The following is a 112,694-nucleotide window of genomic DNA, read 5'->3' on the forward strand; positions in this document are numbered from 1 at the left end:
TTGCGGCGGCGGGCCAGGGCGGGCACAGGGAATTGTTTTTCAACCCTGGGCGTTAACCAGACACCATGAAGTTGCTTGCCATCGACTGTGCCGCCAGCCTCTGCGCCGCCTGCGTCTATGACGCGGCGACCGGCAGTGAGCTTGGCCGCCAGGTGCTCGATCTCGGCAAGGGCCATGCCGAGCACCTGATGGCGGTTATCGATGCGGCGTTGCAGGCCGCAGGGACCGGCTATCCCGACCTTGGCGCCATTGCCGTCTCCGTCGGCCCCGGTTCCTTCACCGGCCTGCGCGTCGGCGTGTCGGCGTCGCGCGGCCTGGCGCTGGCGCTGAAAATCCCGGCAATCGGCGTAACGACGCTGGAAGCACTGGCGGCGGAGGCTGCAGCGATGTTTCCGGGCCGGCCGGTCCTGGCCGCGCTCGATGCCGGACGCGACGAGATCCATGCTGCGCTGTATGATAAAGCGTCAGTTTTGACTTACGGTCCGGCAGTGACGACGCTTTCTCAGGCCGCCACCATGGCTGCGGACATGTCTGCGGCGCTCGCTGGTACGGCTGCCCCGCAAATTGCGGCATCGGCCGGCCTCGCCTTCGACATCGGCTCGAACGCGGCCACCGCCGATATCGCCGTCTATGCGAGGCTGGCCGCCATCAAGGGTGCAGGCGAAAAGCCGAAACCGCTTTACCTGCGCGGTGCCGACGCCAAGCCACAGGCGGGGTTCATTCTACCGAGGCAGGTCAGTTAATGCGCATTCCCTTCTTTCAGCCGCGCCGCAGGGACTATGCGCTCGAACCGCTGACGGTTGCCGACAGTCCCGCTGTCTCGGCGCTGCACCAGGAGGATTTTGTCCGGCCCTGGACCGACGGCGAATTTGCCTCGCTGCTCGAGCAGGACACGGTGTTCGGCTATGCCGCGCGCGAGACCGGACAGGGCTCCAAACCGCCGGTCGGCTTCGTGCTGGCGCGGCTGTCGGCGGGCGAAGGCGAGATCTTGACCGTTGCCGTCGCCCGCTCCCACCGCCGCCAGGGGCTTGGCTGGCAGTTGATGGATGCGGTCCTGCGCGAATTGCACGCGCAGCGCGCCGAGGCGCTTTTCCTCGAGGTCGACGAGACCAACGTCGCCGCCATTGCGCTCTACCGGCGGCTCGGCTTCCGTGAAGTCGGCAAGCGCGCCAACTACTACCGGTCGCCGGAGCACGGCCCGACCGGCGCGCTTGTCATGCGCCGCGATCTTCGCTAGCCAGAGTGCGGGCAGGGTCGGCGAATGATCAAGAAGTTCAGGATTTTCGTGGCGCTGGCCCTCGTCGTCGCCGTCTCGCTGATCTTCGTGCCGTTGCAGATCCTGTCGATGAAGACCGGGCTCTGGCCGGAGACGTTCATCCTGAAGATCTGGCACAGGGTGATCGCCAGGGCTCTGGGATTGCGCATCCACGTCAAGGGAACGCTCTCCAGCCAGCGTCCGCTGCTGGTTGCGTCAAACCACATCTCCTGGACCGACATTGTGGTGCTCGGCTCCATGGTAGATGTGAAGTTCATTGCCCGCGCCGATATGGAAGGCTGGCCGCTGATCGGCATGCTGTCGAAACTGCAGCGCACGGTCTTCATCGAGCGCGAGCGCAAGCGCACGTCAGGCGACCAGGCGAGTGAGATCGCCAGCCGCATGGCCAAGGGCGATGCCATGGTGCTGTTCGCCGAGGGCTCGACCGGCGACGGCAATCTGGTGCTGCCCTTCAAGAGCACGCTGTTCGGCGCTGCCTCGATGGCGATCGTGGAAGGCGCGGCCGAACAGGTGTTCATCCAGCCGGTGGCGATCGCCTATACGCGGCTGCACGGCGTGCCGCTCGGCCGCCGCCACCGTCCGATCGCCGCCTGGATCGGCGACGAGGATCTGATGCCGCATCTCAAGGTGCTGCTGGCCGAGGGTGCGCTCGACGTCGAAGTGCATTTCGGCGAGCCGATTGCCTTTGCCAAAGGCTCCAACCGCAAGGAGACGGCGAGATTGATGGAAGCCAGGGTGCACGAGATGGTGCAGGCGGCCCTCGCCGACCCGCGCCCGAGCCGGTAGGCTGAAAGCGCTAGGCCAGAATCGTCTGTTTTTTGTCACGGAAAGGCGTTAGAAGCCGCCCAATGGACTTGAACACGATAGAGCGCGACGACATCGGCCCTGCGGCTGACAGCGCACCTGCACCCGCTGGCACGGCGAAAAAAGTCTTCGTCAAGACTTATGGCTGCCAGATGAACGTCTACGATTCGCAGCGCATGACCGATGCGCTGGCCGCCGACGGCTATGTTGCGACCGATACCATCATCGAGGCCGATCTGGTCCTGCTCAACACCTGCCATATCCGCGAAAAGGCGGCGGAAAAGGTCTACTCCGAACTTGGCCGCATCCGCGATATGAAGGCCGAGCGCGCCGCGGCCGGCCGCGAACTGCTGATCGGCGTCGCCGGCTGCGTGGCGCAGGCCGAAGGCGCCGAAATCATCCGTCGCTCGCCCGCCGTCGATCTGGTCATCGGCCCGCAGACCTACCACCGGCTGCCCGACGTGCTGGCCAGGGTGCGCGGCGGTGAAAAGATCGTCGAGACCGAATACGCTGTCGAGGACAAGTTCGAGCATCTGCCGCAGCCGAAGCGCGCCGAGGTGATCAAACGCGGCGTCACCGCCTTCCTCACCGTGCAGGAGGGCTGCGACAAATTCTGCACCTTCTGCGTCGTGCCCTATACGCGCGGCTCCGAAGTGTCGCGCCCGGTGGCGCAGATCGTCGCCGAGGCCGAGCGCCTGGCCGAGGCCGGCGTGCGTGAGGTGACGCTGCTCGGCCAGAATGTCAACGCCTGGCACGGCCTGGGCGAGGACGGCGCCGAATGGGGCCTTGGCCGCCTGCTGTTCCGGCTGGCCGAAATCCCCGGGCTGGCGCGGCTGCGCTACACCACCAGCCATCCGCGCGACATGGACGACGAACTGATCGCTGCCCACCGCGACTTGCCCGCGCTGATGCCCTATCTGCACCTGCCGGTGCAATCGGGCTCGGACCGTATCCTCAAGACGATGAACCGCAGGCATACGGCAAGCGACTATCTGGCGCTGATCGAGCGTATCCGAGCGGCGCGCGGCGACATTGCGCTGTCCGGCGACTTCATTGTCGGCTTTCCCGGCGAGAGCGAAGCGGATTTCGAGGCGACGATGGAACTCGTGCGCCATGTCAACTATGCCTCGGCCTTCTCGTTCAAATATTCGCCGCGTCCGGGCACGCCGGGCGCCGAAATGGCCGATCACGTGCCGGAAGCCGTCAAGGACGAACGCCTGCAGCGCCTGCAGGCCCTGCTCCTGAAGCAGCAGCAGGACTTCGGCATGAGCCTGGTCGGCAGGACCATCGACACGCTGATCGAGAAGCCGGGCCGCCAGGCCGGTCAGAAGGTCGGCCGCTCGCCATGGCTGCAGCCGGTTATTGTTGATGAAAAGGCCGGCGAAATCGGTGACATTATCCAGGTGCGAATCACAAGGACGGGCTACAATAGCCTGTTCGCCGAATTGGCCTGACGGCCTCGGCAGATGAGGAGAGACGGTTGAGCGCTGCTGAACTGAAGAATCTGCCCCCGAGCCAGGCATCCGGGGCCTCTGACATGGCGCACATCGTTCTGACCTTCGACAACAACAAGCTTGCCAGCGCCCTGTACGGCCAGTTCGACGAGAATCTGGCGAGACTCGAGCAGAAGCTCGGCGTCGATATCCGCTCGCGCGGCAACCAGCTGACCATAAAAGGCTCGGCCTCGGCGGCCGAGCAGGCGCGCCGCGCCTTGGACAATCTCTACGGCATTCTCCAGAAAGGCGTCGATATCGGCCAGTCCGACGTCGACGGCGCCGTTCGCATGGCGATCGCCGCCGACGACCAGCTGACGCTGCCGACACTGGAACGCAAGGGCAAGATGTCCGCCGCCCAGATATCGACGCGCAAGAAGACCATCTATGCCCGCTCGCTCAACCAGGACGCCTATATGCGGGCGCTGGAGCGGTCCGAGCTTGTCTTCGGCATCGGCCCGGCCGGCACCGGCAAGACCTATCTGGCGGTGGCGCATGCGGCAATGCTGCTCGAGCGCGGCATGGTCGAACGCATCATCCTGTCGCGGCCAGCCGTCGAGGCCGGCGAGCGGCTGGGGTTCCTGCCCGGCGACATGAAGGAAAAGGTCGATCCCTATCTCAGACCGCTCTATGACGCGCTCTATGACATGATGCCGGCCGACAAGGTCGAGCGCGCCATTGCCGCCGAAGTGATCGAGATCGCGCCTTTAGCCTTCATGCGCGGCCGCACGCTGGCACATGCCGCGGTCATCCTCGACGAGGCGCAGAACACCACGCCGATGCAGATGAAGATGTTCCTCACCCGTCTCGGTGAGAACTCGCGCATGATCGTAACCGGCGATCCGACGCAGATCGACCTTCCCTCGAACACCAAATCGGGCCTGGTCGAAGCGCTGCGTGTCCTCGATGGCGTGGCGGGCGCGGTGACGGTTCGCTTCGGCGACGGCGACGTGGTTCGCCATCCGCTCGTGGCGGAAATCGTCAGGGCCTATGACCGCGATGCCAAGTTGGCGCGCGGCCTTGGCGCCGAGAACTGATGTGACGATGCGGGCTCATGCCTGAAGACATAAAACCTGGCGGCGGGGATCTTTCGGTTCCCGTCGATATCGATATTTCGATCGAGTCGGGCGACTGGCCCGATGAGGCGGCACTGAGGCGTCTGGTCGATCGCGCCGTGTCATCCGCCTTGGCCGAAACCGTCACCGACGGCCGTTCCGAGCTCAGCATCGTCTTTTCCGACGACGCCCATATCCGCACCCTGAACGCCGGCTGGCGCGGCAAGGACAAACCCACCAACGTCTTGTCTTTCCCGGCTTTTCCGTTTCCGAAAGGCGGTCCGCTGCCGCCGATGCTGGGCGACATCGTGCTGGCCGCCGAGACGGTCGCGAAGGAGGCGGGTCTGGAAGACAAGCCGCTGGAGAACCATATCACCCATCTCGTCATCCACGGCCTGCTGCACCTTCTGGGCTACGATCACGAGACCGACGCCGAGGCCGAGGAGATGGAAGCGATCGAGCGCTCAGCGCTTGCGAGGCTTGCCATTCCCGATCCCTACGCGTAACTAAAAAGATCAATTGACCGGACGACGATGAACGACAAACCAGAGACTGCCGCCCGCCCCGACGCCGGCAGTGCGACCAAGCCTTCCGAAACGACGGAAGAGGGCTCGAGTCCGAGTACCACGACCGGCAGCATCGCCAGCGAGCCATCGCCTGCCGGTCCTTCCCTGTTCGATCGCGTGCTTGGCCTGTTCAGGCAGCGCAACGGTACCAGCCTGCGCGAGGAAATTGCCGGCGCGCTTGCCGAGACGACCAGTGATGCCGGTGCCTTCTCGCCCGGCGAACGGGCGATGCTCAACAACATCCTGCGCCTGCGCGAGGTGCGCGTCGAGGACGTCATGGTGCCGCGCGCCGACATCGAGGCGGTCGAGATAACGACGACGCTAGGCGATCTTCTCGGCCTGTTCGAACAGTCCGGCCATTCGCGCATGCCTGTCTATTCCGAGACGCTCGACGATCCGCGTGGCATGGTCCATATCCGCGACGTGCTTGCCCACATCACCAAGGTCGCCCGCGTCAAGAAGGGCCGGACCAGCAGGAAAGCGCCGGCCACGACGCTGCTTGATCTCGCCCAGGTCGATCTCGCGCGCACCATCGGCGATCTCAACCTGATCCGCCCGGTGCTGTTCGTGCCGCCGTCCATGCTTGCCTCCGACCTCATGGGCCGGATGCAGACGACGCGCACCCAGATGGCGCTGGTCATCGACGAATATGGCGGCACCGACGGCCTCGCCTCGCTGGAAGACATCGTCGAGATGGTGGTCGGCGACATCGAGGACGAGCATGACGACGACGAGCCGATGATCACCCAGACCGGCGAAGGCGTGTTCATCGTCGACGGCAAGGCCGAGATCGACGAGGTCGCCAAGATGATCGGCGAGGATTTCGCCGCCGGCGAGCATGGCGAATATGTCGACACCATAGGCGGCATGATCTTCAACACGCTTGGCCGCGTGCCGGCCCGTGGCGAAGTGGTGCAGGCCATACCAGGCTTCGAGTTCCACGTGCTCGACGCCGATCCGCGCCGGGTCAAGCGCGTGCGCATCGTGCAGAGCCAGAAGGGCGAGCGCCGGCGCCGCGCCGCCCGCGCCGAACAGGCCTAAGCGCCGATCGATGTCGGTCGACGACCCGTTCAAGCACTCGACCATAGGTTCCGGCGTATTCTACAAGAACCCGCGGGCCGCGTTGAAATGGCTTGAGGCGGCCTTCGGCTTCGAGCCGAGCATGGTCGTCAGCGACGCCGACGGCAGGCTGGTCCATGCCGAGATGCGCTTCGGCGACGGCTACATAATTGTCGATTCCGAATGGGCCGACCATATCGCCAGCCCGGCCTCCGTCGGTGGCCGGAACACGCAATCGATCTATATCCGCCTCGCTGCCGGCCTGGACGCGCATTGCGAGCAGGCGAGGGCGGCCGGCGCCGACATCACCCAGGAGCCTGCCGACCAGTTTTATGGCGAACGGCTTTACCGGGCGCGCGATCCCGAAGGCCATGTCTGGACCTTCACCCAGCCCATTCGTGTCGTTCCCCGCCAAGAGGCTGAACGGCTCGGCGATCTGAAGATCGCGGGCTGGCACCGATAGCACTGAGATTGGCCGCTCCGGGTTTCTCGGCGCAAGCCCCGTTCCGATAAATCTGATAGATCTGCTGTCGTGATTCGCGCGACTGGAAGTGTGTATGCAGCGCCTGGCCGGCCGGATAATACTGCTTTGGGGTTGGCGCCGTGCGCTGGTGGCGTTTCTGGCCGGAGCATTGGCGGTTCTGGCCCAGGCGCCCTATGATTTCTTCGCCGTCTGCTTCGTCTCCTTCCCGCTCCTGGTCTGGCTCATCGACGGCGCGACCGGCGAGGCCTCCGACGGGTGGCTGAGGCGGCTCAGGCCCGCCTTCGCCATCGGCTGGTGGTTCGGTTTCGGCTATTTTCTTGCCGGCCTGTGGTGGATCGGCCAGGCACTGCTGGTCGAGGCCGACAGTTTCGCCTGGGCTCTGCCCTTCGCGGTGGTCGGAATCCCCTTTGCGCTCGCCTTCTTCTACGGCTTCGCCACGGTCGTCGCACGGCTCCTGTGGAGCAACGACATCGGCCGCATTGCCGCACTCGCCTTCGGTTTCGGCCTGGCGGAATGGTTGCGCGATTTCCTGTTCACCGGCTTTCCCTGGAATGCCGTCGGCTACGCGGCAATGCCGGTGCCGCTCTTGATGCAGAGCGTGTCGGTGACGGGCATGATCGGTATGAATGCGCTGGCCGTCTTCGTCTTTTCGCTGCCCGCGCTCGTTGCGGGGCGCCGGCACCTTCGCCTGGGTTTTGGGCTGCTTGTCCTGCTTGTCGCGGCCCATGTCGGCTTCGGCTATGTCAGGCTTGCCATGCCGGTCGAGCCGGCAACCCGCTCGATCGATGTCCGCATCGTTCAGCCGGATGTCGATCTCAGCGAAAAGTGGGACGCCTCGGTGCGCGACCGCATCTTCGCCACCTTGCTCGGCCTGTCGGCGAAGGCGCCGGAACCCGGCCATGCCAAGCCGCAACTGATCCTATGGCCGGAGACCTCGGTGCCGTTCCTGTTCACCGAGCGCCCGGACGCGCTGACCGCGCTGGGCGACATGCTTGGCGAAGGTCAGATGCTGATCGCCGGCGTCGTTCGCGAGGAGGGCGGCTCGGCGGCCGGTGCCGACAGCCGCTATTACAATTCCGTGGTGGCGATCAACGACAAGGGTGAGATCACGGACGCCGTCGACAAGGTCCATCTGGTGCCCTTCGGCGAGTATCTGCCTTTCGCCGGCCTGCTCGGCCGCTTCGGCATCGAACAACTCGTCGCCGGGCCGATGAATTTCGCCGCCGGCAACGAGCGGCATCCGATCACGCTGCCGGACGGTGTGCGGGCGCTTCCGTTCATTTGCTATGAAGTTATCTTTCCCGATCTGGTTGCAGTTGACGCTACGTCATCCGAGCTTATTGTGAATGTCACGAACGACGCTTGGTTCGGGGATACACCGGGTCCGTACCAGCACTTCAGGCAGGCTCAGATCCGGGCCGTGGAGAATGGTTTGCCTTTGTTGCGCGCGGCTAACAATGGCATTTCCGCCGTTGTCGACCCGCGCGGACGCATCGTCGACGCGCTCGCCGTCGACGCGCGTGGAGCTATCGACGTGCGAGTGCCGATATCTGGGCGAGCCCTCATTTCCGACGCCCAGCGGCGAATTAACGGATTGCTGATCATGTTCCTGTTCGCCCTGGGAGGGTTCACATTGAATGTAAGGCAACGGCTACGGGTGAATTGACAGCCGACACATTAGAAACTCATACTGTAAGTGCCTAAAATTTTCTCGAAGTCGGTTGGTGGTTCTGTTGGGGCAGTTGGCTCCGGCTTCGTTTGGGCAGGAAAAAATAGAAAAAGCCGGAAAAATTCGGCGAGGAGAAAATGACAGAAGAAAACAAGAAAAAGCCGAACCCGATCGACATCCATGTCGGAAGTCGCATCAGGCTCCGGCGCAATATGCTTGGAATGAGCCAGGAGAAGCTGGGTGAGAATCTCGGCATCACGTTTCAACAGATCCAAAAGTATGAAAAGGGCACGAACAGAGTGGGCGCCAGCCGCTTGCAGGCGATAGCCTCCATCCTCAGCGTGCCCGTTGCCTTCTTTTTCGAGGATGCCCCGGGTCAGGAGGCCGTGGGCAATCGTGGATTTGCCGAAGACGCGTCGATGGCTTTCGCCGTCGAATTCTGCGGCAGTCCGGAGGGGCTTCAACTCAACCGCGCCTTCGTCAAGATTGGCGACGTCAAGGTGCGCCGCAGGATCATAGATCTGGTGAAATCCCTTTCCACCGATGACGCCGACTGATCCAGAGGCTTGTGCCACCGGCTGCGCTGCCGTCGTTGGGCCAAGCCAACTGTGCTGACATTTCATGCCAGAACCGCGGCAGCGCTTGACGAGCGGCGCCCGGCACCGCTAACACGTGGCGCGCCAAAATCGGCAGCCTGCCGATTTTTTTCAAGAGGGGACACCCGTGACGCGGCAGAATTACTTCTTCACCTCGGAATCCGTTGCCGAGGGCCATCCCGACAAAGTTTGCGACCGTATCTCCGACGAAATCGTCGATCTGGTCTATCGCGAGGCCAAGAAGACCGGCATGGACCCCTGGAAGGTCCGTGTCGCCTGCGAGACTCTGGCGACAACGAATCGCGTCATCATCGCCGGTGAGGTCAGGGTTCCCGAGACGCTGCTGAAAAAGGACAAGGCCGGCAATATCCTGATGGACGCCGCCGGTCATCCGGTCGTCAATCCGGCAAAGTTCAAGTCGGTGGCCCGCAAGGCGATCCGCGAGATCGGCTATGAGCAGGCCGGTTTCCACTGGAAGACGGCAAGGATCGAGGTTCTTTTGCACGGCCAGTCGCCCGACATCGGCCAGGGCGTCGACAACGCCGCCGACCGGCAGGGCGAGGAAGGTGCCGGCGACCAGGGCATCATGTTCGGCTATGCCTGCCGCGAGACGCCGGACCTGATGCCGGCGCCGATCTACTACAGCCACAAGATTCTCGAACTGCTGGCCGCTGCGCGCCATGAAGGCAGCGGCGATGCCGGCAAGCTCGGGCCGGACGCCAAGAGCCAGGTCACCGTCCGCTATGTCGACGGCAAGGCAGCCGAGGCGACGCAGATCGTGCTGTCGACCCAGCACCTAGATTCGAGCTGGGATTCGAAGAAGGTCCGCAAGGTCGTCGAACCCTATATCCGCGAGGCGCTGGGCGATCTCAGGATCGCCGACGACTGCAACTGGTATATCAATCCGACCGGCAAGTTCGTCATTGGCGGGCCGGACGGCGACGCCGGCCTGACCGGCCGCAAGATCATCGTAGACACCTATGGCGGTGCCGCACCGCATGGCGGCGGCGCCTTCTCCGGCAAGGACACGACCAAGGTCGACCGCTCCGCCGCCTATGCGGCGCGCTACCTTGCCAAGAACGTGGTGGCGGCCAGGCTTGCCGACCGCTGCACCATCCAGCTGTCCTACGCCATCGGCGTCGCCCAGCCGCTGTCGGTCTATGTCGACCTGCACGGCACCGGAAAAGTCGAAGAGGGCAAGCTGGAGGGCGCGTTGCGCACCGTGATGGACCTGTCGCCGTCCGGCATCCGCCGCCACCTCGATCTTAACAAGCCGATCTATGCCAAGACCTCGTCCTATGGCCATTTCGGCCGCAAGGCGGGCCGCGACGGTTCCTTCTCCTGGGAGCGGACCGATCTCGCCAAGGCGCTCAAGGACGCGGTCGCCGCCTGACGGCGGCGCGACAGCTGTCCATGGATCCGACAGACAGGCCAAGCCGCGCGACCGAAGGGTTTTTCGGCCGCCGGCGCGGCAAGACCATTCGCCCGCAGCAGGCAGCGGCGCTGGAAAGCGGTCTTGGGACCTATGGTCTCGACCTCTCTGCCGAATCGCCGGCGGAATTGCGCAAGTTGTTCGAAGCGGATGTCTCAGTGGTTCGGCTGGAAATCGGCTTCGGCGGCGGCGAGCATTTGCTGCATCGCGCCACCGAAGCCCCGGCGACCGGCTTCATTGGCGTCGAGCCGTTCGTCAACGGCATGGCCAAGCTGATGAAGGCGGTGAACGAAAAGCCGCTCGCCAATCTGCGCGTCCATGACGATGACGCCACGCGCCTGCTCGACTGGCTGCCGCAAGCCTCGCTCGATGGCATCGATCTTCTCTATCCCGACCCCTGGCCGAAGAAAAAGCACTGGAAGCGGCGTTTCGTCGGTCCGTCCAATCTCGACCGTTTTGCCAGGGTGCTGAAATCAGGCGGAAAATTCCGCTTTGCTTCCGACATCGACAGCTATGTCAACTGGACGCTGCTCAACTGCCGGGCGCATGGCGCGTTCACATGGCAGGCTGGGGAGGCGGCCGACTGGCATCGGCCCTATGAGGGTTGGCCGGGAACGCGCTATGAGGCCAAGGCCATCCGCGAGGGCCGGCGGCCGGCCTACCTTACCTTCATCAGAAAATAGCTACGCGCAGGCGCCTTTTGCGTCAGGGGTCGTGCTCAGGCGCCAGGCGCCTGCTGCTCTCTCAGAAGCGGCCGATTCTGTCGAAGGCAGCCGGATTGATACCGAGATTGCGCAGGTCCCGATCGCGGGGCTTGCGGCCGGCCTGCACGGCATGCGAGGCAGCCGCCGCACTGCCGAATGCGGTAAAGAAGCCGCCGATGGCGGAAAACATCAGGCGATTGCTCATGGTCATTTCCTTTCGCGCGCCACCGCGCGCCGGTCATATTTGTGCAACGCAACATAGATAGGCACGCGACGCCGGCAAACACAGGTGGATTAACGCATAGGCACCATGCACCTGGTGCAACGCTGGCGCCGCTGCCGTGGCTTTTGCCCGCCCGGTACGGCGGACTTGAAACGCCGGCCGGGATCGTCTATATCAGCCTCAAATTCTTGGTCGGTATGACGAAGAGTGGGTCCACCCGGTCCCGCTCTTTTTTATTACCTGCCGGTCAACCACCAATCGAACGACAGGGATCGAATGACTGCAACGGCAAGCGAAGGCGACGACCGCATCATCCGCGAAAGCGGTATCGATGCGCGCATCGCGCTGATCGTGCAGCCGGTGCTGCGCGGGATCGGCTTTCGCCTCGTGCGGGTGCATCTGTCGGGCCAGAACGGGCTCACGCTGCAGATCATGGCCGAACGCGAGGACGGCACCATGACCGTCGAGGATTGCGAAGAGGTCAGCCGGGCCGTGTCGCCGGCGCTCGATGTCGATGATCCGATCGAAAAGGCGTATCATCTCGAAGTGTCGTCGCCGGGCATCGACCGGCCGCTGGTGCGCAAGTCGGACTTCGCGACATGGACCGGCCATCTGATCAAGATGGAGACCTCGGTCCTCGTCGCCGAACGCAAGCGCTTCAAGGGCAAGATCGCCGAAAGCGACGCCGATGGCGTGCTGATCGCGCGCGACAAGGCGGCCTATGGCGAGGAGCCGACGGTGCGCGTGCCTTATGATGCGATCGCCGACGCCCGGTTGGTGCTGACCGACGATCTCATCCGCGAGGCCCTGTCGAAGGACAACAGGGCGCGCAAGGAAGCAAAGAAGCGCCGCGGCGAACCAGAAGATGCGCCAGAGGGTGCTGAACTGGACGCCGAAGACGGAACCGAACAGGAAAGTTGATTGAGCTGCCGGACGAGAGGTTCGGCAACAAGCTCGGGAGAAAGACAATGGTTGTAAGCGCCAACAGACTCGAACTGCTGCAGATCGCCGACGCGGTCGCGCGTGAAAAGTCGATCGACAAGTCGATCGTCCTCGCCGCCATGGCCGATGCCATCCAGAAGGCGGCGCGCTCGCGCTATGGCCAGGAGACCAACATCCGCGCCGACATCAACGCCAACACCGGCGAGATGAAGCTGCAGCGTCTGATGGAAGTGGTCGAGAAGGTCGACGATTACGCCACGCAGATCGCCATCTCCTCGGCGCGCGAGCGCAACCCCGACGCCCAGCTTGGCGATTTCATCGCCGAACAGCTGCCGCCGATGGATTTCGGCCGCATCGCCGCCCAGTCTGCCAAACAGGTCATCGTGCAGAAGGTGCGCGAAGCCGAGCGCGACCGCCAGTATGACGAATACAAGGACCGCATCGGCGAGATCGTCAACGGCACCGTCAAGCGCGTCGAATACGGCAACGTCATCGTCGATCTCGGCCGTGGCGAGGCGATCATCCGCCGCGACGAGCTGATCCCGCGCGAGAACTACAAATATGGCGACCGCGTCCGCGCCTATGTCTACGACGTGCGCCGCGAGCAGCGCGGCCCGCAGATCTTCCTGTCGCGTACCCATCCGCAGTTCATGGCCAAGCTTTTCACCATGGAAGTGCCGGAAATCTACGACGGCATCATCGAGATCAAGTCGGTCGCCCGCGATCCGGGCTCGCGCGCCAAGATCGCCGTCATCTCGCGTGACTCGTCCATCGATCCGGTCGGTGCCTGCGTCGGCATGCGCGGCAGCCGCGTCCAGGCGGTAGTCGGCGAACTGCAGGGCGAGAAGATCGACATCATTCCGTGGTCGCCGTCGGCCGCTTCCTTCATCGTCAATGCGCTGCAGCCGGCCGAAGTCGCCAAGGTGGTGCTCGACGAGGATGCCGAGCGCATCGAGGTCGTGGTTCCGGACGACCAGCTGTCGCTGGCCATCGGCCGCCGCGGCCAGAACGTCCGTCTTGCCTCGCAGCTCACCGGCTGGGACATCGACATCCTGACCGAGCAGGAAGAGAGCGAGCGCCGCCAGAAGGAATTCGTCGAGCGTTCGGCGCTGTTCATGGAAGCCCTCGACGTCGACGAGATGGTCGGCCAGGTGCTTGCTTCCGAAGGTTTTACCAGCGTCGAGGAAGTGGCTTACGTCGATTCCGGCGAGATCGCCTCCATCGACGGCTTCGACGAGGACACCGCCTCGGAAATCCAGACCCGCGCCCGCGAGTATCTGGAGAAGATCGAGGCCGAGCACGACGACAAGCGCAAGGCGCTGGGCGTCGCGGACGAACTGCGCGAAATCCCCGGCATCACCACCGCCATGATGGTGACGCTCGGCGAGGATGGCGTGAAGACGATCGAGGATTTCGCCGGCTATGCCGCCGACGATCTGACCGGCTGGAAGGAACGCAAGGACGGCGAGACAAAGGTCTATCCCGGCGTGCTCGCCAACTACGGCGTTTCGCGCGCCGATGCCGAGCAGATGGTTCTGGCTGCCCGCCTCAAGGCGGGCTGGATCACCGAGGACGAGATTGTCGCGCAGGAAGTGCCGGCCGACGAAACCGTCGGTGCGTGAGGTGAAACCGCATCGCACAGAACCCGCCCTTGGACGAGATGAACGATCGCACCTGCATCGTCACCCGCAGGCAGGCCGAAACGGATGAACTGATCCGGTTCGTCGTCGGCCCGGATTCGGCCGTCGTTCCGGACATCAAGAGAAATCTGCCCGGCCGCGGTTGCTGGGTCAGCGCCGAGCGCCTACATGTCGACAAGGCAGCAGCGAAGAACCTGTTTGCCCGCGCCTTCAAGGCGCAGGTGACCGTTCCCGCCGACCTCGGCGGCATGGTCGACGGGCTGCTTTCCAGATCCGCTCTGGGCATGCTGGGCCTTGCCCGCAAGGCAGGCGCAATCGCGCTCGGTGCCACCAAGGTGGAGAGCGCTGTGCGCTCAGGGCTGGCGCTTTTCGTGCTCCACGCGACTGAAGCGTCCGACGATGGCGTGCGCAAGATCAGCCAGGCGCGGCGGGCAACCGTCCATCTCGGCGGCCCCGCCATCCTTGCCTACAAACTTTTCTCCGAGGCCGAGTTGAGCTTGGCATTGGGGGGTACAAATGTGATACATGCTGCCGTTCTCGCGCAAGACGCGGGCAGGGCGGTCCAGAGGCGCATGGTTGCGCTCGACCGGTATCGGGGCGGTTCCCCGGACGATCTGGCAATGCTTGCGGCCGTTGCTGACGAAGATGATGCCGCAGAGGATATGGAATGAGCGATACGAAATCGGGCGACGACAAGACGTTGAGCGTTACGCCGAAGAAGACCTTGACGCTGAAGCGGCCCGGTACCGAGCAGGGCGTCGTGCGCCAGAATTTCTCGCATGGCCGCACCAAGCAGGTCCAGGTCGAAATCAAGAAGCGCAAGTTTTCCATGCCCGGCGACAAGCCGGAGCCGGTGGCTGCGCCTGCGTCCGTGTTCACGCCGAAGCCGGCCGTTGCGGCTGCACCCGTCGTGCAGGAAGCGCCCAAGGCGCCGCCTCCGCCGCCGGTCGAGCGCAGCGGCATGGTGCTGAACGAATTGTCGCGTGGCGAGATGGAAGCCCGCCGCAGGGCTCTCGAAGGCTCCAAGGTCCGTGAGGTCGAAGACCGCCAGCGCGCCCAGGAAGAGGCCAAGCGCCGTGCCGAGGACGAAGAGCGCCGCAAGCGCGAACGCGAGGAATCCGCACGCCGCCAGGCCGAGGAAGAAGCACGGCTGCAGACCGAGGCCGAATCCCGGCGCCGCGCCGAGGAAGAGGCACGCCGCCGCGCGCCGGTGGCCGCCGAACTGGCGACAGTCGACGACGACGAGGACGTCAAGCCGAAGCGCACTGGCGCTGGCGCCCCCGTGCGCCGTCCGGTCACGCCAGAAGTGGCGCGCCCGGCCAAGCCCACCAAGGGCGAGGAAGACCGTCGTCGCGGCAAGCTGACCCTCAACACAGCGCTTTCCGACGAGGATGCGCGCGCCCGCTCGCTGTCGTCGATGCGTCGCCGCCAGGAAAAATTCAAGCGCGCGATGCACAATGAGCCGCGCGAGAAGGTTATGCGCGAAGTGATCTTGCCCGAAACCATCACCATCCAGGAACTGGCGCAGCGCATGTCCGAGCGCGCGGTCGATGTGGTTAAGTTCTTCATGAAGCAGGGCCAGATCATGAAGCCGGGCGACGTCATCGACGCCGACACGGCTGAACTGGTCGCCACCGAATTTGGCCATACGGTTCGCCGCGTCGCCGAGTCCGACATCGAGGAAGGCCTGTTCAACATCGCCGACAATGCCGAGGACCTCGTGACGCGTCCGCCTGTGGTGACCATCATGGGCCATGTCGACCACGGCAAGACCTCGCTGCTCGACGCCATCCGCAACGCCAACGTCGTCTCCGGCGAAGCTGGCGGCATCACCCAGCATATCGGTGCCTACCAGGTCGAGAAGAACGGTCAGAAGATCACCTTCATCGACACGCCCGGCCACGCCGCCTTCACGGCGATGCGTGCCCGTGGCGCCCAGGCGACCGACATCGCCGTGCTGGTGGTGGCGGCCGACGACAGCGTCATGCCGCAGACGATCGAATCGATCAGCCATGCCAAGGCGGCCGGTGTCCCGATCATCGTGGCCATCAACAAGATCGACAAGCATGATGCCGACCCTCAGAAGGTGCGTTCGGAATTGCTGCGCCACGAAGTCTTCGTCGAATCGATGGGCGGCGAGGTGCTGGACGTCGAAGTGTCGGCGACCAAGGGCACCAATCTCGACAAGCTGCTCGAAGCGATCCTGCTGCAGGCCGAAATCCTCGACCTGAAGGCCAATCCGGACCGCACCGCCGAAGGCGTCGTCATCGAAGCCCAGCTCGACAAGGGCCGCGGTCCCGTCGCCACCGTGCTGGTGCAGACCGGCACGCTGATGCCGGGCGACATCCTGGTTGCCGGCAACGAATGGGGCCGGGTGCGCGCGCTGGTCAACGACCGTGGCGAGCATGTCAAGGAAGCGCCGCCGGCGATGCCGGTCGAGGTGCTTGGCCTCCAGGGCACGCCGCAGGCTGGTGACCGCTTCGCCGTGGTCAACAACGAGGCCCGCGCCCGCGAGATCACCGAGTATCGTCAGCGCCTCGCGCGCGAGAAGGCGGTGGCCAAGCATGCCGGCCAGCGTGGCTCGCTCGAACAGATGATGTCGCAGTTGCAGACGAGCGGGCTGAAGGAATTCCCGCTGGTCATCAAGGGCGACGTGCAGGGTTCGATCGAAGCGATCAACGCCGCACTGGACAAGCTCGGCACCGACGAGGTGCGGGCACGCATCGTCCATGCCGGCGCCGGCGCCATTACCGAAAGCGACGTGTCGTTGGCGGAAACCTCGGGCGCCGCGATCATCGGCTTCAACGTCCGCGCCAATGTGCAGGCGCGCGCCGCAGCCGCGGCGGCAGGCATCGAGATCCGCTACTACTCGATCATCTACAATCTCGTGGATGACGTGAAGGCGGCGCTCTCCGGCCTGCTCTCGCCGGAACGTCGCGAAACCTTCATCGGCAATGCCGAGATCCTTGAGATCTTCGACATCACCAAGGTCGGCAAGATCGCCGGCTGCCGTGTCACCGAAGGCAAGGTCGAGCGTGGTGCGGGCGTGCGCCTGATCCGCGACAACGTCGTCATCCACGAAGGTACGCTGAAGACTCTGAAGCGCTTCAAGGACGAGGTTTCGGAAGTGCCGGGCGGCCAGGAGTGCGGCATGGCCTTCCAGAACTACGAGGACATGCGCGTCGGCGACGTCATCGAGTGCTTCCGCGTCGAGATGGTGACCCGGACGCTTTGAGTTCGTATACTGTCGATACGACCGGGCGGTGGTCGAAAGGCCGCCGTCCAAGCCGTATTGAGAAAGCCCTATTGAGACATGCGGTGCGGTCCCATCCCGCGCCTCACGATTTCAGGATCGAGAAAAATGCCCCGTTCAACCACATCAGGCCCATCCCAGCGCATGCTGCGCGTCGGCGAACAGGTGCGCCATGCCCTGTCCGAAACCCTGCAGCGCGGCGAGATCATCGATCCGCTGATCGAAAATGCCGTGGTCTCGGTGTCGGAAGTGCGCATGTCGCCCGACCTGAAGATCGCCACCGCTTTCGTGTCGCCGCTCGGTGTCAAGAACACCGATGCGGTGGTTGAGGCGCTCAACAAGCATGCGAAATTCGTTCGCGGCCGTGTCTCGGGCGCGCTGCGGCAGATGAAGTACATGCCGGAGTTCCGTTTCCGGCTCGATACGTCCTTCGATAACTTCGCCAGGATCAACGACCTCTTGAAATCGCCCGAAGTGGCGCGCGATCTCGACAACGACAAGGACGAGGACGAGGACGAGAAATAATGGGGCGTCGCGGCAAGAAGAAGGGCCGGCCGGTCTCCGGCTGGCTGGTGCTGGACAAGCCGGTCGGCATGGGATCGACCGAAGCCGTCTCCAAGATCAAGTGGCTGTTCCAGGCCGAAAAGGCCGGCCATGCCGGCACGCTCGATCCGCTTGCCTCCGGCATGCTGCCGATCGCGCTCGGCGAAGCCACCAAGACCGTGCCTTACGTTCAGGACGGCGCCAAGATCTATCGCTTCACCGTTGCCTGGGGTGACGAACGCTCGACTGACGACCTCGAAGGCCCGGTGACCAACAGCTCGGACAAGCGTCCGGCCGAGACCGAGGTGAGGGCGCTGCTGCCGAAATACACCGGTGTCATCATGCAGACGCCGCCGCAGTTCTCGGCCATCAAGATCGCCGGCGAGCGCGCCTACGATCTCGCCCGCGACGGCGAGACGGTCGATATACCGGCGCGGGAGATCGAGATCGGACGTTTGGAGGTCATCGAGCACAATGGTGAGCAGACCATTTTCGAAGTCGAATGCGGCAAGGGCACCTATGTACGCTCGCTGGCCCGCGACATGGGCCGCGACCTCGGCTGTTTCGGCCATATCGCCGAATTGCGCCGGGTCGAGGTCGAGCCGTTCACGCAGGAGGATTTCGTCACCATCGCCGAACTGGAGGCCGCCCGTTTCGGTGGTGAGGGCGATAAGGATCCGGACACGGCCGATGATGCATCCGACGCTGCCGACCTGCCGGTCGACTTCACGGCCATCGATGCGCTGCTGCTCGACACGTCAGCCGCGCTCGATTGCCTGCCGCAGGTCGCGATCAGCGACGATGCGGCGGTGAAAATCCGGCTCGGCAATCCGGTCATCATTCGCGGCCGCGACGCGCCTGTGGAGGCCGAGGAAGCCTGCGCCACGGCGCGCGGCAGGCTGGTTGCCATCGGCGCCATCGAACAGGGCATGTTCAAGCCCAAGCGGGTCTTTGCCGGGTGACGGCGCTCAGCTAGTTTCGGTTGGACATTGCGCTTGAGGGGGCACATGGCAAAGGCTGACACAGCAAAAAAGCGGGCGCCGCTGAAAACCCGGCGGCCGCCCGTCGGCGCTTCGCCGGGTACGCTGATCGCCGATCCGTCGGCGCGGCGCAGCGAACTCAGGCTGACCCTGATGTCACCCGAGAAATTCGAGACCATCGAAAATGCCAGCATTGATGACCTCAACACCCATTGCGACAGCTGGCCGGTCATCTGGCTGGATTGCACCGGCCTTGCCAACATCCCGCTGATCGAGGAGATCGGCCGCATTTTCAGCCTGCATCCGCTGGCGCTGGAGGACGTCGTCAACACCGGCCAGCGGCCGAAGGTGGATTTCTTCGAGGATCACGCCTTCGTCGTCGTGCGCATGATCGACGACGTCACGGCGCATCGCTACGAGCAGATCGCCGTCTTCTTCGGCAAGAATTTCGTCATCACCTTCCAGGAGCGCGAGGGCGACCCGTTCAATCCGGTGCGCAAGCGCATCGAAAGCTCGATGCCCAACCGGCTGCGCTCGCGTGGCGCCGACTATCTCGCCTATGCGCTGATCGACGCCATCGTCGACAGCTATTTCCCGCCGATCGAGGCGGCCGGCGAACAGGTCGACAGCATCGAGGACCAGATGCTGAACATGCCGCACAAGCACCAGATGCGGCAGCTGCACGAATTGCGCCGCGATGCCAATGTGCTGAAGGGCGTGCTGTGGCCGATGCGCGATGCGCTGGCGACGATGATCCGCAACGACGTGCCCTATGTGAAGGCCGAGACCAAGATCTTCCTCAACGACACGCTCGACCATTCGCTGCGGCTCATCGAACTGATCGAGACCCAGCGCGACATGCTGACCGGCCTGATCGAGATGCATCTGTCGCTCAGCCAGGCGCGCACCAACGACGTCATCTCCTATCTCACCATTGTCTCGGTGATCTTCATGCCGCTCACCTTCCTGGTCGGCGTCTGGGGGATGAACTTCGACCCTGACAGCTCGCCTTGGAACATGCCGGAGCTGAAGTCCCAATACGGCTATCCAGCTTCGCTGCTGTTCATGGCACTTGTTGCTGTCGGGCTTGTCGCCTTCTTCAAATGGAAGAAGTGGCTCTAAAGCCATTTCTGCCCGCGGAATTCTTGATTTTCGCAACAAAAGCCTGCGACAAGCCGGCTTGTGAATTAGGCTGGTGTTTTTGTCGGAATTGCCCTATATGCGCCGCAGCTTCGCGCCCTGACGCGTTGCTTGCACCGGCCCCTGCTGGACGACATCCCGGCTGAGGGCGTCCCGTTTCCTCAAACAGATAAGGAAAAACACGATGTCGATCACTGCTGAGCGCAAAAAGGAATTGATGGGTGAATTCGCTACCGCCAAGGGCGATACCGGGTCTCCGGAAGTCCAGGTGGCCATCCTTTCCGAGCGCATCAAGAACCTGACCGACCACTTCAAGGACCACAAGAAGGATAACCATTCCCGCCGTGGTCTGCTCGCTCTCGTCTCCCAGCGCCGCAGCCTGCTTGATTATCTCAAGCGCAAGGACGACGCGCGCTATCAGACGCTGATCGAGAAGCTCGGTCTGCGCCGCTGACGAATTGACCGGCGGGCTTTCTTCGGAGAGCCCGCCGGTCGCGCATTGGAGCATCGGGTCAAATCCAGTATTCCAATGCAGGAATGGAGCGCCGTGCGTCCCCCTTTGGACGCGCAAAAGGACGCTCCGAAAAATTTGAATTTGCGCGTGATGCTTCCCGAGATTTTCGGAGTTATGCGCAAGGCCGGTCGGATCGATTGGCCAGACCCGGTTTCGAAAGTGCAGAGGGCCATTCGGAACCGCCCATGGACGGTCATGGGGCAGGATTGCAGGATGCTCGTGCGGCCACCGTGCCGATTGACCGAGCTTCCCGTTGTCTTGCCCGTGGCTGCCCAAGAAAGGAAGCCAGGCAAGGGCTTACGCGCACCGTGAAACGGCGCGGCCCTTTCCGCATATAAAGGACAAGATATGTTCAATCACCACAAAGTGGAAATCGAATGGGGCGGCCGTCAGCTCGTCCTGGAGACCGGCAAGATCGCGCGTCAGGCTGACGGCGCGGTGCTGGCCACCTACGGCGAAACCAAGGTTCTCGCCACCGTCGTCTCGATGAAGGAGCCGAAGCCCGGCCTCGATTTCTTCCCGCTGACCGTCAACTACCAGGAAAAGACTTATGCCGCCGGCAAGATCCCGGGCGGCTATTTCAAGCGCGAAGGCCGTCCGAGCGAGAAGGAAACGCTGGTTTCCCGTCTGATCGACCGCCCGATCCGCCCGCTCTTCGCCGATGGCTACAAGAACGACACGCAGATCGTCGTCACCGTCGTCCAGCACGATCTCGAGAACGATCCGGACATCCTGTCAATCGTCGCCACCTCGGCCGCGCTGACGCTTTCCGGCGTCCCCTTCATGGGCCCGATCGGCGGCGCCCGCGTCGGCTACATCAATGGCGAATACGTGCTCAACCCGCATGTCGATGAGATGCAGGAATCCAAGCTTGACCTCATCGTCGCCGGCACCACCGATGCCGTGCTGATGGTCGAGTCCGAAGCCAAGGAACTCGGCGAAGACTTGATGCTCGGCGCCGTCATGTTCGGTCACAAGGGCTTCCAGCCGGTGATCGACGCGATCATCAAGCTGGCCGAAGTCGCCGCAAAGGACCCGCGCGACTTCACCGCGCCGGACTATTCGGCGCTTGAAGCCGAGATGCTGAAGATCGTCGGCGACGAACTCCGCGACGCCTACAAGATCACCGACAAGCAGAAGCGCTACGCCGCCGTCGACGCCGTCAAGGCGAAGGTCAAGGCCTCGTTCACCCCGGCCGAAGGCGAAGACGCCAAGTACACCTCCGAGCAGATCGGCAGCGTTTTCAAGGAGCTCCAGGCCAAGGTCGTGCGCTGGAACATCCTCGACACCGGCTCGCGCATCGATGGCCGCGACCTGAAGACGGTCCGCAAGATCGTCTCGGAAGTCGGCGTTCTGCCGCGCACCCATGGTTCGGCGCTGTTCACCCGCGGCGAGACCCAAGCATTGGTCGTCGCCACGCTGGGCACCGGCGAGGACGAGCAGTATGTCGATTCGCTGACCGGCATGTACAAGGAGAAGTTCCTCCTTCACTACAACTTCCCTCCCTATTCGGTTGGTGAAACCGGGCGCATGGGTTCGCCGGGCCGCCGCGAAATCGGCCACGGCAAGCTCGCCTGGCGCGCTATCCGCCCGATGCTGCCGACCGCTGACCAGTTCCCCTACACGCTGCGCGTCGTTTCGGAGATCACCGAGTCCAACGGTTCGTCGTCGATGGCCACCGTCTGCGGCACCTCGCTGGCGCTGATGGATGCCGGCGTTCCGCTGGCGAAGCCCGTCGCCGGCATTGCCATGGGCCTGATCAAGGAAGGCGGGCGCTTCGCGGTGCTCTCCGACATCCTTGGCGACGAGGATCACCTCGGCGACATGGACTTCAAGGTCGCCGGCACCGCCAACGGCATCACCTCGCTGCAGATGGACATCAAGATCGACGGCATCACCGAGGAGATCATGCAGATCGCGCTCGGCCAGGCCAAGGACGGTCGTTTGCACATCCTCGGCGAGATGGCTCATGCGCTGTCCGGCGCGCGCGCCGAGCTCGGTGAGTTCGCGCCGCGCATCGAGGTCATGCACATCCCGACCGACAAGATCCGCGACGTCATCGGCTCCGGCGGCAAGGTCATCCGCGAGATCGTCGAAAAGACCGGCGCCAAGATCAACATCGAGGATGACGGCACGGTCAAGATCGCTTCGTCCAACGCCAAGGAGATCGAGGCGGCGAAGAAGTGGATCCACACCATCGTCGCCGAGCCGGAAGTCGGCGAGATCTACGAAGGTACGGTCGTCAAGACCGCCGACTTCGGCGCTTTCGTCAACTTCTTCGGTCCGCGTGACGGCCTTGTCCACATCTCGCAGCTTGCCAACGATCGTGTCGCCAAGACCTCCGACGTCGTCAAGGAAGGCGACAAGGTCTGGGTCAAGCTGATGGGCTTCGACGAGCGCGGCAAGGTTCGCCTGTCGATGAAGGTCGTCGACCAGGCCACCGGCAAGGAAATCGTCCGCGACAAGAAGTCCGAAGGCGAAGAAAACGCCGCCTGAACGGCCTGGCGATCGAATTGAAGCGGGCGCGGCTTAAGTCGCGCCCGTTTTCTTTTTACAAGGCACCAGAATGGCCGCAGAACCGCTGAAGACGCTATTCCATCCCTATGAGGTCGACGCCGTCGCCCTGCCGCGAAAGGGCGGTCGTGTCCTTTTTCTCGGTGCGGAGCCCGGTTTCCGCTTGCCTTCGGGATTCGATGCAGAGCTTCACCTCGTGCAGGGCTTCCGGCCGCATTTCCGCGCCTTGCAGGCATCGGGCTTCAATGTCACGCCGCAAGCCGAAGGTGACGGCTTCGACGCCGCACTGGTGCTTGCCGGGCGTCATCGCGGGCAAAGCGAATTGCGCATTGCCGAGGCGATCGAACGTGTCGCGGCGGGCGGATTGATCGTCGTCGCCGGCGGCAAGGAGGACGGCATCGCCAGCCTGCGCAAGCGCATCGACGAGTTTGCGCCGCTTGATGGCCATCTGCCGAAACATCACGGCATCGCCTTCTGGTTCGCCCGACCGGCCGATAGCAGCGCCGCGTCGGCGCTGCGCGCCGCCAATCCAGACCTTGTGGTGGAAAATCGCTTTCGCACCGCGCCCGGCATGTTCTCCTTCGACAAGGTCGACGCCGGTTCCAGATTGCTGGTGGAAAACCTTCCCAACGACTTGCGTGGCATCATAGCCGATTTCTGCGCCGGCTGGGGCTATGTGGCGGCGGAGGTGGCAGCACGCTCGCCAGGCCTATCGGGGCTCGATCTCTACGAGGCGGACTTCGCCTCGCTGGAAGCAGCGAAGGGCAACATCGGCAACACGGCAGCCGAGACGCGCTTCTTCTGGACCGACCTGCTCAGCGAGCCGGTCGAACGCCGCTATGACGCGATTGTCATGAACCCGCCCTTTCACCGCAGCCGGGCGGCCGAGCCGGAGATCGGTGCCGGCATGATCCAAGCAGCGGCCAAGGCGCTGAAGCTGGGCGGCAGGCTGTTCATGGTGGCGAACCGGCAGCTTCCCTACGAGCCGGTTCTGGCGAAGGCGTTTTCAAGCCATGCGGAGATTGCCCGCGACGGCATGTTCAAGGTTTTCTCGGCGCGCCGGTGACGGGCAGGTTTTGGCTTAATGCACGCTGACGATGCGCGCTTCGCTCTTGACGTGGATGAGCTGCGCCTCGGGCCCGATCTTGAGCGGCGCCGGCCGGCCGAACAGATAGCCTTGCACCACCTCGCAGCCGGCCGCCCTGAGCAGCGTCGCCTGGCTCTCGGTTTCGACACCTTCCGCGATGATGCCGACGCCGAGCGCCCGCGAGAGCCCGACAATGGTCGAGACGACGGCGCCCGAATTGGAATCCGTGTCGATGCGGCTGACGAAGGAACGGTCGATCTTAAGCTTGCCGAACGAGAAATCGATCAGGTAGCTCAGATTGGAGTAGCCGGTGCCGAAATCGTCGACGGCGACCGAGATGCCCATGTCGGCGAGTTCCCGCAGGATGATGGCGGCGCGTTCTCGGTCCTGCATCATCGCCGTCTCGGTGACTTCCAGCTCCAGCCGTGACGGCTTGATGCCGGTGCTTGCCATCGTCTCGCGCACGATGCCGACGAAATCCTTGGTCATGAACTGGACCGGCGAGATGTTGACGGCGACGAAGCAGTCCTCGGGCAGATGGCGGGCGTCGTTGCACGCCTTGCGCAACACCCACTCGCCGATCGGGTTGATCATGCCGGTTTCTTCCGCGATCGGGATGAACTCCATCGGCGGGATCATGCCGCGTTCCGGGTGCTTCCAGCGGATCAGCGCCTCGTAGCCGATGATGCGGCCGCTCGGCAGGTCGAGCTGCGGCTGGTAGTGGAGATCGAAATCGCCCCGCTCGAATGCGGTATGCAGCTCGGATTCGATCCATTGCCGATGGTCGGCGACCCGACCCATGTCGGCATGGAAGACCGACCAGTTGCCCACCCCTCCGGCGCGTGCGTTCTGCAGCGCCAGGTTGGAGCGGCGAAGCACCAGGACAGGATCGACGCCATCCTTCGGCATCGCCACGATGCCGACCGACAGGCTGACCGATTGCAGATGGGTATCGAGCTGGTAGGGCTCCACCATCTCGTCGATGAGCTTCTCGATGATCCGTTCCACGGATCCCTTGATCTCGCGATCCGGCAACAGCACCGCGAACTCGCCGGCGCCGATGCGCCCGATCACCGAACCTTCCGGCATGCTGGTCTTCAATCGCTGGGAAAAGGCGCGGATAAGCTCGTCGCCGTGGCTGTAGCCGATGGCGTCGTTGATCTGCTTGAAACGGTCGATGTCGATGTCGATGAGAAAGACCGGTTCGCCGCTGCGGATCGTCGCCGACGCCGCGTCCGCGATCTTGCCGACCATGGCTGGGCGCGTCAGCAGGCCGGTCAGCTTGTCGAAATTGGTTTCGTTGAAGACGTAATCCGCCGATTCATCGACGCCGGCGAAGAAGGACAGCGCGGCGCCTGCGGCGGCCAGCGCGCAAAGCGTGGCCATGACGGCGACCATCGTCGAGGCCGGCATGCCGGCAAGGCCGTCGCCGAAACCGAACTTCAGGCCCCAGATACCGAGGATGAAACTGCCCATGCCCGAGCTGGCAATGGTGATCAGCCGGAACAACGGTGTGCGCTTCGGGTTGCTGACAGCAGGCATGCGGGTCCCTAAGTTACGGGACTTCTAGCGGATATCCCCTTAAAATGGGTTTCCGCCATTGCGTCCAATTTTACCGGACAGGAATTATTCTTCCGATCGCAGACTATTCCCGACCATCGCTCTGCTTCAGCTCATCGAGCGTCGGCATGGAAACGATGTGATAGCCGGAATCGACATAGTGGATTTCGCCGGTGACGCCGGAAGACAGATCGGACAGCAGGTACAGCGCTGAACCGCCGACCTCGTCGATGGTCACAGTGCGGCGCAGCGGCGAATTGCGCTGCTGGTAGGAAAACATGTGGCGCGCGTCCGAAATCCCGGCGCCGGCCAGTGTGCGGACCGGTCCCGCCGATATGCCATTCACCCTGATACCGCGCGGACCGTAGTCGTTGGCGAGATAGCGCACGCTGGCCTCAAGCCCGGCTTTGGCGACGCCCATCACATTGTAGTTCGGCATGACCCGCACCGAGCCGGCATAGGTCAGCGTGATCATCGAGCCGCCATCCTTCATCAGCGCGGCGGCGTGCCGGGCGATCTCGGTGAAGGAATAGCAGGAGATGACCATGGTGCGGACGAAATTGTCACGGCTGGTGTCGGCATAAAGGCCCTTCAGCTCGTTCTTGTCGGAAAAGCCGATGGCATGGACGACGAAGTCGAGACCGCCCCATTCCTTGCCGAGCGTCTCGAAGGTGGCGGCGACCGAAGCGCTGTCCTCGACATCGCAGGGCACGACCAGCGCCGCGCCAAGCCGGTCGGCGAGCGGCCTGACCCGGCGGCCAAAGGCATCGCCCTGATAGGTGAAGGCGAGTTCGGCACCGTGCTCGGACAATTTCTGGGCGATGCCCCAGGCGATCGAATGATCGTTGGCGACACCCATGACAAGCCCGCGCTTGCCCTTCATCAATCCGTCCATTGCTGGCAATCCTTATGCGGAATAGCGCTGGAAAATCAGCGTTGCGTTGGTGCCACCGAAACCGAACGAATTGGACAAAACGGTATCGATCCTGGCGTTGTCGATGCGCTTGCGTACGATCGGCATGCCTTCGAATTCCGGATCGAGTTCTTCGATATGGGCGCTTTCGCCGATGAAGCCGCCCTGCATCATCAGGATCGAGTAGATCGATTCCTGCACGCCGGCCGCGCCCAGCGAATGGCCGGTCAGCGACTTGGTCGAGGTGATGAAAGGCATCTTGTCGCCGAACACTTCGCGGATGGCGCCCATCTCCTTGGAATCGCCGACCGGCGTCGAGGTGCCGTGCGTGTTGATGTAGTCGACCGGCGAGGAAACCGTGGCCAGCGCCTGGCGCATGCAGCGCACCGCCCCTTCGCCCGAGGGCGCCACCATGTCGTAGCCATCCGAGGTCGCGCCGTAGCCGACGATCTCGGCATAGATCTTGGCGCCGCGCGCCTTGGCGTGCTCGAGCTCTTCCAGCACCAGCACGCCGGCGCCGCCGGCAATGACGAAACCGTCGCGATTGACGTCATAGGCGCGTGAAGCGGCCGACGCCCTTTCGTTGAACTTCGACGACATGGCGCCCATGGCGTCGAACAGGTCCGACATCGTCCAGTCGAGATCCTCGTGGCCGCCGGCAAAGACCATGTCCTGCTTGCCCCACTGGATCAGCTCGTAGCCATTGCCGATGCAGTGCGCCGAGGTCGAGCAGGCAGACGAGATCGAATAGTTGACGCCGTGGATCTTGAACCAGGTGGCTAAAGTCGCCGACGCGGTCGACGACATCGCCTTCGGCACCGCGAACGGGCCGATGCGCTTGGGGCTGCCGTTCTTGAGCGTCGTTTCGGCCGCCTCGACGATGGTGCGCGTCGATGGTCCGCCCGAGCCCATGACGATGCCGGTGCGCTCATTGGTGATGTCGCTCTCGCCAAGGCCGGCGTCCGCGATCGCCTGGTCCATGGCGACGTGGTTCCAGGCCGCGCCTTGCGACAGGAAGCGCATGGCGCGCCGGTCGATAATCGCCGACGGGTCGAGCGACGGCGCACCCCAGACCTGACAGCGGAAGCCATGTTCGGCGAAAGAATCCGAGAAGCTGATGCCGGACTTGGCATCATGGAGCGAGGCCTGCACCTCATTGGCATTGTTGCCGATCGACGACACGATGCCGAGGCCTGTCACTACGACCCGTCTCATGGGCTGCTCCTTCCAAAGTGTCCGGTGGCGATCAGGCGACCGCCGACTGCTTTGACAGACCCACTTTCAGGTCCGTTGCCGCGTATATGGGTTCGCCATCCGCCTTGAGCCAGCCATCGGCGATGCCGAGCACCAGCCGGCCGCGCATCACGCGCTTGAAATCGATGCCGTACTCGACCTTCTTGACCGACGGCGTCACCATGCCTTTGAATTTGACCTCACCGGTCGACAGCGCCATCCCCTTGCCGGGCTCACCGAGCCAGCCGAGGTAGAAGCCAGTCAACTGCCACATCGCATCGAGGCCGAGGCAGCCCGGCATGATCGGGTTGCCGATGAAATGGCAGGCGAAAAACCACAGGTCCGGCTTGATGTCGAATTCGGCGCGGATGAAGCCCTTGTCGAATGCGCCGCCGGTTTCGCTGATCTCGGTGATGCGGTCGAACATCAGCATCGGCGGATAGGGCAGCTGCGCATTTCCCGGTCCGAACAGCTCGCCGCGGGCGCAGGCAAGCAGTTCCTCGTAATCGTAGCTGGACTTCGAACCTGCCATCAATTTCGTCCCCGTGATCGTCCTGGGCGGCAGGGCGCCCTTTGTCGTTGGTTTCCTAACACAGTCTGTTTATGGCCGGAAACCGGCGTCTGCGCTTAACCCGCCCGCCTGCCGGGGTCAATGCGCACCGGGATATCTGCGCGCATGTTGCTCTATTGATCGAATTCGGCCGACAGAATATATGTCAGGAGCTGTCCAGTTTCGGCCGATGCCGTTTTTTCGCCATTCTGGGCGGGTTTTTGGGGCCGAACCGCGAGTTTCGACGGATAGGATGGATCAGGGCTGCCGGAAGGATAATGTCGCTGTGGACAAGCGGGTTCGCGAAGCCGGTCTAAGGCCGACACGCCAGCGTATCGCGCTGGCCGATCTGCTGTTCGCCAAGGGCGATCGCCATCTATCGGCCGAGGAACTGCACGAAGAGGCGATCGCCGCCGGCGTGCCGGTCTCGCTTGCCACCGTCTACAATGCCCTTCACCAGTTTACCCAGGCGGGCCTGCTGCGCATCCTGGCCGTCGAGGGCTCGAAGACCTATTTCGACACCAACACCTCCGATCACCATCATTTCTATATCGAAGGCGAAAACCGCATCTTCGACATCGCCAGCGGTCCGGTGACGGTTTCCAACCTGCCCGACCCACCGGAAGGCATGGAGATCGCCAACGTCGACATCGTGGTGAGGCTGCGCCCGAAACGCCGCGATTGATCCGCGCTCGATGAGACCAGTCGATCTGGTAGTCCGGCTCGAATGGGTTGCCGTTGCAGGGGTTGCGCTCGTTTTCTACGCGATGGCCGGTGTCTCATGGTGGCTGTTTGCCTTGCTCATCCTGGCTCCTGACCTGTCGATGCTGGGCTATTTCGCCGGGCCACGCGTCGGCGCCGTCGCCTCTCTGCACATTCTGATTGTCCCGCTGCCGCTGGCGCTTGCCGGATACGTCTTTGCCAATCCGATGGCGACCGCGATTGCTCTGACCTGGATCACCCACATCGCCGTCGACCGCGCGCTGGGTTACGGCCTCAAACTCTCGAGCGGTTTTCAGGACACCCATCTCGGCCGCATCGGCCGCTAGACCACCGGTTTTGCTACGCTGACCTACGGTTCGGATAAGATCATGGTCCAGACAAGCAACCTCAGTTCTTGACGTGTTCGCCCGGATAGGCGCCCCAGACGACCGATTGGGGGAGCCAGCCGGTGTGGCCGTCGAAGGTCATCTCGCACCACTGGCCGTCGCAGGTCTTGATCGACCCCATGACGCCCGGCTCGATGATGGCCACCACGCCGGCGTCCTTGTCCTTGTCGTCAAGCAGGTTGATTCGGCCGCCCTTGCCGCGCTGCCAAGGCGCGACGATCGCCGTGCGGCGGCCCGACAGCAGCGACTGGTTGATCCAGCCTTCCGAACCGTCGGCATCGCGCACGCGGCGCCAGGTATCGAATTCCTGGATGATTTCCATCGGCAGCCCGGCCTTCATGTACATCCAGTTGACGGAGTAGTTGGCGCCGGGGCCGACGCGCGCGTTGACGCGCCCCGATTTCAGGCTGACGAAACGCGGCAGCGGCAGGCCGCTCGGCCCGAGCGTGATCGTCTGCGCCGGGGCCGCGGCGCTCTGCGCCACCGTTTGCGGGGGACAAAGGAGGGCGCCGAGGACTGCTGCGCTGAAGGCCAGGCGGAGCGACGCGAAACCAGACACTTTCATTCCTTTCGGCGCTTGCCCGTCGGCACCGGCGCCCCTTTTTCTTTGTCTTCGGCGGCACCGCTTGTTACAGAGTGGCAGGCACCGCGACCGGCTCCGATTTTCGCCTGTCTTGGTTAAAGAGGTCTCAACGAGATCGGGTTCGAGGAAACAATGGCAGGCAAGAAAAGGCCCCTCGTCGTCATCACGCGCAAGCTGCCCGACCCTGTCGAAACCCGCATGCGCGAACTGTTCGACGCCCGGCTGAATGTCGAGGACAGGCCGATGACACAGCCTGAGCTGGTCGCGGCGATCAAGGAGGCCGACGTCCTGGTGCCGACGATTACCGACAATATCGACGCGGCGCTGATCGCCCAGGCCGGCGACAATCTCAAGCTGATCGCCAATTTCGGCAACGGCGTCGACAAGATCGATGTGGAGGCGGCGGCCAAGAAGGGCATCACCGTCACCAACACGCCGAACGTGCTGACCGAGGATACGGCCGACATGACCATGGCGCTGATGCTGGCGGTGCCGCGGCGCCTGGCGGAAGGCGCCAACGTGCTGACCGGCGACAAGAAATGGGCCGGCTGGTCGCCGACCTGGATGCTCGGCCGGCGCATCTGGGGCAAGCGGCTCGGCATTGTCGGCATGGGCCGCATCGGCACCGCCGTCGCCAGGCGCGCCAAGGCCTTCGGCCTGTCGATCCACTATCACAACCGCCACCGCGTGCTGCCGGCCGTGGAAGACGAGTTGGAGGCGACCTATTGGGAAAGCCTAGACCAGATGCTGGCCCGCATGGACATCATCTCGGTCAATTGCCCGTCGACGCCGGCGACCTTCCACCTGCTGTCGGCGCGAAGGCTGGCGCTGATGCAACCGTCGGCTTACATCGTCAACACCGCGCGCGGCGACATCATCGACGAGGAATCGCTGATCAAGCTGATCCATGACGGCAAGATCGCTGGCGCTGCGCTCGACGTCTACGAGCACGAGCCGGCGCTGAACTCGAAATTGCTGAAACTCGCCGGCAAGGGCAAGGTCGTTCTCTTGCCGCATATGGGCTCGGCGACGCTCGAGGGCCGCATCGACATGGGCGAGAAGGTGATCATCAACATCCGCGCCTTCTTCGACGGCCATCGCCCGCCGGACCGTGTGTTGCCGCTGCGAACATAGATCGCGGTCAGTCGGCGATGGCGAGCGCGCCGTCGCCGGCGACCGTCACCGTGCTTCCGCGATAGGTCTCGAAGACATCGCGCCCGAGCCGCAGCGCCATCGGCGTCTCCCAGCCCATTTCCCTGGCCACGATCAGCCCAAGCAGCAGGATCGCGTCCGGCTCGTGCAGCACGATCGCCGCCGGCGCGTGGCAGTTGTGGACGAGTTCCAGCAGCACGGCGGATGCCGAGGACGAGCCGATCGTGCCCGGCAGGAACAGCACGCGCCCCGCTAGGTTCTGCCCATGCTGCGGATGGCGGACGTCGGCGATGCGGCCGGTCTTCGGATCGACGCCGCCCCAGAAGCTGATCGGCGCCGTCAGCACCAGCGCCTCGCCTTCGCCGGCCTGGCCCGGCACCAGAATCTCGGCCATCGCGCTCATGCGGCGATATCCGTAAATGTGGGCTTACCGAGCACCGCGCTTTCGACGCAGTCCGTCAGCGAGCCGTAAAGCACGGCGTAACCGGTATTGCCCGGTGCGTAGTGGGCGAATTTTCCCGAATTGGTCATCAGTATGCCACCCTCGAGCTCGGGCATGATCGGCGTCACCACCACACAGGTGTCGGCGACGATGATCACTCCGCTTGCTTCGAGCCTCTTGCGACGGCCGGTCTGTTCAAGGCTTGAAAGGACATGGCGTCCGGTGCAGGCATAAACTGGCACGCTCAGCCGCCGTCCGCCGATAAGTCGCTCCAGCATATCGAACTCGGCGAGCGACAGATGCGGGCTGCCGATCGCCACCGCATCGATGGCTTTCGGCCTGGTTGCCGTCGACAGGCCCGCGCGCGCCCTAGCCGCCATCTCCGGCGTGACGCGGATCACCGTTTCCGGCGCCGCACCTGCCAGGATGATTTCGGCGTCGGGCGCCTCGGGCGTCACGCCGGCAATGTGGAAAAGGCCAACCGCGCCGGATGAGGCGGCGGCGGCGCCGAACGCCTTCAGCGCGTCTTCACCGGGATGGCTCGGCACGCCGATGACGACACCGACGGTGTTGCCGACCTCGCGGCCATAGAGGCTGCCCAGCACCGGCCAGGCGATCTCGGAGCCAAGGAAAGGCGCCGAGAGCCCCGCGACATCGAACACCAGCCGTGCCCGCCGGTTCTCGGTGCGGTGCAAGCCGTAGTCCGGTGCGCGGCCCGATATCGCGCAAGCGATGTCGAGGAAGTCGCCGTAGCGGTTGGTGCGCGCACCCAGCACCGAATTGCAGAACACAACGGCGTTGGATTCGCCCCAAGCGACATCGCTTCCCAGTGCCGGCCGGTGCCCGGCCTGGTAGGGCGCGCAGGTCCAGCTCTGCTCGCAGCCGAGCTTGCGGTAGGCCTCCATCATCCGCCGCGCCATGCCGCGCGCCGGCTCTTCGAGGCGGATGCGCGAGCAGCCCATCAGGTCGAGAGCCCCGACATTGAGCGTCGAGCGAACACAAACCCGGGCACCGCCCTCGACCAGCTTTTCGGCGAACAGCGTGCCGGAATCGCCGTGATAGAGCGCCCCGTCTATATGCGCGGAGGCGATCGGGATCAGCCGCGGCGCACCGAGCAGGCGGGCGCTGTCGGCGACGATGCGCATCGCCATCGCCGCGCCGTCCTTGCCGGAGGCGATGGCCTGTTCGTCCGGACTGAGGGCGAGGCTCACGAAAGCACCTTGCGCATTGTGATCGAAGTCGGCCGGTCATAACCCGTATGCGCCGTGCGTCCGGTTTCGCGAAAGCCGAGCCGGGAGAAGGCGGCGTGATTTGCGCTGAGCTCGATGCGTGTCTGCAACTCGATGGCGTTCTTGCCACGGCTCAGCGCCAGATGCTCGGCGGCCAGCATCAGCCGCCTGCCGACGCCTTGCCCCTGAAGACCCGGCTCGACGGCGAGCTTGCCGACATAGAAATCATCAGCCCGCTCCAGGACGAAGATGCAGCCGACGATTTGGCGGGCCTCTAGCGCCAAAAAACCCGTCTCCTGCCGGGCCTTGTCCTTCAGCCTTTCGGCGGTCAGCAGATGCGCCGAGGATGGCGGATCGATGATGCCGTCCATGTAGGCGAAGGCGCGCAGGATAAGCGTGAGCAACTCGTCCCAGCGCTCGAAATCGGGCGCAAGCTGCGTAACGAGAACACCTGTGGACTGGTCCATCTGGTCCATGCGGTCAGCTTCTCTTGTAGCGGATGGTGTCGAAGCGCGCCGACAGCGCATCGTAAAGCAGCAGACGCCCGACCAGCGGTTCACCAATGCCGGTGATCAGCTTGATCGCCTCCATCGCCTGCAGCGTACCGATGACGCCGGTCAGCGCGCCGACCACGCCGGCCACGGCGCAGGACGGCACCAGGCCCGGCGGCGGTATCTCCGGGAAAAGATCGCGGTAGCCCGGATTCGGCCTGCCGTCCGCGCCGGTCTCGAACGGCTTCAGCACCGTCAGCGAACCGTCGAAGCGGCCGACGGCGGCGTGCACCAGCGCCCGTTTTTCCGCCGCGCAGGCGTCGGCAACCGCGTAGCGCGTTTCGAAATTGTCGGAGCCATCGACGACCATGTCGTAGCGGGCGACAAGCGCAGGGGCGTTGTCAGTCGTCAGCCTGAGCCTGTGCAGTTCCACCGCGACATTGGGGTTGATGCGCGCGATGGCCACCTTGGCGCTGTCGGTTTTCGCCATGCCGATCGTATCTGTGTCATGGATCACCTGCCGTTGCAGGTTGGACAGAGAGACATCGTCGTCGTCGACGATGCCGAGCGTGCCGACGCCGGCGGCGGCGAGATATTCCAGCACCGGCGCACCCAGTCCACCGGCGCCAATGACCAGCACGCGCGCCCGCTTCAGCCTCTGCTGGCCAGCGCCGCCGATTTCGGGCAGCACGATGTGGCGGGCATAGCGCTCGAGTTCTTCGTCGGTGAGGGCGGCGGTGGTCATTGCCGGACCTTATAGCGGCCGGAAAATCTTGTCAGGGTCCTTCGGTTGGCCCAACCGTGCCGTGATCGACCGTCAGGAACTGCGCACGTCCAGCGAGACTGGAAAACAGCGCCGCATCGGTTCCGGTCATGAAGGCCTGACAGTTGAGTTCTTCCAGGATCGAGAACAGTGCCGCGCGCCGGCCGCTGTCGAGATGCGCCGCGATCTCGTCGAGCAGCAGGATCGGCGTCATGCCCGACATCTCACCGGTCAGCCTTGCATGCGAAAGCACGATGCCGACCAGCAGCGCCTTCTGCTCGCCGGTCGAGCAAAGTTCGGCCGGCATCGCCTTGGGCCGGTGCCGCACGACGAGGTCGCAACGGTGCGGCCCTTCCAGCGTGCGCCCCGCGGCGCGGTCGCGGTCGCGGCCGCCGGCAAGTGCGGCCCGGAAACGCTCCTCGACATCGACGGCAGGCGTCGTGGCCACCTGCTCCTCCAATTCGCCGGAGAGGCCAATGTCTGCCTGCGGGAATGGGCCGCTATCGGGCAGCCTGTCGATCATGGCGGCGAGCAGGCGCACCAGCTCAGCCCTGGCAGCGGCAATCGCCACGCCGGTCTCGGCCATCTGCGTCTCGATCGCATCGAACCAGGCGCCGTCGCGCGATCCTTCCGTAAGCAAACGGTTACGGCCGCGCATGGCCTTTTCATAGTCGAGCGCGCGCTGGCCATGACCGGGGTCGATCGCCAGCACCAGCCGGTCGAGAAAGCGCCGGCGGTCGGCGGCCGGTCCCGGGAACAGGCCGTCCATCGCCGGTGTCAGCCAGACGACGCGCAGCCATTCCAGCATGTCCTCGGCCGATCGTGCCGGCGCGCCATTGATCCGCACCCGTCTGCCGCCTTCGCCGGCATTGTCGCCACCCGCAATGCCGGTGCCAATTTCAACCTCGCCTTCCGCCCCTTCGATCCGGGCGTGCAGGGCAAAGCCGCCATCGCCGCCTTCGCGCGCCACGTCGGCATAAGGCGCGCGGCGCAGGCCGCGGCCCGGCGTTAGCAGTGAAACCGCTTCCAGGAGATTGGTCTTGCCGGCGCCATTGTCGCCGGAAAGCACCACGGCGCCTGGCGCTAGGTCGATCGACAGAGCCGCATAGTTACGGAAGTTGGTAAGTGTTAACTTACTTATATGAGTTTGCTTTTGAGACTGTTTGGCGGTCACGGCAGCAAAATGGCGTACCGGTCTCCACCCCCCTCGATGAGGCGGAGATGTCCGGCAGGACGAAGAAGGGTGATTTCTCGCATAGGCCTCGTTCGGGCCTACACCCGCATCGGCATCAGCACGTAAAGCGCGGTTTCGTCGGCCATGTCGTGGATCAGCGTCGGCGAGCCGGCATCCGCCAGCATGAATTTCGCTTCCGTACCGGTGAGCTGGGCTGCGACGTCGAGCAGATACTTGGCATTGAACCCGATCTCGATCGGATCGGACGAATAGTCCGCCGCCAGTTCCTCGGTGGCGCTGCCCGAATCCGGATTGTTGACGGCAAGCGTGACCTGGCCTTCGGTGATCGAAAGCTTCACCGCCCGGCCGCGCTCCGAAGATATGGTCGACACGCGATCGACGGCGGCGGCGAAAGTCTGGCGGTCGATGATCAGCTTCTTGTCGTTGCCGGTCGGAATGACGCGCTGGTAGTCCGGGAAGGTGCCGTCGATCAGCTTCGAGGTCAGAACGACGCTGCCGATGGTGAAGCGGATCTTGGTATCCGACAATTCGGTGGTCACGGCGACATCTGGATCATCGACCAGCTTCTGCAGCTCGCTGACCGTCTTGCGTGGGATGATGATGCCGGGCATGCCCTCGGAGCCTGCCGGCGCGTCGATCTCGGCGCGCGCCAGGCGATGGCCGTCGGTGGCGACCGAGCGCAGCTTCAGCTTGCCGCCGGCCTCATGCGTGTGCAGGTAGATGCCATTCAGATAGTAGCGCGTCTCTTCGGTCGAGATGGCGAACTGCGTCTTGTCGATCAGGCCCTTCAAGCCGACCGAATCGAGCCGGAAGATATGCGAGAAGGAGCCGGCCGAGAGTTCCGGGAAATCGGACTGCGGCAGGCACTGCAGACGGAAACTCGAACGGCCCGACGTCACCGTCATGGCGTTGCCGTCCTCGTCGGTCTTCAGCATCACCTCCGCTCCGTCGGCGAGCTTGCGCACGATATCGTAGAGCAGATGCGCCGGAACCGTCGTCGCCCCGCCGCGCTCGACCTTGGCGGGCGTGGCTTCGGTCACCTCGAGGTCGAGGTCGGTCGCCTTCATTTCAAGGCTGGCGCCTTCTGCGCTGAGCAGCACGTTGGACAGGATCGGTATGGTGTTGCGTCGTTCGACCACGCGGTGAACGTGGTTGAGCGACTTCAGGAGATTTGACCGTTCCAGGATAACACGCATGACGAAACAGGCTCGCTTGAATGGATGAGCGGGTCTCCGGCTGGCGGCGCCCCGCGAAAGGTCTGAACAGGCTCAGAATCTGCGTAAGCTGACAGGAAAAAGCCTGCAAACGCAAGCCCGCGCCACCGGTTCAGGCCGGTTACGCGGGCTTTCTGGGGATAAAGCCGGCACAGCGCGCCAGCCGGCGTTTCCCATCCGATCAAGCCTGGTCGTTGATCAGCCTTCTCAGCAGTTCCAGTTCCTGCGCCAGCGTGTTGTCGTTGCCGGAAAGATCCTCGATCTTGCGCACGGCATGCAGCACGGTGGTGTGGTCGCGTCCGCCGAAACGCCGCCCGATCTCCGGCAGCGACCGCGGTGTCATCACCTTGGACAGGTACATGGCGACCTGCCGCGGCTTGACGATGGTGCGCGTGCGCCGGTTGGAAAGAAGCTCGGTCTTCGACACATTGTAGTGGCGCGCCACGATGCGCTGGATATCCTCGATGCGCACCCGCTTCGGCTCGCCCGAACGATAGATATGGCCAAGGATCTCGTCGATGCGATCGATGCTGATCTGCGGTTCGAAGGATTGGCGGAACAGAAGCTGGTTGAAGGCGCCTTCGAGTTCGCGCCCGCTGCCGGTCACTGTGCGAGCGACGTGGTTGAGGATCTCCTCCGAAATGTCGAGCGAGGCGTCATCGACCTTGGCGGTGGCAAGACGCAGCTTGAGCATGCCGATCCGCATGGCGAAGTCGGGCGCCGACATTTCGAGCGCGACGCCGCCATTGAGGCGAGAGCGCACGCGTGGCTCCAGCGATTCCAGCTCCGACGGCGGCCGGTCGGCGGCAACCACCACCTGCTTGGCGCTGTCGAGCAGCATGTTGATCAGATGGCAGAATTCATGCTGGATCGACTTGCCCTGCAGGAACTGCATGTCGTCGATGATCAGGAGGTCGATGTCGCGCAGCTGTTCCTTCAGCGTCAGCGCATTGTTGTCGCGGATCGCCGTGGCGAAGCGCCACATGAAATACTCGGCCGTCAAATAGACGACGCGCGACTTCGGATTGTGCCGCAGGGATTCGGCCGCGATCGCCTGCAAAAGGTGGGTCTTGCCGAGCCCGACCGTCGCATGAAGGAAGAGCGGATTGAAACGCACCGCGCTCGACTGCGATTCCGCCACCGCCTTGGCGGCGGCGAAGGCCACCCGGTTCGACGGGCCTTCGATGAAGGAGCCGAAGGTGTAGCGTGGGTCGAGCGGCGAACCCAGCACATTGTGCCGGTATTCGGCCTCGATGGGCGTGCCCGGGCGTGGCGCCGGCGCCCGTTCCACCCTGCCTGGTCCAGCAGTGCCGGCGGCCAGCGTCGTCTGCGTCTGCCTGGTCATCTTGCGCGCCGGAACAGCCTCCGGCTCGACCCCGTTGCGTCCCTGGCGCGTGGCGGTGCGCACGACGATCTCGATCTTGAGGATTTCGGGATCCTCGTGCTTCCACAGCTCCGCGATAAGGTCGAGATAATGGCCGTTGATCCAGGACCGCAGGAAGGCCGTCGGCACGGAAATGCGCACAATGCCACGGGATGCTTCGGCAACCTTCATGCGGCCGAACCAGCTTGAATAGACCTCGACACCCAGACGTGCCTTCAGCTGGGTCTTGACGCGCTCGAACTTCTGTTCCGCGTCGCTCGAAGCCGCCATGCCGTCCCCTCCGACAAGTGTTGCTGGGAATGGGAGTTCGCTGGTTAGCTCCCTTTCGATTCCGCTCTGCATGATCGAGTTCCTTGTCCTTTTGTACCCTTTTTCCGCCGGGGATGCGCCTCCTGCATCCATGTTTCCGGCGACCGTATCTTCGTTGCGACACCACCGCCGCCGCAGGCAGGTAAATGTCGCCTCGTCACAAAGGGACCGGTGCCGGCTCTTGCAAGCCGGGCCGTTCTCGACACACCAGGCAATGCGATGCCATCCGGCGAAAACGCCGGCACCATCGACCTGCCATGTACAGTTACGCCAGTCCCCTACCGCCTCGAAAAGACAAATCGAACCCGTTCGCGGAATTGATCCACGTCATGAATTCTGCCATTTTGTGCTGGCCGATTCAGGCTGGGTTGAGAGCCAAGAGCCCGTCCCTTCGATGGAGGGACATTACCGAAATCGCTGTGGATAGGGCAAGGCCACGACTAACGGATTTTTAACGAATCTGGCTAGCGGAGACGGGTTCGGAGCAGATGCCGCAACGGCACATTTTGATAAAGCCATTGTGATTCAAACCCTTTTCCGGCGAATATGAAAACGGCCACACGGCGCGAAATTTTCTGAAATAATTCTCTTGACAGCAACTTGTCCCCCATCGCCCGGACGCGATGTGAACAAGCTGTGGATCACCATCTGTAAGTATTTGAAAAATATCAGGAATTTGTGTCAGCCGAAATTATAGACCCTGCCGCTTTCGGCATAACCGAGTATCACCGCGCATGTATATGCCGGCAAACCATTCCGGACTTTGAAATCCAAGCCAGACGCGCTTTGCGGGCGTTCTTTTTAAGTACTTGCCGGCAAACGAAAAAACCCGGCGGGATCCGCCGGGTTTGAACAAGCCAAGTTTTAGTTAAATGTAATATTAGGCCGACAGCACCTTGAGGCGGTGGGCCAGGCGCGACACTTTGCGGGATGCCGTATTCTTGTGCAGCACGCCCTTGGTCGCGGCGCGCATCAATTCCGGCTCGGCGGCCTTGAACGCGACCAGCGCGGCGGCCTTGTCGCCGGCGGCCAGCGCCTCTTCGACCTGACGGACATAGGTGCGGACACGCGAGCGCCGGTTCTTGTTGATCGCCGCGCGGCGGGCGATCTTGCGCGTTGCCTTTTTGGCCGAGGAGGTATTGGCCATGATGCCTCTCTTCTGATCTGGTGGGCGCATGCGGATGCCGCAGGGCGCAAAAAACAAACGGGCAGCCAAAGGCCGCCTCGGTTGGAGCGGCTTATAGTTCAGCTTTTCCGGCGCGTCAACGCCGCCCGGCCTTCTTTTTAACCCGCCTAGCGGTTGGTGAAATTCGGCTTCCGCTTCTCGGCAAAGGCGGCCATGCCTTCCTTCTGGTCGTCGAGCGCAAACAGCGAGTGAAACAGGCGCCGTTCGAAGCGAAGCCCTTCGGCAAGGGTCGTCTCATAGGCGCGGTTGACCGCCTCCTTGGTCATCATCACCGACGGCAGCGAAAACTCGGCGATCTTGCCCGCTGCCTTCAGCGCTTCCTCGACAAGGTCGCCGGCGGGCACCACGCGCGATACCAGGCCGCAGCGCTCGGCTTCCGCCGCATCCATCATCCGCCCGGTCAGGCACATGTCCATCGCCTTCGACTTGCCGACGAAGCGGGTCAGCCGCTGCGATCCGCCCATGCCGGGCATGACGCCGAGCGTGATCTCGGGCTGGCCGAACTTGGCATTGTCGGCAGCAATGATGAAATCGCACATCATCGCCAACTCGCAGCCGCCGCCGAGCGCATAGCCGGCAACCGCGGCGATGACAGGCTTTCGCGTGCGCGCAAGTTCCTCCCAGCCGACGAAGAAGTCCTGCACATAGGCGTCGACGAAGGCGATCGCCTGCATTTCCTTGATGTCGGCGCCCGCCGCGAAGGCCTTCTCGGAACCGGTGATGACCATGGCGCCGATCGCGGCATCGGCGCCAAACCCGTTCACGGCCGCCACCACCTCCGCCATGACCTGGGAATTCAGCGCGTTGAGCGCCTTGGGCCGGTTCAGCGTGATCAGCCCGACCTTGCCGCGCGTTTCCACGATGATGGTTTCATAGGCCATGGCTTCGCCTCCTCGTTCCTGCCGATTGATGTCGACTGGTCCTAGCTTACCGCTGACAGGTCCGGCAATAGAAGGTCGAGCGCCCGCTTTGCACGATGCGCTCGATGTGGCCGCCGCAGCCCGGCGTGGAGCATGGCTCGCCTTCCCGGTCGTAGACCGCGAAGGAATGCTGGAAATAGCCCAGCGAGCCGTCTGTCTGCACATAGTCGCGCAGCGACGATCCGCCGGCGGCGATTGCATCGGCGATGACCGAACGGATCGCCCCGGCCAGGCGTTCGCTCTGCGCTGCCGCCTTCTTTCCGGCCTTGGCGATCGTGCCTGATTCACGCAGCGGCGACAGGCCGGCGCGCCACAGCGCCTCCGACACGTAGATATTTCCGAGCCCGGCGATCAGCCGCTGGTCGAGAAGCGCTGCCTTCAACGGCGATCGGCGGCCTTCGAGCAGCGAGGCGAGCAGAACGCCGTCCAGCGTATTGCCGGTCGGCTCGACACCCAGCCCGGCCAGCATCGGATGCGTGTCGGGCGTCCCTTCGGCAAACAGCATGAAACCGAAGCGGCGTGGGTCGTTGAAGATCACGCGGGAGCGCGCACCGCCGGCCGAGACCACATCGAACACGACATGATCGTGCGCAGCACTTTTCGAGCGCTCGTGATGGAATACACCCGGTATCTCGCTGCCGTCTGGTGTCTCGATGCGGAACGAGCCCGACATGCCGAGATGGCAGATCAGGACCGGACCGCCCTCCACATGGATGGTGAGATATTTGGCCCGCCGGCCGAGTGCCGTGATGGTCTTGCCGGTCAGCCGCGCGGAGAAATTCTCGGGAAATGGAAACCTGAGATCGGGCCGGCGCGCTTCGACGCCAACGAGGCGGGCGCCTTCCAGAACCGGTTGCAGGCCGCGCCGGACCGTTTCGACCTCAGGTAATTCGGGCATGGCCGCCTATCGTCGCATAGAAAGAAGTGCCGTGACGGCCGCGCGCCAGCCGCAGATGCTCGGCGACGGTCTCGCCAATGTCGGCAAAGGTCGTTCTGAGCCCGATGTCGCCGCCCTTCAACCCCGGTCCGACGCCGATCACCGGAATGCGCTCGCGCGTGTGGTCGGTGCCGCGCCATGTCGGGTCGTTGCCGTGGTCGGCGGTGAGGATGAGCAGGTCGCCTTGCTTCAGTTTGGCAAGCGCCTCGGGCAGGCGCCGGTCGAAGGCTTCGAGTGCGGCCGCATAGCCGGCGACGTCGCGGCGATGGCCGAACTCGGTGTCGAAATCGACGAAATTGGCAAACGCCAGATCGCCGTCGCCGGCGTCGTCCATCGCACCCAGCGCCTTGTCGAACATCGCCATGTTGCCGGCGGCCTTGCGCACTTCGGAGATGCCGCGATGCGCGAAGATGTCGCCGATCTTGCCGACCGCGATAACCTTGCTTCCGCGTTGCGTCAGCCGGTCGAGCAGCGTTGGTTCCGGCGGCGGCACCGCATAGTCGCGGCGGTTGTAGGTGCGCTCGAAGGTGGCGACGGTTTCCCCGACAAAAGGCCGTGCGATCACCCGGCCGATGTTCAGCGGATCGACCAGCCTGCGCACCACCTTGCAGAACTCGTAGAGCCGCTCCAGTCCGAAATGCACTTCGTGCGCGGCAATCTGCAGCACGGAGTCGACCGACGTGTAGCAGATCGGCTGGCCGGAGCGGATATGCTCCTCGCCGAACCGCTCGATGATCTCGATGCCCGCCGCATGGCAATCGCCGAGAATGCCGGGCACCTTTCCTTCGCGGATCATCGCCTGCGTCAGCTCGGCGGGAAAAGCCGGCACCGTCTGAGGGAAATAGCCCCAGTCGAAGCGCACCGGCAGGCCGGCGATTTCCCAATGACCGGAGGGCGTGTCCTTGCCGCTCGAGACCTCCTGCGCTGCGCCATGAATGGCCGTGGCAAGCGGGATCGTGTCGCCGCCGAACCGAAAACCGGTCGCGGTTTCCGCCGCGCGGGCAAGCCCGAGCGAGACCATGTTCGGCACCGCGAGCGGCCCCTTGCGCAGGCCTTCGCGATCCGCGCGGCCCTGCGCGCAGGCCAAGGCGATGTGTCCGAACGTATCGGCGCCGGTATCGCCATAGCGTTCGGCATCGGCGGCGCCGCCGATGCCGAAGGAATCGAGAACGAAGAGGAAAGCGCGTGCCATCGAATGGGATCGTGTTGCCTGACTGCGGTCCCAGACATAGGGTTCCGCATCGCCATTGGCAATTCGGAAACCAAACGGCAACGGCTTGGACGCGATAGTCGGGGCGAGACCGGATGCCGAAGCGGGCAGGGCGAGGATGAGACATGGTGGCGCATTTTCGGCAAGGCCCGCCTTGAGGGCATGCGTGGCCGCGTTTGCGTTGTTGGCCGCATCATGGCCGAATGCGGCGCGTGCCGACTGGCGCGATGACATTGGCACGTTCCGCATCGGCATCGTCGCCGAACCCGGTGCCGGCAACACCGTTCCGGGCCTGGCGCTGCTGACGGACGCCTATACCAAGGCGCTCGGCATGAAGGTGGAGTTTGTCGTCGCCCGCGACTACGCGGCGCTGATCGAGGCGCAGGCAAGCGGCCGGATCGAATACGCGGTCTATTCGGCGACGGCCTACGCCACCGCCGCGCAACGCTGCGGCTGCGTCGAACCGCTCGTGGCGCCGGTCGATGCGGATGGCGCCATCGGCATCCGCTCCGTCCTCGTGACGCGCGACGGCAAGGTTCCGGAACTTGCGGCCATGACGTCACACCGCATCGCGATGGCGCCTTCCGACAGCATCGGTGGTTCTCTGTTGCCGTTAGCCGGGCTCAAGGCGGATGGCGTCGAGCTCAGCGAGGATGCGCCATATCTTGTGCACGCCGCTTCGGCCGCCGCGGCCGAAACAATGCTGATCGACGGCCAGGCCGATGCCCTGTTCGGTTGGGTGGAAGCCATGGCGGACGGCCAGCCGGCGATCCCGGGTGACCAACTGGCTGATCCAGACGGCCAACCGGCCGAACCGGTCGGCACAGTGGCGAGGCTTGAGGCGGCAGGTCTTTTGAAGAGCCAACTTCAGGTCGTATGGACGTCCGGCTTGCTCAGATACGGCCCGCATGCCGTCCGCAGCGACCTCGATCCCGAGGCCAAGCGCCGGCTTACCGTGTTCCTCACCAACCTCAAGTCGATAACGCCTGATGTCTACGATCTGCTTGAGGCGGCGCACTCCGGCGGATTCGTCGTCGCTGATCGGAAGGACTATGCGATGGCCGCTGCCATCGTGCAGTTTGTGTCAGGCAAAACAGCCAGCAACGATCCTTGACGACCGGGCTGCGAGCCCGCTCAGCAGTCGCTGCAGGGGATCGTCGTGCTGCGACGGGGGCGCAGGTAATAGGTCTCGCCCATCGATATCTTGTTGAAGGCCGAGGTCAACCCTAGCCGCTGCTGGCCGTCCGGCGACCAGGTGATGACCGGCTCGTAGGCAAGATCGCTTTCGACACGAATAAGAAAAGTGCCTGCAACTTTCAGCGTGGCGGGAATTGTGGTGGCGGTGTCCTTGGTGGCATCGACGGCCGACGTACCATCGACCAGCTTGCGCGACCACACGACCTTCACCTCCGCATCGGTCGTGACCTCTATCGCCGTGATGATGATCTTCGGCGTCGAGCGGTTATAGGGCTGCAAGGTCGATGTACCGATCTGCATGATTGCATCGAGATCCGCTTTGGTGATCGTATTTTGCTGCGTGACGAGATCCGCCACCATGCTGCCGATGCGGCTGACCTTCTTGCTGGTTTCGATAGCCTGCGAAGCTTCCATGGTCACGAAGTACATGACGAGCAGCACAGGTACGATGAAGGCGAACTCGATGGCCGCGACGCCGCGGCGATCGGCGTAGAGCCGCATCGCTCTCGTCCAGACTGCTGAAATCCCCCGGTGCGCCCCCGCACGAAACATGCCTTTACCCCCGTTTTGCCAAAGCAAGCCTGCAAGTCTCAGTTGTCGAACGGCTCGTTCTGCCAGGTCACTGAAGCGAAATGCAGCGTGTTGCCGTCCTTGAGATTGGCCATCGACTTGGCCATGAAATCGGTCATGACAGGCCATTTGTAGAACACCCGCAGCATGTTCCTCGATTCCGCCAGGCCGGGAGTGACAGCGAAGCTCGTCGCATTCGTGCCGTGCTTCAGCACGATCTCGCCGTCCACGATCTTGAAGCTCGCCGTGGCGGCGTCGGCAAAGGTCGGATACTCGCGCAAATCCACCAGCAGTCCCGGGCAGGTCTTGGCGACCATGATCTCAAGCCTGCTGCAGATGAGGTCCCGCAACTTGGTCCCGGCTACGTCGGCCGGCCTCAACTGGCCGGTGCGCAGCTGGCGGGCGACGTCGTCCGTGGCGTTGGCCATCACTTCCTGTCCGGCAAACGAGATGCAACTCTCGAGGATGGCAAAGACGAGAAGGGCGAACGGCAGGGCAAGCATGGCGAATTCTATTGCGGTGCTGCCGCGCCTGTCGCCAAGGAAACGGGAGCGGAACCATGGCCGCCTGGCGCTGCGATTGCCGTCTTCGGGTGCCGGATCCCTGCTCATGTCCTGTTCCTGCCGATGCTTGTGCGGTGTCGGCGGGCACATTAGCCAAGACCCATTGAAACCCGGTTTGGATGACCGCTAAATTCGTCGAGACGGCCTTAACCGGCCGCTAACCGTGGCGCCAAGTGCCGACAGCCCGGGGGCTCAGTGGCCGGCGCTCATCTCGGCCTCCGAGGCCTTCTCGCTCTCGCTCTTGTAGGAGCTTTCGCAATAGGGCGTGCAGGACATGGTCTGAATTTCGGAGCGCCTGTAGATTCTGACCGAAGACGCGTCCTGCCGCACGACCGTGACTTGCTCGTCGATGATCGGGCTGCCGTCCTGGTCTAGGACAACCAGGTTGGTGACGCCAAATCCCTTGCCGGTCAGAACGATTGTCGAGGCATCCTGAACGGCGGCGTCGGCGATCGCTGGGTTGCCGACGACGATGGTGTCGGCGGCACGCGACAACTTGACGATCTTTGCCTGGTTCATCGTGACTTCGATACCGGATCCGGCCCTGGCCGGCATGACGAAGGCAGAGGCGGCGAGAAGCGCGGCAACTGCAAATGACGATCTCGACCCGGTCATTGAGACGCTCCAAGGCGGCAAACTGTTCAACGGAACATGAACGAGATTGGTGAACCAACAGTTAAACCTGAGGCCGGTCGCGACAAGGATTGGTGTACCCGATGCACGATGCAATACAGCCTGCACTGTTTTAGCAATACTGAAGCTTCGCCAATCTCCGCGCTTTCCCAGCGTTTAGCTCACGGTTAACCACACAACGGGTTCGCTGCCGGAAAGGAATCGGTAAGCCTGTTTATTAAGCCGATCGAAAGGGCTTCTCCCTAGATTGGCAGCATCCGATCAACCGGCAAGAGAAGTTGACGGAAGTGCTGTAACACGTGGAGTAGGAGCTCTCGAATGTCTAACCTGATCGCACGTTTTGTGAAGGACGAATCCGGCGCGACCGCCATCGAATATGGTCTGATCGCTGCTCTCATCGCGCTCGCCATCATGGTCGGCGCCGGCGCCCTTGGCAATGCTCTGAACGAGAAGTTCGGCGACATCGCCGATGAAATCAACGGCTCGTAATACCGAAGCAACCTGGTTGCTTTCAAATAAGGGCCGCCTTACTGGCGGCCCTTTACTTTATGGTGTCTGCGTTTTGCGATGTCCGGCGCTTTTGAAGTCCCGGCCTCATCAATCGTTAATCGAACATGCCTAGGCTGCTGCCAGGTACATTTTGACCACAGGCGCCGCGCCCATGCTTGAAGCCCTGATCTTCGTCGTCTTTCCGTTTTGCATGCTTTTCGCCGCGATCTCCGACACATTGTCGATGACGATCGCCAATCGCGTGCCGGTGCTGCTTGTGGCTGTCTTTGCCCTGGTCGCGCCGCTGACCGGCATGGATTGGTCAACCTATGGCTGGCATTTCGCCGCCGGTGGTCTGGTACTGGCCGTGACGTTCGGTTTGTTTGCGCTCGGCGGCATGGGAGGCGGCGATGCAAAGCTGCTGGCCGCCACAGCTATCTGGATGGGGCTCAACATTCACCTCGTCCAATACCTCGTGGCCTCGACAATCATCGGCGGCCTGTTGACGATCGCCATCCTCGTCTACAGGAAATCGCCGTTGGCCGCCTATACGGGCCACAACCCGTTCCTGCGCCATTTCGCCGACGAGACGTCCGGCATCCCCTACGGCATCGCGCTTGGCATTGGCGGACTGCTCACCTATCCGGACTCGCCGCTGATGGTGTGGGCACTGGCAAGGCTGGCGGCTTAGCCAGCTTTTCAGCTTTCGCTTTCCAAGAGGCGGCCCCGGCCGCCTTTTTCGTGCGCTGGCGGCAATTCGTTCTAATTTATGTAAACCTTAAATTAATCACGATCGTAAGCATTACATTAACCTTGTTTTGACGATTGCGGCTGCAAAGTCCCCCCTGGCTAGGTGGTTTGCCAAAGGCGAGGGTTCGGACAGATGCCAGCATCCCGACTGATCATTCTGAGCGTGGCGGTGGCCGCGGCGGGTGGTGCAGGATATGTGGCGAAGAACATGGTGGCGACTCCGCCGCCTCGGGTCATCGCCGATTCTCCGCAGGCGCCGGCCATCGCGTTGCAGGACGTGCTTGTCCTGTCTGGCGATGTCGCCATGGGCAGCCCGCTGGAAAACAACATCAGCTGGGAGTCGTGGCCGTCGAACGGCGTCAATGCCAATTTCATCACCCGCGCCGCGGAACCCGATGCCGTGGAGAAGCTGAAGGGCTCCGTTGCCCGCATGGCGATGTACACCGGCGAGCCGCTGCGGCGCTCCAAGCTGATCGGCGAAGGTCAGAGTTTCATGTCGTCGATCCTACCCTCCGGCATGCGCGCCGTTGCAACCGCGATATCGGCCGACACGTCCGCAGGTGGCTTTATCCTGCCCAATGACTTCGTCGACGTCATCATGACCCGCCGCTCCGATACCGGCAGCGGCGGCAGCGGATTCACCACCGAGACCATCCTGAAGAATATCCGCGTTCTGGCGATCGACCAGACCATCCAGGAGGACGAGGAAGGCAAGAAGACCAGGGTCGGCCAGACGGCCACGCTGGAGCTGACGCCACAGCAGGCCGAGATCATTACGGTCGCCCAGCAGATGGCGGATCGCCTGACCCTGGCGCTGCGGTCGATCACGGACAATCAGGAAAAGCATGTGGGCGAGGCTGACTATCTCGTTTCCGGCAACGGCCGGCGCGGAACGGTGCGGTTGATCAAGTCGGGCGAAGTTTCCGAAGTGGGAGCAAGGAAATGAGGCTAAACGGAAAACTGCCGTTCGCGATGGCGGTGGCAATTGGCCTGTTCCTGGCCGGTACGAGCGCGCCTGGCCTTGTCGAAGCGAAGGCTGCGAACAAGACTGCCGGCGTGACGGCGTCCGTTGCCACTCAGCGCGTCAAGCTTGGCCTCAACAAATCGGTGGTCATCGACCTGCCGAGCGACGCCTATGACATCCTCGTCGCCAACCCCTCGGTGGCCGATGCGGTGACCCGCACGGCACGGCGAATCTATCTGTTCGGCAAGGCGGTCGGCGAGACCAACATCTTCGTCTTCGGCCCCAATGGCGAGCAGATCGTCAGCCTGGACCTGGCGGTCGAGCGCGATGTCGCCGGATTGGAGGACTATCTCAAGCGGTTCATTCCGTCGTCCGAGATCAAGGTCGAACTGCTCAACGACAATGTCGTTTTGACCGGAAGCGTCGATACCCCGCTCGACGCCAAGCGCGCGGTCGACCTGGCGACCATCTTCGTGTCCGGCGGTGAGGCGACGACGGGACAGTATTCACAGACCGCCGCCGGTGGTTCCGCCAATGGCGGCGTCGACATCAACAATCCGGACGCCGAGCGCCGCGTCTCGAAGATCGTCAACCTGCTGCAGATCATCGGCGATGATCAGGTGACGCTCAAGGTGACCGTTGCCGAAGTCAGCCGCTCGGTGATGAAGCAGCTTGGCGTCAATATGATGGGAAGCGGTGGCAGCAACGGCATCAGCTATGGCGCCATCAGCGACAATTTCACTGGCCTCGGCAAGTCGCTTTCGCATTCGGGGGTCAATTTCGCTACCAATGAATTGCAGGGCTACATCAACGCGATGGAGCAGTCGGGCGTCATGAAAACGCTCGCCGAGCCAACCCTGACCGCCGTCTCCGGCGAGAAGGCGACCTTCAGGGTCGGCGGCGAATACAACATAGTGCAAAATCAATCCGCGCCAGACAGCACCGGCGGGATTACCTATACGACGGAAAAGATCGAATACGGCATCGGGCTTGAATTCCAGCCGGTGGTGCTGTCGCCTGGACGTATCAGTCTGAAAGTAAGGACGTCGGTTTCGGAACCGACGACGGAAGGATCGGTATCGCTGTCCGGCGGCGTGTCCGCCCCGGGCATGAATGTACTATCGCTTCGCAAGCGCCTTGCCGACACGACGGTTGAACTGCCTTCCGGCGGGTCGATGATGATCGCCGGCCTCGTCCGTGATGACATCAGGCAGGCGGTAAACGGCTTGCCCGGACTGACGAAGATTCCGGTGCTCGGAGCCCTTTTCCGCAGCCGGGACTTCGTCCGCAACGAGAGCGAGCTGGTCATCATCATAACGCCCTATCTGGCGCGGCCGGTGGCGCGCAACGAACTCGCCAAGCCGGACGACAATTTCAACGCGCCGAGCGATGGCGCCGGCATGTTCCTTGGCCGCGTCAATCGCGTCTACGGCACCATGCAGACCGACAAGCCCAACGGCCGCTATCACGGCGTTGTCGGCTTTATCTACAAGTGAGCGGGGAAGCGGACATGTTCCAGTCAGCATCGAAGGCCATGATGATCACCGCCGCAGCGTCCGGCCGCAAGCGGATCCACCGGACGGTCGTTCCGGTCCTGGCGGTCATGCTCGCCGCATCGCTTGCCGGCTGCGCCAACCTCAAGCGCGACAGCGTCACGGTCGGCTCGATTCCCGACGACTATCGCACCAACCATCCGATCATGATCGCCGAGAAGAACCAGAAGATCGATCTTCCGGTCGGGGCCGGCGACCGCGGCATGACCGGCTCACAGCGGGACACGCTTCTGGGCTTTCTGGACGGTTATGACCGGAGCGCGGCTCCGGCGCTGACGATCGCAATCCCCGTCGGCTCGGCCAACGAGATCGCGGCGGCCGCGGCGGGGCGCGATTTCGCCAGGTTGGCGGTCGCCAGCGGCATCAAGCGTAACCGGATCGTCATGACGTCCTATCAGTCCGTTTCTGCCGAGGCATCGGCGCCAGTGCGCGTCGCCTACATTTCGGTGAAAGCCCAGACCGACAAATGCGGACGCTGGCCCGACGATATGCTGCAGACGTCGGAAAACAAGCACTATGCCAATTTCGGCTGTTCGTATCAAAACAACCTTGCCGCTCAGATGGCCAATCCGGCCGATCTGCTTGGCCCGCGCAAGCAATCCGATATCGACGCGGAGAATCGCAGCGCGGTGATCGACGTCTATCGCCAGAGGGGCATCTCGGATGAGTTCCTCGGCAATTCGGAAGTGAACTACTAGTGTGGCGAACCCAGGAATTCGCGCCGGCTTGGGAGAGTTCGACGCAAAACCGATGAAATCGAGCGTGGTTTTTGAATTCATCTGCCTGGGCGCTGACGTCGCCAGAAGGGCAAGAATTTTTGGATACCCACACTCGGTCGCGCAAGTCAGGGAAAGAGCATTACGATGACCAATCTTGCCTATGACACGCCCGCAGACGGCGGCGACGTATCGCAACAGGATATCGCCGCAATGCAGGCCCTGAGGCCGGTCCCGCGCATCTCTATCCAGGCATTCTGCGAGACCGAGGGCGTCGCCAGTCCGGTCAAGCTCGCCGGTGAGGACCGCCGCATGGCGAAGGCGCATCTGAAGGTCCATATGGGAGGCATCGCCACGGCGATCGAGTTCTATCAGTCGGCGCCGACGCCGAACCTGATCCTGCTTGAATCGCGCAGCGAGCCCAAGCAGTTGTTGGAGCAGCTTGGCCAGCTTTCCGAATATTGCGACCCGACCTCGAAGGTCGTGGTGATCGGCCACTACAATGATGTCGGCCTCTACCGCGAACTCATCCGTTCGGGTATTTCCGAATATGTCATCGCGCCGGTGTCGATGACCGACATCGTCAGCGTGGTTTCGTCGATCTTCGTCGATCCGGAGGCCGAGCCGATCGGCCGTTCGATCGCCTTCATCGGCGCCAAGGGCGGCGTCGGCTCCTCGACCATTGCCCACAATGTCGCCTGGGCGATGTCGACGCTGTTCAAGTCCGAAGTGGTCGTGGCCGATCTCGATCTTGCTTTCGGCACGGCCAACATCAACTTCGATCAGGATCCGGTACAGGGCATCGCCGAAGCTGTGTTTTCGCCCGAGCGCGTCGATGAGGTCTATCTGGACCGGTTGCTGGCGCAATGCGCCGAGCACCTGTCGCTTTTGGCGGCTCCGTCGACGCTCGAGCGGGTCTACGATTTCGATCCCGACGCTTTTTCGCAGCTGATCGACACGGCCCAGCGCAGTGCACCGCTGCTGGTGCTCGATATCCCGCACGTCTGGACGGGATGGGCCAAGAGCACTCTCATCAAGGCTGACGAGATCGTCATTACCGCGACGCCGGAACTGGCCAATCTGCGCAACACCAAGAATATGATGGACATGCTCAAACGGCTTCGCCCGAACGATCCGCCGCCAAGGCTGATCATCAATCAAGCAGGCGTGCCCAAGCGTCCCGAGATCGGGTCGTCGGATTTTGCCGAGCCGCTCGGCATCACGCCGATGGCGGTCATCCCATTCGAACCGCTCCTGTTTGGAAACGCGGCCAACAACGGGCGCATGCTTGGCGAGATGGATGCCAAGAGCCCGATCGTCGGCCTGGTCAATGAGATCGCCCATGTGCTGACCGGGCGCAGCGAAATCAAGGCCAAGAAGAAGGCAGGTCTTGGCATGCTCCTGGGCAAGCTCTCGCGCAACAAGAAGTGACGCTCAAGCAGCGGAATTGGTAGTCGATCATGTTTGGTAAGAGAGGCTCAGACGACGGCAACCGGTTCAATCCGGAATTCCGTCAGCCGGCACCAGCGCCGGCAGCGCCCGTGCCCGCGGACACGGCGGTTCTCGCGCGGCCGGCCTCTGCACCGCCGCAGCCTGGTGCCGCCGTTGCCCCACCCGCCCGACGCCCGGTCGAGCCGCCGCCGCTGGCGCCGCCGCCGAAGAAGGTCCAGCGCGAGCGCAGCGAAAGCTATTACGACACCAAGAGCCAGGTCTTTTCCGCGCTCATCGATACGATCGACCTATCGCAGCTTGCCAAGCTCGATCCCGAAAGCGCGCGCGAGGAAATCCGCGACATCGTCAACGACATCATTGCGATCAAGAATTTCGCGATGTCGATCGCCGAGCAGGAGGAGCTGCTCGAGGATATCTGCAACGACGTGCTCGGCTACGGTCCGCTGGAGCCATTGCTCGCCCGCGACGACATCGCCGACATCATGGTCAACGGCTCCAAGAACGTCTACATCGAAGTCAACGGCAAGGTCGAACAGACCGGCATCCGCTTCCGTGACAACCAGCAGCTGCTCAACATTTGCCAGCGCATCGTCAGCCAGGTTGGCCGCCGCGTCGACGAGTCCAGCCCGATCTGCGATGCCCGCCTGCCCGACGGCTCCCGTGTCAACGTCATTGCGCCGCCGCTCTCCATCGACGGCACCGCGCTCACCATCCGCAAGTTCAAGAAGGACAAGCTCACGCTCGACCAGTTGGTCAAGTTCGGCGCCATCTCGCCGCAAGGCGCCGAAGTCCTCAAGATCATCGGCCGTGTCCGCTGCAATATCGTCATCTCGGGCGGCACCGGCTCGGGCAAGACGACGCTGCTCAATTGCCTGACCAACTACATCGACCGCGAGGAACGCGTCATCACCTGCGAAGACTCGGCCGAGTTGCAATTGCAGCAGCCGCATGTGGTTCGCCTCGAAACCCGCCCGCCCAATCTCGAGGGTGAGGGCGAGGTGACCATGCGCGATCTGGTCAAGAACTGCCTGCGCATGCGGCCCGAGCGGATCATCGTCGGCGAAGTGCGCGGACCGGAGGTCTTCGATCTGCTGCAGGCGATGAACACCGGTCACGACGGTTCGATGGGAACCATCCACTCGAACAGCCCTCGCGAATGCCTGAACCGTATCGAATCGATGATCGCCATGGGCGGCTACTCGCTGCCGCAGAAGACAGTGCGCGAAATCGTCGTCGGCTCCATCGACGTGATCATACAGGCGGCCCGCCTGCGCGACGGTTCACGCCGCATCACCCACATCACCGAAGTGATCGGCATGGAAGGTGACGTCATCATCACGCAGGACCTCGTCCTCTACAACATCAAGGGCGAGGACGCGAACGGCAGGCTGCTGGGCGAGCACGTCTCGACCGGCATCGGCCGGCCGCATTTTTGGGATCGCGCCCGCTACTATGGCGAGGAACAGCGCCTCGCCACTGCGCTCGAGGCCATGGAGAAACGCGCTGACTGACGCATCTGGAGGCGTAGGGGTCCTGGTCGATGTTCGGAATTGACACCACAGTACTGGCGTTTGTTGTGCTGGCCGGCTTCAGCGCCGGCGCGGTCGCCTATGCTTTCCTGTTCACCCGGATCAGCAACGAGAAGCAGGTCGGCAAGCGGCTCGAGACCATCAAGACCGCCGAAACCGATCGTTCCGTCGTCAAGGCCTCGCGTGATCGTGTCGCCGAAGCAACCAAGCGGCGAAAGTCCGTCCAGGATTCGCTGAAGCAGCTCGACGAAAAACAGAAATCCAACGATCGCAACGTCAAGAAGCCGCCGCTGAAGGCGCAGATCCGTCAAGCCGGCATGCAGATATCCATCGAGCGCTTCTACATCTACTCGGCCGTCTGCGGTATCGTTCTCACGGTTCTCGCCTATATGGCCGGTGCGCCTTTGCTGATCCTTCCGGGTGCTTTGCTGGCCGGCGCCTTCGGCCTGCCGCGCTGGTTCGTCTCGTTTCGCCGCGGTCGGCGCGTCAAGGCATTCCTCGCCGAGTTTCCGAACGCGCTCGACATCATCGTGCGTGCGGTCAAGTCGGGCCTGCCGCTCAACGATGCCATCCGCCTGATCGCCAGCGAATCTCCGGAACCGGTAAAGACCGAGTTTCGCCGTATCATCGATTCGCAGCAGATGGGCATGTCGATCCCCGATGCGGCGATCCGCATGGCCGAAACCATGCCTTGCCCGGAGGCGGGCTTCTTCGGCATCGTGATCCAGATACAGTCGCAGGCCGGCGGCAATCTTTCCGAGGCGCTGGGCAACCTTTCGCGCGTGCTGCGCGATCGCAAAAAGATGAAGGCCAAGGTGCAGGCGCTTTCGATGGAGGCCAAGGCCTCCGCGGTCATCATCGGCGCCTTGCCTTTCGTGGTCGCCTTCCTCGTCTACCTGTCGAGCCCGAACTACATCATGCCGCTCTTCACCACCAGCACTGGCAACCTGATCATCGGCTGTTCACTGGTCTGGATGTCGATCGGCATCATGGTGATGCGCAAGATGATGAACTTCGATGTCTAGAGCATGATCCGAAAAGTGGTCCCGGTTTTCGAAGATCATGCTCGAACAAAAAGATAGAAACCAATGACCGATCAAGTCGTCAAATCCCTGACCGATCCTGCCTTTCTGATCGCGCTCCTGGTCGGCATTGCCGTGTTTGCGACCGTCTTCACGCTCTTGCCAGCCCTAGGCGGCAATCAGCTCAAGTCGCGCATGAAATCCGTGGCGCTCGAGCGTGACGAATTGCGCGCCAAGCAGCGCACGCGGCTGGCCAGCGAAGCCGATCGCCGCCGCACGGGACTGCGCGAGGAACAGTCGATCGGCATGCGCAACATCGTCGATCGGCTGGATCTGAAGCGCGCCCTGGCCGATGAGAGCACATTGCAGAAGCTCAAGGTGGCGGGTTTTCGCGGTCAGAATCCGCTGACGCGCTTTCTGTTCTTCCGCCTTGTCCTGCCCTTCGTCGGTTTCGCGCTGGCGGCTTTTTACGTTTTCATGCTCGGCGGACTGCCCCTGCAGCCGCCTTTCATCAAGTTGTTCGTCTGTGTTGTCGTCGCCTATGGCGGCTTCTATGCACCGATCCTCTACGTCAATAACCGCGCCGCCAAACGCAAACAGTCGATCCAGATGGCGTGGCCGGACGCACTCGACCTGATGCTGATCTGCGTCGAGTCCGGCATGTCCGTGGAGGCCGCCCTGCGCAAGGTTGCCGACGAGATCGGCGCGCAGTCGGTGGCGCTGGCCGAGGAGTTTGTGCTCACCAACGCCGAGCTCTCCTATCTGCAGGAGCGCAAGGTGGCCTATGAGAACCTCGCCAGCCGCACCGGCCTGGAATCGGTCAAGTCGGTGTCGCAGGCACTGGTCCAGGCCGAGCGCTACGGCACGCCGGTCGCGCATGCGCTGCGCGTTCTGGCCGGCGAAAGCCGCGACATGCGCATGAACGCGGCCGAGAAGAAGGCAGCAGCCTTGCCGCCCAAGCTCACCGTGCCGATGATCCTGTTCTTCCTACCGGTGTTGTTCGCCATCATCCTCGGCCCGGCCGGCATCCAGGTCAGCCAGCGCGGCGTCTTCGGCGATCAGCACAAGGCGAGCGAGTAACGCCAAGATCCGGCTCACATATACGCGAAAGCCGCGCTGCGTATGCCGCGCGGCTTTTGTCTTTGGCGAGATTGCAGGATTCGATGCGCAAGCCGTGCCGTCAGTTGGTGGCGGGCTTGTCCTTGTCCTGATCCTTGAGCTGGCTCCAGGCGTTCTGCTGCGCAAGCATCTGGCGCAGATAGGCCACATTGGCTTGCGCCTGCTCGGGCGAGAGCTCCTGCGAGGCGATCTTCTCGGCCTCGTCGAAGCGGCCCTGCAGGCCGACGACCAAAGCCAGGTTCTGCCGGACCCGGCTGTCGGCGTTGGGCTGTTCGGCGGCCGAGCGCATATAGGTTTCTGCCGTGCGCAGATCGCCTTCCAGCACGTAGGACATGCCGAGATTGGACAGGATCGAGGGTTCGTTCGGCTTGAGGTCGAGCGCCCTGCGGTAATTCTGGCGCGCTTCGTCCTTCTGCCCCAACTGGTCGAGAATGGCGGCTTCCGCCGAGACCAGCCGCCAGTCCGGATATTCCGGCGTCTGTGCGCGGCGCACCGCATCGAGCGCCGGCTCGAACTGCCCGTTGGCGGCCAGCGCCTTGCCATAGGCGGCAAGCACGTCGCGGTCCTTGGGGTAGGCAATCGCCAGCTTGCGCATGACGGCGAGCGACTGGTCGGCATCGCCATCCATCTGCAGTGCCGCCGCATAGTTCGTGGCGATGCGTTTGTCGTTGGGATTCTTGGCGTAGGATTCGCCGAGCGCTATCGTTGCGTTGTGCAGTTCGCCGGCGGCCATGGTCTCCAGTGGTTTGTTGCTGGAGCGAGAAATCGAGCCGGTGGTGAATTTGCTGGTTCCGCAGCCGGCAACGCTCGCCGCCAGCGCTGCCATGAACACCGTTGTGATCAGCCGTTTGCCCGTGGCTCTCATCGTGCGGTTGGTCGGCATCGGCAGCGGGCCTCCATTCAAGCGCGGCCTTTGCGCGGCCGTCTTCCCTCTCGAAGAAATATTCTGTTAACCCTAATGGACGGTTAACAAGGGTGCCGGGTGCGCCGTGCTTCCAGCGCTCGCCATTGCGCGAACGCCCGGTCCGACCTATCAAATCACTCTTTTGGGAGTTGCCGCGGGCGGGATATGCTGAACGTCGTACTCGTCGTTCCGGACGATCGTGAAAAGACCTGGCGGGATTTTCACGAGATTGCCGCCGCCGCCGGGCGGCAGGGCGTGAAAATCCACCTTGTGCGTCATCGGCGCACGCAACAGCTCGGCCTTTTGTCGCTCTGGTTTCGCCCCACGGTTTCGATGGCGCTTGTCGGGCGAACGGACCGCAAGCTTCTTCCCGGGCAATTTCTGTCGGGCCGGCGCCTCGACAAGATCGAAGAATACCAGGCTCTCGAGGATGCTGGGACTCCGGTACCGAAATGGACGGAGGTCAAGCCTGATACCAGGCTCGACCCCAATGAATGGGGTCCCTATGTCGTTGAAAAGCCCTCGCGAGGCTGGTTGGGCGCCAACGTCAAGGTGAGAAAGACCTCGCGTGTGCAGTACGCCCACCCGTCGTCCTATCCGTCCGATCACCTCGGCGCCAACGCGCCGATGATCGTTCAGCAGTTCGTTTACACGGGCGAGTGGCCGGTGAGCTATCGGCTTGTTTCCGTTTTCGGCGAAATTGTCCTTTGTTACAGGCAGACCACCAGACGCGGAACGCCGTTGCGGACCCGTTGGGGGTTCGATGAAGGCGGTGTGGCAATCGTCTCGAACACCAGGCAGATGGAGATCGTGCTCGACGCGGACCCGGAAATGATCGACGTGGCCTCTCGAAGCCACCGGGCGGCCTTTCCGGACATTCCAATTCTTCACTTCGATCTGGGAAGGGATGCTGAAACCGGCAGGATCCACATCTTTGAATGCCACCCTTTCATACCGCGTTGGCTGTTCTCGAGCGACAGGACATTGTCGGCCCAGGCCGACAATCGGGTCGACTTCGACAGTCAGTTCGACGCGATGCAGGGGATCGCGCGGGCCATCGTTCGCAAGGCAACCGAACTTCTGTGAACGTGCTGCACGGGGCGCGCGAATTGCCGTTGGAATTTTTCGGCGCCCCTGTCACTGGATTAGCGGATAGCGACTCAAGTCGGAGATCATCGAATGCCTGTCGAACTTGTCGAACGCACATTGCAGGCCGCCTTGCCGGTTCATCTGGTGGCAAAGGGCGGTCTGGAGGCAGCAGGTCTCGCGTCGTCGTCGATCGCCTGGGCCAAGGCCAACGGTTTCTCCGGCGAGGCCGGCAGGACGCTTGTCGTTCCCGGCGAGAACGGCGCGCTTGCCGGTGCGTTGTTCGGCACCGGCGACGGCGAGGGCACGCTTGCAGTTGGTGCCTTGGCACGGGCTTTGCCGGAAGGCGACTGGTATTTTGCCTCCGAGCCCGCGGAGCCCGAACTCGCGGCCATTGCGCTGGCGCTCGGCGGCTATGTCTTTACCCGCTACGGCAAGAAGTCAGGCAAGGCGCTGCGCCTCATCTTGCCACCCGGCGCCGATGCGGCGCATGTCGGCCGCATCGTCGACGGCGTTTTCCTGACGCGCGATCTGGTCAACACGCCGACCAGCGACATGGGCCCCGACCACTTGGAGGTGGCCGTTCACATGCTGGCCGCGAAACACAGGGCCGAAGTGTCGGTGACGAGGGGCGACGACCTGCTCACTCAGAACTTCCCCATGATCCATGCGGTCGGTCGCGCATCATCCGATGCGCCGCGCCTGATCGACATGAGATGGGGACCGGAGGGGGCGCCGAAGGTGACGCTGGTCGGCAAGGGCGTCTGCTTCGATACCGGCGGGCTCGATATCAAGCCGTCGTCGGGCATGCTGCTGATGAAGAAGGACATGGGCGGCGCCGCCAATGTGCTCGGCCTCGCATCGATGATCATGGCCGCCGGGCTGAACGTCCGTCTGCGCGTATTAATCCCGGCGGTCGAGAATTCGATTGCCGGCAACGCTTTCCGGCCAGGTGATGTGCTGACCAGCCGCAAGGGCATCACCGTCGAGATCGGCAACACCGACGCCGAGGGGCGGCTGGTGCTGGCGGATGCGCTGGCATTGGCCGATGATGAGCAGCCCGAGCTGCTGGTCGACATGGCGACGCTGACCGGGGCCGCGCGTGTCGCGCTCGGTCCCGACCTGCCGCCTTTCTACACCGGCGACGAGGCACTGGCCGACGATCTGGCGGCAGCTTCCGTCGCGGTCGAGGACCCGCTGTGGCGCATGCCGCTGTGGCGGCCCTATGACGCAAGACTGTCGTCGAAGATCGCAGACGTCAACAACGTCACCACGGACGGTTTTGCCGGCTCGATTACCGCCGCACTTTTCCTTAAGCGCTTCGTCGAAAAGACTCACTGTTGGGCGCATTTCGACATCTTCGCCTGGAATCCGTCCGATCGCCCTTACGGCGTCGCCGGCGGCGAGGCGCAAGGCATTCGTGCGCTGGAGCGGATCATCTCGGCACGTTATGGCTGATGCCAACGCGATCTCGCGACTGAAACGGAACCGAAACAATTTGCCGTCATGCTGGGCGGATGTCGATCTCGATGCGCCCGAGCCAGGCCATGCGACTGTGGCAGCAGGTGATGCTGTCGCAGGTGCGCGACGGCGCGCCCGATCTCACCATGCGCCAGACGGCGATCCTGTTCACCATCTATCTCGACCCGCCGCCGCACACGGTGCGCGGGCTGGCCGCAAGGCTCAACGTCACCAAGCCGGTCATCACCCGCGCGCTCGACACGATGGGCGCGCTGAAGCTGGTGTCGCGCCATCGCGACGAACTCGACAAGCGCAACGTCCTGATCAGGCGTACGGTCGAGGGCGCGCTCTTTGTCGAGCGCTTCGGCGATGGTATCGTTGCCCGGGCTCATGAACTTCCTATCTGACCAATTGTCGATTTGCCCAATTTACCGATTAAAACGAGTTGCCGATTTTGACCGCCAGGGATGCCCGCCTTCACGCTTTTCGTGCCGATCTCGCCGATGCGCGGCTGAAAGGCGAAGTTTCCGCCGATCGTTTCGTCGCCGGCCGGCCGGCGCGGATTGCGGTTTCAGTGGCCGATATCCGCAAGGCGCCCAGCCTGGATGCCGGTATCAACACGCAAGCCCTGTTCGGTGACGATGTCCTCGTCTTCGAAAACAAAGATGGCTGGGCCTGGATCCAGATGGAGCGTGACGGCTATGTCGGTTACGTCGCCGATGCGGCGCTCGGCGGACGGGAGCACGCACCCACTCACATCGTCTCGGTGCCGCGCACATTTCTCTACCCGGGGCCGGACCTGCGGTTTCCGCTGAGCGGTCAGCTTTCGATGGGATCGATGGTGACGGTTACGGGCGGTGCCGAAACGCGCGGCACGCACTATGCACTGCTGGCCTCCGGCGAAGCTCTTATCTCCGGCCACCTGCGGCCCATGGCCGAAACTGCCACCGACTATGTATCGGTTGCGGAAGCTTTTCTCGGCACGCCCTATCTCTGGGGCGGCGCCTCCGGCTTCGGCATCGACTGTTCCGGCCTCGTGCAACTGGCGATGCGCATGGCAGGTCAGGACGTGCTGCGCGATTCCGATATGCAGGTGGCGACCATTGGCGAACCGCTCGACCGCGACCCGGATTTCAGCGGGCTGCGTCGCGGCGACCTCGTCTTCTGGAAGGGCCATGTCGCCATCATGACCGACGCCGACACCATGATCCACGCCAATGGCCACACCATGCTGGTGTCGCGCGAAGGGCTGAAGCACGCCATCGCCCGCATCGGCTATCTCTATGGCGGCCCGACAGGGTTCCGGCGGCCTTAGACGGCGCCGCGATCACCTTTTGTTCCGATTCTGCTTGGCGATCGCGCGCCGTCGCGCTACCTCTGGCGCGTGACAGAGCAGCCGCGCCTTGCCGAACAGAATGCCGCCGTCGTCCTGCCCGAGCCATTCGTCAGATGGTTCGCGCAAAAAGGCTGGTCGCCGCGTGCCCACCAGATCGAGTTGCTGGCGAGGGCACAAGCCGGGCAGTCGGTGTTGTTGATCGCCCCAACCGGGGCCGGCAAGACGCTGGCCGGCTTCATGCCGTCCCTGACGGAACTCGCCGATCGTGCAAGGCGAAAACCGGGCCAGGCGCATCGCGGCATCCATACGCTTTACATCTCGCCGCTGAAGGCCCTAGCCGTCGACATCGAACGCAATCTCGGCAAGCCGGTGGAAGAGATCGGCCTGCCCGTCACCATAGAGACACGCACCGGCGACACGCCTTCGCACAAGCGCCAGCGGCAGAAGCTGGTGCCGCCCGACATTCTGCTGACCACGCCCGAGCAATTGGCGCTGCTGATCGCGGCACCCGATGCCAGGCGTTTCTTCGAGGATCTGCGCTATGTCGTGCTCGACGAACTGCACTCGCTGGTGATCTCGAAGCGCGGGCACCTGCTGGCGCTCGGGCTGGCGCGGCTGCGCAACTATGTGCCAGGCCTGCAGACGATCGGATTGTCGGCCACAGTGGCGGAGCCCGACGAGTTGCGGCGCTGGCTGGTCGCGCAGAACCCACCCAAAGGCTCAAAGAGTCCGGCCATGGCCCGGGTGATCACTGTCACCGGTGGCGCCAAGCCTGATATCTCCATTCTCGATTCACAAGAGCGCGTGCCGTGGTCAGGTCACTCGGCCCGCTATGCCATTCCCGAGATCTACGAGGCGATCAAAAAGCACCGCACGACGCTTTTGTTCGTCAACACCCGCAGCCAGGCCGAACTGCTGTTCCAGGAACTGTGGCGGGCGAACGAGGATTCGTTGCCGATCGCGCTCCATCACGGCTCGCTCGATGTCGGCCAGCGCCGGCGCGTCGAGAAGGCGATGGGCGAGAACGCGTTGCGCGCCATCGTCGCCACCTCGACGCTCGATCTCGGCATCGACTGGGGCGATGTCGATCTGGTCGTGCATGTCGGCGCACCGAAGGGCGCCAGCCGGCTGGCGCAGCGCATTGGTCGCGCCAACCACCGCATGGACGAGCCTTCCAAGGCGATCCTGATCCCGGCCAACCGCTTCGAGGTGCTGGAATGCCGCGCCGCCCTCGACGCCAACTATCTCGGCGCGCAGGACACGCCGCCGCTGATCAAGGGTGCGCTCGATGTGCTGTCGCAGCATGTGCTGGGTGTCGCCTGCGGCGCGCCTTTCGATGCCGATCTTCTGTTCGAGGAGGTGCGCGGTGCAGCACCCTATGCGGCCCTGGAGCGCGAGACTTTTGACCGCGTCGTGGATTTCGTCGCCACCGGCGGCTACGCGCTGAAGAACTATGAGCGCTACGCCCGCATCCGCAAGACGGTCGACGGGCTATGGCGCGTTTCGCATCCGCGCGTCGCGCAGCAATACCGGCTGAATGTCGGCACCATCGTCGAGATGCCCGAACTCAACGTCCGCTATGTCAGGCAGGGGCGCGGCATGGCCGCGCGCGGCGGGCCGGTGCTCGGCAAGATAGAGGAGTATTTCGCCGAAACGTTGCGCCCTGGCGACAATTTCCTGTTCGCCGGCAAGGTGCTTCGCTTCGAAGGCATCCGCGAGAACGAGTGCGTCGTCTCCAGCGGCGTCGGCGCCAACATCATCGTGCCGTCCTATGCAGGCGGCAAGTTTCCACTGTCGACCTATCTCGCCGAACAGGTGCGCGGCATGTTGGCCGACAGCGACCGCTGGCAGGCGCTGCCCGAGCAGGTCGCCGACTGGCTCAGGCTTCAGAAGGAAAAGTCAGTGCTGCCGAAGCGCGGCGACCTGCTGGTCGAGACCTTTCCGCGCGGCAACCGCCACTACATGGTCGCCTATCCGTTCGAAGGCCGGCTGGCGCATCAGACGCTCGGCATGCTTTTGACGCGGCGGCTGGAGCGGGCGGCCGCCCGGCCGCTCGGCTTCGTCGCCACCGACTATTCGCTGGCCGTCTGGGCGTTGGACGACATGGCGTCTTTGTTCAAGGCGAAAAAACCGTCATTGGCGGCGCTGTTCGATGAGGACATGCTGGGCGACGACCTCGAAGCCTGGCTGAACGACAGCTGGATGCTGAAGCGCACCTTCCGCACCTGCGCGGTGATCGCCGGATTGATCGAGAAGCGCTATCCCGGGCAGGAGAAGAGCGGCCGTCAGGTGACCGTGTCGGCCGACCTGATCTACGACGTGCTGCGCAGCCACGAGCCGGACCATATTCTGCTGCAGGCGACGCGCACCGATGCGTCAGCCGGACTGCTCGATGTCAGCAGACTTGCCGAGATGCTCTCGCGCGTGCGCGGCCGAATCGTGCATAAGCATCTCGACCAGATTTCGCCGCTGGCGATACCGGTCATGCTGGAGATCGGCAAGGAACCGGTCAATGGCGGCGCCAACGAGACGCTGCTGATGGAAGCCGCCGATCTGGTCGAGGAGGCCATGGGCCGAAGGTGAACTGAGAGATGGGGGCATGAATTTCTCGCTGGCGCGCACGTCGCTGATGGCCGAGGCTGATCTGGTCGGCATCGCTGGCGAACGCGCCGTCTGCGATCCGCGTGGCGTGCTCTATTTTCCCGAGCTCCGGCTGCTGGCGGTGTCCGACCTGCATCTGGAAAAAGGCTCGTCCTATGCCCGGCGCGGCGCCCTGATCCCGCCCTATGACACCGGCGCCACCTTGCTTCGGCTGCAGGCGGTGATCGCCGACTATCAGCCGGCGATCGTCATCAGCTTGGGAGACTCCTTCCATGACGGCGGCGGCGCCGAGCGCATGCATTCGAGTTTTCGCGAGCGGCTGGAAGCGCTGATATCAGGCCGCGACTGGTTCTGGGTTGCCGGCAACCATGATCCGGAAGCGCCGGCCGATCTACCTGGCGAGACCGTGCGCGAACTCGCCATCGGCTCGCTGCTGTTCCGGCATGAGCCTTCAAAGGTGCGAACCGAAGGCGAGATCGCGGGACATCTGCACCCATGCGCCCGCATCGTCCAGCGCGGCCGCTCGGTGCGGCGGCGCTGCTTTGCCGGCGACGGCGGCCGCATGATCATGCCGGCCTTCGGCGCCTATACCGGCTCGCTCAACGTGCTCGACCGCGCCTATGCCGGCCTGTTCCGCCGCGAGACGCTGATGGCCTACATGCTCGGCGCCGAACGCATCTTTGCCATTTCCGGCTCGATGCTGAGACCCGGCTGAACCTTACCGTCCATAGTACAAAGTGACCGTGTGCTTCGCTTCGGCGAAGAACAGCCAGCGCTCGACCAGCATGCCGGCGAACTGGACGGTTGCGGCCAGTACGCAGACCACTGCCGCAAAGGGCTTGGGCAGAACAAAGGCAGCGGCAAGCAGCAGGACAGGCAAAGCGAAGGCCGAAACCTGCGTGATCAGCCGCAGCTTTGCGCCGTGCTTGCGCGCGATGCGAAAACCCATTTCCTTGAGCAGATAGTTTTCCTCGGTGTGTGGCCATTCCAGCGACCGCACTGTGCCGCCGGCAAGTCCTGTCGCGGTATTGGCGTTGGTCGGGATTTCCTGCCGGTCATTGTAGCGCCAGGTCGCCAGCTTCCAGCCCCAGCCGAGCAATGTGACAAGCAACGATGCTACCAGCACGGTTCTCATGCCAACGCCGAAGCCTTGCAGCAGCGCGTTCAGCAGCGTGCTGCCGGTCATCGCCGAGAAGATCAGATAACCGGGTAACGTGTAACGGCTGTGCCACTGGGCGATCGGCTTCAGCGAGGCATAGATCATGCCGGTGGTGCAGACGGTGACGACCGCGCCGATGGCCGCCAGCAATCCGGCAATGGCCACCCAGCTACCGGTGCGGGCGAAAAACACCCAGCTAATGCCGAACAACCCCGCCGGAATGAAGGTCAGGACCGACGCCACGCCTTCGCGCGACAGCCAGGAACTGCGCCATTGCGAGAAGGCGCGCCAGGCGCGCTCGGGTCGGCCGAGATGGCCGGTCGACGACAGCAGGCCAGCGGCGATCAGGCCGAGCGCCAACCCCATGCCGATGAGCCCGAGCCAGAAATCAGGCGGGATGAATCCCAATCCGCCGAGCACGCCTAGCAGCGCCAGCAGGCCGTAACCGGCGCCCGTGGCGGTGGTGAAGAAGACGACGGAAAAGGCTGGATGCATCGGGTCAGTTCGAAAGCATGCGGTCGACCCAGCCGAGGAAACCGCCTTCGGCCCGCACCGGTTCGAGCGCGGGTGCGGCCACCGATGCGGCGCGTTGGGTGTGGGCACGCGGCGGCAGATACTTGTTGGTCGGGTGATAGCCCATCTCCGGCATCAGGTCGACGCCGCCGCGCTCCGCCACCAGTTGCGACACAGCCGAAGAGGGATCGCCGAGATCGCCGAAATGCCGGGCGCTGGTTGGGCAAGCGGCGACGCAGGCCGGCACGCGGTCTTCCTCGGCCAGATTGTCGTTGTAGATGCGGTCGACGCAGAGCGTGCATTTCTTCATCACGCCGACATCGGTGTCGAATTCGCGCGCGCCATAGGGGCAGGCCCAGCTGCACAATTTGCAGCCGATGCACTTGTCCTCGTCGATCAGCACGATGCCGTCGGAGGCGCGTTTGTAGGAGGCCCCCGTCGGGCAGACGGTGACGCAGGCCGGCGTCTCGCAATGCAGGCAGGAGCGCGGAAAATTCACCGTGCGGCCGCCCATCTCGGTGGTGTGCTCGTAGCTGTGCACGCGGTTGAACCAGACGCCGTCGACATTGCCGCCATAGGGGTCGATGTCGGTCAGCGGCGCCATATGGCCGCCGGTGTTCCACTCCTTACAGGCGGTGACGCAGGCCTGGCAGCCGACGCAGGTGTCGAGGTCGATGACCAGACCGAGCCTTTTGTCGGTATGGGCGGGAAGGCAGGTCATTCGGTGGCTTCCCTGTTCCTGCGGAATTCCACGCCGAAGCTGAGCTTGTCGGGTGCGGGCTCGAAACGTGGCGGTTGGTGAAAACGCTCGAACTGCGGCTCGGTGAAGCCGGCTTCTTGCGCCATGCATTTGGCGATGCGCACCCTCAGGTCGAACCATGCCGCCTGTCCTGTGACCGGGTCGGAATTCGAATAGCGCTTGCCGTTCGCATCGGCCGATGTCTGGTCGCCGATGATATGGTTGAGCAGGAAGCCGCGATTGCTCTCGGCGGCGTCGTCCTTCAGCCCCCAACTGCCGCGCCGCTTGCCGATGGCGTTCCAGGTCCAGACCGTATCCGCGTTGACGCCGTCGACCAGTTTGATCTGTCCCTTCACACGACCGTTGATGCTCTCGATCCAAACCCAGTCGTCATCGGCAAGCCCGAGGCCGGCCGCGGTCTGGTGGTGCACGAACAGCCGGTTCTGGCTGGTGATCTGCCTCAGCCACGCATTCTGCGAACCCCAGGAATGGTACATGTGCATCGGCCGCTGCGTCAGCGCATGCAGCGGATATTTTTGCAGGTCGACGGCTGCTTCCTCGAACGGCGCGTACCAGAACGGCAGCGGGTCCATATAGGTCTCGATGCGGCTGCGCTCGGCTTCCGGCGGCTGCACCCGTCCATGGCCGCGTGCCGCAAGCCGGAAGCGCTGCATCGGCTCGGAATAGAGCTGGAAGACGATTGGCTCGGCCTTCGGGATGAAGCCCATCTGCTCCGCGAAGCCGAGATAGGAGCGGTTGGCCATCTTGTAGTAGCGCTGGTCGGCGGAAAAGTCGTGGTGCCAGAAGCCGCCATTGTCGATGTAGCGCTGCAACTGATCGGGATTAACCGCGCCGCTGCCGATCGCCGTCCCGTCCTTGCCACGCCAGCCGGCCAGCGGCCCGATGCCGGGCGTGCGTTCGTGATTGACGATATAGTCGGCATAGCCGCGGTATTTGGCCGAGCCGTCGTCGTCGACGAAACCGGGCAGGCCGAGCCGCGCGCCGAGCTCGATCAGCACCGACTGGAACGGCCTGACGTCGCGATCAGGCTCGACGACCGGATGGCGGATGGCGTCGCCCGGTCCGTCGGCGTGGCTGATCGGCCGGTCGAGCAGGCTGATGCAGTCGTGCCTTTCGAGATAGGTCGTATCGGGCAGCACCAGATCGGCGAACGGCACCGTCTCGGAATAATAGGCGTCGGAATAGATGATGAAGGGGATCTTGTAGTTGCCGGCCTCGTCCGCGTCGGTCAGCATGGCGATCGTCTCGACGGTGTTCATCGAGGAATTCCAGGCCATGTTCGACATGTACATCATCAGCGTGTCGATTCGGTAGGGATCGCCGGCCCAGGCGTTGCGGATGACGGTGTGCATGAGGCCGTGCGCGGCCAAAGGCGCGTCCCAGGAATAGGCCTTGTCGATACGGATGGGGGTGCCGGCCTCGTCGACCAGCAGATCGTCCGGCCCGCAGACGAAGCCGAGCGGCATGCCCTCGAGCGGCGTCATCGGCTGCACATTCTTGCCCGCCGGCTTCGGCCCCGGCGGCGTCGGGCGGGGATAGGGCGGCTTGAAGCGGAATCCGCCGGGAACATCCACCGTGCCGAGAAGCACTTGCAGCAGATGAATGGCGCGGCAGCTGTGAAAACCGTTCGAATGGGCCGAGATGCCACGCATGGCGTGCATCGACACCGGCCGGCCCTTGATCGTTTCATGCCGACGGCCGGCCCAATCGGTCCAGGCCACCGGCAATTCGATCGTCTGTTCGAAAGCGACATGCGCCAATTCGGCGGTGATTCTGCGGATCGTGTCGGCGGGAATTCCGCAGCGCTCGGCGACCGCGTCAGGCGAATAGCTTTCATCGAGATAACGGTCGGCGACGAGTTGGAACACCGGCACGCAGCGGCGGCCATCGATGGTGAAACTGCCGGTCAGCGCCGGCTTTGCATTTGGGTCGGCGGCGTTGATCGGCGTCTTCGCCACCCGGTCCCAGGCCAGCGGATTGCCCTTGTCATCGCGCACGAACAGGCCGTCGTCGGCTGCACCGGGCTCCTGGATGACGAGGGTGTGGGCGTTGGTGTAGCGCAGCAGGTAATCGAGGTCGACGCGGCCGGCCTTCATGAGCTCGTGGATGAGGGCGAACACGAACAGGCCGTCCGTGCCCGGCCTGATGCCGATCCAGTCATCGGCAATCGCATTGTAACCGGTGCGGCACGGATTGATCGAGACCACCTTGGCGCCGCGCGCCTTGAGCTTGCCCAGGCCGATCTTGATCGGATTGGAATCGTGATCCTCGGCGACGCCGAACAGCATGAAGTATTTGGTGTTGTCCCAGTCGGGTTCGCCGAACTCCCAGAACGAGCCGCCGATCGTGTAGAGACCGCCGGCCGCCATGTTGACCGAACAGAATCCGCCATGAGCAGCGAAATTCGGCGTGCCGAACTGGCTCGCCCACCAGCCGGTCAGCGATTGCGACTGGTCGCGCCCGGTGAAGAAGGCAAGCTTTTTGGGATCGGTCCGGCGGATCGCCGAAAGCCGCTCCGTCGCGATCGAGAAGGCTTCCTCCCATTCGATCTCGCGGAATTCGCCCGAGCCGCGCGGGCCGGTGCGCAGCAGCGGCTTCTTCAGCCGCGCCGGGCTGTAGTGTTGCATGATGCCGGAGCTGCCTTTGCCGCAGATCACGCCGCGATTGACCGGATGGTCCTTGTTGCCGTTGATGTAGCGGACCTTGCCGTCCTTGATGTGGACGTCGATACCGCAGCGACAGGCGCACATATAGCAGGTGGTCTTGGCGATCCTGTCGGATACGCTTGGCGAAGTGTCGACGCCGTCGCCCTCGTCGGGTGCGCGCGTGTCGGCCAGCGGCCGTTGCGACGGTGCGCAATTGGCGCCGCGCGGCGCTCCGTGGCTCATGATCCGAGAACGCTCTTGCCGCTCGCCGTCTTGGCTTTCGTCTTCGGTCCGGGGCCGCGCATGTAGTGCTGTTCGGGGTGGTAGCGCTCGCCGGCGAACTGCCGCCTTAGCCGGCGGGTCCAGTGCGCGAACAGCGATTTGAAGCGCCCGATCAATTTCCCAACCCTGCGGCGGTGCCGCCAATTTTTTCAAACTCCCGCAAAAACTTAGAACAAAGCAATTGATCTGTCTAACAACCAGGTCTTGTAATTCCGATCGAATTTGCTTCTTAGTTGCTCATGACCCTGGACCAGTTGCGCATCTTCGTCGCCGTCGCCGAGCGCGGCCACATGACCAAGGCGGCAGAGCTTTTGGGCATCTCCCAGTCGGCGGCATCGGCCGCCATCCGCGCACTCGAACAACAACATGGCGTCCAGCTGTTCAACCGGGTCGGCCGCAACATCGAGCTGGCGCAGACCGGTCGCCGGTTCCTGCCCGAGGCCAAGGCCGTCCTCGAACGGGCGGCCGCCGCAAGCAACGTTCTCGAGGATGTCTCGCAGACCGTCACCGGCTCGCTTTCGATCGCCGCCAGCCAGACCATCGCCAGCTATTGGCTGCCGCGCCGGCTGGCCTCCTTCCACGAGGCGTACCCTGCCGTCAGGCTGAGCGTCACCATCGGCAACACCAGGCAGGTCGAGACGCATGTTTTGGACGGCACGGCGGATTTCGGCCTGGTCGAGGGGCGCACCGAATCCGACATCCTGCGACGCGCCAAGGTCGACATCGACAGGCTGATGCTGGTCGTCGCCATCTCGCATCCGGAGATTGTCGAAATCGCGCCGGGCCGTCCCGACATCAGGGGGCTGCGCTGGATCATCCGCGAGGGCGGTTCCGGCACGCTCGAGGTGCTCGAGGATCTGGCGCGCCGCGAGGGGATTTCACTCGCCGAGCTGCAGATATTCCTGGTGCTGCCGAGCAACGAGGCGATCCGCCAGGCCGTCGAGGCCGGCGCCGGCGCCACCATCATTTCCGAACTCGTCGTCGCCGGCGCGATTGCCGAAGGCAGCCTGCGCTCGGTGCCGATCGACCTGCCGAAGCGTGACTTCGCCATCATCACCCACCGCGACCGGCAGGCCAGCCTCGCCCAGATGGCATTGAAGGCGCATCTGAGCGCGAAGCCCATGGCGTCAGCGTAACAGGATCAACCGAACTTCCGCTGGGCGTCCAACGCCAGCCCAAGCCCGACGGAGCCGAACATGTCGCCTTCGATGACGGAGGCCTGCGGCACCAGTTCCAGGATCTGCCGCCTCGCCAGCGGGATTGCCGTCGATCCGCCAGTCAGGAACACGGCGGTGATGTCGGTAGCCTTTACACCGGCGTCGCTGATGGTCTGGCCGACCGTCGCGGTCACCCGCTCGATGTCGCCAGCGATCGTCGCTTCAAGGCCTGCCCGCGTGATCTCGGCGGCGAAGCGCGCGCCGGGAAGCGGGACCTGCACGCCGGCTGAAGGCTGGTCCGTCAGCGCGATCTTGGCCTTTTCGACCAGACCTGCCAGCGCATGTCCGTAGCGATGCTCCACGATATGGATGAAGCGGTCGACCAGGTCGGCGCGCTCCGCCTCGAAGCGGATCTGTCTGAGATGCGTCATCGCCCTGGCGGTGTAGACGAGGTTGATGCGCTGCCATGTCGCCAGGTCGATGAAATAGCTGGCCGGCAAATTGCGTTTGCCGTCCTTGGTCGGCGTCAGATAGCCGAGCTGCGGCATCACATGGGCGATGCTCAGCAGCCGGTCGAAATCGGTGCCGCCGATATGAATGCCCCGGTTTGCCAGGATGTCGTCCTTGCGGTCGGTCGAGCGGGCGCGCTCGGGCGAGACTCGCACGATCGAAAAGTCCGACGTGCCGCCGCCCATGTCGACGATCAGCGCCAGTTCCTCGCGCGTGACCTTCTGTTCGTAGTCGAGAGCAGCGGCGATCGGCTCGAACTGGAAGGCAATATGCTTGAAGCCCTGGATGCGCGCTGCGTTTTCAAGCTCACCTTGCGCCTTCGCGTCGGCTTCCGCGTCGTCGTCGACGAACTGCACCGGACGCCCAAGCACCACGCTTTCAACGGGCGCCTGGGCATCTTCCTCCAGCCGCTTCTTCAGATGGCCGACGAATAGCCCGACGATCTCCATGAAGCCGATCGAGCGCGCCTTGATGCGCGTCTTCTCATGCACCAGCGAACTGCCGAGCACGCTCTTCAGCGAACGCATCAGGCGGCCTTCGATGCTGTCGGTATAGTCGGCGATGGCCCGGCGCCCGAAATAGGTGTGGTTGTCGTCGAAGTTGAAGAACACAGCACTTGGCAGCGTCACCTGACCGTCCTCCAGCGCAACCAGCTGCGGCTGCCCGTCGCGAATCACGCCGACGGTGGAATTGGACGTGCCGAAGTCGATACCGCCGAATGCTGGTCGCATCGCAGTTTCCTGTCGTTTTTCTGGGGCAGCGGGGTGGCGCCTTGTCAGCTGCGCCAATGTCCGGGTGACCGGACCTTCTGCCGAACCGGATTGTGATGTGCGCTTGCTGCGCCGGGAGGCGGCGGTCTAGCGCATGAGGTCGCAAAGGGGAACAGGCTTTCGCGAGGAAATCTAGTCTTTGCGGAAGATCAGCCTTCCAAGCCAGCCGGTCAGCATGGCGAGTGACACGGCGAAGACGCCGTAGAGGAAGGAATAGTCGTGCGCGACGCGGAAGATCGACTGTTCGAAACCGGATTTGCGGATTTCGAGCTGGGCCGAGCTTTCCTTGATGAACATGCCGCTCTTGAACAGGAAGGCGCGGGCCTTGTGGGTGCCGACCGGGACATTGGGCGCCAGCCTGACGGTGGCGCGAAACAGGTTCTGCGACAGAAACTGCACGCCGCCGACATTCTCGCTGTAGAGGCCGGTCGCCGTCTTGCGGTCCCTCAGCGCTGCCGTGAACTCTTCGATCGTCGCCGGGCTGTCGGTCACGTCGGCTGGCTTCATATAGAGATTGGAGGCGCCGAGCGACAGCTGCTTGTAGCTGTTGGGATCGGTGACGTCCTGCAGCGGGCGCGTGGTTGCCACCGAATAGGACACCGGCACGTTCTCGAACGTCTCCGATTCCAGATTGATCCAGACGCCGAGCAACCTGTCCTTGCGCCGCACGACCACCGGCCGTGGCGGGCCTTCGAGCACTACGATCACGTCGTAACGTCCCTGGCGCGCGACGAGCGGATCGGCATTTTCCAGCGAACCGAAGATGGTGAGGTCGGCGCCTGAAAACCCCGCGGTGATCGAAACGGCGTCGGTCGACAGCCCGATCTGGATGCTTTCGGGCGGCGGCGTCTGCGCCACCGCCGGCAATGCGGCTGCGGCGAGCGACAGGAAAGCAGCGGCTGCGAACGCTTTCAGGCCCGCCATCAGTTCAGGCCCGCGGCGGACAGCGAATAAAGATTGGGCGGCGTGACGAACAGATCGATGGCAAGCCGGATGGCGACCGCCAGCACCAGCATTGCCAGCAGCGCCCGCAACTGCTCGCCGCGCAGCTTCTGGCCGGCCTTGGCGCCATATTGCGCGCCGGCGACGCCGCCCGCCATCAGCAGGAAGGCGAGCATGACATCGACCGTCTGGTTGGTGGTGGCGTGGACCAGCGTGGTGTAGGCCGAGGTGAAGATGATCTGGAACAGCGAGGTGCCGATGACGACATTGGTAGGCACCTTCAGCAGATAGATCAGCGCCGGCACCATGATGAAGCCGCCGCCGACGCCCATGATCGACGACAGGAAGCCGATGCCGGCGCCGAGCCCGAGCACCGGGATGACGCTGACGAACAGTTTCGAGGCGCGAAAGCGCATCTTCAGCGGCAGCCTGTGGATCCAGTTATGCTGGCCGGATTTCTTCAGCACTGGAGCGGCGCCGCTGCGGGTGGCGCGCAGCGCGTTGACGCTCTCGATCAGCATGAGACCGCCGACGGTGCCGAGCAGCACGACATAGAGCAGCGAGATGAACAGGTCGAGCTGCCCCAGCCGACGCAAAAGCGCAAAGACAAAGATGCCGCCGGTCGAGCCGACAATGCCGCCGGCAAGCAGCACCCCGCCGAGTTTGAAGTCGAGCGTGCCGCGCTTCATGTGCGACAGCGCTCCGGAAAAGGAGGAGGCGATGACCTGGTTGGCGCCGGTGGCGACCGCGATCGCCGGCGGAATGTTGTAGAAGATCAGCAGCGGCGTAATGAGAAAGCCGCCGCCCACCCCGAACATGCCCGACAGAAAGCCAACCGCCGCCCCCATGGCCAGCAGTACGAAGACGTTGACGGAAATTTCCGCGATCGGGAGATAGATGCCCACCCGTCAGTCTCGATCAGTTTGCCTGTCGGCGATTGCAGCCGTTCGCGGGCAGTGTCGCACCGAAAAGCCAATTTTGTCTTGCGCCGGCGGCGCGGCCGGGTCAAACCCATGCCGCGCCGCCGAAACAAAAAACATCTCAATCAGTTAACAGGCAAATGTGTGGCAAGGGCGTCGCGGAAGCGACGCATATGCCGTTATTTGCGCGCCAGCAGCGCCTTGACCAGATCCGCGTCGATTTCGCCGGTCGCCTTCATCTTGTTGTCGGTCTGGAAGGCCATGATCGCATCTTTGGTCTTCTGGCCCATCACACCGTCGGCGCCACCGGCCTCGTAGCCGTTCTTGTTGAGGATGAGCTGGATGTTCTTGACCGCCTTCTCCATGTCGATGCTGGCGGTCGTCTGTGGCGTGCCGTCCTGCCAGGATTCGGGGACGTCGGCCGAATTGGCCGCCTGGTCGAGCGGCTTTGCCTTCCACAGTTCGGTAGCGGCGCGCGCCCGCTCCAACTGCTCGGGCCGCAGCGCATTGGCGATCTCGTCGCGCTTGGCGGCAGCGTCCTTGTCGCCGGTCTTGGCGACGAGCGCGAACCATTTGTAGGATTCCTCGAGGTTCTGCTTCATGCCGACGCCCTTGGCGGCGAGGATGGCCAGATTGAACTGGCTGTCCTTGACGCCGAGGTCGGCCGCCGCCTGGAACCAGTGCGCCGCCGATTCATTGTCGGTCACGCCGTCCGCCGCCATGGCGAACAGCACGGCCAGATTGTGCATGGCGCTGGCATTGCCCTGCGCTGCAGCCATCTGGTACCAGGTCTTCGCCTTCTTGATGTCGCGCGCGACGCCGATACCCTTCTCGTAAAAATTGCCGATGCGGTATTCCGCCGGCGCGAAACCGAGTTCGGCCGATTTTTCGTACCATTTGGCGGCTGCCGCCATGTCCTCCTTGACGCCGCGCGACTCGGCAAAGCGCGAGCCGACTTCGAACAGCGCCTTGGCATCGCCGCCGGCGGCCGCATCGCGCAGCGCCTGCGGGCCGGCATCGGCCGGAATGTCGATCTTGGCCGCGGCTGCAGCCGTGGCGGTATTGGCGGGAGGAACGGCACCCGTGGTGTCCTGGGCCGGGATCGGTGCGACCGGCGTGGCAGCCATTGGCTGATTGTCCGCATCCGTCGGTTCCGCGGCCGCAGGCGCCGATGCCGCAGCGGTTGGCTCCGCCTGATCGGAAGGCGCCGCAGAGGTCATGGGGGCGGGCGCCGGCTCGGAAACGGCATCCATGGGCATATCGTCGGCTGATGGCGGGGCGGAGGCGGGTTGCGCCAGCACGTCGTCCTTGACTGCCGGCTCGGAAGGCTCCGCTTGTCTGACGACACGGGCCGGCGCGTCCTGCGCCATGGCCTCTGCCTTCGGCTCGCTTGTGGCATTGACCGATGCGGTTTCCACCGGCTGCGGGGCGGTGATCGGCGCAATTTCGTTGCTGGCCACCGGGGCAGGATCGGAGAAGAAGGCCTTGCCCAGCTGCAGGCCGGCCAGCGCCAGCATGATCGCGGCGGCCGCCATCAGGATCGGCTTGCGCCGCGCCTTGAGCAGGTCGCCGATCCTGAGCGCCTTGACCGGTCCGCTCATCGTCGACTGGCGCTTCAAAGCGTCGGCTTCGGCGGCGGCGGCTTGCGCGGCGCGCCTGGCAGCGGCGATGAAGTCCGACTTTGCCGCGTCGCCCTCGCTGCGCTTGACCGGCTGGCCGCGCTCGTCGCGCACGCGCTTCATGATGGCATTGAGGTCGGGTGCACCGGAGCCTGGCTCAAGTGGCCGGTTGGCAAGCTTCGGGTCGAGCGGCTCGTCGAGATCGACGCTCGGCACGTCGACATCGGGCGCCGAACCGGCAAGCGGCGGCATGTCCGCGTCTTTCTTGCCCCTGAAGGCGCGGGCCAGTCCGCCGAACATCGATTTCTTGCGGCCAGTCGTGTCGTTCTTTTCGGTGATCGTGTTAGAGCCGAGCGCCGCCATGGCGGCGGCGGCTGCGGCTTCGGCCGGCGAGCGCGGGGCCGGTTCGCCACTCACGACCGGTTCGCCACGCATGACCGGTTCGTTGCGCAAGATGGCGGCGGCGCGGCCATCGAGGTCGGCCATGTCTCCGGTCAGCGGCAGCGGTTGATCGATGTCCATCGACGGTGCGTCCTGCACCGCGATCTTGGAGCCGCGTCCGACCCGCTTGCTTGTTGGCTGCGGGTCCACGAGTTCGCTGACGGCCTCCATCGGTTCGCTGGTCTCCAGCGAGCCAAGACGATCGACGATCTTGAGCAGGGTGTCGTGGATGGCCTCGAAGGTGCGTGAATTGCGCTCGTCCGAACGGCGTGTCAGGGATTCGAGTGTCTTCAGGTCCTGGGCGAGGCCGCTGACGGCCGCCGTGTTGGCACTCGTATCGGCCATCGAGCGCACCGCGCTTTCGGCCGCCTCGCGCGCGGCGCTGAGGATCGAATCGCGGGTTCCGGCCAGCGACTTCTCAATCTCGTTGAGGCGCGGGCTGATGTCCTCGAATTCCGGCAGCGGCGTGCCGGGCTTGGTCAGGTGCGCCGAAAGGCCGGAAACCTGCGCCTCCAGGCTGCGGATCAGTGCCGGGTCGATGCCGGCGACCTGCGCGGCGGACGATTCCAGCCGGCTTGAAATGTCTTCGAGCCGGCTCTCCAGGCCACGGATCGCCGCTTCGTTGGCGGGATCGGGAACGCGTGTCTCCAGGCGCTTGGCCAAAGCGGTGAAGCGGGCATCGATGGCGTCCATAATGCCGGCGCTGTCGGCTTGCGGCATGCGCTGGTCCAGCCTGTCGGCAACTTCCTCCAGCCGCCGCTCGAGATCGCGAAACAGCATGTTGCCCTGTTCGATCGCGTCGCCCTGGCGGCGTTCCATGATCCCTGACAGCGCGTCGAAGCGCTGTTCCAGGCCCTGGAAGATATAGTCGGCGTCCGGCATGGCCGGCGCGCGGTCTATTCTGTCGGCGATGAGCGCGATCTGCTTGCCGAGCCGCTCCATCGCCTGTTCCGGCAGGTTGGCGCGGCCGGCCAGTTCGTCGACACGGCTCGACAGCATGTTGAGGCGGTCGATGACTTCGCCGCTTGGCTGCGCCTGCGTGACCTCTTCGATCTGCTGCGCCAGCGAGGCGATCCGCCTCTCGATGCGCTCGAAGGGCTCGGCATCGAAGGCGTTGGCCTGCGCGGCGACGGTCGAGGCGACGATGGCGCGCGAAATCTCGTCCAGCCGCTCGTCGATCATGCCGAACGTGTCGCTGCTGCGATTGCTCTGCTGGCTGACGAAATGGTCGACGGCGCCGGCAAGCGTGCGGACCTTTTCCTCAAGCGACCGCAGCGACAGCGATTCCGGTAGATTGTTGACCGCACTGCTGATCTGCTCGAGCCGCTCGGTCAACGCCGAAAGGCCGGCTCCATCGGAGCGCTTGCGCTGATCGGCGTCGACGCGGTCCTCGAAAGCGCTCCAGCGACGGTCGAAATCGTCCCAGCGGCGGTCGACCGCCTGCACGCTCTCCTCGCGCGCCAGCGTGTCGAGTGCCGCCTTGACCTGCTCCACCTCGAGCCGCAGCATGTTGACGCTTCTGTCGTCGCTCTTTTCGGCCAGCGTCTGGATGGCGCCCGAAAGCCGCTCGAATTCGACGCCGAGTTCGGCGCTGCTCTTGCCCGCCTGGCCGCCCGATTGCCCGCTTGCCTGGAAGGCCCGCTCGATGTCCTGGCGCAGCGCGTCGAATTCGCGCTTCAGCCCGGCGGTCATCTGGTGGCGCAGTTCCTCGCGCAAGCCGCGCAATTCGCCGGCGATCTTGCCGACCACGGCGACGCTGTCCTCCTGGCCGCGCACGCGGTCGATGTCGCGCGCTATCGCCTGGTAGTTCTGGTCGAAGGCGGGTGCTGCCGGCGCCGGGCTCTTTGGCCGCGGCGCGGGCTGTGGGTCCTCGTACCAGCGCTGCTGGTTATAGGGCTGGGCGCTGGCGTAGCGCGGTTCGGCTGTGGGTCGGCGCGGTTCGAAACGTTCGGCCGCCGTATCCTCGCGCGTCCGCTCCAGCCGCTGTTCCAGCGTTTCGAGCGAGCGGTTCAGCTGCTCGAGCGTGGTGGTCGGCTTGCGCTGCCTGCCGGCATTGAGTGTATCGAGATAGGACCGCTTGCTGTTCATCGATGCGCCCGTGTTCAGAATGGCCGGCTCGTGACCGGATTCCCCAAAGTCCTGCCGGCAACGAAGACGACCGCGCGGTTCTGCTGCGGTGGAAGACGAGCCTCCCGGGTTTTCACCCGCGCTTCGAAAAACCGTGAAAAATTCGCTACAGGATAAACACGGCTGACCGACATGCGCACATTTCACCCAACGTGGTAAACAACGCGTTAACCAAGCTTAAGAAGTTGCAACATCCTTGACGGGCTGCCCGTCGGGTGCGGCATAAAGTTCTGGCCTGAGAACGCCCTTGCGTCATGAGGCGGCTATCGGTATAGCATTGACGTAAACGTAAACGGTGCGCAGATCCCGCCTTTTGCGATTTGTTTTGTTGAAACCACGACTGGAAGCATGCCCCCGCTTCCACTCAGGCGACGCAAGGTCCCGGACCGCGATGCCACCAGACGGGGAAAGCCAGTGACCATGAAACTTGTTTCGCCCGGCGAAGCCGCGGCCAATACCAATGACATACCGAATGATGCCGGCGAGGATCTTGTCCGCATCGGCGAGATGGCCAAGAAATACGGCGTGACGCTGCGCACCTTGCGCTTCTACGAGGACAAGGGCCTTCTCAATCCGCAGCGCGACGGTTCGACCCGTCTCTACACGCGCCGCGACAGGGCCCGGCTGAAGCTGATCCTGCTCGGCCGCAAGGTCGGGTTCTCGCTGCGCGACGTCAAGCAGATGATGGATCTCTACGATCCGACCGGCTCCAATACCAAGCAGCTGCGGCTGGCGCTGGACAAGTCAGAAAAGCAGCTTACCCGCCTGCAGAAGCAGCGCGCACTCATCGAGGACGCCATCAACGAGCTCAGCGGCTCGATGGCCGCCGTGCGCCAGATGCTCGCCGAGCGTTCGGCGCCGCAAGCCAGCGCCGCGAGCTGATCCGCCGGCATTAGGCAAACCGCCTGTTGACCAATAAGAGCCGCGCGGCCCGTGCCGCGCGGCTCTTTGCGTTGCTCCCACACGAAGAGATGCGTCCGCCGCGCTGGCGTCCTTGACGCCGGGCCGCTACCGTCTGGATGCGTGGTGCCAGGGAAAATTTGTCGCGACGTCAAAAATTGACGTTTACGCAAACGTCAATTTTTGTTATCCGGGCTTCAACATTGGTCCGTCTGCCGCGCACGGCACGATTTTGGGCCAAGACCGCATGGTGGAGGAAACGCATGCCGATCTACAGGGCGCCGGTCCAGGACACGCTGTTCGTTCTCAACGACGTGCTGGGCTACCAGCGCTATTCCAATCTTCCCGGGTTTTCAGACGCGACGCCCGACGTGGTCGAGGCGATCCTCGCCGAGGGCGCCAAGCTCGCCGAAAATGTGATGCACCCGCTGAACCGTGTCGGCGACATGGAAGGCTGCGTGCGCCATGACGACGGCTCGGTGACGACGCCGAAAGGTTTCAAGCAAGCCTTCGATCAGTATCGCGAGGGCGGCTGGATGGGGTTGGCCGCGCCGGTCGAGTTCGGCGGCCAGGGCCTTCCCTATGCGGTGCATACCGCGGTTGCCGAATATATGGTCTCCGCCAATATGGCGCTGATGATGTATCCCGGCCTGACGCAAGGGGCGATCGCGGCCATCATCACCCATGGCACCGACGAGCAGAAGGCGACATGGCTGCCGAAGCTGGTCGAGGGCGCCTGGACCGGCACCATGAACCTGACCGAGCCACATTGCGGCACCGATCTCGGTCTGCTGCGCACCAAGGCCGTGCCGAATGGCAACGGCACCTACAAGATTTCCGGCCAGAAGATCTTTATCTCGGCCGGCGAGCACGACATGGCGGGCAACATCGTCCATCTCGTGCTGGCCCGCATCGAAGGCGCGCCGGAGGGGGTAAAGGGCATTTCGCTGTTCATCGTGCCGAAGCTCAAGCTCGATGCGTCGGGCAATCCCGGCGAGAAGAACACGCTCTCCTGCGGCTCGATCGAGGAGAAGATGGGCATCCACGGCAATTCGACCTGCGTCATGAATTATGACGAGGCGGAAGGCACGTTGCTCGGCGAGGCCAATGGCGGCCTGAAGGCCATGTTCACGATGATGAACGAGGCGCGTCTCGGCGTCGGCCTGCAAGGGCTTTCGCTGTCGGAGATCGCCTACCAGAACGCCGTGTCCTATGCCAAGGACCGCCTGCAGGGCCGTTCGCTGTCTGGCGCCAAGGCGCCGGACAAGAAGGCCGACCCGATCATCGTCCATCCCGATATCCGCCGCTCGCTGATGACCATGAAGGCCTTCAACGAAGCCGGCCGCGCGCTGGCGCTGTGGACGGCGATCAAGTCCGACATCGCCCACCGCTCCGGCGACGACAAGGATCGCCAGTCGGCGGACGATTACACCAGCCTGCTGACGCCGGTGGTCAAGGGCGTACTCACCGACAAGGGCTTCGACCATGCCGTCATGGCGCAGCAGGTGTTCGGCGGCCACGGCTATATCGAAGAGCATGGCATGAGCCAGTTCGTGCGCGATGCCCGCATCGCCATGATCTATGAAGGCGCCAATGGCATCCAGGCGCTCGACCTCGTCGGCCGCAAGCTCGCCCTGAACGGCGGCCGCGCCGTGCAGGCCTTCTTCAAGGAAGTCGGCGAGTTCTGCGAGGAGAACCGCGCTGAGGAGAAGATGGCGCCCTTCACCAAGGCGCTGAAGAAGGGCCTCAACGATCTGCAGGCGGCGACCATGTGGCTGGTGCAGAACGGCATGGCCAGGCCCGACAATGCCGGTGCCGCCTCGACCGACTACATGCATCTCTTCGGCCTGGTGGCGCTGGGCTACATGTGGGCGCAGATGGCCAAGGCGGCCGGGGTGAAACTGGCTGACGGCGCCAACGGTTCGGCGTCCTTCTACGACAACAAGCTGGTGACAGCGCGCTTCTTCATGGAGCGGATCATGCCGGAGACCTCGGCACATCTCGCCCGCATTTCCAGTGGCGCGGACACGCTAATGGCGCTGCCGGCGGAAGCGTTCTAGGTTTGGCGGGCCGGTACAGCCGGCCCACAATTGTCGGAACGCGGAGGAAATCGTGGCGACAAATCCAGCCGAAGTTCTTGGCCTGCCGAAGCCCGCCTGGGCGGCGGACGAGGTCGGCATGCTCTACGATATGGCGCACCGCTTCATGTCGGAAGAGATCGCGCCGCGCTACGACGAGTTCGAGAAGAACGAGATGGTCGACCGCGAGAGCTGGCTGAAGGCAGGTGCGGCCGGTCTGCTCTGCGCCTCGATGCCGGAGGAATATGGTGGCTCCGGCGGCACCTTCGCGCATGAGAGCGCCATCATCGAGGCGATCGGCCATGTCGGCGTCGACGGTTTCGGTATCGGCCTGCACAATTCGATCGTCGCCCCCTACATCCTCCACTACGGCTCGGAGGAGCAGAAGAAGAAGTGGCTGCCGAAGCTGGCGACCGGCGAGTTGATCGGCGCCATCGCCATGACCGAGCCGGGCGCCGGCTCGGACCTGCAGGGCGTCAAGACGCGCGCCGAAAAGGACGGCAACCAGTACAGGATCAACGGTTCGAAGACCTTCATCACCAACGGCCAGCTCGCCAACTTCGTCATCGTCGTCACCAAGACCGATCCGGCCAAGGGCGCCAAGGGCACCTCGCTGATCGTCGTCGAGACCGACGAGGTCGATGGCTTCGAGCGCGGCCGCAACCTCGACAAGATCGGGCTCAAGGCCAACGACACGTCGGAGCTGTTCTTCAACGACATGCGCGTGCCGACCTCCAACCTGCTCGGCCATGAGGAAGGGCAAGGCTTCATCCAACTGATGCAGCAATTGCCGCAGGAGCGGCTGCAGATCGGCACCGGGGCGATCGCCATGATCGAGCGCGCGCTGACGCTGACCATCGACTACGTCAAGGAGCGCAAGGCCTTCGGCAAGGCCATCATCGACTTTCAGAACACTCAGTTCAAGCTGGCCGAGCTGAAGACAGAGGCGACCATCGGCCGAGTCTTCTACAATGACTGTGTTGCCCGTCACGTCGCCGGCGGCCTCGATCCGGTGACCGCCTCGATGGCCAAATACTGGCTCTCCGACCTGCAGGGCAAAGTCGTCGACGAATGCCTTCAATTGCATGGCGGCTATGGCTACATGAATGAATATCCGATCGCCCGCATGTACCGCGACGCCCGCGTCCAGCGCATCTACGGCGGCACCAACGAGATCATGAAATTGCTGATCGGACGCTCTCTCTGAGCAGCTTTCAGCGAACCCAAGGAGCATGAAAATGGCCGAAGCTTATGTCTACGATGCCGTGCGCACGCCGCGCGGCAAGGGCAAGAAGGATGGCTCGCTGCACGAAGTGCCGGCGGTAAGACTCGGCGCCAAGGTGCTGGAGGCGCTGCGCGACCGCAACGGGCTCGACACCGGCGCTGTCGACGACATCATCTTCGGTTGCGTCGATCCGGTCGGCGAGGCGGGTTCCGTTATTCCGCGTGCCGCCGCTTTCGAGGCCGGCTACGACACCAAGGCACCTGGCATGCAGATCTCGCGTTTCTGCGCTTCCGGTCTCGACGCCATCAATTTCGGCGCCGCCAAGATCGCGCAGGGCGCCGACGAGATCGTCATTGCCGGCGGCGTCGAATCGATGTCGCGCGTCGGCATGGGCGCCTCCGGTGGTGCTTGGTTCATGGATCCTTCCGTCGGCCTGCCGGGCTGGTTCGTGCCGCAAGGCATCTCGGCCGACCTGATCGCCACCAAATACGGCTTTTCACGTGACGACGTCGACGCCTATGCGGTCGAGAGCCAGAAGCGCGCCGCCAAATCCTGGGCCGACGGCCGCTTCAAGAATTCGGTGATCCCGATCAAGGACCAGAACGGGCTCACCATCCTCGACCATGACGAGCACATGCGACCCTCGACCGACATGCAGTCGCTGGCCTCGCTCAACCCGTCCTTCGTTATGCCAGGCGAGATGGGCGGCTTTGACGCCGTCGCGGTGCAGAAGCACCCCGAGGTCGAAGAGGTCAACCACGTCCACCATGCCGGCAATTCGTCCGGCATCGTCGACGGCGCCGCTGCGGTGCTGCTTGGCTCCAGGAAGGCCGGCAAGACGATGGGGCTGAAGCCGCGCGCGCGCATCCGCGCCTTCGCCAACATCGGCTCCGAGCCGGTGCTGATGCTGACCGGCCCGGTCGACGTCACCGAGAAGCTTTTGCAGCGCGCCAAGATGAAGCTGTCGGACATCGACCTGTTCGAGCTCAACGAGGCCTTCGCCTCGGTGGTGCTGCGCTACATGCAGGCCTTCGACATCTCGCACGACAAGATCAACGTCAATGGTGGCGCGATCGCCATGGGCCATCCGCTCGGTGCCACCGGCGCGATGATCTTCGGCACCGTGCTGGACGAGCTGGAGCGCCGCGACCTCAACACCGCGCTGGTGACGCTGTGCATCGGCGCCGGCATGGGCACCGCAACCATCATCGAACGCGTCTGATTTTCGGCCGGAAGGAGAAAGACATGACCTACACAAACTTCACGGTTGACACCGACACCGACGGCATTGCCCTGGTCACCTGGGATATGCCCGATCGCTCGATGAACGTCTTCACCGAAGAGGTGATGAACGAACTCGACAGGATCATCGACCAGGTGGTGGCCGATGCCGGCATCAAGGGCGCGGTGATCACCTCGGGCAAGGACAGCTTCTCGGGCGGCGCCGACCTGACCATGCTGCAGAAGATGCTGACGGTCTTTGCCAAGGAGAAGTCCAAGGATCCGGAGAAGGCGGCCAGGCTGCTGTTCGACAATGCCGGCCGCATGACCGGCCTGTTCCGCAAGCTGGAAATGTCGGGCAAACCCTGGGTGTCGGCGATCAACGGCACCTGCATGGGCGGCGCCTTCGAACTGTCGCTGGCCTGCCATGGCCGCGTCGCCGCTGACTCGGACAAGGTCAAGATGGCCCTACCGGAAGTCAAGGTGGGCATCTTCCCTGGCGCCGGCGGCACCCAGCGCGTGCCGCGGCTGACCGACCAGCAGCAAGCGCTACAGATGCTCACCACCGGCCAGACGCTGTCGCCGCAGAAGGCGAAGTCGATGGGCCTGATCCATGAGATCGCCGAACCCGAGAACCTTGTCGAGACCGCCAAGGCGATGATCAGGAACGGCCTGAAGGCCGTCCAGCCGTGGGACGAGAAGGGTTTCAAGCTGCCCGGCGGCCAGATCTACTCGCCGGCCGGCTTCAACCTGTGGCCGCCGGCCATCGCCATCCTGCGTCGCGAGACCTATGGCAATTATCCGGCCGCGGCTGCGATCCTGAAATGCGTCTATGAAGGCCTGCTGGTGCCTTTTGACACCGGCCTGCGCATCGAGCAGCGCTATTTCACCGAGGTCATGCAGAGCAAGGAAGCGGCGGCGATGATCCGCTCGCTGTTCGTGTCGCTGCAGGAGCTGAACAAGGGCGCCCGCCGCCCGGCCGCCGTGCCGGAGACGAAGTTCAAGAAGATCGGCATTCTCGGCGCTGGCTTCATGGGCGCCGGCATTGCCTATGTCACCGCCAAGGCCGGCATTCCCGTGGTGCTGCTCGACCGCGACATGGAGTCCGCTGCCAAGGGCAAGGCGCATTCCGAGAGCCTGGTGTCGGACCAGGTGAAGAAGGGCCGGGCCAAGCCCGAGGAGAAGGACAAGCTCCTGTCGCTGATCACACCGACAGCCGACTATGCCGACCTCGCCGGCTGCGACCTCGTGGTCGAGGCAGTCTTTGAGGATTCGGCCGTCAAGAAGGCCGCCACCGAACAGGCGGAAGCCGTGCTGAAGCCGGTGGCGATCTTCGCTTCGAACACTTCGACCATCCCGATCACCGCGCTGGCCAAGAATTCGGCCCGGGCGAAGAATTTCATCGGCATCCACTTCTTCTCGCCGGTCGACAAGATGATGCTGGTCGAGATCATCCTCGGCAAGAAGACCGGCGACAAGGCTTTGGCCACCGCGATCGACTTCGTGCGCGCCATCAAGAAGACGCCGATTGTCGTCAACGACACGCGCGGCTTCTACGTCAACCGCTGCGTGCTGCGCTACATGTCGGAAGCCTACAAGATGCTGATCGAGGGCGTCCCGGCGCCGATGATCGAGAACGCGGCAAAGGCCGCCGGCATGCCGGTCGGCCCCCTGGCGCTGACCGACGAAACGGCGATCGACCTTGCCCAGAAGATCATGAAGCAGACCATCAGGGATCTCGGCGACAAGGCGGTCGACCCCAAGCAGATGGCACTGATCAACACGCTGGTCGACACCCATGGCCGCGCCGGCCGCAAGAACGGCAAGGGCTTCTACGACTATCCGGCGAAGCCGGCCAAGAAGAAGCTGTGGCCTGGCCTTAAGGACCTCTTCCCGCAACTCAGGCCGGAAAAGGTCGATTATGAGGAGCTGCAGCAGCGCCTGCTGGTCACCATCGCCCTGGAGGCCGCAAGGGTGATGGAGGAGGGCATCGTCACCGATCCGCGCGAGGCCGATGTCGGCTCGATCCTCGCCTTCGGCTTCGCGCCCTTCACTGGCGGCGCGCTGTCCTACATCGACGGCATCGGCGCCAAGCAGTTCGTCAAGATCGCCAAGGGGCTGCAGAAGAAATACGGCGCCGAGTTCAAGGCGCCCAAGCTGCTGCTCGACATGGCCGAGAAGGGCGAGACCTTCTACGGGCGTTTCGACCCCTATGCCAAGGGCGAGGTGAAGAAGGCCGCCTGATCCGCGGATATGTATGTCTGGGCGCGTATGGCGCGCATGATGGCCACGGCGTCTCGCCGTGGCCCTTACCAGTTGGGCGGCGAGAGTCGGTTGGCGTTTCGCTGCCTGCCGACCGACATCGACTTCAACAGCCATCTCAACAATGCGCGCTACATGATGCTGGCCGACCTCGGCCGCATCGACATATTCCTGCGCGCCGGCCTGATCGCACTGGCGCGCAAGAATGGCTGGGCGCCGATGATCGGCGGGCTGCAATCGACCTATGTACGCGAGATCCGGTTGTGGCGGCACTTCGAAGTGGTGTCCTCGATCGAGACTTGGGAAGGCACCCAGGTCATTGGCAAGCACCGTTTCGTGCTCGACAATGGCGAAACGGCTGCGCTGATCATGACCACGGGCGGCGTTTACGATCGTCGCGGTCGCCGCTTTCTCGACATTGACGAGGTTGTGGCTGCGCTTGGCCGTTCTGCTCAACCACGCCCACCCAGCGAGGCCGAGCGGATGTTCATGGCCTCCCATCAGGGCCTGCGCGGCCTGGCCAAGGGACCGGCCTGATCAGGCTGGCCGCGCGTGCCGCGAGCCCGCGCGGCGCTGCCGCTTTGTTGATGATCCGCCACCTCGCGGGTGGACAATCGAGCGGTTGCGGACTAGAAAGGAAAGGTATTTTTTCCTGTTCCGGAGGAGAGCAAAGTGCTCTCGCATGACCGCGTCTGGGCTGCCATCGATGCTCTCGCCGAGCGCTATTCGCTGTCGGCCTCGGGCCTGGCAAGGCGCGCGGGGCTCGATTCGACCGCCTTCAACAAATCCAAGCGGCTGTCCTCGGATGGGCGCCCGCGCTGGCCCTCGACCGAATCGCTGGCCAAGATCATCGAGGCGACGGGTGCTTCGCTCGACGAATTCACCGGTCTGGTCGAAGGTCGCGACAAGACCGGCCTCGCGCCGGCGCAGCGGTCTTCGGTGCCGCTGCTCGGCTTCGCCCAGGCCGGCGCCGGCGGCTTCTTCGACGATGCCGGCTTTCCAGCGGGCCAGGGCTGGGATCTGGTCGAGCTGCCTGCCCAAGCGACCGAAACCTCCTATGCGCTGCAGATCCAGGGCGATTCCATGCTGCCGCTTTACCGAAATGGCGATGTGCTGATCGTCGAGCCGGGCGCCGCCACCCGCAAGGGCGACCGTGTCGTCGTCAAGACCAATGCCGGCGAGGTGATGGCCAAGGTGCTGGATCGCCAAACGGCGAAGTCGATCGTGCTGATCTCGCTCAATCCCGAGCATCCGGATCGCGATATCCCGATGCGCGACGTCGAATGGGTGGCGCGGATCGTCTGGGCTAGCCAGTAGGTGCGGCTGTTCCACCTCGCCATAGCCGCCCTGGCGGTCCCGGCGATGGCGGCCCTGGTCGTCACCGGCGGCCGTACCGTGCAGCGTGGCGAAGGCAGCGGCACCGTCACAGTCGATCAGATACAAGCGGACGACGACGCCGCGCCTCAAGAGCCGGCCACCTCGGCCATTCCCGGGCCGCAGCCGATAAAGCCGGCACCCCATTCCAGGTCGATCGATCCCGAAACGGTGGCGCCGCCGCCGCTCACCCCCGAAGAGCTTCAGCGGGTCGAGCCGCGCGCGCCGTTGAGCGACCTTGCGCTGGCCGGCCCGCCCAAGCCGCCCAAGCTGAAAATGCCCGACGACTGGAACGGCACAAAGCTGTTCCAGCCGGTGGCGTCAGCCGCCGGCGTGATCGAGGCGAAGGGCTATTCGGTGGCACTTTCGGGTGTCGATGTCGTCAGGCAGGACGAGACCTGCACCGATGACGGCAAGGACTGGGCCTGCGGCATCCGGGCGCGCACGGCGTTCCGGGCCTTCCTGCGCGGCCGGGCGGTGGTTTGCACGGTGCCGCCCGAGAGCGGCCGCGACCTGATCACCGCGGAATGCCGCATAGGCAAGCAGGATGTGGGGCAATGGCTGGTCGAGAACGGCTGGGCCCGAGCCGCTGAGGGCGGCCCCTATGCCGAGGCCGGCGAGAAGGCGCGCGCGGCAAAAAAGGGCATTTACGGAGCTGCGCCGATCCTTTCCGGCCTGCCGCCGGTTCCGCCGGCGCCGAACCCCGCGCCCCAGGCGCCGGGCTCGATACTGCAGGAAGAGGACGGTGTTCTTACGCCGCCAGCTGACCAGCCAGCGCCCGCTCAATGAGCACGCGCGTCTCGGCAATGCCGTAGAGCGCGGCGAAGGAGCCGAAGCGCGGCCCGCGCTCCTGGCCGATCAGCACCTGGTAGATCATCTGGAAGAAGGCAACGGAAACGCCGGGACCACCTTCCGGGCTCTGCTTGGAATGGTCCTGGTAGCGCTCGATCCGGCGCGCGACGTTGAGCGCGGCGTTCTGGATCGCCTCGCCATCGGCGCCGGACGGCAGCGCCGCCAGCGCCTCCGAAAGTTTGCCCAGCGCCTCGCGCTCGACCGCGTCGGCGGCCCGGTAGATCTTGGCCGGCTTGACGAAATCGTCGAAGTAGCGGATCGCATAGCCCGTCAGCCTGTCGAGTTCGGGATGCGTCTTGGGGGTCACGCCCGGCGCGTGGCGCGAGATGAAGCCCCACAGCACGTCCTTGTTCTGGGCGTTGGAGGCGCTGACCAGATTGAGCAGCAGCGAGAACGGCACTGGTAGGTCGATTGCCGGCGGGTTGCCGTCATGCATGTGCCAGGCCGGGTTGCCCAGCCGCTCCTTCCAGTCCTGCCGGGGATAGGCGGCGAGGAAAGTGTAGTACTCATCCACGGCCCGCGGGATGACATCGAAATAGAGTTTCTTGGCCTGCCGCGGCCGCTGGTACATGTAAAGCCCGAGGCTTTCCGTCGGCGCATAGGCCAGCCACTGATCGATGGTGATGCCGTTGCCCTTCGACTTCGAGATCTTCTGGCCGTTCTCATCCAGGAACAGTTCGTAGACGAAATGCTCCGGCGCCCGTCCGCCCAGAATGTTGCAGATGCGGTCGTAGACCACCGCATTCGTCTGGTGGTCCTTGCCGAACATCTCGAAATCGACGCCGAGGGCCGCCCAGCGCATGCCGAAGTCGGGCTTCCATTGCAGCTTCACATTGCCGCCCCTGATCGACAGCGTGGTTTCGGTGCCCTCGTCGTCGAAGGTGATGGTGCCCGCCTTGGCGTCGACATGCTTCATCGGCACGTAAAGCACGCGGCCGCTCTTCGGCGAGATCGGCAGGAACGGGCTGTAGGTAGCCTGGCGCTCCGGCCCGAGCGTCGGCAGCATCACCGCCATGATCTCGTCATAGCGTTCGGCCGCGCGCAGCAGCACCGCGTCGAAACGGCCGGCCTTGTAATATTGCGTCGCGCTGGCGAACTCGTAGTCGAATCCGAACGTGTCGAGGAAGCGGCAAAGCATCACATTGTTGTGGTCGGCGAAGCTCGCATAGTCGCCGCCAAACGGATTGGGCACCGACGACAGCGGCATATGCAGATAAGGCTCGAGTGCTGCGCGATCCGGCACGCTGTCGGGGATCTTGCGCATGCCGTCCATGTCGTCGGAGAAGCACAAGAGCTTGGTCTTGACCGCGTCCCTGGTCAGCACGCGGAAGGCATGGCGCACCATCGAGGTGCGCGCGACCTCGCCAAAGGTGCCGATATGCGGCAGGCCCGACGGTCCGTAGCCGGTCTCGAACAGCACGGTCTCCGCAAAGTCCGTGTTCTTGTAGCGCTCGATGATCTTTTTGGCTTCCTCGAACGGCCAGGCCTTGCTTTCGGCCGCCGCCACGAGCATCTCGGGATTGAGATCGATGATGTTTGATCCCGCCATGTCTTATGTGTCCACGTCGTGTGCCGGCTTCGCGGCAGGAAAGATTCAACCGGTCTCTAGGCGCGACTGGCCGGAGCGTCAACGATTGCGGCCGTTTTTCCTTGCGGCGCCCGCCTTGCGTTCCTACCTTCGGGCCGTTCTCAAGGAGTTCATGAATGCCTTTGCTGACGACGCATGAAGCCCTGATCTACCTAATGGTCATCACTTCGGCTTCCGACCGCGACATGACCGACGTCGAGCTGGCCCGCATCGGCGACGTCGTCCGCTCATGGCCGGTGTTTCAGGATTTCAAGCACGACAGGCTGATCGGCGTCGCCCAAGCCTGCCAGAAGAGCCTGCACGACAAGGAAGGGCTGGAAGGCGTGCTCGCGCATGTTGCCGAGGCGCTGCCCGAGCGGCTGCGCGACACCGCCTACGCCGCCGCCTTCGAGGTCGCCGCAGTCGATCTCGAAATGCGCGTGGAGGAAGTGCGGGTGCTGCAACTCGTCCGCCTCAAGCTCGATCTCGACACGCTGACCGTCGCCGCAATCGCACGCGCCGCGAAGGCGCGCCTGCGTACCCTCACCTGAATATCGGCAGTCCCTAGAAGAAACTGACCGGGAAATAGCGCAGATAGAATTCGGCGAAGGTGCCTTTCACGGATATCTCCTGCAGCGCGTAGTCCATGGCCGCGGCCAGCGCCGGATCGCCGGCCCTGATGGCGATGGCCATGCCCGATCCCAGATATTCAGGCGCCAGATACGGCCCGCCGGCGAAACGGCAGCAGCCCGCCGCATCCGTGCCGCCCAGCCAGAAGGCAAAGCGCATGCCGTCGCCGAAGGCGGCGTCGATCTTGCCGGCCTTTAGTTCGCCGTAGAGCGCCTCCGGGCTGTCGAGGGGGACGACCTGGACCGTGCCGAAATAGGCGCGCAGCATGCGCTCATGCGCCGAACCGGCCATCACGCCGACGCGCTTGCTGCGCAACTTGTCGAAGATCGGCTCCGCGAAGGCCGTTGTCTTCGGCATGATGAAGCGCGCCGGAAACTGCAGATAGGATCGCGAAAAGGCGTATTTGGATCGGCTCTCCGGCGTGGCGGCGATGCCGGCAATGATGGCCTCGCCTTCGCCTTTCTGCAGCGCTGCATCGAGCTCGCCCCAGGGCAGCGCCTGGATCTGGCACTTTTCAGCGATGCCGAGTTCGGCGCAGATCGCCCGTGCCAGATCGACATGGAAGCCGGACAGCCGGCCGGCACCATCGAGAAAGTTGAACGGCGGAAAATCGGTGGTGGTGAGGAATCTGAGCCGCGGCAGTGCGGAAAGGTCGGGCTTCGGCAGCCGCTCCTTGGCGTCCCACAGCACCGGCACCTGCGGCTCGGCGGCGCGCGCCGCGCCGGCAAACGATTGCGCCCCGACCAGCATCGATACCAGGGCGATGAGTATCCACCGCAATGTCACAATAGAACTCCGCCCGTCATGCTTTCGGCTTTTCGTACGAAAATGGCGCAGGCACAATGGTTTTTGATTTCAACTTGCTGATTTAAGCGTATGATTTAGTGGGTTTGCAAATAGCAGCGCGGCGCCGCCGAAAGGGAGGCATTCGCCGGCGTCACGAAAGCGGTGCAGCTTTGCAATCCGGGGTTGATGGCGAAGCGCATGTCGGGCATCTACCATCGATCTCTCTGAGGCGACAGGCAACATGGGGTAGATGTTGCGATGGGTCATTTCGATCGCACACTGGAATACATCGATCAGCTGCAGCACGCCAACACGGCGGCCGCGGTCTGTGAAAGGCTGCTTGGCGTCACGTCGAACTTCGGCCTGACGGCGCTGATGGCGGGAACCGTTCCACAGCCAGGCACGCCGCGCGGCCAGCAGAAGGACCACGTGCTGCTGTGCGACTGGCCGGGCGAATGGCTGGAGCGCTACGTGGCGCGCAACTATGTCGATCATGACCCCGTCGTCAGCCACATGAAGCAGCTTCAGGCGCCGTTCCAGTGGAGCGAAGCGTCCGAAAGCATCCGCATCGACAAGAGCAGCGGCGAAGTGATGGGCGACGCCAGGGAGTTCAAGCTGCGCGACGGCCTGGCCTTCCCGCTGATTACCCTCGACGGCCTGATCGTCATGGTGTCGCTGGGCGGCGAGGCCGTCGAACTTTCAGAGGCCGAGTTCGGAATCGTGTCGCTGGTGTCGACCTATGCGATCGGCCGCGCCATGCAAATCCACACGATGGCGGGCAAGACCATCGATCACATTGAATTGACGCCGCGCGAGCGCGAATGCTTGCAATGGGCCGCCGTCGGCAAGTCCGAGTGGGAGATATCTCAAATTCTAGGCATCTCGGAGCACACGTCGGAGAAACATCTCCTTAACGCCAAAAGCAAACTTGGTGCCGTCAATCGGGTGCAGGCGGTCGCGGAAGCGATTAGGCGCGGCTATATTAGTTAGTTCGGCCGCGCCGGCCTAGAAATTCTTGCCTACGTGATCGCGTAATTTTTTCGGGAAAGCCCGGCCGTATCTTCCTCTTGAAACCAGGAGACGGCTAATGCTTTTTTCCCTCACCACACAGGAATTGATGGATCGTCCCGACCTATGGGAGGCCGTCCATCGTTTACGCTACAGGATCTTCGTCGAGGAAATGGGGTGGAGCGATCTTCAGCGCCCCGATGGCCTCGAGATCGACCAGTTCGACCATGACGAGGCGGTGCACCAGGTCGTCATCCGCAACGGCGAACTCGCCGGCTATCAGCGGATGCTGCCGACGACGCGGGCACATCTTCTGACCGAAGTGCTGGCGGACCTCTATGAAGGGACGCCGCCCTCGGGGCCGAATGTCTGGGAACTGACCCGCTATGCGGTGGCGCCGGGCTTTCGTGACGGCAAGCGCGGTGTGTCGACCGTCGGCACCGAGCTGATCGCCGGCTTCGTCGAATGGGGGTTGCCGCGCAACGTCAACAAGGTCATCATCGAATTCGAGCCGATGTGGGTCCTGCGGGCGCTGCAGCTGCACTTCCTGGCGACGCCGCTCGGCTACCAGCGCACCTACGGCAACCAGCAGGTCGTCGCCACGCTGCTCACCTTCAACCAACATACACTCGATGTCGTGCGTTCGCGCCGCAATCATCACGCGCCGGTGCTGGCCAGGGGATACCCCGACAGGCTCGGAATGAAACAGGCCTCGTGAGATTGGAGACCCGCCATGAATACCCACCCGCAACCCGAATTGCGCGGCCATGCGCTGATCGTCACGGTTTCCTCGGACGATGGCCGGCCCGTACTCGACAGGCGCGCTTATGCGAGCCTGGCCAAGACCTTCCACGAGGCCGCCGTCGATGATGACGTCCGCGTCGTGGTGCTGCGCGGCCTGGCAGGCTGCTTCTGCCTCGGCGGCGACTTTTCCGAATTCCTCGACGCCACCAAGCATCAGCAGCTGATCGCCGCGGTCACCGACATGTTCCGCACCCTGGCGACCTTTCCCAAGCCGGTACTTGCCTGCGTGGACGGCGATGCCGTCGGCGTCGGCTGCACCATCCTGTTCCATTGCGACATGGTGATCGCTTCAAGTGGCAGCACGTTCCGGGTGCCGTTTGTCGATTTCGGCCTGGTGCCGGACGCGGCAACCAGCATCCTGGCACCTCAGAAGCTGGGCTATGCCGGCGCCTTCCGCTTCTTCTGCCTGGGCGACACGCTTCATGCCGAAGACGCCAAGGCGCTCGGCCTGGTCGGCGAGATCGTGGCAAACGGCGGTGCCGAGGAAGCGGCTCTTCTCAGGGCAAGGCAGCTCGCCAAGAAGCCGGTCGCGGCACTCCTGCAGACGCGCGGCCTGCTCAAGGGCGACACCAACGTGCTGTGCGACCGCATCGACCAGGAGATATCGCTGTTCCAGCAGGCGCTGCAGGACGACACCACCCTGAAGCGGCTGCAGCGGATTGCCCGGCTGGCGGCATAAAGGCGCCTGGCCAGTAAGTAGATCGTCGCCGAAATGGGCCGATCCGGAGGAAGGCTAAAGCGTGTAGCGGTTTTCCGTCCGGAATTGCGTAAAAACAAAGAGTTAGAGAGGTTCAGCGATTCTATCAATCGCTGAACCTCTCTAGGCGCGTTTTTCCAGACCCGCTATTTTTCCAGGCCAGTCATTTCTCCAGGAATGATGGCCCTTCGCCGATGATCTTCTTGTCTTCCTTGCCGACAACATCGAGATCGCGACCGTCATAGGGCAGCGACAATAGGATGCGCCGGATGACGGCCAGCCGCGCCCGTCGCTTGTCGTTGGCCCGCACGATGATCCAGGGCGCGAATTCCTTGTGCGTGCGCTCGACCATGAGGTCGCGCGCCTTGGTGTAGTCGTCCCATTTGCCGATGCCGGCGGTATCGATCGGCGAGAACTTCCAGTTCTTCAAGGGACTGTAGCGACGGTCGTGGAACCGTTCGAGCTGCGTCTCCCGGCCGATGTTCAGCCAAAACTTGAAGAAATGGATGCCCTCATTGCAGATCATCCGCTCGAAATGCGGCGTCTCGTCGAGGAATTTCTCGTGCTGCTCGGGGGTGCAGAAGCCCATGACCGGCTCGACACCGCCGCGGTTGTACCAGGAGCGGTCGAAGGTGACGAACTCTCCTGAAGTGGGGAAGTGGTCGACGTAGCGCTGGTAGTACCACTGTCCAACCTCGGTCGGGGTTGGCTTGGTCAGCGCCACGTTGCGCGCGGTGCGCGGGTTCATGTATTGGCGCAGCACGAAGATCGTGCCGCCCTTGCCGGCGGCATCGCGTCCCTCGAACAGCGCCATCACCCGCTTGCCGGTCGCCTGCAGCCAGGCCTGCGCCTTGACCAGCTCGATCTGCAGCTTCTCGAGCGTCTCGTCATATTCGGCGCCCTTCATTTTCTTGTCATAGGGGTAGCCGCCCGCGGTCAGCTTGTTGTCCTCAATCCAGTCCGGAAGCACGGGATCCTCGATGTCGAACTCCCGCTCCTTGCCGTCGATCTTGATCTTCAGCGGACCCTGTGCCGGTGGCGGGGCGGGACTTTCCTTGGGTTTTTTCATCGAGACGAACCTTTTCAGCTTGCGGACTCATGCTATGGGGAGCCTCAAATCCGGTCCAGCGGAAGTTTTCCAGCGACCGGAGCAGGGCACGGGACGCGCGAATGGCTGACATCGGCGCAGAGCGGCAAACGATGGCGCAGGCTGTCACGGCACGGCTGTGGAACGGCCGCTGGCTGCTGGCCGCCGGCTTCGTTGCGGTGCTCGCCGTCTATGGCTTTGCCGGCATGTCGGCCTATGTCGTTCTGGCGGCGCTGGCGCTGCTGCTTGCGGCGGCGCTGTTGCCTTCCGGTTCTGCGCGTCACTCCGCCGAAGATGCGGCGGCGATCGAGGCGAGCGGGCTGCAGCGGCTTTCCGGGGAATATCTCGCCGCCGCCGTTGCAGACCCGCTGATCATCTTCGACCGCACCGCCACCATCGTTCACGCCAACGCGGCCGCTTTCGCCGCCTTCGGCGGCATCGCGCCGGGCATGACGCTGTCGCTGAAATTCCGCGCCCCCGAAATGCAGGCCTTGCTGGATGGCGTGCTCTCGGGGACCGTGGCGTCGGATGTCGTCGACTACACCGAAAAGCTGCCGGTCGAGCGGGCCTACCGGGTCAGTGCGTCCTCGGTCGGCCATGCCACCGATCTCTATGTGCTGGTGTTCAAGGACCAGAGCGAGGCGCGCCGGATCGACCGGATGCGCGCCGACTTCATCGCCAATGCCAGCCACGAGCTGCGCACCCCGCTTGCCTCGATATCCGGCTTCATCGAAACGCTGAGGGGGCCGGCCCGTGGCGATCCGGCGGCGCGCGACCAGTTCCTGCAGATCATGCAGAACCAGACCGGCCGCATGGCGCGCCTGATCGACGATCTCCTGTCGCTGTCGCGGCTGGAGATGAAGCCCTATCTGAAGCCCGGAACCGAGGTCGATCTGCGCCAGACCATCGACAGCGTCATCGACTCGCTTGGGCCGCTTACCCGGGAAACCGGCGTCGTCATCGAACGCGATTTCGTCGAGGGGCCGCTCGACGTGCCGGGAGATCGTGACGAGCTCTTCCAGGTCTTTGAAAACCTATTGGAGAACGCCTGCAAGTACGGGCAGTCGGGTGGGCGCGTCACGGTGTCGATCGCCCGCACCGAGACCGGCCCCGAAGCCGGCATTGATGTGACCATCAGGGACTACGGCCCCGGCATTCCCGAAGAGCATATCCCGCGCATCACCGAGCGCTTCTACCGGGTCGATGTCGAGAACAGCCGCACCCAGAAAGGCACGGGCCTGGGACTGTCGATCGTCAAGCACATCCTGACACGCCACAACGCCAGGCTGTCGATCAAGTCGGAAGTCGGCAAGGGCGCGGCGTTCTCGGTTCATTTGCCGGCGCGCTAAGGCTGTACTATTTACTAACTGGCCGTTTCTTCTTTCTGTCATCCGGCGCGCGTATCAGCATAGGATTCGAGGAAACGACTCGAGCCAGAAGATTCCGGGGAAGGCATTTCGTCCATGCAGTCCGTGCATATCGTCAGCGCCTATGACGAAGAGCTGAAATACCTGTCGAAGCGGATCGCTGCGATGGGTGGGCATGCCGAACGCATGGTCGAGCAGGCGATCACCGCCTTGGTCAATGCCGATCCCGGTCTCGCCCAGAAGGTCATCCGAGATGACGTCGTCCTCGATGAAGGACAGCGCGAGATCGACGACAAGGCGATCGTCATCATCGCCAAGCGCCAGCCGATGGCGACGGATTTGCGCGAGATCGTCGGCGCGATCCGCATCTCCGCCGACATCGAGCGCGTCGGCGACCTCGGCAAGAACGTCGCCAAGCGGGTGGTGGCCGTCACCGACGGGCGCCAGCCGACCAGCCTGTTCCGCGGCCTCGAGGCCCTGGCTGACCTGGCGTTGACGCAGCTCAAGGAAGTGCTCGACGTCTACGCCTCGCGCTCGGTCGAGAACATCGGCTTCGTCCGCGATCGCGACGACCAGATCGACGCCATGTACACCTCGCTGTTTCGCGAACTCCTGACCTACATGATGGAAGATCCACGCAACATCACGCCCTGTACGCATCTGCTGTTCTGCGCCAAGAACATCGAGCGCATCGGTGACCACGCCACCAACATCGCCGAGACCATCTACTACATCGTCACCGGCGACCAGATGGCGGCCGAGCGGCCGAAGGGCGACAAGACGGACAAGATTGTCCTTCCCAGCGCCGTTCCGGCTAAGTGAACGACGTCCCCTCGAACCCCCGGCTAATTTAGGCTAAGCTTCCCCGAACGTATCTGATCCTGACCCGAGGCCATGCCTCGAGGAGGTAGCGATGGAAAACGTTCGGAACCTGACCGCGGCCCCGCTGGCGACATCCGGCATCATCGCATCCAGCGTCTATACCGCCGGCCGGCGCATCGCCGACATTCCGATCGAGGAGGCCGGCGAATGGGCGGCCAAGCCCGGCCACGTCGTCTGGATCGGGCTCCTCGAACCGGACCGCAACCTTTTGCTGCGCGTCCAGGCGCAATTCCATTTGCATGAGCTGGCGATCGAGGATGCCGAACATCCGCACCAGCGGCCGAAGATCGAGCAATATGGCGACGCCCTGTTCATCGTCGCCCGCACCGCCCAGCTGATCGATGGCCGCGTCACCTTCGGCGAGACGCATCTGTTCGTCGGCGCCGGCTACATCGTCAGCGTCAGGCACGGCCCGTCGACCTCCTATGCCGCCGTTCGCCAGCACTGGGAAAGCTGCCCGCATTCATTGGCCAAGGGCGAGGATTTCGTCCTCTATGCCATTCTCGACTTCATCGTCGACAACTACATGCCGGTGCTCGAGCAGATCGACGACGAAGTCGAAGCGATCGAGGACAGGGTGCTGCTGCAGCCGATGACCGGCCCCGATATCGAGCGGCTCTATATGCTGCGCCGCGATCTGTTGCGCCTGCGCAATGCAGCTCTTCCCCTGGTGGAGGTCTGCCGCCGGCTGACCAGCGCCGAGTTGCCGCAGATCCATGCCGCCATGCACCCGCTGTTTCGCGACGTCACCGATCATATCCGCACCGTCCAGGAGAAGATCGACAGCTTGCGGGAAGTTCTGGCCTTCGCCTTCGAGGCCAGCCTGCTGGTTGGCCAGAGCCAGGAAACGGCGAACACCAAGAAGCTCGCCTCATGGGCTGCCATCCTGGCGGTGCCGACGGCGCTCGCCGGCATCTATGGCATGAATTTCAACGACATGCCGGAACTGAAGATGGAATACGGCTATCCGGTCGTGCTGGGGGCGATCGCGCTGATCTGCTCGTTCCTGTACTGGCGGTTCAGGAAGAACGGCTGGCTGTGAAGGAGTGAGTAGCGAGTAGTCAGTAGTGATCGGTGCCTGCGGCGCTCGTCGACTATTCCCTCACGACTACTCACTATTCACGCCGCTCAGCGGCTCCGCCGCCGCTCCGCCGCCGGCTGGAACGCCACCCTTGCGTGATACTTGCAGTAGGGGCCGGTTTCGGCGGCATCGTTGCCGCAGAAGTTGAAGTCTTCCGACAGCGGATCGCCATTCGGCCATTTGCAGGTGCGCTCGGTCAGTTCGACCAGTTGCAGGTGCCGGGAAATCGGTACGACGACGTTCTCGACCGGGCGGATGTAGTGGCGCGCCACCGGTACGGCATCGAACTGCACTTGCAGCGCGTTTGCGCCGATCGAGGTGGTGACGTGGCGCTGCGTGCTTGCGGCGCGCGACACCGACTTTTGGACGGATGATCCCTGCACTGCCTTCTTCTGGCGCGCGGGGTTGGCCGTCGCGCGTCCGCGGCCCGACAGCTTCAGGCGATGCACCTTGCCGATGACCGCGTTGCGGCTGACGCCCCCGAGCTGTGCGGCAATCTGGCTGGCGCTCAGCCCCTCCGACCACAGTTTCCTGAGAAGTTCTACCCGCTCGTCAGTCCAGTTCATGAGACCGCGCTCCTGCTTAAGCGTGCGGCGGTCGGAATCCTTTCCCGTCCCGGCTCTCGCCGGGCAGACAACACCACATATACCGGGTGATTGGGTCCGCCGCACGAAATCTAGTTATTTCTCGACTACAAATACCTCATGCGCTGACTCGCTGACAAGAGTCCCAAAGGCAACACGAATCAGTTTTTAGGGTTTTCCCCAACTTGCCCGGTCGCTGATGAGCCGGTGTCCTGTCGGAGGGCGTGCCGCGCGCCTATGCGCGACGTTTTCGTTGACTTCATGGCCGAAAAACACGATAAGCCGCGAAGGCCGCCGCTTTGGCGGCTTTTTTGATTTTCCGGTACCGGAGACGCATATAATGAGCGGTTCGGCGCTTTACGAGACCTTTGCCCGCGCACCCCTGGCCTTCGACCACGGGGAGGGGACTTGGCTGTTCACCGACAAGGGCGAGCGATATCTCGATTTTGCCGGCGGCATCGCGGTCAATTCGCTCGGCCACAGCCATCCGCATCTGGTCGCCGCGCTCACCGAACAGGCGGGCAAGCTGTGGCACGTCTCCAATCTCTATGAGATACCGGCGCAGAGGCGGCTGGGTGAACGCCTGGCGGACGCCACCTTCGCCGACAAGGTGTTCTTCACCAATTCCGGCGCCGAGGCGCTGGAATGCGCCATCAAGACGGCGCGGCGCTACCAGTTCGTCAAGGGTAATCCCGAACGCTTCCGCGTCATCACCTTCGAAGGCGCCTTCCACGGCCGCACGCTGGCGACCATCGCCGCCGGCGGCCAGTACAAATACCTCGAAGGCTTCGGCCCCAAGGTCGAGGGCTTCGACCAGGTCGGTTTCGACGACATCGAGGCGGCCGAAAAGGCGATCACATCGGAGACCGCCGCCATCCTGATCGAGCCAGTGCAGGGAGAGGGCGGCATACGCCCGGTGCCGACGCAATCCTTGAAGCGGTTGCGGCAGCTTTGCGACCAGCACGGCCTGCTCCTGATCTTCGACGAGGTCCAGTGCGGCATCGGCCGCACGGGAAAGCTGTTCGCGCATGAATGGACGGGTGTGACGCCCGACATCATGGCGATCGCCAAGGGTATCGGCGGCGGTTTCCCGTTGGGCGCCTGCCTCGCCACCGACGAAGCCGCGGTCGGCATGACCGCCGGCGTTCACGGCACCACCTTCGGCGGCAATCCGCTGGCGATGGCGGTCGGCAACGCCGTGCTCGACGTGGTGTTGGAGGACGGTTTCCTCGAGGATGTGCAGCGCAAGGCGCTGCTCCTGAAACAGGGGCTGGCCGGCGTCGCCGACGAATTCCCCGATGTCATCGAGGGCATCAGGGGAACCGGCCTCATGCTCGGCCTGAAATGCGTGATGCCCAACACCAAGGTGAACATGGCGCTGCGCGACCAGCATTTCCTGGCGGTTCCGGCCGGCGACAACGTCGTCCGCCTTTTGCCGCCGCTCACCGTCACCGACGCCGAGATCAGCGAGGCGCTCGACCGCATCCGCGCCGGCGCCAAGGGCCTGGCCGACGCCATCGCCGCGGCCGCCGCGAAGTAATCCTGGAACCATTCCCGATGAGCGTTCGCCACTTCACCGACCTGTCCGCCGTTTCCGAAGGCGACCTGCGCTTCATGCTGGACGATGCGGTGGTGCGAAAGGCCAGGCTGAAGGCCGGCGAGCGGACCAAGCCGCTCGAGGGCAAAGTGCTGGCGATGATCTTCGACAAACCGTCGACGCGCACGCGCGTATCCTTCGACGTCGGCATGCGCCAGCTCGGCGGCGAAACCATCATGCTGACCGGGACCGAGATGCAGCTTGGCCGCTCCGAGACCATCGCCGACACGGCCAAGGTTCTGTCGCGCTATGTCGACGCCATCATGATCCGCACCACCTCGCATGAGCGCCTGCTCGAACTGACCGAGAACGCCACCGTTCCGGTCATCAACGGGCTGACCGACGACACCCATCCCTGTCAGCTGATGGCCGACATCATGACCTTCGAGGAGCATCGCGGTCCGGTGGCCGGCAAGACCATTGCCTGGACCGGCGACGGCAACAATGTCTTGCATTCGCTGCTCGAAGCCTCCGCACGCTTCCGCTTTAACCTCAATGTCGCAGTGCCGGAAGGCAGCGAGCCGGACGAGAAGCATGTCGACTGGTCGAAGGCGCATGGCGGCAAGCTGAGCTTCACCCGCTCGCCCGAGGAAGCCGTCCATCAGGCCGATTGCATCGTCACCGACTGCTGGGTGTCGATGGGCCAGGAGCATCGTGCCCGCGGCCACAACGTTTTCCTGCCCTACCAGGTCAATGCCGCGTTGATGGCCAAGGCAAAGCCCGACGCGCTGTTCATGCACTGCCTGCCGGCGCATCGCGGCGAGGAGGTCACCGACGAGGTGATCGACGGGCCGCATTCGGTGGTGTTCGACGAAGCCGAGAACCGGCTGCACGCCCAGAAGGCGGTTTTGGCCTGGTGCCTGGGCGCTTGATCTCCGGAGGTGTGATGCCTATCTGCGGGCCATCACGCAAATTGAGCGCGTTTCGGTGCATGTGCCCCTCCGGGCCGCATGGCCGCGCGCCGGAGCTTTGTCATGTTGGAAACCCGTCAAGTGACTGAACACCACCCTCAACTCGGCGAATTCGGTTATGCCGGCGACGATCACGTCGTGCCGTTCGAGGTCGCCCCGCTCGACGTACGCGGCCGCACCGTCCAGCTCGGACCGATGCTCGACGCCATCCTTGGCCGCCACGAGTATCCCGAGCCGGTGGCCCGCTTGCTGGCGGAAGCCTGCGTGCTGACGGTACTGCTCGGCACCTCGCTCAAATTCGAGGGCAAGTTCATCCTGCAGACCCGCACCGACGGGCCGGTCGACATGCTGGTGGCGGATTTTTCGACGCCATCCGCATTGCGGGCCTATGCACGCTTCGATCCCGACCGGCTCGAGGCGCTGACGGCCGCCGGCGAAATCTCGCAACAGACGCTGCTCGGCAACGGCGTGCTGGCGCTGACCATCGACCAGGGCGCGCACACACAGCGCTATCAGGGCATCGTTCAACTCGACGGCGAGACGCTGGAAGAGGCCGCGCGCACCTATTTCCGCCAGTCGGAGCAGATCCCGACCGATCTCAGGCTTTCCGTTGCCAAGCTGGTAACGCCGGGCATCGGTGGTCCCCGCGAGCAATGGCGCGCCGGCGGCCTGTTGGCGCAGTTCCTGCCGCAGTCGCCGGAGCGTATGCGCGTGCCGGACATTTCCGGCGGCGACGGCGATCCGCGCGATGAGGTCCATGACCCGGTCGACAATTCCTGGCAGGAGTTGCTGGCCTTGCTCGGCACCATCGAGCCGACCGAGCTGATCGATCCGACCGTCGGCGCCGAACGGCTGCTCTTCCGGCTGTTCCACGAGCACGGCGTCCGTGTCTTCGGCGGCGTGCCGGTGGCCGACCAGTGTTCCTGCTCGCGCGAGAAGATCCTCGGCATCCTCGAAGGCTTTTCGGCGCAGGAGATCAAGGACAGCACCGAGGATGGCGGCATCCATGTCGCCTGCGAATTCTGCTCGACGCAGTACGACTTCGACCCGGCGGAGTTCGGCTCGGCTCAATGACGTAGTTCCTTCTCCCCGTTTACGGGGAGAAGGTGCCGGCAGCCGGATGAGGGGCAGCGCTGCCGTCCGAAGCCTAATATTTCTGTCCTAATTCACCGTCCTTCGCGTGCCCGGCAGATCGAGCGAGAAGGCGGGGATGGCGATGTCGAACGTCTCGCCCCGCTTGTTGCGCATCGTGTAATGGCCGACCATGATGCCTGATGGCGTCGAGAGCGGGCAGCCGGACGTATATTGGTAACTGTCGCCGGGGTTGAGTTCGGGCTGGTCGCCGACGACTCCTGCCCCGCGCACCTCCTCGACCCGGCCGGTGCCATCGGTGATGTGCCAATAGCGCGACATCAGCTGCACGAACTCGTCCGACTGGTTGTCGATGGTCACCTGGTAGCCCCAGACATAGCGGTTCTCCGACGGATCCGAGCGATCCTCGAGATAGAACGGCCTGACCTGCACTTCAATGTTGCGCGTAATGGCGCGGTACATGAGCTACTCCAAACAGCCTTGGCGGAAGTTTCATTGCGCTCTTTGACTAGGTCAACGGAGCGCGGCGCCTGTCTCTTCCGTCTTTCAGCGCACCTGCCGCCAAACAATGTCATTTAAGTGACACATGACAATGATGGTGTGCGCGGACCGTGCCGGGCGACTCAAGCGCTCTGTCGACCTGTTCAAAACGGCCCTCTTCCGGCCGGCTTTTCCGGAGTGACCAGATCTCGATGGAACTGATCGTCATAGCCGCCGCCCTGCTTTCGACAGCCCTCATTCTTTCAAATCTCGCCAGCATCCTGCTTGCGGCCATCCGGCTGAAGCGGCCGCCCGGGCTTGCGCGGCCTGCCGGCAAGGTGCCGCCGGTGTCGATCGTCATCCCCTCGCGCGGCGTCGAGCCGTTCACCGAGGAGACGCTTGCCCGCGCCTTCTCGCTCGACTGGCCGCGCTACGAATTGATCTTCTGCGTCGCCCACGCCGACGATCCGGTGGTCAAGCTGATAAACAGGGCGATCGTCCGGTTTTCGAAAGTGCCGGCCCGGCTGCTGGTCGGCGACGACCGCGTCAGCGCCAATCCGAAGCTCAACAATTGCGTCAAGGGCTGGGAAGCGGCGCGCCACCACTGGGTCATCCTTGCCGATTCCAACGTGCTGATGCCGAGGGACTATGTCCAGCACCTGATGGCGGCGTGGCGGCCGAACACCGGCCTGGTCTGCTCGACACCGATCGGCTCGCGGCCCGATGGCTTCTGGGCCGAGGTCGAATGCGCCTTCCTCAACACGCTACAGGCGCGCTGGCAGTATACCGGCGAGGCGCTCGGCCTGGGCTTTGCCCAGGGCAAGAGCATGCTTTGGAAGAAGCCTGTGCTCGACGCCAATGGCGGCATCCGCGCGCTTGCCGCCGAGATCGCAGAGGACGCCGCCGCGACCAAGCTGGTCAACGGGCTGGGCCTGCGCGTCAATCTTGTCGCTTCGCCCTTCGAGCAGCCGCTGGGTGAGCGCCGTCTCGGCGAAATCTGGTCGCGCCAGGCCCGCTGGGCCCGCCTGCGCCGCGTCACCTTTCCGCTGTTCTTCGCCCCCGAAATCCTGACCGGCGTGGCCGTGCCGCTGGCACTGGCGCTGGTCGCTGCGGCCGGCGCCGGCCTCAGCCTGCCGCTCACCGCGCTCTGCGTCCTGGCGCTCGCCTATGCGCCGGAATGTGCGTTGGCATGGGCCAAGGGCTGGTATCTGTCGCCACGCACCATCCCGGCGATGATGGTGCGTGACCTGATGCTGCCGGCGATCTGGGCGCGCGGCTGGCTCGGCGGCGCCGTCGACTGGCGCGGCAATGCGATGACCATCCGCACCAAGGCGATGACCGAACTGGAAGAGGGCGCCTAAGCAACGCTCAGGCGTTTGTCCATTCGCAGTCTGGGCCCTTTATTTGGCGGATTTCAGCGCCTGCTCGACATCGGCGAGCAGATCGTCCGCATCCTCAAGTCCGACCGAAAGCCTCAGCGTGCCCGGACCGATGCCGAGCTCGGCGCGTGCCTCGTCGCTGAGGTTCTTGTGCGTCGTCGTCGCCGGATGGGTTATCAGGCTTTTGGCGTCGCCGAGATTGTTGGAGATCAGCACGATGTCTAAAGCGTTCTGGAAGGCGAAGGCCGCCTGCTTGCCGCCCTTGACGTCCAGACAGATCAGCGTCGAGCCGCCCGTCATCTGCTTTCTGACGATATCGGCCTGCGGGTGATCGGCCCGGCCTGGATAGATGACGCGGGCGATTTCCGGGCGTTCGGCGAGGAAGTCGGCGATCTTGCCGGCGCTTTCCGTCTGCTGGCGCACCCGCAATGGCAGCGTCTCCAGGCCCTTGAGCAGTGTCCAGGCGTTGAACGGCGACAGGCTCGGGCCGGTGTGGCGGAAATAGTCGTGCAAATTCTCGTCGATCCACTTCTTGTCCGACAGGATGACGCCGCCGAGACAGCGGCCCTGGCCGTCAATGTGTTTGGTCGCCGAATAGACGACGATGTGGGCGCCAAGCTGCAAGGGCTTCTGCTGCAAGGGCGTGGCGAAGACATTATCGACGATCAGCCTGGCGCCGATCGAATTGGCAAGCGAAGCGACGGCGGCGATGTCGACCACTTCCAGCGTCGGATTGGTCGGGCTTTCGAGGAAGAACAGCTTGGTGTTCGGCTTGACCGCCTTTTCCCAGTTGGCGATGTCGGTGCCGTCGACCAGCGTCGCCTCGATGCCGTATTTCGGTGCCAGCGTCTCGACCACCCAGCGGCAGGAGCCGAACAGCGCGCGCGCCGCCACGATGTGGTCGCCGGCCCTGGCGCTGCACAGAAGGGCGGCCGTCACCGCCGCCATGCCGGAGGCCGTGGCGCGCGCGTCCTCCGCACCTTCCAGCGCGCACATGCGCTTTTCGAACATGTCGACGGTCGGGTTGGCATAGCGCGAATAGATGAAGCCCGGCTCCTCGCCCTTGAAGCGGGCTTCCGCCGCCTGTGCCGTCTCGTAGACATAGCCCTGGGTGAGATACATCGCCTCGGAGGTCTCGCCGAAGCCGGAACGCAAGGTCCCGCCATGCACGAGTGCCGTCTGAGGTTTCCAGTCGCGCTTCTTGGTCATTGCTCTGTCCCAAACACAAAAAAACCGGCCGCGAAAGTCGCAACCGGTCCATACGGCCTTGCGGCCAACGGTCCTTTAGCGACTTATTTAACGTGGCTGCAAGCCGACCGGCCAAATCACCACGGGATAACGACCCTTTAGACCCGCACCGCGCTTGCGTCAATTGCCGGCATGATTAAGAGGTTTGTACCAGCGGCCTTGAAGCGGAGCCAGCCTTTGCGGCAGACAGGCATTCTTCCCGATCAGGACATTTCCGCGCTTTTCCAATCGGGCGCGCTGAAGTCGCCGCGCGCTCTCGACGCCGACCAGATCCAGCCTGCCAGCCTCGATCTCAGGCTTGGCGACAAGGCTTTCCGCGTGCGCGCCTCCTTCCTGCCTGGCCCCGATCATTTGGTGGTCGACAAGCTCGACCGGCTGAAGCTACATGAGATCAACCTCGCCGAGGGGTCGGTGCTGGAAACCGGCTGCGTCTACATCGTGCCGCTACTCGAAAGCCTGGCGCTTCCGGCCAACGTGTCGGCTTCGGCCAACCCGAAGAGCTCGACCGGGCGGCTCGATATCTTCACCCGCGTTATGACCGATCGCGGCCATGAGTTCGACAAGATCGCTGCCGGCTATCATGGCCCGCTCTATCTCGAGGTCAGCCCGCGCACCTTCCCGATCGTCGTGCGCGCCGGCTCGCGGCTGTCGCAGATCCGTTTCCGCACTGGCAACGCGCTGCTGTCGGAAAGCGAATTGCGCGACCTGCACCATGCCGAGATGCTGGTGGCCACCGAGCCGCCCAACATTTCCGGCGGCGGCATTGCACTGTCGATCGATCTCGACGGCGACAAGGACGGGCTGGTCGGCTATCGCGGCAAGCACCACACCGGCCTGATCGATGTCGACAAGCGCGCCGCGCAGGATGTCGTCGATTTCTGGGAGCCGCTCTACAAGAGCGGCGCTGGCGAACTGGTGCTCGATCCGGACGAGTTCTACATACTGGTGTCCCGCGAGGCCGTGCATGTGCCGCCGCTCTACGCCGCCGAGATGACGCCTTTCGACCCGCTGGTCGGCGAATTCCGCGTCCACTATGCCGGCTTCTTCGACCCGGGCTTCGGCCATTCGGCGGCCGGCGGCACCGGCAGTCGGGCGGTGCTCGAAGTGCGCAGCCACGAGGTGCCCTTCATCCTCGATCACGGCCAGATCGTCGGGCGGCTGGTCTACGAGCACATGCTGAAACGGCCGCAGGCGCTTTACGGCACCGATCTCGGCTCGAACTACCAGGCACAGGGCCTGAAACTGTCCAAGCATTTCCGCGCCGCGCGCTGATCTTTCCGCCACTGCCAGACCGCGCTTGCCTGACCGGGCGCGCCATGCTTGGCTGTGCCTCGACCCGTCAAGGTGACGGAAATAAGGGGAAGACCATGCAAATCTCGAGATGGATCCTGTCGGCAGCCGCGGCTGCCATGCTGACGCTCGGCACCGGTTCGATGTCGGTGCAGGCAGCGGAGAAACTGAAGATCGGCACCGAAGGCGCCTATCCGCCGTTCAACACCATCACCCCGGACGGCAAGGTCGTCGGCTTCGACGTCGACATCGCCGATGCGCTGTGCGCGCAGATGAAGGTCGAATGCGAAATCGTCACCCAGGACTGGGACGGCATCATTCCAGCCCTCCAGGCCAAGAAGTTCGACGCCATCATTGCGTCGATGAGCATCACCGAGGAGCGCAAGAAGCAGGTCGCCTTCACCAACAAATACTATACGACGCCGCTTGCGCTCGTCGCGCCGAAGGACAGCGATCTCACCTCCACCGACCCGGCCGCCCTTGCCGGCAAGACGGTGGGTGCCCAGGCATCGACCACCCAGGCCGATTTCGCCCAGGACGTCTACGGCAAGGCCGGCGCCGAGGCCAAGCTCTATCCGACCCAGGAAGAGGCGATCACCGACTTGCAGAACGGCCGCCTCGACGCCGTCATCTCGGACAAGTTCGTGCTGGTCGACTGGATGAAGAAGGCGAGCGACGGCTGCTGCAAGATGGTCGGCGACGTCAAGGGCACCGAGACGCAAGCCGGCATCGCGGTGCGCCTGGACGACACCGCACTGCGCGACAAGCTCAACGCGGCCATAGACGCCATTGTAGCCGACGGCACCTACAAGAAGATCCAGGCCAAATATTTCGACTTCGATATTTATTGAGGTCTGAGGCGCTTCTTGCCTTCTCCCCTTGTGGGAGAAGGCGGCCGAGCGAAGCGAGGTCGGGATGAGGGGTGTTCCAGAAAACACCAACGTCTCATTCCGTCCAGCACCCCTCATCTGTCTCGGCGCTGCGCGCCGATCCACCTTCTCCCACAGGGAGAAGGAGAAGGTTGGCGCCTAAAGCGCCTTCACCGCCACCTTCACCGGCTTTTCGATCTCCAGCGGGTTGCGCAGCGGCAGGCCGAAATCCCCGGCCTCGATCTCGAAAACGTCGCCGGCTTCGGTCCGGATGCCGTCGGCGAAGGACAGCGTCGCCGTGCCGAACATGTGCACATGCACGTCGCCCGGCTGGCGGAAGGCCGAATATTTGAAGTGGTGGTGCTCGAGGTTGGCGATGGTGTGCGACATGTTCGCCTCGCCCGACAGGAACGGCTTTTCCCAAAGCAGCTTGCCGTCGCGAACGATGCGCGACGAACCTTTGACGTCTGACGGCAGGTCGCCGATCAGGATTTCCGGCCCGAACGAGGCATTGCGCAGCTTGGAGTGGGCGAGGAAAAGGTAATTCACGCGCTCGGTGACATGGTCGGAAAACTCGTTCGACAGGGTGAAGCCGACGCGGAACGGCGCGCCGTCGTCGCCGATGACGTAGATGCCGGCGATCTCCGGCTCCTCGCCAGCATCCTGCGCGAAGGCGGGCGACATCAGCGCTGCGCCCGGTGCCACTGCCATGGTGCCATTGCCCTTGTAGAACCATTCCGGCTGCACGCCGGTCTGGCCCTTCGCCGGCTTGCCGCCTTCCAGTCCCATGCGGAACATCTTCATGGAATCGGTGAGTTGCTCCTCGCCATCCGAATTGAGCTTCTTGTGCATGGAATCGCGGGTCGCCGCCGAGCCGAGATGGGTGAGCCCCGTGCCGGTGAGATGCAGATGCGCGGGATCGGGATGGTTGATCGGCGACAGCAGCCGCCCCTTCTTGTAGGCGGCGTCGAGATCGACGGCCTCACCAAAACCCTTGCGCTCGATCAGCGCGGCGAGCCCGGTGCCGGTGCGCGCGGCCTCCATCGCCAGGGAATAGACGCTGCGGGCGCCGTTGATGATCCGGGTCTTGCCGCCGATGCGGGCAACGACGCGGATCGTCTCGGCGTCGTCGAGGATCTGGGAGATCAGCATGATGTACCCTCTCTCTGGTGCCTTGGCCCGGCCGCCTGCATGGCAAACCCTGACCTGCGCGGCTCGGAACCAATCCGCGCCACGGGTGAAATTCTTCGTCCGGATTGCGCTCGCAGGCCTGGTCCCTCAGGGGACTTCTGTGCATCGGCGGGTTGCCGACGGCCGCGATGTGACCCGTATGCCTTCCTGGTTGCCTCGCCCTTAACCCTTGTTCTTGTTGTAGACGTCGAAGACCACGGCGCCGAGCAGCACCAGGCCTTTCACGACCTGTTGCCAGTCGACATTGACGCCCATGATCGACATGCCGTTGTTCATGACGCCCATGATGAAGCCGCCGACCACCGCGCCGATCACCTGGCCGACGCCACCCATGGCCGACGCGCCACCGATGAACACCGCGGCGATGACGTCGAGCTCGCTGCCGAGGCCCGCCGCCGGAACCGCCTGTCCGAGGCGCGCCGCGATGATCAGGCCGCCAAGCGCCGACAGCACGCCCATATTGACGAACACCATCAGGGTCAGCCGTTCGGTCTTGATGCCCGACAGCTGCGCCGCCTTGGCATTGCCGCCCATTGCGTAGATGCGGCGGCCGATCGTCATGCGTTTGGTGACGAAGACGAACAGCGCGATCAGCACGCCCATCACCATGAGTACGATCGGCAGGCCCCTGTAGCTGGCGAACTGGTAGACCAGAAACAGCGCCAGCGCGCTGGTCACCAGGGTCTTGACGACGAACAGCGGGAAGGGCTCGGCTTCATAGCCATGCTGCTCGCGCGTGCGCCGCGCCCTGAGCCCGAAATAGGCGTAGGCGAGCACGGCGATGAGGCCGATCACGAGCGTCGTCATGTGCAGCGTCAGGCCGCTGCCGACGATGGTCTTGCCGGCCGCATTCACCGTCGGCGGGATCAGCACCAAGGGGCCGATCAAGTCCGGAATGAAGCCGGAGCTGAGCGCCTTGAAGCCAACCGGAAGCGGTCCCACGGAAGACCCGCCACCCAGCAGCGCCTGGCAGATGCCGCGGAAGATCAGCATTCCCGCCAGCGTGACGATGAAGCTCGGTATTCGGTGATAGGCAATCCAGTAGCCCTGTGCCGCGCCGATGCCGCCGCCGATGATCAGGCAGATGATCGACACAACCAGTGGATTGCTGAAGGGGCCGAGTGGCCAGATGACCATCATCATCGCCGCCAGCGCGCCGATGAAACCGGCGACGGAGCCGACGCTGAGGTCGATATGGCCGGAGACGATCACCAGGAGCATGCCCAGCGCCATCACGATGATGAAGCTGTTCTGCTGGACCAAATTGCTCAGGTTCACCGGCTTGAACAGCGTGCCTGAGGTGGTGAACTGGAAGAACACCATGATGGCGATCAGCGCCAGGATCAGGCCGTATTCGCGCAGATTGGTGATCAGCGCCGAGACGGCAACGCGCGACCCTGGCTGTACATCTTCGGCGACGCCGCTTTTCGGCGCGGGAGCGCTTTCGGTGCTCATGAGGCTTTTCCTTCTCCCCGAACGATGGCGCGCATGATCTTTTCCTGGCTGGCGTCGCTCGCCGCCATTTCGCCGACCATGCGCCCTTCATTCATGACGTAGATGCGGTCGGTGATGCCGAGCAGTTCGGGCATCTCCGACGAGATGACGATGATCGCCTTACCCTCGGAGGCGAGGCGGGCGATGATGGTGTAGATTTCATACTTGGCGCCGACGTCGATGCCGCGCGTCGGCTCGTCGAGGATCAGCACCTCCGGATTGGCGAACAGCCACTTCGACAGCACCACCTTCTGTTGATTGCCGCCCGATAGATTGCCGGTCATCTGATAGACGCTGGACGAGCGGATGTTGGTCTTGGCCTTGTAGTCGTTGGCGACGGCGAGTTCGCGCAAATCGTCGATCACAGCGTGGCGCGACACACCGCCAAGGTTGGCCAGCGTGATGTTGTGCTTGATATGATCGATCAGGTTGAGACCGTAGGTCTTGCGGTCCTCGGTGACGTAGGCAATGCCATGGTCCACCGCCTTGCTCACCGAGGAGACATCGATCGGCTTGCCCTTGAGCAGCACCTCGCCGGTGATGTGGCGGCCATACGACTTGCCGAACAGGCTCATGGCGAATTCTGTGCGTCCGGCGCCCATCAGCCCGGCGATACCCACCACCTCGCCCTTGCGCACGTCGATATCGATGCCCTTGATCACTTGCCGCTCGGCATGGATCGGGTGATAGACCGACCAGTTCTTCACCTGGAGCACGGTCTCGCCGATCTTCGGCTCGCGCGGCGGATAGCGGTCGTCGAGCGAGCGGCCGACCATCGAGGTGATGATGCGGTCTTCCGAGATGTCTTTCTTGGCAAGTGTTTCGATGGTGCGCCCGTCACGGATGATGGTGACCTTGTCGGCGACGCGGTTCACTTCGTTGAGCTTGTGCGAAATCAGGATCGAGGTGATGCCTTGCTGCTTGAATTCGAGCAGCAGGTCGAGCAGCGCCTGGCTGTCCTTTTCGGACAGGCTCGCCGTCGGCTCGTCGAGGATCAGCAACTTCACTTCCTTGCTGAGCGCCTTGGCGATTTCGACCAGCTGCTGCTTGCCGACGCCGATATTGGTGATCAGCGTCTTGGGGTCCTCCTTAAGGCCCACCTTCTTGAGCAAGGCGCTGGTGCGCGTCTCGTTGGCATTCCAGTCGATAACGCCGAATTTGGCGTGTTCGTTGCCGAGGAAAATGTTCTCCGCGATCGACAGCATCGGCACCAGCGCAAGTTCCTGGTGGATGATGACGATGCCTTTATGTTCGCTGTCGTGAATGCCTTTGAAATGGCATTCCTCGCCACGGTAGACGATCGCGCCGTCATAGGTGCCGGATGCATAGACGCCCGACAGCACCTTCATCAGCGTCGATTTGCCGGCGCCGTTCTCGCCGACCACGGCATGGATCTCGCCTTCCTCGACGCTGAGGTTGACGTTCGACAGCGCCTTCACGCCGGGGAACGTCTTGGTGATGTCGCGCATCTCCAAAATCGTCGAGGCCATCAGGAATACCGCTCCTCCGAGGTCCGGAACAATGCCGGGGGGCTAGTATGCGAATTTTGGATTCGCCGCGCTAGCAAAAAGGGGCCCCGCTGTACGCGGGACCCCTGGCTTTGTAACCGAGATTACTTCAGCTCTTCGGCCTTGATGTAGCCGGAGTCGACCACCAGCGCCTGGTAGTTCGACTTGTCGACATCATGCGGGGTCAGCAGGATCGAAGGAACAACCTTGACGTCGTTGTTGTAGGTCTTTTCATCGAGGCCTTCCGGCTTGCCGCCCGAGAGCACCTTGTCGACGAGTTCGACGGTGGCCTTGGCCAGTTCGCGGGTGTCCTTGAACACGGTCGAGTACTGCTCGCCCGAGATGATCAGCTTGACAGAGGCGGTCTCGGCATCCTGGCCGGTGACGATCGGCCAGGGCTGAGCGTCCGTGCCGTAACCGACGGCGCGCAGCGAGGCGGTGATGCCGCGCGACAGGCCGTCATAGGGCGACAGAACGCCATCGACGCGGCTGCCGTCGGAGTAGTTGGCGGAAAGCAGATTGTCCATGCGCGCCTGGGCGGTGGCGGCGAGCCAACGCAGTGTGCCGACCTTGTCCATGCCGGTCTGGCCGGACTTGATCTTGATCGAGCCGTCGTCGATCAGCGGCTGCAGGACGGAGATTGCGCCGTCGTAGAAGAAGAAGGCGTTGTTGTCGTCGGGCGAACCGCCGAACAGTTCGACGTTCCACGGCTTGGTGTTCGGGAAGCGCTCCTTGAGGCCCTTGACCAGCGAATTCGCCTGGATGACGCCGACGCCGAAATTGTCGAAGGTGGTGTAGTAGTCGACATTGGCCGTCTTCTTGATCAGGCGGTCATAGGCGACGACGACGACGCCCGCGTCAGCGGCCTTCTGCAGCGCGTCCGACAGCGTGGTGCCGTCGATCGAGGCGATGATCAGCGCCTTCGGGCCCTTGGTGATTTCGTTTTCCAACTGGCTGAGCTGGTTCGGAATGTCGTCCTGCGCGTATTGCAGGTCGACCGTGTAGCCGAGAGCCTCGAGCTGGGACTTCACGGCATCGCCGTCATTGATCCAGCGCTGCGAAGTCTTGGTCGGCATCAGCACGCCGACCAGGCCTTCGCCTGCATGCGCAGGCAGCGTCATGGCCGCGATGCCAAGGGCCGCCACGGCGGCCAGTGTCTTGATGATTTTCACAGTAACTCTCCCTGGTTGATGGACGCGACACCTCGGGGCTTCGCGGGCCGCGCAGTCGAGCAGAAGCGCAAGCGCGCTGCTGTCGTCTATCGATCTCCGGTATCCTCCCAATCGGCCCCGGGACGCTGATTTTCAATCGATACGATTTTCCTCGTCATCGACTGGCACGCCCCAGGACGCGCGAAGGGTGTGTCCCTTTGACATAACTGTCAAATGCGATCTTTGATGATTGCTATACCGAAACTGATATATGATTGAAAACAGATCGATCCTTCGACGGGAACAGGCGACAATCATGGCGGCATTGCGCAATCCTTCTGGAATTTCCGGTAGTTACGACGAGCAGCCGGGCGACGGCGAAACGCTGCTGCGCAGCGGCTTGAGCCTGCGCCATATGCGCATGATCGCAGCACTTGACGATCACGGCCGGGTGAGTGCAGCCGCGCAGGTGATGAACATCTCGCAGCCCGCCGCCTCGCGCATGATCGCCGAGATGGAGGCGGTGCTCGACGTCAAACTGTGCGAAAGGCTGCCGCGCGGCATCACGCTGACGCCCTATGGCAAGGCGCTGGCCAGGCGCGCGCGCTCGATCCTGCTCGAGATGCGCGAGGCCGACCGCGAGATATCCGAGCTCAAGGCGGGCAAGGGCGGTTCGGTGTTCCTCGGCGCGGTGACTGCGCCGGCGATCGAACTGGCGGTGCCGGCGATCCGCGAGATCCGCCGCATCTATCCGCGCATCGAGATCACCATGCAGGTCGAGACCTCCAATGTGCTGGCGCGCGAGCTGATCGCCTCACGCCACGATTTCATCATCGCGCGCATCCCCGACGACCTCAATCCGCGCCTGTTCGAATCGCGCGTCATCGGCGTCGAAAAAGCCTGCCTGATCGTGCGCCGCGGCCACCCGCTGAGCATGGGCAAGGCGGTGCGGCTTGAGGACACCGCCGCCTATGACTGGGTCTTCCAGTCGGGCGGCTCGCCGCTGCGCCAGGCGATGGAAAGCAATTTCCTGAACCGCAACATCGCGCTGCCGGACCGCATCCTCAACACCAGCTCGCTGCTCTTGACCCTGGTGATGGTGGCGCAGTCCGACGCTATCGCTCCGGTGTCGATCCAGGTCGCCAAATTCATCCAGAGCCCGGAGGGACTGGCCGGCGCCATCGATGTCGTCCAGACCGAGTTCGACATCGAGGTCAGGCCCTACAGCCTGATCACGGTGAAGAACCGCGTGCTGTCGCCGGCGGCGAAGATGCTGCACGATTTCATCCTGAGGGAAGTTGGCTAAACCCTGCGGCGGATGGCCGTAGTCCTTCAACGTTTCCCAAACCCGTACAACAGATGAGAGCGGTGATGCCTTCTGCGCCAAAGACTGGAGCAAGGGGCGGGGATCGAGCTCGCGCTAGTGTAACAGAACCGATCGGCAGGTTGATCAGCACTGCCTTATGTTAACCATCTTGATGCTAGCGTTGGCGTCGCGAGACGAACGCGAGATCACAAGATGGATAAAGACCTGACGCCCGCACGGATGTTGATGACCAGGGCGATTGGGCTCTTCGCCGCCGTCCTGATGGCGCTACCCGCGAACGCGGAGACCGTGAGCGGCAATCCCGGTGGCCAGATCGTGAACTTCGCTTTGCATGTCGCCGAACTGCGCGCCGCCGAGGAGCCAGTGAGCTTTGACGGGGCGTGCGACAGCGCCTGCACGCTCTACCTGTCCCTGCCCGCCGAGCAGCTTTGCGTTTCCCTGCATGCATCCTTTGGCTTCCATCTGCCCTATGGCGTCGGCGCTCGGCAGAATGTGGTAGCCGCCAACTACCTGATCTCGCAATACCCCGATTGGGTGCGGCAATGGATCGAGGAGCATGGCGGCCTGTCGCACACCATGATGCGGATGGGAGCCGAAGAGGCGGCAAA

The 112,694-nt window shown here is 63.6% G+C and carries 104 protein-coding genes and 1 riboswitch (1 of these 105 only partly in view); of the genes, 65 read left to right on the forward strand and 39 right to left on the reverse strand.

Going from position 1 to position 112,694, the window contains the following annotated elements; all coding sequences use genetic code 11:
• Positions 1-65: 65 nt before the first annotated feature.
• The 12 genes from tsaB to trmB all read left to right on the forward strand — a co-directional run bounded on the left by tsaB (position 66) and on the right by trmB (position 11,117).
• Positions 66-743 carry a tRNA (adenosine(37)-N6)-threonylcarbamoyltransferase complex dimerization subunit type 1 TsaB gene (tsaB, locus tag D3227_RS15815; RefSeq protein ID WP_120015039.1) on the forward strand — a complete coding sequence of 226 codons (678 nt, stop codon included), beginning with the start codon at positions 66-68 and terminating at the stop codon, positions 741-743.
• Positions 743-1,237, forward strand: a complete 495-nt coding sequence (gene rimI, locus D3227_RS15820) for a ribosomal protein S18-alanine N-acetyltransferase (protein WP_120015040.1) — start codon at positions 743-745, stop codon at positions 1,235-1,237. The genes tsaB and rimI overlap by 1 nt, the downstream gene beginning before the upstream one ends.
• Positions 1,238-1,261: 24 nt before the next feature.
• Positions 1,262-2,062 carry a lyso-ornithine lipid O-acyltransferase gene (gene olsA / locus D3227_RS15825; protein WP_120015041.1) on the forward strand — a complete coding sequence of 267 codons (801 nt, stop codon included), beginning with the start codon at positions 1,262-1,264 and terminating at the stop codon, positions 2,060-2,062.
• A 62-nt stretch (positions 2,063-2,124) separates the two neighbouring features.
• A complete protein-coding gene (miaB, locus tag D3227_RS15830) occupies positions 2,125-3,534 on the forward strand; it encodes a tRNA (N6-isopentenyl adenosine(37)-C2)-methylthiotransferase MiaB (protein WP_120015042.1) in 1,410 nt (469 codons plus the stop codon).
• 83 nt (positions 3,535-3,617) lie between these two features.
• On the forward strand, positions 3,618-4,610 hold the full coding sequence (locus D3227_RS15835; RefSeq protein WP_245451770.1) for a PhoH family protein: 993 nt from the start codon (positions 3,618-3,620) through the stop codon (positions 4,608-4,610).
• 17 nt (positions 4,611-4,627) lie between these two features.
• Positions 4,628-5,134: an rRNA maturation RNase YbeY gene (gene ybeY / locus D3227_RS15840; protein WP_120015044.1), complete on the forward strand. Its 507-nt coding sequence runs from the start codon at positions 4,628-4,630 to the stop codon at positions 5,132-5,134.
• Between the two features lie 27 nt (positions 5,135-5,161).
• The gene (locus D3227_RS15845; RefSeq protein ID WP_120015045.1) at positions 5,162-6,235 is read left to right on the forward strand and encodes a hemolysin family protein; all 1,074 of its coding nucleotides are present in this window, start codon (positions 5,162-5,164) and stop codon (positions 6,233-6,235) included.
• A 10-nt stretch (positions 6,236-6,245) separates the two neighbouring features.
• Positions 6,246-6,716 (forward strand): VOC family protein, encoded by a 471-nt coding sequence (locus tag D3227_RS15850; protein ID WP_120015046.1) that lies wholly within the window; start codon positions 6,246-6,248, stop codon positions 6,714-6,716.
• A gap of 94 nt (positions 6,717-6,810) precedes the next feature.
• Positions 6,811-8,403 (forward strand): apolipoprotein N-acyltransferase, encoded by a 1,593-nt coding sequence (gene lnt, locus D3227_RS15855; RefSeq protein ID WP_120015047.1) that lies wholly within the window; start codon positions 6,811-6,813, stop codon positions 8,401-8,403.
• Positions 8,404-8,543: 140 nt separating this feature from the next.
• Positions 8,544-8,963 (forward strand): helix-turn-helix domain-containing protein, encoded by a 420-nt coding sequence (locus D3227_RS15860; RefSeq protein ID WP_006202918.1) that lies wholly within the window; start codon positions 8,544-8,546, stop codon positions 8,961-8,963.
• A gap of 166 nt (positions 8,964-9,129) precedes the next feature.
• Complete coding sequence (metK, locus tag D3227_RS15865; protein ID WP_120015048.1) at positions 9,130-10,395, forward strand: methionine adenosyltransferase; 1,266 nt, start codon at positions 9,130-9,132, stop codon at positions 10,393-10,395.
• 20 nt (positions 10,396-10,415) lie between these two features.
• Positions 10,416-11,117, forward strand: a complete 702-nt coding sequence (trmB, locus tag D3227_RS15870; RefSeq protein ID WP_120015049.1) for a tRNA (guanine(46)-N(7))-methyltransferase TrmB — start codon at positions 10,416-10,418, stop codon at positions 11,115-11,117.
• Positions 11,118-11,178: 61 nt separating this feature from the next.
• Here the strand turns inward: trmB and D3227_RS15875 are convergent, their stop codons facing one another.
• Positions 11,179-11,343: a hypothetical protein gene (locus D3227_RS15875; protein ID WP_120015150.1), complete on the reverse strand. Its 165-nt coding sequence runs from the start codon at positions 11,341-11,343 to the stop codon at positions 11,179-11,181.
• Between the two features lie 294 nt (positions 11,344-11,637).
• Between D3227_RS15875 and rimP the strand changes: the two genes are divergently transcribed.
• From rimP to D3227_RS15930, 10 genes are all read left to right on the forward strand, one after another.
• Complete coding sequence (rimP, locus tag D3227_RS15880) at positions 11,638-12,282, forward strand: ribosome maturation factor RimP (RefSeq protein ID WP_120015050.1); 645 nt, start codon at positions 11,638-11,640, stop codon at positions 12,280-12,282.
• Between the two features lie 47 nt (positions 12,283-12,329).
• The gene (gene nusA / locus D3227_RS15885; RefSeq protein WP_120015151.1) at positions 12,330-13,925 is read left to right on the forward strand and encodes a transcription termination factor NusA; all 1,596 of its coding nucleotides are present in this window, start codon (positions 12,330-12,332) and stop codon (positions 13,923-13,925) included.
• A gap of 38 nt (positions 13,926-13,963) precedes the next feature.
• A complete protein-coding gene (locus tag D3227_RS15890) occupies positions 13,964-14,614 on the forward strand; it encodes an RNA-binding protein (RefSeq protein ID WP_120015152.1) in 651 nt (216 codons plus the stop codon).
• Positions 14,611-17,178: a translation initiation factor IF-2 gene (gene infB / locus D3227_RS15895; RefSeq protein WP_120015051.1), complete on the forward strand. Its 2,568-nt coding sequence runs from the start codon at positions 14,611-14,613 to the stop codon at positions 17,176-17,178. Before D3227_RS15890 ends, infB begins: the two co-directional genes overlap by 4 nt.
• Before the next feature lie 126 nt (positions 17,179-17,304).
• Complete coding sequence (gene rbfA / locus D3227_RS15900; RefSeq protein WP_120015052.1) at positions 17,305-17,721, forward strand: 30S ribosome-binding factor RbfA; 417 nt, start codon at positions 17,305-17,307, stop codon at positions 17,719-17,721.
• Positions 17,721-18,701, forward strand: coding sequence for a tRNA pseudouridine(55) synthase TruB (gene truB / locus D3227_RS15905; RefSeq protein WP_120015053.1), 981 nt, complete (start codon positions 17,721-17,723; stop codon positions 18,699-18,701). The genes rbfA and truB overlap by 1 nt, the downstream gene beginning before the upstream one ends.
• 45 nt (positions 18,702-18,746) lie before the next feature.
• Positions 18,747-19,841 carry a magnesium/cobalt transporter CorA gene (gene corA, locus D3227_RS15910; protein WP_120015054.1) on the forward strand — a complete coding sequence of 365 codons (1,095 nt, stop codon included), beginning with the start codon at positions 18,747-18,749 and terminating at the stop codon, positions 19,839-19,841.
• 202 nt (positions 19,842-20,043) lie between these two features.
• The gene (rpsO, locus tag D3227_RS15915) at positions 20,044-20,313 is read left to right on the forward strand and encodes a 30S ribosomal protein S15 (protein WP_006337962.1); all 270 of its coding nucleotides are present in this window, start codon (positions 20,044-20,046) and stop codon (positions 20,311-20,313) included.
• A gap of 408 nt (positions 20,314-20,721) precedes the next feature.
• Positions 20,722-22,869, forward strand: a complete 2,148-nt coding sequence (pnp, locus tag D3227_RS15925) for a polyribonucleotide nucleotidyltransferase (protein ID WP_120015056.1) — start codon at positions 20,722-20,724, stop codon at positions 22,867-22,869.
• A gap of 70 nt (positions 22,870-22,939) precedes the next feature.
• Positions 22,940-23,953: a class I SAM-dependent methyltransferase gene (locus D3227_RS15930; protein ID WP_120015057.1), complete on the forward strand. Its 1,014-nt coding sequence runs from the start codon at positions 22,940-22,942 to the stop codon at positions 23,951-23,953.
• Positions 23,954-23,968: 15 nt separating this feature from the next.
• Here the strand turns inward: D3227_RS15930 and D3227_RS15935 are convergent, their stop codons facing one another.
• From D3227_RS15935 to fabA, 4 genes are all read right to left on the reverse strand, one after another.
• Positions 23,969-25,516, reverse strand: coding sequence for a putative bifunctional diguanylate cyclase/phosphodiesterase (locus D3227_RS15935; protein WP_120015058.1), 1,548 nt, complete (start codon positions 25,514-25,516; stop codon positions 23,969-23,971).
• A gap of 103 nt (positions 25,517-25,619) precedes the next feature.
• Entirely contained in the window at positions 25,620-26,429 is an 810-nt protein-coding gene (gene fabI / locus D3227_RS15940; RefSeq protein WP_120015059.1) for an enoyl-ACP reductase FabI, read from the reverse strand.
• 12 nt (positions 26,430-26,441) lie between these two features.
• Positions 26,442-27,662, reverse strand: coding sequence for a beta-ketoacyl-ACP synthase I (gene fabB / locus D3227_RS15945; RefSeq protein WP_120015060.1), 1,221 nt, complete (start codon positions 27,660-27,662; stop codon positions 26,442-26,444).
• Positions 27,663-27,693: 31 nt separating this feature from the next.
• Positions 27,694-28,212 carry a 3-hydroxyacyl-[acyl-carrier-protein] dehydratase FabA gene (gene fabA, locus D3227_RS15950; protein WP_006202935.1) on the reverse strand — a complete coding sequence of 173 codons (519 nt, stop codon included), beginning with the start codon at positions 28,210-28,212 and terminating at the stop codon, positions 27,694-27,696.
• Positions 28,213-28,483: 271 nt separating this feature from the next.
• Between fabA and irrA the strand changes: the two genes are divergently transcribed.
• Both irrA and D3227_RS15960 read left to right on the forward strand, forming a co-directional pair.
• A complete protein-coding gene (gene irrA / locus D3227_RS15955; protein WP_040582976.1) occupies positions 28,484-28,915 on the forward strand; it encodes an iron response transcriptional regulator IrrA in 432 nt (143 codons plus the stop codon).
• Between the two features lie 10 nt (positions 28,916-28,925).
• Positions 28,926-29,279, forward strand: coding sequence for a DUF4260 domain-containing protein (locus D3227_RS15960; RefSeq protein WP_120015061.1), 354 nt, complete (start codon positions 28,926-28,928; stop codon positions 29,277-29,279).
• A gap of 61 nt (positions 29,280-29,340) precedes the next feature.
• Here the strand turns inward: D3227_RS15960 and D3227_RS15965 are convergent, their stop codons facing one another.
• Positions 29,341-29,898, reverse strand: coding sequence for an SH3 domain-containing protein (locus D3227_RS15965; RefSeq protein ID WP_120015153.1), 558 nt, complete (start codon positions 29,896-29,898; stop codon positions 29,341-29,343).
• Between the two features lie 156 nt (positions 29,899-30,054).
• Between D3227_RS15965 and D3227_RS15970 the strand changes: the two genes are divergently transcribed.
• Positions 30,055-31,056, forward strand: coding sequence for a 2-hydroxyacid dehydrogenase (locus D3227_RS15970; protein ID WP_120015062.1), 1,002 nt, complete (start codon positions 30,055-30,057; stop codon positions 31,054-31,056).
• Between the two features lie 7 nt (positions 31,057-31,063).
• Here the strand turns inward: D3227_RS15970 and D3227_RS15975 are convergent, their stop codons facing one another.
• The 11 genes from D3227_RS15975 to D3227_RS16025 form a co-directional block, all read right to left on the reverse strand.
• Positions 31,064-31,477 carry an aconitase X swivel domain-containing protein gene (locus D3227_RS15975; RefSeq protein WP_120015063.1) on the reverse strand — a complete coding sequence of 138 codons (414 nt, stop codon included), beginning with the start codon at positions 31,475-31,477 and terminating at the stop codon, positions 31,064-31,066.
• A complete protein-coding gene (locus tag D3227_RS15980; RefSeq protein ID WP_120015064.1) occupies positions 31,474-32,727 on the reverse strand; it encodes an aconitase X in 1,254 nt (417 codons plus the stop codon). The genes D3227_RS15975 and D3227_RS15980 overlap by 4 nt, the downstream gene beginning before the upstream one ends.
• Positions 32,724-33,212: a GNAT family N-acetyltransferase gene (locus D3227_RS15985; RefSeq protein ID WP_120015154.1), complete on the reverse strand. Its 489-nt coding sequence runs from the start codon at positions 33,210-33,212 to the stop codon at positions 32,724-32,726. Before D3227_RS15985 ends, D3227_RS15980 begins: the two co-directional genes overlap by 4 nt.
• Before the next feature lie 13 nt (positions 33,213-33,225).
• Positions 33,226-33,981, reverse strand: a complete 756-nt coding sequence (locus D3227_RS15990; RefSeq protein WP_120015065.1) for a molybdopterin-synthase adenylyltransferase MoeB — start codon at positions 33,979-33,981, stop codon at positions 33,226-33,228.
• 31 nt (positions 33,982-34,012) lie between these two features.
• Positions 34,013-35,173, reverse strand: a complete 1,161-nt coding sequence (gene recF, locus D3227_RS15995) for a DNA replication/repair protein RecF (RefSeq protein WP_120015066.1) — start codon at positions 35,171-35,173, stop codon at positions 34,013-34,015.
• Between the two features lie 98 nt (positions 35,174-35,271).
• Positions 35,272-36,390, reverse strand: a complete 1,119-nt coding sequence (dnaN, locus tag D3227_RS16000) for a DNA polymerase III subunit beta (RefSeq protein WP_120015067.1) — start codon at positions 36,388-36,390, stop codon at positions 35,272-35,274.
• 199 nt (positions 36,391-36,589) lie between these two features.
• The gene (dnaA, locus tag D3227_RS16005; RefSeq protein ID WP_245451771.1) at positions 36,590-38,062 is read right to left on the reverse strand and encodes a chromosomal replication initiator protein DnaA; all 1,473 of its coding nucleotides are present in this window, start codon (positions 38,060-38,062) and stop codon (positions 36,590-36,592) included.
• Positions 38,063-38,981: 919 nt separating this feature from the next.
• On the reverse strand, positions 38,982-39,248 hold the full coding sequence (gene rpsT, locus D3227_RS16010; protein ID WP_120015155.1) for a 30S ribosomal protein S20: 267 nt from the start codon (positions 39,246-39,248) through the stop codon (positions 38,982-38,984).
• 146 nt (positions 39,249-39,394) lie between these two features.
• A complete protein-coding gene (locus D3227_RS16015; protein WP_120015069.1) occupies positions 39,395-40,168 on the reverse strand; it encodes an enoyl-CoA hydratase in 774 nt (257 codons plus the stop codon).
• Positions 40,169-40,214: 46 nt separating this feature from the next.
• A complete protein-coding gene (mutM, locus tag D3227_RS16020; protein ID WP_120015070.1) occupies positions 40,215-41,105 on the reverse strand; it encodes a bifunctional DNA-formamidopyrimidine glycosylase/DNA-(apurinic or apyrimidinic site) lyase in 891 nt (296 codons plus the stop codon).
• Positions 41,089-42,336 (reverse strand): phosphopentomutase, encoded by a 1,248-nt coding sequence (locus D3227_RS16025; protein ID WP_120015071.1) that lies wholly within the window; start codon positions 42,334-42,336, stop codon positions 41,089-41,091. The genes mutM and D3227_RS16025 overlap by 17 nt, the downstream gene beginning before the upstream one ends.
• Positions 42,337-42,472: 136 nt before the next feature.
• Here D3227_RS16025 and D3227_RS16030 point away from each other — a divergent pair, with 136 nt between their 5' ends.
• Positions 42,473-43,468 (forward strand): phosphate/phosphite/phosphonate ABC transporter substrate-binding protein, encoded by a 996-nt coding sequence (locus D3227_RS16030; protein ID WP_167480716.1) that lies wholly within the window; start codon positions 42,473-42,475, stop codon positions 43,466-43,468.
• 20 nt (positions 43,469-43,488) lie between these two features.
• Here the strand turns inward: D3227_RS16030 and D3227_RS16035 are convergent, their stop codons facing one another.
• The 3 genes from D3227_RS16035 to D3227_RS16045 all read right to left on the reverse strand — a co-directional run bounded on the left by D3227_RS16035 (position 43,489) and on the right by D3227_RS16045 (position 45,299).
• A complete protein-coding gene (locus tag D3227_RS16035; protein WP_120015073.1) occupies positions 43,489-44,103 on the reverse strand; it encodes a TadE/TadG family type IV pilus assembly protein in 615 nt (204 codons plus the stop codon).
• Between the two features lie 38 nt (positions 44,104-44,141).
• A complete protein-coding gene (locus D3227_RS16040) occupies positions 44,142-44,732 on the reverse strand; it encodes a TadE/TadG family type IV pilus assembly protein (RefSeq protein WP_120015156.1) in 591 nt (196 codons plus the stop codon).
• 144 nt (positions 44,733-44,876) lie between these two features.
• On the reverse strand, positions 44,877-45,299 hold the full coding sequence (locus tag D3227_RS16045) for a pilus assembly protein N-terminal domain-containing protein (RefSeq protein ID WP_120015074.1): 423 nt from the start codon (positions 45,297-45,299) through the stop codon (positions 44,877-44,879).
• Positions 45,300-45,635: 336 nt separating this feature from the next.
• Between D3227_RS16045 and D3227_RS16050 the strand changes: the two genes are divergently transcribed.
• From D3227_RS16050 to D3227_RS16090, 9 genes are all read left to right on the forward strand, one after another.
• Positions 45,636-45,806 carry a Flp family type IVb pilin gene (locus D3227_RS16050; RefSeq protein WP_120015075.1) on the forward strand — a complete coding sequence of 57 codons (171 nt, stop codon included), beginning with the start codon at positions 45,636-45,638 and terminating at the stop codon, positions 45,804-45,806.
• Between the two features lie 172 nt (positions 45,807-45,978).
• Positions 45,979-46,497 carry an A24 family peptidase gene (locus D3227_RS16055; RefSeq protein ID WP_120015076.1) on the forward strand — a complete coding sequence of 173 codons (519 nt, stop codon included), beginning with the start codon at positions 45,979-45,981 and terminating at the stop codon, positions 46,495-46,497.
• Positions 46,498-46,689: 192 nt separating this feature from the next.
• Positions 46,690-47,502: a Flp pilus assembly protein CpaB gene (cpaB, locus tag D3227_RS16060; protein ID WP_120015077.1), complete on the forward strand. Its 813-nt coding sequence runs from the start codon at positions 46,690-46,692 to the stop codon at positions 47,500-47,502.
• Positions 47,499-49,016, forward strand: coding sequence for a type II and III secretion system protein family protein (locus tag D3227_RS16065; protein WP_120015078.1), 1,518 nt, complete (start codon positions 47,499-47,501; stop codon positions 49,014-49,016). The genes cpaB and D3227_RS16065 overlap by 4 nt, the downstream gene beginning before the upstream one ends.
• 14 nt (positions 49,017-49,030) lie before the next feature.
• Entirely contained in the window at positions 49,031-49,771 is a 741-nt protein-coding gene (locus D3227_RS16070; RefSeq protein WP_120015079.1) for a CpaD family pilus assembly protein, read from the forward strand.
• Positions 49,772-49,936: 165 nt separating this feature from the next.
• Complete coding sequence (locus tag D3227_RS16075; RefSeq protein WP_167480717.1) at positions 49,937-51,220, forward strand: CpaE/TadZ family protein; 1,284 nt, start codon at positions 49,937-49,939, stop codon at positions 51,218-51,220.
• A gap of 29 nt (positions 51,221-51,249) precedes the next feature.
• Positions 51,250-52,752: a TadA family conjugal transfer-associated ATPase gene (locus D3227_RS16080; RefSeq protein WP_120015081.1), complete on the forward strand. Its 1,503-nt coding sequence runs from the start codon at positions 51,250-51,252 to the stop codon at positions 52,750-52,752.
• Positions 52,753-52,781: 29 nt separating this feature from the next.
• Positions 52,782-53,795, forward strand: a complete 1,014-nt coding sequence (locus tag D3227_RS16085) for a type II secretion system F family protein (protein WP_120015082.1) — start codon at positions 52,782-52,784, stop codon at positions 53,793-53,795.
• A 63-nt stretch (positions 53,796-53,858) separates the two neighbouring features.
• Positions 53,859-54,872: a type II secretion system F family protein gene (locus D3227_RS16090; RefSeq protein WP_120015083.1), complete on the forward strand. Its 1,014-nt coding sequence runs from the start codon at positions 53,859-53,861 to the stop codon at positions 54,870-54,872.
• Positions 54,873-54,972: 100 nt separating this feature from the next.
• On the opposite strand, the gene D3227_RS16095 is transcribed toward D3227_RS16090, so the two are convergent.
• Entirely contained in the window at positions 54,973-55,794 is an 822-nt protein-coding gene (locus tag D3227_RS16095; RefSeq protein WP_120015157.1) for a tetratricopeptide repeat protein, read from the reverse strand.
• 186 nt (positions 55,795-55,980) lie between these two features.
• Here D3227_RS16095 and D3227_RS42185 point away from each other — a divergent pair, with 186 nt between their 5' ends.
• The 6 genes from D3227_RS42185 to pdeM all read left to right on the forward strand — a co-directional run bounded on the left by D3227_RS42185 (position 55,981) and on the right by pdeM (position 63,014).
• Positions 55,981-56,901, forward strand: coding sequence for an ATP-grasp domain-containing protein (locus tag D3227_RS42185; RefSeq protein ID WP_120015084.1), 921 nt, complete (start codon positions 55,981-55,983; stop codon positions 56,899-56,901).
• A gap of 93 nt (positions 56,902-56,994) precedes the next feature.
• Positions 56,995-58,359 (forward strand): leucyl aminopeptidase family protein, encoded by a 1,365-nt coding sequence (locus D3227_RS16105; RefSeq protein ID WP_120015085.1) that lies wholly within the window; start codon positions 56,995-56,997, stop codon positions 58,357-58,359.
• A 59-nt stretch (positions 58,360-58,418) separates the two neighbouring features.
• Entirely contained in the window at positions 58,419-58,769 is a 351-nt protein-coding gene (locus D3227_RS16110; RefSeq protein WP_006202972.1) for a MarR family winged helix-turn-helix transcriptional regulator, read from the forward strand.
• A gap of 47 nt (positions 58,770-58,816) precedes the next feature.
• A complete protein-coding gene (locus tag D3227_RS16115) occupies positions 58,817-59,677 on the forward strand; it encodes a C40 family peptidase (RefSeq protein WP_120015158.1) in 861 nt (286 codons plus the stop codon).
• 69 nt (positions 59,678-59,746) lie between these two features.
• Positions 59,747-62,281, forward strand: coding sequence for a ligase-associated DNA damage response DEXH box helicase (locus D3227_RS16120; protein ID WP_120015086.1), 2,535 nt, complete (start codon positions 59,747-59,749; stop codon positions 62,279-62,281).
• Between the two features lie 46 nt (positions 62,282-62,327).
• On the forward strand, positions 62,328-63,014 hold the full coding sequence (gene pdeM / locus D3227_RS16125) for a ligase-associated DNA damage response endonuclease PdeM (RefSeq protein WP_245451776.1): 687 nt from the start codon (positions 62,328-62,330) through the stop codon (positions 63,012-63,014).
• Between the two features lie 3 nt (positions 63,015-63,017).
• On the opposite strand, the gene D3227_RS16130 is transcribed toward pdeM, so the two are convergent.
• From D3227_RS16130 to D3227_RS41600, 4 genes are read right to left on the reverse strand one after another with little or no spacing between them, the layout of a single operon-like run.
• Entirely contained in the window at positions 63,018-63,953 is a 936-nt protein-coding gene (locus D3227_RS16130; RefSeq protein WP_120015088.1) for a dimethyl sulfoxide reductase anchor subunit family protein, read from the reverse strand.
• A gap of 4 nt (positions 63,954-63,957) precedes the next feature.
• Positions 63,958-64,692: a 4Fe-4S dicluster domain-containing protein gene (locus D3227_RS16135; protein ID WP_120015089.1), complete on the reverse strand. Its 735-nt coding sequence runs from the start codon at positions 64,690-64,692 to the stop codon at positions 63,958-63,960.
• Positions 64,689-67,619, reverse strand: coding sequence for a molybdopterin oxidoreductase family protein (locus D3227_RS16140; RefSeq protein WP_120015090.1), 2,931 nt, complete (start codon positions 67,617-67,619; stop codon positions 64,689-64,691). Before D3227_RS16140 ends, D3227_RS16135 begins: the two co-directional genes overlap by 4 nt.
• Positions 67,616-67,774 carry a hypothetical protein gene (locus tag D3227_RS41600; RefSeq protein WP_167480718.1) on the reverse strand — a complete coding sequence of 53 codons (159 nt, stop codon included), beginning with the start codon at positions 67,772-67,774 and terminating at the stop codon, positions 67,616-67,618. Before D3227_RS41600 ends, D3227_RS16140 begins: the two co-directional genes overlap by 4 nt.
• Before the next feature lie 123 nt (positions 67,775-67,897).
• Between D3227_RS41600 and D3227_RS16145 the strand changes: the two genes are divergently transcribed.
• Positions 67,898-68,794 carry a LysR substrate-binding domain-containing protein gene (locus tag D3227_RS16145; RefSeq protein WP_120015091.1) on the forward strand — a complete coding sequence of 299 codons (897 nt, stop codon included), beginning with the start codon at positions 67,898-67,900 and terminating at the stop codon, positions 68,792-68,794.
• Positions 68,795-68,799: 5 nt separating this feature from the next.
• On the opposite strand, the gene D3227_RS16150 is transcribed toward D3227_RS16145, so the two are convergent.
• The 4 genes from D3227_RS16150 to D3227_RS16165 form a co-directional block, all read right to left on the reverse strand.
• Positions 68,800-70,056 carry an Hsp70 family protein gene (locus D3227_RS16150; protein WP_120015092.1) on the reverse strand — a complete coding sequence of 419 codons (1,257 nt, stop codon included), beginning with the start codon at positions 70,054-70,056 and terminating at the stop codon, positions 68,800-68,802.
• Positions 70,057-70,227: 171 nt separating this feature from the next.
• Complete coding sequence (locus D3227_RS16155; protein ID WP_120015093.1) at positions 70,228-71,019, reverse strand: TIGR02186 family protein; 792 nt, start codon at positions 71,017-71,019, stop codon at positions 70,228-70,230.
• A complete protein-coding gene (locus D3227_RS16160) occupies positions 71,019-71,942 on the reverse strand; it encodes a sulfite exporter TauE/SafE family protein (protein ID WP_120015094.1) in 924 nt (307 codons plus the stop codon). The genes D3227_RS16155 and D3227_RS16160 overlap by 1 nt, the downstream gene beginning before the upstream one ends.
• Before the next feature lie 194 nt (positions 71,943-72,136).
• Positions 72,137-76,105, reverse strand: a complete 3,969-nt coding sequence (locus tag D3227_RS16165; protein WP_120015095.1) for an SEL1-like repeat protein — start codon at positions 76,103-76,105, stop codon at positions 72,137-72,139.
• A gap of 459 nt (positions 76,106-76,564) precedes the next feature.
• Here D3227_RS16165 and D3227_RS16170 point away from each other — a divergent pair, with 459 nt between their 5' ends.
• The 8 genes from D3227_RS16170 (at position 76,565) to D3227_RS16205 (ending at position 85,993) form a co-directional block, all read left to right on the forward strand.
• A complete protein-coding gene (locus D3227_RS16170; protein WP_006202985.1) occupies positions 76,565-77,026 on the forward strand; it encodes a MerR family transcriptional regulator in 462 nt (153 codons plus the stop codon).
• A gap of 281 nt (positions 77,027-77,307) precedes the next feature.
• Positions 77,308-79,104 (forward strand): acyl-CoA dehydrogenase, encoded by a 1,797-nt coding sequence (locus tag D3227_RS16175; protein WP_120015096.1) that lies wholly within the window; start codon positions 77,308-77,310, stop codon positions 79,102-79,104.
• A 52-nt stretch (positions 79,105-79,156) separates the two neighbouring features.
• Positions 79,157-80,329: an acyl-CoA dehydrogenase family protein gene (locus D3227_RS16180; protein ID WP_120015097.1), complete on the forward strand. Its 1,173-nt coding sequence runs from the start codon at positions 79,157-79,159 to the stop codon at positions 80,327-80,329.
• Positions 80,330-80,360: 31 nt separating this feature from the next.
• Entirely contained in the window at positions 80,361-81,569 is a 1,209-nt protein-coding gene (locus D3227_RS16185) for an acetyl-CoA C-acetyltransferase (protein WP_120015159.1), read from the forward strand.
• Positions 81,570-81,592: 23 nt separating this feature from the next.
• Positions 81,593-83,812 (forward strand): 3-hydroxyacyl-CoA dehydrogenase NAD-binding domain-containing protein, encoded by a 2,220-nt coding sequence (locus D3227_RS16190; protein ID WP_120015098.1) that lies wholly within the window; start codon positions 81,593-81,595, stop codon positions 83,810-83,812.
• Between the two features lie 9 nt (positions 83,813-83,821).
• Positions 83,822-84,367, forward strand: coding sequence for a thioesterase family protein (locus D3227_RS16195; protein ID WP_120015099.1), 546 nt, complete (start codon positions 83,822-83,824; stop codon positions 84,365-84,367).
• Between the two features lie 135 nt (positions 84,368-84,502).
• The gene (locus D3227_RS16200) at positions 84,503-85,147 is read left to right on the forward strand and encodes a S24 family peptidase (protein ID WP_120015100.1); all 645 of its coding nucleotides are present in this window, start codon (positions 84,503-84,505) and stop codon (positions 85,145-85,147) included.
• Entirely contained in the window at positions 85,148-85,993 is an 846-nt protein-coding gene (locus D3227_RS16205; RefSeq protein WP_245451772.1) for a thermonuclease family protein, read from the forward strand.
• Here the strand turns inward: D3227_RS16205 and D3227_RS16210 are convergent.
• Positions 85,956-87,605, reverse strand: coding sequence for a lysine--tRNA ligase (locus D3227_RS16210; protein WP_120015101.1), 1,650 nt, complete (start codon positions 87,603-87,605; stop codon positions 85,956-85,958). The genes D3227_RS16205 and D3227_RS16210 overlap by 38 nt on opposite strands.
• A gap of 155 nt (positions 87,606-87,760) precedes the next feature.
• Between D3227_RS16210 and D3227_RS16215 the strand changes: the two genes are divergently transcribed.
• Complete coding sequence (locus D3227_RS16215) at positions 87,761-88,174, forward strand: tellurite resistance TerB family protein (RefSeq protein ID WP_120015102.1); 414 nt, start codon at positions 87,761-87,763, stop codon at positions 88,172-88,174.
• Positions 88,175-88,187: 13 nt separating this feature from the next.
• On the opposite strand, the gene D3227_RS16220 is transcribed toward D3227_RS16215, so the two are convergent.
• The gene (locus D3227_RS16220; protein WP_120015103.1) at positions 88,188-89,003 is read right to left on the reverse strand and encodes an ABC transporter substrate-binding protein; all 816 of its coding nucleotides are present in this window, start codon (positions 89,001-89,003) and stop codon (positions 88,188-88,190) included.
• A gap of 294 nt (positions 89,004-89,297) precedes the next feature.
• Between D3227_RS16220 and D3227_RS16225 the strand changes: the two genes are divergently transcribed.
• From D3227_RS16225 to D3227_RS16235, 3 genes are all read left to right on the forward strand, one after another.
• Complete coding sequence (locus tag D3227_RS16225; protein ID WP_120015104.1) at positions 89,298-90,029, forward strand: LuxR family transcriptional regulator; 732 nt, start codon at positions 89,298-89,300, stop codon at positions 90,027-90,029.
• 97 nt (positions 90,030-90,126) lie between these two features.
• The gene (locus tag D3227_RS16230) at positions 90,127-90,765 is read left to right on the forward strand and encodes an acyl-homoserine-lactone synthase (RefSeq protein WP_120015105.1); all 639 of its coding nucleotides are present in this window, start codon (positions 90,127-90,129) and stop codon (positions 90,763-90,765) included.
• A gap of 15 nt (positions 90,766-90,780) precedes the next feature.
• The gene (locus D3227_RS16235) at positions 90,781-91,530 is read left to right on the forward strand and encodes an enoyl-CoA hydratase-related protein (RefSeq protein WP_120015106.1); all 750 of its coding nucleotides are present in this window, start codon (positions 90,781-90,783) and stop codon (positions 91,528-91,530) included.
• A gap of 181 nt (positions 91,531-91,711) precedes the next feature.
• Here D3227_RS16235 and ppk2 read toward each other — a convergent pair whose 3' ends face one another.
• The gene (ppk2, locus tag D3227_RS16240) at positions 91,712-92,617 is read right to left on the reverse strand and encodes a polyphosphate kinase 2 (RefSeq protein WP_120015107.1); all 906 of its coding nucleotides are present in this window, start codon (positions 92,615-92,617) and stop codon (positions 91,712-91,714) included.
• A gap of 101 nt (positions 92,618-92,718) precedes the next feature.
• Here ppk2 and D3227_RS16245 point away from each other — a divergent pair, with 101 nt between their 5' ends.
• The 3 genes from D3227_RS16245 to D3227_RS16255 all read left to right on the forward strand — a co-directional run bounded on the left by D3227_RS16245 (position 92,719) and on the right by D3227_RS16255 (position 95,926).
• Positions 92,719-93,984, forward strand: coding sequence for an ATP-binding protein (locus D3227_RS16245; RefSeq protein ID WP_167480719.1), 1,266 nt, complete (start codon positions 92,719-92,721; stop codon positions 93,982-93,984).
• A gap of 114 nt (positions 93,985-94,098) precedes the next feature.
• Positions 94,099-94,824 carry a phosphate signaling complex protein PhoU gene (phoU, locus tag D3227_RS16250; RefSeq protein ID WP_120015109.1) on the forward strand — a complete coding sequence of 242 codons (726 nt, stop codon included), beginning with the start codon at positions 94,099-94,101 and terminating at the stop codon, positions 94,822-94,824.
• A 91-nt stretch (positions 94,825-94,915) separates the two neighbouring features.
• Complete coding sequence (locus D3227_RS16255) at positions 94,916-95,926, forward strand: magnesium and cobalt transport protein CorA (protein ID WP_120015110.1); 1,011 nt, start codon at positions 94,916-94,918, stop codon at positions 95,924-95,926.
• A gap of 86 nt (positions 95,927-96,012) precedes the next feature.
• Here D3227_RS16255 and D3227_RS16260 read toward each other — a convergent pair whose 3' ends face one another.
• Positions 96,013-96,531, reverse strand: coding sequence for a GcrA family cell cycle regulator (locus D3227_RS16260; RefSeq protein ID WP_120015111.1), 519 nt, complete (start codon positions 96,529-96,531; stop codon positions 96,013-96,015).
• 358 nt (positions 96,532-96,889) lie between these two features.
• Between D3227_RS16260 and D3227_RS16265 the strand changes: the two genes are divergently transcribed.
• The 3 genes from D3227_RS16265 (at position 96,890) to D3227_RS16275 (ending at position 100,131) form a co-directional block, all read left to right on the forward strand.
• Positions 96,890-98,089, forward strand: coding sequence for an aspartate aminotransferase family protein (locus D3227_RS16265; protein ID WP_120015112.1), 1,200 nt, complete (start codon positions 96,890-96,892; stop codon positions 98,087-98,089).
• Between the two features lie 17 nt (positions 98,090-98,106).
• The gene (argF, locus tag D3227_RS16270; protein ID WP_006199941.1) at positions 98,107-99,018 is read left to right on the forward strand and encodes an ornithine carbamoyltransferase; all 912 of its coding nucleotides are present in this window, start codon (positions 98,107-98,109) and stop codon (positions 99,016-99,018) included.
• A 78-nt stretch (positions 99,019-99,096) separates the two neighbouring features.
• Positions 99,097-100,131: an Hsp33 family molecular chaperone gene (locus tag D3227_RS16275; RefSeq protein WP_120015113.1), complete on the forward strand. Its 1,035-nt coding sequence runs from the start codon at positions 99,097-99,099 to the stop codon at positions 100,129-100,131.
• A gap of 87 nt (positions 100,132-100,218) precedes the next feature.
• Here D3227_RS16275 and apaG read toward each other — a convergent pair whose 3' ends face one another.
• Entirely contained in the window at positions 100,219-100,611 is a 393-nt protein-coding gene (apaG, locus tag D3227_RS16280; RefSeq protein ID WP_120015114.1) for a Co2+/Mg2+ efflux protein ApaG, read from the reverse strand.
• A gap of 230 nt (positions 100,612-100,841) precedes the next feature.
• On the opposite strand from apaG, the gene D3227_RS16285 reads away from it, so the two are divergent.
• A complete protein-coding gene (locus tag D3227_RS16285) occupies positions 100,842-101,990 on the forward strand; it encodes a ceramide glucosyltransferase (RefSeq protein WP_120015115.1) in 1,149 nt (382 codons plus the stop codon).
• Positions 101,991-102,029: 39 nt separating this feature from the next.
• Here D3227_RS16285 and D3227_RS16290 read toward each other — a convergent pair whose 3' ends face one another.
• The gene (locus D3227_RS16290) at positions 102,030-103,217 is read right to left on the reverse strand and encodes an O-succinylhomoserine sulfhydrylase (protein ID WP_120015116.1); all 1,188 of its coding nucleotides are present in this window, start codon (positions 103,215-103,217) and stop codon (positions 102,030-102,032) included.
• A 55-nt stretch (positions 103,218-103,272) separates the two neighbouring features.
• A riboswitch (SAM riboswitch) is annotated at positions 103,273-103,350 on the reverse strand.
• Positions 103,351-103,388: 38 nt separating this feature from the next.
• Here D3227_RS16290 and D3227_RS16295 point away from each other — a divergent pair.
• Together D3227_RS16295 and D3227_RS16300 are read left to right on the forward strand one after the other, a co-directional pair.
• A complete protein-coding gene (locus tag D3227_RS16295; RefSeq protein WP_208646381.1) occupies positions 103,389-104,528 on the forward strand; it encodes a 2'-deoxycytidine 5'-triphosphate deaminase in 1,140 nt (379 codons plus the stop codon).
• Between the two features lie 95 nt (positions 104,529-104,623).
• Complete coding sequence (locus D3227_RS16300; protein WP_120015117.1) at positions 104,624-105,397, forward strand: ABC transporter substrate-binding protein; 774 nt, start codon at positions 104,624-104,626, stop codon at positions 105,395-105,397.
• A 177-nt stretch (positions 105,398-105,574) separates the two neighbouring features.
• Here D3227_RS16300 and araD1 read toward each other — a convergent pair whose 3' ends face one another.
• From araD1 to chvE, 4 genes are all read right to left on the reverse strand, one after another.
• Entirely contained in the window at positions 105,575-106,567 is a 993-nt protein-coding gene (araD1, locus tag D3227_RS16305) for an AraD1 family protein (protein WP_120015118.1), read from the reverse strand.
• 201 nt (positions 106,568-106,768) lie between these two features.
• Positions 106,769-108,061, reverse strand: coding sequence for a multiple monosaccharide ABC transporter permease (mmsB, locus tag D3227_RS16310; protein ID WP_120015119.1), 1,293 nt, complete (start codon positions 108,059-108,061; stop codon positions 106,769-106,771).
• Entirely contained in the window at positions 108,058-109,590 is a 1,533-nt protein-coding gene (gene mmsA / locus D3227_RS16315; RefSeq protein ID WP_120015120.1) for a multiple monosaccharide ABC transporter ATP-binding protein, read from the reverse strand. Before mmsA ends, mmsB begins: the two co-directional genes overlap by 4 nt.
• Before the next feature lie 122 nt (positions 109,591-109,712).
• Complete coding sequence (gene chvE / locus D3227_RS16320; protein WP_120015121.1) at positions 109,713-110,780, reverse strand: multiple monosaccharide ABC transporter substrate-binding protein; 1,068 nt, start codon at positions 110,778-110,780, stop codon at positions 109,713-109,715.
• Positions 110,781-111,075: 295 nt separating this feature from the next.
• Between chvE and D3227_RS16325 the strand changes: the two genes are divergently transcribed.
• Together D3227_RS16325 and D3227_RS16330 are read left to right on the forward strand one after the other, a co-directional pair.
• Positions 111,076-112,065 (forward strand): LysR family transcriptional regulator, encoded by a 990-nt coding sequence (locus tag D3227_RS16325; RefSeq protein WP_120015162.1) that lies wholly within the window; start codon positions 111,076-111,078, stop codon positions 112,063-112,065.
• Between the two features lie 213 nt (positions 112,066-112,278).
• A protein-coding gene (locus tag D3227_RS16330) for a hypothetical protein (RefSeq protein ID WP_147377610.1) crosses the window boundary here: on the forward strand, positions 112,279-112,694 show its 5' portion. Its footprint extends 31 nt past the window's final position; only the first 416 of its 447 coding nucleotides appear in the window; it begins with the start codon at positions 112,279-112,281; its stop codon lies beyond the right edge, outside the window.

The sequence above is a fragment of the Mesorhizobium waimense genome, from assembly GCF_003601975.1.
GTDB classification, from domain to species: Bacteria; Pseudomonadota; Alphaproteobacteria; order Rhizobiales; family Rhizobiaceae; genus Mesorhizobium; species Mesorhizobium waimense.

What these genes read in the sequence shown, in the direction of transcription:
- tsaB (WP_120015039.1), top strand. Translation starts at nt 66, where the DNA reads ATGAAGTTGCTTGCCATCGACTGTGCCGCCAGCCTCTGCGCCGCCTGC.
- rimI (WP_120015040.1), top strand. Translation starts at nt 743, where the DNA reads ATGCGCATTCCCTTCTTTCAGCCGCGCCGCAGGGACTATGCGCTCGAA.
- olsA (WP_120015041.1), top strand. Translation starts at nt 1,262, where the DNA reads ATGATCAAGAAGTTCAGGATTTTCGTGGCGCTGGCCCTCGTCGTCGCC.
- miaB (WP_120015042.1), top strand. Translation starts at nt 2,125, where the DNA reads ATGGACTTGAACACGATAGAGCGCGACGACATCGGCCCTGCGGCTGAC.
- D3227_RS15835 (WP_245451770.1), top strand. Translation starts at nt 3,618, where the DNA reads ATGGCGCACATCGTTCTGACCTTCGACAACAACAAGCTTGCCAGCGCC.
- ybeY (WP_120015044.1), top strand. Translation starts at nt 4,628, where the DNA reads ATGCCTGAAGACATAAAACCTGGCGGCGGGGATCTTTCGGTTCCCGTC.
- D3227_RS15845 (WP_120015045.1), top strand. Translation starts at nt 5,162, where the DNA reads ATGAACGACAAACCAGAGACTGCCGCCCGCCCCGACGCCGGCAGTGCG.
- D3227_RS15850 (WP_120015046.1), top strand. Translation starts at nt 6,246, where the DNA reads ATGTCGGTCGACGACCCGTTCAAGCACTCGACCATAGGTTCCGGCGTA.
- lnt (WP_120015047.1), top strand. Translation starts at nt 6,811, where the DNA reads ATGCAGCGCCTGGCCGGCCGGATAATACTGCTTTGGGGTTGGCGCCGT.
- D3227_RS15860 (WP_006202918.1), top strand. Translation starts at nt 8,544, where the DNA reads ATGACAGAAGAAAACAAGAAAAAGCCGAACCCGATCGACATCCATGTC.
- trmB (WP_120015049.1), top strand. Translation starts at nt 10,416, where the DNA reads ATGGATCCGACAGACAGGCCAAGCCGCGCGACCGAAGGGTTTTTCGGC.
- D3227_RS15875 (WP_120015150.1), bottom strand. Translation starts at nt 11,343, where the DNA reads ATGAGCAATCGCCTGATGTTTTCCGCCATCGGCGGCTTCTTTACCGCA.
- rimP (WP_120015050.1), top strand. Translation starts at nt 11,638, where the DNA reads ATGACTGCAACGGCAAGCGAAGGCGACGACCGCATCATCCGCGAAAGC.
- nusA (WP_120015151.1), top strand. Translation starts at nt 12,330, where the DNA reads ATGGTTGTAAGCGCCAACAGACTCGAACTGCTGCAGATCGCCGACGCG.
- D3227_RS15890 (WP_120015152.1), top strand. Translation starts at nt 13,964, where the DNA reads ATGAACGATCGCACCTGCATCGTCACCCGCAGGCAGGCCGAAACGGAT.
- infB (WP_120015051.1), top strand. Translation starts at nt 14,611, where the DNA reads ATGAGCGATACGAAATCGGGCGACGACAAGACGTTGAGCGTTACGCCG.
- rbfA (WP_120015052.1), top strand. Translation starts at nt 17,305, where the DNA reads ATGCCCCGTTCAACCACATCAGGCCCATCCCAGCGCATGCTGCGCGTC.
- truB (WP_120015053.1), top strand. Translation starts at nt 17,721, where the DNA reads ATGGGGCGTCGCGGCAAGAAGAAGGGCCGGCCGGTCTCCGGCTGGCTG.
- corA (WP_120015054.1), top strand. Translation starts at nt 18,747, where the DNA reads ATGGCAAAGGCTGACACAGCAAAAAAGCGGGCGCCGCTGAAAACCCGG.
- rpsO (WP_006337962.1), top strand. Translation starts at nt 20,044, where the DNA reads ATGTCGATCACTGCTGAGCGCAAAAAGGAATTGATGGGTGAATTCGCT.
- pnp (WP_120015056.1), top strand. Translation starts at nt 20,722, where the DNA reads ATGTTCAATCACCACAAAGTGGAAATCGAATGGGGCGGCCGTCAGCTC.
- D3227_RS15930 (WP_120015057.1), top strand. Translation starts at nt 22,940, where the DNA reads ATGGCCGCAGAACCGCTGAAGACGCTATTCCATCCCTATGAGGTCGAC.
- D3227_RS15935 (WP_120015058.1), bottom strand. Translation starts at nt 25,516, where the DNA reads ATGCCTGCTGTCAGCAACCCGAAGCGCACACCGTTGTTCCGGCTGATC.
- fabI (WP_120015059.1), bottom strand. Translation starts at nt 26,429, where the DNA reads ATGGACGGATTGATGAAGGGCAAGCGCGGGCTTGTCATGGGTGTCGCC.
- fabB (WP_120015060.1), bottom strand. Translation starts at nt 27,662, where the DNA reads ATGAGACGGGTCGTAGTGACAGGCCTCGGCATCGTGTCGTCGATCGGC.
- fabA (WP_006202935.1), bottom strand. Translation starts at nt 28,212, where the DNA reads ATGGCAGGTTCGAAGTCCAGCTACGATTACGAGGAACTGCTTGCCTGC.
- irrA (WP_040582976.1), top strand. Translation starts at nt 28,484, where the DNA reads ATGGATCAGGGCTGCCGGAAGGATAATGTCGCTGTGGACAAGCGGGTT.
- D3227_RS15960 (WP_120015061.1), top strand. Translation starts at nt 28,926, where the DNA reads ATGAGACCAGTCGATCTGGTAGTCCGGCTCGAATGGGTTGCCGTTGCA.
- D3227_RS15970 (WP_120015062.1), top strand. Translation starts at nt 30,055, where the DNA reads ATGGCAGGCAAGAAAAGGCCCCTCGTCGTCATCACGCGCAAGCTGCCC.
- D3227_RS15975 (WP_120015063.1), bottom strand. Translation starts at nt 31,477, where the DNA reads ATGAGCGCGATGGCCGAGATTCTGGTGCCGGGCCAGGCCGGCGAAGGC.
- D3227_RS15985 (WP_120015154.1), bottom strand. Translation starts at nt 33,212, where the DNA reads ATGGACCAGTCCACAGGTGTTCTCGTTACGCAGCTTGCGCCCGATTTC.
- D3227_RS15990 (WP_120015065.1), bottom strand. Translation starts at nt 33,981, where the DNA reads ATGACCACCGCCGCCCTCACCGACGAAGAACTCGAGCGCTATGCCCGC.
- dnaN (WP_120015067.1), bottom strand. Translation starts at nt 36,390, where the DNA reads ATGCGTGTTATCCTGGAACGGTCAAATCTCCTGAAGTCGCTCAACCAC.
- dnaA (WP_245451771.1), bottom strand. Translation starts at nt 38,062, where the DNA reads ATGGCGGCTTCGAGCGACGCGGAACAGAAGTTCGAGCGCGTCAAGACC.
- rpsT (WP_120015155.1), bottom strand. Translation starts at nt 39,248, where the DNA reads ATGGCCAATACCTCCTCGGCCAAAAAGGCAACGCGCAAGATCGCCCGC.
- D3227_RS16015 (WP_120015069.1), bottom strand. Translation starts at nt 40,168, where the DNA reads ATGGCCTATGAAACCATCATCGTGGAAACGCGCGGCAAGGTCGGGCTG.
- mutM (WP_120015070.1), bottom strand. Translation starts at nt 41,105, where the DNA reads ATGCCCGAATTACCTGAGGTCGAAACGGTCCGGCGCGGCCTGCAACCG.
- D3227_RS16025 (WP_120015071.1), bottom strand. Translation starts at nt 42,336, where the DNA reads ATGGCACGCGCTTTCCTCTTCGTTCTCGATTCCTTCGGCATCGGCGGC.
- D3227_RS16030 (WP_167480716.1), top strand. Translation starts at nt 42,473, where the DNA reads ATGAGACATGGTGGCGCATTTTCGGCAAGGCCCGCCTTGAGGGCATGC.
- D3227_RS16035 (WP_120015073.1), bottom strand. Translation starts at nt 44,103, where the DNA reads ATGTTTCGTGCGGGGGCGCACCGGGGGATTTCAGCAGTCTGGACGAGA.
- D3227_RS16040 (WP_120015156.1), bottom strand. Translation starts at nt 44,732, where the DNA reads ATGAGCAGGGATCCGGCACCCGAAGACGGCAATCGCAGCGCCAGGCGG.
- D3227_RS16045 (WP_120015074.1), bottom strand. Translation starts at nt 45,299, where the DNA reads ATGACCGGGTCGAGATCGTCATTTGCAGTTGCCGCGCTTCTCGCCGCC.
- D3227_RS16050 (WP_120015075.1), top strand. Translation starts at nt 45,636, where the DNA reads ATGTCTAACCTGATCGCACGTTTTGTGAAGGACGAATCCGGCGCGACC.
- D3227_RS16055 (WP_120015076.1), top strand. Translation starts at nt 45,979, where the DNA reads ATGCTTGAAGCCCTGATCTTCGTCGTCTTTCCGTTTTGCATGCTTTTC.
- cpaB (WP_120015077.1), top strand. Translation starts at nt 46,690, where the DNA reads ATGCCAGCATCCCGACTGATCATTCTGAGCGTGGCGGTGGCCGCGGCG.
- D3227_RS16065 (WP_120015078.1), top strand. Translation starts at nt 47,499, where the DNA reads ATGAGGCTAAACGGAAAACTGCCGTTCGCGATGGCGGTGGCAATTGGC.
- D3227_RS16070 (WP_120015079.1), top strand. Translation starts at nt 49,031, where the DNA reads ATGTTCCAGTCAGCATCGAAGGCCATGATGATCACCGCCGCAGCGTCC.
- D3227_RS16075 (WP_167480717.1), top strand. Translation starts at nt 49,937, where the DNA reads ATGACCAATCTTGCCTATGACACGCCCGCAGACGGCGGCGACGTATCG.
- D3227_RS16080 (WP_120015081.1), top strand. Translation starts at nt 51,250, where the DNA reads ATGTTTGGTAAGAGAGGCTCAGACGACGGCAACCGGTTCAATCCGGAA.
- D3227_RS16085 (WP_120015082.1), top strand. Translation starts at nt 52,782, where the DNA reads ATGTTCGGAATTGACACCACAGTACTGGCGTTTGTTGTGCTGGCCGGC.
- D3227_RS16090 (WP_120015083.1), top strand. Translation starts at nt 53,859, where the DNA reads ATGACCGATCAAGTCGTCAAATCCCTGACCGATCCTGCCTTTCTGATC.
- D3227_RS16095 (WP_120015157.1), bottom strand. Translation starts at nt 55,794, where the DNA reads ATGCCGACCAACCGCACGATGAGAGCCACGGGCAAACGGCTGATCACA.
- D3227_RS42185 (WP_120015084.1), top strand. Translation starts at nt 55,981, where the DNA reads ATGCTGAACGTCGTACTCGTCGTTCCGGACGATCGTGAAAAGACCTGG.
- D3227_RS16105 (WP_120015085.1), top strand. Translation starts at nt 56,995, where the DNA reads ATGCCTGTCGAACTTGTCGAACGCACATTGCAGGCCGCCTTGCCGGTT.
- D3227_RS16110 (WP_006202972.1), top strand. Translation starts at nt 58,419, where the DNA reads ATGTCGATCTCGATGCGCCCGAGCCAGGCCATGCGACTGTGGCAGCAG.
- pdeM (WP_245451776.1), top strand. Translation starts at nt 62,328, where the DNA reads ATGGCCGAGGCTGATCTGGTCGGCATCGCTGGCGAACGCGCCGTCTGC.
- D3227_RS16130 (WP_120015088.1), bottom strand. Translation starts at nt 63,953, where the DNA reads ATGCATCCAGCCTTTTCCGTCGTCTTCTTCACCACCGCCACGGGCGCC.
- D3227_RS16135 (WP_120015089.1), bottom strand. Translation starts at nt 64,692, where the DNA reads ATGACCTGCCTTCCCGCCCATACCGACAAAAGGCTCGGTCTGGTCATC.
- D3227_RS16140 (WP_120015090.1), bottom strand. Translation starts at nt 67,619, where the DNA reads ATGAGCCACGGAGCGCCGCGCGGCGCCAATTGCGCACCGTCGCAACGG.
- D3227_RS16145 (WP_120015091.1), top strand. Translation starts at nt 67,898, where the DNA reads ATGACCCTGGACCAGTTGCGCATCTTCGTCGCCGTCGCCGAGCGCGGC.
- D3227_RS16150 (WP_120015092.1), bottom strand. Translation starts at nt 70,056, where the DNA reads ATGCGACCAGCATTCGGCGGTATCGACTTCGGCACGTCCAATTCCACC.
- D3227_RS16155 (WP_120015093.1), bottom strand. Translation starts at nt 71,019, where the DNA reads ATGGCGGGCCTGAAAGCGTTCGCAGCCGCTGCTTTCCTGTCGCTCGCC.
- D3227_RS16165 (WP_120015095.1), bottom strand. Translation starts at nt 76,105, where the DNA reads ATGAACAGCAAGCGGTCCTATCTCGATACACTCAATGCCGGCAGGCAG.
- D3227_RS16170 (WP_006202985.1), top strand. Translation starts at nt 76,565, where the DNA reads ATGAAACTTGTTTCGCCCGGCGAAGCCGCGGCCAATACCAATGACATA.
- D3227_RS16175 (WP_120015096.1), top strand. Translation starts at nt 77,308, where the DNA reads ATGCCGATCTACAGGGCGCCGGTCCAGGACACGCTGTTCGTTCTCAAC.
- D3227_RS16185 (WP_120015159.1), top strand. Translation starts at nt 80,361, where the DNA reads ATGGCCGAAGCTTATGTCTACGATGCCGTGCGCACGCCGCGCGGCAAG.
- D3227_RS16190 (WP_120015098.1), top strand. Translation starts at nt 81,593, where the DNA reads ATGACCTACACAAACTTCACGGTTGACACCGACACCGACGGCATTGCC.
- D3227_RS16195 (WP_120015099.1), top strand. Translation starts at nt 83,822, where the DNA reads ATGTATGTCTGGGCGCGTATGGCGCGCATGATGGCCACGGCGTCTCGC.
- D3227_RS16210 (WP_120015101.1), bottom strand. Translation starts at nt 87,605, where the DNA reads ATGGCGGGATCAAACATCATCGATCTCAATCCCGAGATGCTCGTGGCG.
- D3227_RS16215 (WP_120015102.1), top strand. Translation starts at nt 87,761, where the DNA reads ATGCCTTTGCTGACGACGCATGAAGCCCTGATCTACCTAATGGTCATC.
- D3227_RS16220 (WP_120015103.1), bottom strand. Translation starts at nt 89,003, where the DNA reads ATGCTGGTCGGGGCGCAATCGTTTGCCGGCGCGGCGCGCGCCGCCGAG.
- D3227_RS16225 (WP_120015104.1), top strand. Translation starts at nt 89,298, where the DNA reads ATGGGTCATTTCGATCGCACACTGGAATACATCGATCAGCTGCAGCAC.
- D3227_RS16230 (WP_120015105.1), top strand. Translation starts at nt 90,127, where the DNA reads ATGCTTTTTTCCCTCACCACACAGGAATTGATGGATCGTCCCGACCTA.
- D3227_RS16235 (WP_120015106.1), top strand. Translation starts at nt 90,781, where the DNA reads ATGAATACCCACCCGCAACCCGAATTGCGCGGCCATGCGCTGATCGTC.
- ppk2 (WP_120015107.1), bottom strand. Translation starts at nt 92,617, where the DNA reads ATGAAAAAACCCAAGGAAAGTCCCGCCCCGCCACCGGCACAGGGTCCG.
- D3227_RS16245 (WP_167480719.1), top strand. Translation starts at nt 92,719, where the DNA reads ATGGCTGACATCGGCGCAGAGCGGCAAACGATGGCGCAGGCTGTCACG.
- phoU (WP_120015109.1), top strand. Translation starts at nt 94,099, where the DNA reads ATGCAGTCCGTGCATATCGTCAGCGCCTATGACGAAGAGCTGAAATAC.
- D3227_RS16255 (WP_120015110.1), top strand. Translation starts at nt 94,916, where the DNA reads ATGGAAAACGTTCGGAACCTGACCGCGGCCCCGCTGGCGACATCCGGC.
- D3227_RS16260 (WP_120015111.1), bottom strand. Translation starts at nt 96,531, where the DNA reads ATGAACTGGACTGACGAGCGGGTAGAACTTCTCAGGAAACTGTGGTCG.
- D3227_RS16265 (WP_120015112.1), top strand. Translation starts at nt 96,890, where the DNA reads ATGAGCGGTTCGGCGCTTTACGAGACCTTTGCCCGCGCACCCCTGGCC.
- argF (WP_006199941.1), top strand. Translation starts at nt 98,107, where the DNA reads ATGAGCGTTCGCCACTTCACCGACCTGTCCGCCGTTTCCGAAGGCGAC.
- D3227_RS16275 (WP_120015113.1), top strand. Translation starts at nt 99,097, where the DNA reads ATGGCCGCGCGCCGGAGCTTTGTCATGTTGGAAACCCGTCAAGTGACT.
- apaG (WP_120015114.1), bottom strand. Translation starts at nt 100,611, where the DNA reads ATGTACCGCGCCATTACGCGCAACATTGAAGTGCAGGTCAGGCCGTTC.
- D3227_RS16285 (WP_120015115.1), top strand. Translation starts at nt 100,842, where the DNA reads ATGGAACTGATCGTCATAGCCGCCGCCCTGCTTTCGACAGCCCTCATT.
- D3227_RS16290 (WP_120015116.1), bottom strand. Translation starts at nt 103,217, where the DNA reads ATGACCAAGAAGCGCGACTGGAAACCTCAGACGGCACTCGTGCATGGC.
- D3227_RS16295 (WP_208646381.1), top strand. Translation starts at nt 103,389, where the DNA reads ATGATTAAGAGGTTTGTACCAGCGGCCTTGAAGCGGAGCCAGCCTTTG.
- D3227_RS16300 (WP_120015117.1), top strand. Translation starts at nt 104,624, where the DNA reads ATGCAAATCTCGAGATGGATCCTGTCGGCAGCCGCGGCTGCCATGCTG.
- araD1 (WP_120015118.1), bottom strand. Translation starts at nt 106,567, where the DNA reads ATGCTGATCTCCCAGATCCTCGACGACGCCGAGACGATCCGCGTCGTT.
- mmsB (WP_120015119.1), bottom strand. Translation starts at nt 108,061, where the DNA reads ATGAGCACCGAAAGCGCTCCCGCGCCGAAAAGCGGCGTCGCCGAAGAT.
- mmsA (WP_120015120.1), bottom strand. Translation starts at nt 109,590, where the DNA reads ATGGCCTCGACGATTTTGGAGATGCGCGACATCACCAAGACGTTCCCC.
- D3227_RS16325 (WP_120015162.1), top strand. Translation starts at nt 111,076, where the DNA reads ATGGCGGCATTGCGCAATCCTTCTGGAATTTCCGGTAGTTACGACGAG.